Origin of the sequence: Corynebacterium anserum (assembly GCF_014262665.1) — a bacterium.
GTDB classification, from domain to species: Bacteria; Actinomycetota; Actinomycetes; order Mycobacteriales; family Mycobacteriaceae; genus Corynebacterium; species Corynebacterium anserum.
In genome coordinates, this window is sequence record NZ_CP046883.1 from 461372 (window position 1) to 576714 (window position 115343).

Annotated in this window: 86 protein-coding genes, 7 tRNA genes, 3 rRNA genes, 1 other RNA gene, 1 pseudogene and 1 riboswitch (2 of these 99 running past the window's edge); of the genes and pseudogenes, 58 read left to right on the forward strand and 40 right to left on the reverse strand. The window is 55.1% G+C overall.

Annotated elements, in window-relative coordinates; all coding sequences use genetic code 11:
* Nucleotides 1–43: the final stretch of a phosphate ABC transporter ATP-binding protein PstB gene (pstB, locus tag GP473_RS01820; RefSeq protein ID WP_185769421.1), read on the forward strand. 734 nt of this gene lie to the left of the window's left edge; 43 of the gene's 777 nt are visible here — the last part of the coding sequence; its start codon lies off the left edge, out of view; it ends in the stop codon at nucleotides 41–43.
* Nucleotides 44–235: 192 nt separating this feature from the next.
* The gene (locus GP473_RS01825; RefSeq protein WP_185769420.1) at nucleotides 236–766 is read left to right on the forward strand and encodes a gluconokinase; all 531 of its coding nucleotides are present in this window, start codon (nucleotides 236–238) and stop codon (nucleotides 764–766) included.
* On the opposite strand, the gene phoU is transcribed toward GP473_RS01825, so the two are convergent.
* Entirely contained in the window at nucleotides 763–1500 is a 738-nt protein-coding gene (gene phoU, locus GP473_RS01830; protein WP_185769419.1) for a phosphate signaling complex protein PhoU, read from the reverse strand. The genes GP473_RS01825 and phoU overlap by 4 nt on opposite strands.
* A 229-nt stretch (nucleotides 1501–1729) precedes the next feature.
* A complete protein-coding gene (gene dusB / locus GP473_RS01835; protein ID WP_260619969.1) occupies nucleotides 1730–2869 on the reverse strand; it encodes a tRNA dihydrouridine synthase DusB in 1140 nt (379 codons plus the stop codon).
* Between the two features lie 457 nt (nucleotides 2870–3326).
* Between dusB and scpC the strand changes: the two genes are divergently transcribed.
* From scpC to GP473_RS01870, 7 genes are all read left to right on the forward strand, one after another.
* A complete protein-coding gene (scpC, locus tag GP473_RS01840) occupies nucleotides 3327–4826 on the forward strand; it encodes a succinyl-CoA:acetate CoA-transferase ScpC (RefSeq protein WP_185769418.1) in 1500 nt (499 codons plus the stop codon).
* A gap of 116 nt (nucleotides 4827–4942) precedes the next feature.
* A tRNA-Lys gene (locus GP473_RS01845) sits at nucleotides 4943–5015 on the forward strand.
* Between the two features lie 333 nt (nucleotides 5016–5348).
* Nucleotides 5349–5421 (forward strand) — tRNA-Glu (locus GP473_RS01850).
* Nucleotide 5422: 1 nt separating this feature from the next.
* Nucleotides 5423–5496, forward strand: a tRNA-Asp gene (locus GP473_RS01855).
* Between the two features lie 154 nt (nucleotides 5497–5650).
* Nucleotides 5651–5724: transfer RNA gene (locus tag GP473_RS01860), tRNA-Asp, on the forward strand.
* Nucleotides 5725–5758: 34 nt separating this feature from the next.
* Nucleotides 5759–5831 (forward strand) — tRNA-Phe (locus GP473_RS01865).
* Between the two features lie 340 nt (nucleotides 5832–6171).
* On the forward strand, nucleotides 6172–6450 hold the full coding sequence (locus tag GP473_RS01870) for a GNAT family N-acetyltransferase (RefSeq protein ID WP_185769417.1): 279 nt from the start codon (nucleotides 6172–6174) through the stop codon (nucleotides 6448–6450).
* A 25-nt stretch (nucleotides 6451–6475) separates the two neighbouring features.
* Here GP473_RS01870 and epsC read toward each other — a convergent pair whose 3' ends face one another.
* Nucleotides 6476–7060: a serine O-acetyltransferase EpsC gene (gene epsC / locus GP473_RS01875; protein WP_185769416.1), complete on the reverse strand. Its 585-nt coding sequence runs from the start codon at nucleotides 7058–7060 to the stop codon at nucleotides 6476–6478.
* Between the two features lie 134 nt (nucleotides 7061–7194).
* Complete coding sequence (cysK, locus tag GP473_RS01880; RefSeq protein ID WP_185769415.1) at nucleotides 7195–8130, reverse strand: cysteine synthase A; 936 nt, start codon at nucleotides 8128–8130, stop codon at nucleotides 7195–7197.
* Between the two features lie 455 nt (nucleotides 8131–8585).
* Between cysK and GP473_RS01885 the strand changes: the two genes are divergently transcribed.
* The 10 genes from GP473_RS01885 (at nucleotide 8586) to GP473_RS01930 (ending at nucleotide 23164) form a co-directional block, all read left to right on the forward strand.
* Nucleotides 8586–9371 carry an enoyl-CoA hydratase-related protein gene (locus tag GP473_RS01885; protein WP_185769537.1) on the forward strand — a complete coding sequence of 262 codons (786 nt, stop codon included), beginning with the start codon at nucleotides 8586–8588 and terminating at the stop codon, nucleotides 9369–9371.
* A gap of 4 nt (nucleotides 9372–9375) precedes the next feature.
* Complete coding sequence (locus GP473_RS01890) at nucleotides 9376–9918, forward strand: DUF2505 family protein (protein ID WP_185769414.1); 543 nt, start codon at nucleotides 9376–9378, stop codon at nucleotides 9916–9918.
* Nucleotides 9919–10205: 287 nt separating this feature from the next.
* Nucleotides 10206–11054 carry an acetate metabolism transcriptional regulator RamA gene (gene ramA, locus GP473_RS01895; RefSeq protein ID WP_185769413.1) on the forward strand — a complete coding sequence of 283 codons (849 nt, stop codon included), beginning with the start codon at nucleotides 10206–10208 and terminating at the stop codon, nucleotides 11052–11054.
* Nucleotides 11055–11268: 214 nt separating this feature from the next.
* Entirely contained in the window at nucleotides 11269–12540 is a 1272-nt protein-coding gene (gene murA / locus GP473_RS01900; RefSeq protein WP_185769412.1) for a UDP-N-acetylglucosamine 1-carboxyvinyltransferase, read from the forward strand.
* A 596-nt stretch (nucleotides 12541–13136) separates the two neighbouring features.
* A 16S ribosomal RNA gene (locus GP473_RS01905) occupies nucleotides 13137–14663 on the forward strand.
* Between the two features lie 301 nt (nucleotides 14664–14964).
* Nucleotides 14965–18044: ribosomal RNA gene (locus GP473_RS01910) — 23S ribosomal RNA — on the forward strand.
* 135 nt (nucleotides 18045–18179) lie between these two features.
* Nucleotides 18180–18297: ribosomal RNA gene (gene rrf, locus GP473_RS01915) — 5S ribosomal RNA — on the forward strand.
* The 16S, 23S and 5S rRNA genes sit together here, the layout of an rRNA operon.
* 422 nt (nucleotides 18298–18719) lie before the next feature.
* Nucleotides 18720–19475, forward strand: a complete 756-nt coding sequence (locus tag GP473_RS01920; RefSeq protein ID WP_186277045.1) for an ABC transporter ATP-binding protein — start codon at nucleotides 18720–18722, stop codon at nucleotides 19473–19475.
* Between the two features lie 5 nt (nucleotides 19476–19480).
* Nucleotides 19481–22072: an ABC transporter permease gene (locus tag GP473_RS01925; RefSeq protein ID WP_186277046.1), complete on the forward strand. Its 2592-nt coding sequence runs from the start codon at nucleotides 19481–19483 to the stop codon at nucleotides 22070–22072.
* Nucleotides 22073–22150: 78 nt separating this feature from the next.
* The gene (locus GP473_RS01930) at nucleotides 22151–23164 is read left to right on the forward strand and encodes an alpha/beta hydrolase family protein (protein WP_185769161.1); all 1014 of its coding nucleotides are present in this window, start codon (nucleotides 22151–22153) and stop codon (nucleotides 23162–23164) included.
* 443 nt (nucleotides 23165–23607) lie between these two features.
* On the opposite strand, the gene GP473_RS01935 is transcribed toward GP473_RS01930, so the two are convergent.
* The 3 genes from GP473_RS01935 to GP473_RS01945 form a co-directional block, all read right to left on the reverse strand.
* Nucleotides 23608–24309: a DUF3239 domain-containing protein gene (locus GP473_RS01935; RefSeq protein WP_313770377.1), complete on the reverse strand. Its 702-nt coding sequence runs from the start codon at nucleotides 24307–24309 to the stop codon at nucleotides 23608–23610.
* Nucleotides 24310–24417: 108 nt separating this feature from the next.
* Nucleotides 24418–26085, reverse strand: a complete 1668-nt coding sequence (locus tag GP473_RS01940) for a DNA repair helicase XPB (protein WP_185769162.1) — start codon at nucleotides 26083–26085, stop codon at nucleotides 24418–24420.
* Between the two features lie 179 nt (nucleotides 26086–26264).
* Nucleotides 26265–28817, reverse strand: coding sequence for a helicase-associated domain-containing protein (locus GP473_RS01945; RefSeq protein WP_185769163.1), 2553 nt, complete (start codon nucleotides 28815–28817; stop codon nucleotides 26265–26267).
* Nucleotides 28818–29145: 328 nt separating this feature from the next.
* Here GP473_RS01945 and GP473_RS01950 point away from each other — a divergent pair, with 328 nt between their 5' ends.
* Complete coding sequence (locus GP473_RS01950; protein ID WP_185769164.1) at nucleotides 29146–29334, forward strand: hypothetical protein; 189 nt, start codon at nucleotides 29146–29148, stop codon at nucleotides 29332–29334.
* A gap of 256 nt (nucleotides 29335–29590) precedes the next feature.
* Here GP473_RS01950 and GP473_RS01955 read toward each other — a convergent pair whose 3' ends face one another.
* Complete coding sequence (locus tag GP473_RS01955; RefSeq protein WP_185769165.1) at nucleotides 29591–30250, reverse strand: resuscitation-promoting factor Rpf1 domain-containing protein; 660 nt, start codon at nucleotides 30248–30250, stop codon at nucleotides 29591–29593.
* A 540-nt stretch (nucleotides 30251–30790) separates the two neighbouring features.
* On the opposite strand from GP473_RS01955, the gene GP473_RS01960 reads away from it, so the two are divergent.
* Nucleotides 30791–31174: a cold-shock protein gene (locus tag GP473_RS01960; protein ID WP_185769166.1), complete on the forward strand. Its 384-nt coding sequence runs from the start codon at nucleotides 30791–30793 to the stop codon at nucleotides 31172–31174.
* Nucleotides 31175–31345: 171 nt separating this feature from the next.
* On the opposite strand, the gene GP473_RS01965 is transcribed toward GP473_RS01960, so the two are convergent.
* The gene (locus GP473_RS01965) at nucleotides 31346–31963 is read right to left on the reverse strand and encodes a DUF2771 domain-containing protein (protein WP_185769167.1); all 618 of its coding nucleotides are present in this window, start codon (nucleotides 31961–31963) and stop codon (nucleotides 31346–31348) included.
* Between the two features lies 1 nt (nucleotide 31964).
* The gene (locus tag GP473_RS01970; RefSeq protein WP_246394854.1) at nucleotides 31965–32720 is read right to left on the reverse strand and encodes a glutaminyl-peptide cyclotransferase; all 756 of its coding nucleotides are present in this window, start codon (nucleotides 32718–32720) and stop codon (nucleotides 31965–31967) included.
* Nucleotides 32721–32982: 262 nt separating this feature from the next.
* Here GP473_RS01970 and GP473_RS01975 point away from each other — a divergent pair, with 262 nt between their 5' ends.
* The 5 genes and pseudogenes from GP473_RS01975 (at nucleotide 32983) to GP473_RS02000 (ending at nucleotide 39937) form a co-directional block, all read left to right on the forward strand.
* On the forward strand, nucleotides 32983–33735 hold the full coding sequence (locus tag GP473_RS01975) for a DUF3027 domain-containing protein (RefSeq protein ID WP_343061472.1): 753 nt from the start codon (nucleotides 32983–32985) through the stop codon (nucleotides 33733–33735).
* Between the two features lie 236 nt (nucleotides 33736–33971).
* The gene (locus GP473_RS01980; RefSeq protein ID WP_185769170.1) at nucleotides 33972–35474 is read left to right on the forward strand and encodes an NCS2 family permease; all 1503 of its coding nucleotides are present in this window, start codon (nucleotides 33972–33974) and stop codon (nucleotides 35472–35474) included.
* Nucleotides 35475–35594: 120 nt separating this feature from the next.
* A complete protein-coding gene (locus GP473_RS01985; RefSeq protein ID WP_186277048.1) occupies nucleotides 35595–36557 on the forward strand; it encodes a TrmH family RNA methyltransferase in 963 nt (320 codons plus the stop codon).
* Nucleotides 36558–36625: 68 nt separating this feature from the next.
* Nucleotides 36626–36731: riboswitch (TPP riboswitch) on the forward strand.
* Nucleotides 36720–37583 carry a hydroxyethylthiazole kinase gene (gene thiM / locus GP473_RS01990; protein WP_185769172.1) on the forward strand — a complete coding sequence of 288 codons (864 nt, stop codon included), beginning with the start codon at nucleotides 36720–36722 and terminating at the stop codon, nucleotides 37581–37583. Its footprint overlaps the riboswitch before it by 12 nt.
* Before the next feature lie 9 nt (nucleotides 37584–37592).
* Nucleotides 37593–39937, forward strand: a pseudogene (locus GP473_RS02000) (bifunctional hydroxymethylpyrimidine kinase/phosphomethylpyrimidine kinase).
* 23 nt (nucleotides 39938–39960) lie between these two features.
* Here the strand turns inward: GP473_RS02000 and GP473_RS02005 are convergent.
* From GP473_RS02005 to serC, 3 genes are all read right to left on the reverse strand, one after another.
* Nucleotides 39961–40887 (reverse strand): DUF6928 family protein, encoded by a 927-nt coding sequence (locus tag GP473_RS02005; RefSeq protein ID WP_185769175.1) that lies wholly within the window; start codon nucleotides 40885–40887, stop codon nucleotides 39961–39963.
* A 51-nt stretch (nucleotides 40888–40938) separates the two neighbouring features.
* Nucleotides 40939–42333 (reverse strand): septation protein SepH, encoded by a 1395-nt coding sequence (gene sepH, locus GP473_RS02010; RefSeq protein WP_185769400.1) that lies wholly within the window; start codon nucleotides 42331–42333, stop codon nucleotides 40939–40941.
* Between the two features lie 246 nt (nucleotides 42334–42579).
* Entirely contained in the window at nucleotides 42580–43710 is a 1131-nt protein-coding gene (serC, locus tag GP473_RS02015) for a phosphoserine transaminase (protein WP_185769176.1), read from the reverse strand.
* Nucleotides 43711–44356: 646 nt separating this feature from the next.
* On the opposite strand from serC, the gene GP473_RS02020 reads away from it, so the two are divergent.
* Nucleotides 44357–45634, forward strand: a complete 1278-nt coding sequence (locus tag GP473_RS02020; RefSeq protein WP_185769177.1) for a citrate synthase — start codon at nucleotides 44357–44359, stop codon at nucleotides 45632–45634.
* A 394-nt stretch (nucleotides 45635–46028) separates the two neighbouring features.
* Complete coding sequence (locus tag GP473_RS02025; protein ID WP_185769178.1) at nucleotides 46029–46388, forward strand: FKBP-type peptidyl-prolyl cis-trans isomerase; 360 nt, start codon at nucleotides 46029–46031, stop codon at nucleotides 46386–46388.
* Between the two features lie 78 nt (nucleotides 46389–46466).
* Here the strand turns inward: GP473_RS02025 and GP473_RS02030 are convergent, their stop codons facing one another.
* The 4 genes from GP473_RS02030 to GP473_RS02045 all read right to left on the reverse strand — a co-directional run bounded on the left by GP473_RS02030 (nucleotide 46467) and on the right by GP473_RS02045 (nucleotide 49579).
* On the reverse strand, nucleotides 46467–47759 hold the full coding sequence (locus tag GP473_RS02030; RefSeq protein ID WP_246394856.1) for an ABC transporter permease: 1293 nt from the start codon (nucleotides 47757–47759) through the stop codon (nucleotides 46467–46469).
* On the reverse strand, nucleotides 47756–48634 hold the full coding sequence (locus GP473_RS02035; RefSeq protein WP_185769179.1) for an ABC transporter ATP-binding protein: 879 nt from the start codon (nucleotides 48632–48634) through the stop codon (nucleotides 47756–47758). Before GP473_RS02035 ends, GP473_RS02030 begins: the two co-directional genes overlap by 4 nt.
* Before the next feature lie 106 nt (nucleotides 48635–48740).
* Nucleotides 48741–49325, reverse strand: a complete 585-nt coding sequence (locus GP473_RS02040; protein ID WP_185769180.1) for a YbaN family protein — start codon at nucleotides 49323–49325, stop codon at nucleotides 48741–48743.
* Nucleotides 49322–49579 carry a helix-turn-helix transcriptional regulator gene (locus tag GP473_RS02045; RefSeq protein ID WP_185769181.1) on the reverse strand — a complete coding sequence of 86 codons (258 nt, stop codon included), beginning with the start codon at nucleotides 49577–49579 and terminating at the stop codon, nucleotides 49322–49324. Before GP473_RS02045 ends, GP473_RS02040 begins: the two co-directional genes overlap by 4 nt.
* 211 nt (nucleotides 49580–49790) lie before the next feature.
* Here GP473_RS02045 and GP473_RS02050 point away from each other — a divergent pair, with 211 nt between their 5' ends.
* Nucleotides 49791–50639, forward strand: a complete 849-nt coding sequence (locus GP473_RS02050; RefSeq protein ID WP_185769182.1) for an aldo/keto reductase — start codon at nucleotides 49791–49793, stop codon at nucleotides 50637–50639.
* A 75-nt stretch (nucleotides 50640–50714) separates the two neighbouring features.
* Nucleotides 50715–51473, forward strand: coding sequence for an enoyl-CoA hydratase (locus GP473_RS02055; RefSeq protein ID WP_185769183.1), 759 nt, complete (start codon nucleotides 50715–50717; stop codon nucleotides 51471–51473).
* Between the two features lie 52 nt (nucleotides 51474–51525).
* Here GP473_RS02055 and GP473_RS02060 read toward each other — a convergent pair whose 3' ends face one another.
* Nucleotides 51526–52392: a class I SAM-dependent methyltransferase gene (locus GP473_RS02060; RefSeq protein ID WP_185769184.1), complete on the reverse strand. Its 867-nt coding sequence runs from the start codon at nucleotides 52390–52392 to the stop codon at nucleotides 51526–51528.
* Between the two features lie 337 nt (nucleotides 52393–52729).
* On the opposite strand from GP473_RS02060, the gene GP473_RS02065 reads away from it, so the two are divergent.
* The 3 genes from GP473_RS02065 to GP473_RS09350 all read left to right on the forward strand — a co-directional run bounded on the left by GP473_RS02065 (nucleotide 52730) and on the right by GP473_RS09350 (nucleotide 55778).
* Nucleotides 52730–53305, forward strand: coding sequence for a helix-turn-helix domain-containing protein (locus GP473_RS02065; RefSeq protein WP_185769185.1), 576 nt, complete (start codon nucleotides 52730–52732; stop codon nucleotides 53303–53305).
* Nucleotides 53306–53473: 168 nt separating this feature from the next.
* Nucleotides 53474–54784 carry an MFS transporter gene (locus GP473_RS02070; RefSeq protein WP_246394858.1) on the forward strand — a complete coding sequence of 437 codons (1311 nt, stop codon included), beginning with the start codon at nucleotides 53474–53476 and terminating at the stop codon, nucleotides 54782–54784.
* Between the two features lie 727 nt (nucleotides 54785–55511).
* Nucleotides 55512–55778 carry a hypothetical protein gene (locus GP473_RS09350; protein ID WP_222104959.1) on the forward strand — a complete coding sequence of 89 codons (267 nt, stop codon included), beginning with the start codon at nucleotides 55512–55514 and terminating at the stop codon, nucleotides 55776–55778.
* A gap of 505 nt (nucleotides 55779–56283) precedes the next feature.
* Here the strand turns inward: GP473_RS09350 and GP473_RS09625 are convergent.
* The 4 genes from GP473_RS09625 to GP473_RS02090 form a co-directional block, all read right to left on the reverse strand.
* A complete protein-coding gene (locus tag GP473_RS09625) occupies nucleotides 56284–56403 on the reverse strand; it encodes a recombinase family protein (RefSeq protein WP_390625294.1) in 120 nt (39 codons plus the stop codon).
* A 1265-nt stretch (nucleotides 56404–57668) separates the two neighbouring features.
* Nucleotides 57669–58031, reverse strand: coding sequence for a hypothetical protein (locus GP473_RS02080; protein ID WP_185769188.1), 363 nt, complete (start codon nucleotides 58029–58031; stop codon nucleotides 57669–57671).
* A 98-nt stretch (nucleotides 58032–58129) separates the two neighbouring features.
* Nucleotides 58130–58561 carry a hypothetical protein gene (locus tag GP473_RS02085; protein WP_222104960.1) on the reverse strand — a complete coding sequence of 144 codons (432 nt, stop codon included), beginning with the start codon at nucleotides 58559–58561 and terminating at the stop codon, nucleotides 58130–58132.
* A 54-nt stretch (nucleotides 58562–58615) separates the two neighbouring features.
* Nucleotides 58616–58990 carry a hypothetical protein gene (locus tag GP473_RS02090; RefSeq protein WP_185769190.1) on the reverse strand — a complete coding sequence of 125 codons (375 nt, stop codon included), beginning with the start codon at nucleotides 58988–58990 and terminating at the stop codon, nucleotides 58616–58618.
* 383 nt (nucleotides 58991–59373) lie between these two features.
* Here GP473_RS02090 and GP473_RS02095 point away from each other — a divergent pair, with 383 nt between their 5' ends.
* Entirely contained in the window at nucleotides 59374–59997 is a 624-nt protein-coding gene (locus GP473_RS02095) for a DJ-1/PfpI family protein (RefSeq protein WP_186277051.1), read from the forward strand.
* Between the two features lie 241 nt (nucleotides 59998–60238).
* Nucleotides 60239–60556 (forward strand): hypothetical protein, encoded by a 318-nt coding sequence (locus GP473_RS02100; RefSeq protein WP_222104961.1) that lies wholly within the window; start codon nucleotides 60239–60241, stop codon nucleotides 60554–60556.
* A gap of 313 nt (nucleotides 60557–60869) precedes the next feature.
* Here the strand turns inward: GP473_RS02100 and GP473_RS02105 are convergent.
* From GP473_RS02105 to GP473_RS02130, 6 genes are all read right to left on the reverse strand, one after another.
* Nucleotides 60870–60942: transfer RNA gene (locus GP473_RS02105), tRNA-Arg, on the reverse strand.
* 250 nt (nucleotides 60943–61192) lie between these two features.
* Nucleotides 61193–62812 (reverse strand): solute symporter family protein, encoded by a 1620-nt coding sequence (locus tag GP473_RS02110; protein ID WP_185769193.1) that lies wholly within the window; start codon nucleotides 62810–62812, stop codon nucleotides 61193–61195.
* A gap of 12 nt (nucleotides 62813–62824) precedes the next feature.
* A complete protein-coding gene (locus GP473_RS02115) occupies nucleotides 62825–63205 on the reverse strand; it encodes a DUF485 domain-containing protein (RefSeq protein ID WP_390625289.1) in 381 nt (126 codons plus the stop codon).
* Nucleotides 63206–63650: 445 nt separating this feature from the next.
* The gene (locus tag GP473_RS02120; protein WP_185769194.1) at nucleotides 63651–64292 is read right to left on the reverse strand and encodes a dihydrofolate reductase; all 642 of its coding nucleotides are present in this window, start codon (nucleotides 64290–64292) and stop codon (nucleotides 63651–63653) included.
* A complete protein-coding gene (locus GP473_RS02125; RefSeq protein ID WP_186277241.1) occupies nucleotides 64293–65141 on the reverse strand; it encodes a thymidylate synthase in 849 nt (282 codons plus the stop codon).
* Between the two features lie 211 nt (nucleotides 65142–65352).
* On the reverse strand, nucleotides 65353–66117 hold the full coding sequence (locus GP473_RS02130) for a 3'(2'),5'-bisphosphate nucleotidase CysQ (RefSeq protein ID WP_185769195.1): 765 nt from the start codon (nucleotides 66115–66117) through the stop codon (nucleotides 65353–65355).
* Between the two features lie 34 nt (nucleotides 66118–66151).
* On the opposite strand from GP473_RS02130, the gene GP473_RS09430 reads away from it, so the two are divergent.
* The gene (locus tag GP473_RS09430; protein WP_246394860.1) at nucleotides 66152–71794 is read left to right on the forward strand and encodes an Lhr family ATP-dependent helicase; all 5643 of its coding nucleotides are present in this window, start codon (nucleotides 66152–66154) and stop codon (nucleotides 71792–71794) included.
* A gap of 87 nt (nucleotides 71795–71881) precedes the next feature.
* Nucleotides 71882–72793, forward strand: coding sequence for a DNA-formamidopyrimidine glycosylase family protein (locus GP473_RS02145; RefSeq protein ID WP_186277052.1), 912 nt, complete (start codon nucleotides 71882–71884; stop codon nucleotides 72791–72793).
* A 984-nt stretch (nucleotides 72794–73777) separates the two neighbouring features.
* Here the strand turns inward: GP473_RS02145 and pgi are convergent.
* Complete coding sequence (gene pgi, locus GP473_RS02150; protein WP_186277242.1) at nucleotides 73778–75439, reverse strand: glucose-6-phosphate isomerase; 1662 nt, start codon at nucleotides 75437–75439, stop codon at nucleotides 73778–73780.
* A gap of 258 nt (nucleotides 75440–75697) precedes the next feature.
* Here pgi and GP473_RS02155 point away from each other — a divergent pair, with 258 nt between their 5' ends.
* Nucleotides 75698–77209, forward strand: coding sequence for an NAD-dependent succinate-semialdehyde dehydrogenase (locus GP473_RS02155; protein ID WP_185769197.1), 1512 nt, complete (start codon nucleotides 75698–75700; stop codon nucleotides 77207–77209).
* Between the two features lie 417 nt (nucleotides 77210–77626).
* On the forward strand, nucleotides 77627–78199 hold the full coding sequence (locus GP473_RS02160; protein WP_185769198.1) for an NADPH-dependent FMN reductase: 573 nt from the start codon (nucleotides 77627–77629) through the stop codon (nucleotides 78197–78199).
* 14 nt (nucleotides 78200–78213) lie between these two features.
* Here the strand turns inward: GP473_RS02160 and hisN are convergent, their stop codons facing one another.
* Nucleotides 78214–79050: a histidinol-phosphatase gene (gene hisN / locus GP473_RS02165; RefSeq protein WP_186277053.1), complete on the reverse strand. Its 837-nt coding sequence runs from the start codon at nucleotides 79048–79050 to the stop codon at nucleotides 78214–78216.
* A 265-nt stretch (nucleotides 79051–79315) separates the two neighbouring features.
* On the reverse strand, nucleotides 79316–80143 hold the full coding sequence (locus GP473_RS02170) for an inositol monophosphatase family protein (RefSeq protein WP_186277243.1): 828 nt from the start codon (nucleotides 80141–80143) through the stop codon (nucleotides 79316–79318).
* A 135-nt stretch (nucleotides 80144–80278) separates the two neighbouring features.
* Between GP473_RS02170 and prfB the strand changes: the two genes are divergently transcribed.
* Nucleotides 80279–81409: a peptide chain release factor 2 gene (prfB, locus tag GP473_RS02175; RefSeq protein WP_185769200.1), complete on the forward strand. Its 1131-nt coding sequence runs from the start codon at nucleotides 80279–80281 to the stop codon at nucleotides 81407–81409.
* A gap of 184 nt (nucleotides 81410–81593) precedes the next feature.
* Here the strand turns inward: prfB and GP473_RS02180 are convergent, their stop codons facing one another.
* Both GP473_RS02180 and GP473_RS02185 read right to left on the reverse strand, forming a co-directional pair.
* Nucleotides 81594–85082, reverse strand: a complete 3489-nt coding sequence (locus GP473_RS02180; RefSeq protein ID WP_186277054.1) for a proline dehydrogenase family protein — start codon at nucleotides 85080–85082, stop codon at nucleotides 81594–81596.
* A gap of 126 nt (nucleotides 85083–85208) precedes the next feature.
* Entirely contained in the window at nucleotides 85209–87083 is a 1875-nt protein-coding gene (locus tag GP473_RS02185; protein ID WP_186277055.1) for an AbgT family transporter, read from the reverse strand.
* A 241-nt stretch (nucleotides 87084–87324) separates the two neighbouring features.
* Between GP473_RS02185 and ftsE the strand changes: the two genes are divergently transcribed.
* The 5 genes from ftsE to ssrA all read left to right on the forward strand — a co-directional run bounded on the left by ftsE (nucleotide 87325) and on the right by ssrA (nucleotide 91041).
* Nucleotides 87325–88014 carry a cell division ATP-binding protein FtsE gene (ftsE, locus tag GP473_RS02190; protein ID WP_185769203.1) on the forward strand — a complete coding sequence of 230 codons (690 nt, stop codon included), beginning with the start codon at nucleotides 87325–87327 and terminating at the stop codon, nucleotides 88012–88014.
* A 2-nt stretch (nucleotides 88015–88016) separates the two neighbouring features.
* On the forward strand, nucleotides 88017–88919 hold the full coding sequence (gene ftsX, locus GP473_RS02195) for a permease-like cell division protein FtsX (RefSeq protein WP_185769204.1): 903 nt from the start codon (nucleotides 88017–88019) through the stop codon (nucleotides 88917–88919).
* Between the two features lie 90 nt (nucleotides 88920–89009).
* Nucleotides 89010–89555, forward strand: a complete 546-nt coding sequence (gene smpB, locus GP473_RS02200) for an SsrA-binding protein SmpB (RefSeq protein WP_185769205.1) — start codon at nucleotides 89010–89012, stop codon at nucleotides 89553–89555.
* A 332-nt stretch (nucleotides 89556–89887) separates the two neighbouring features.
* Complete coding sequence (locus GP473_RS02205) at nucleotides 89888–90619, forward strand: hypothetical protein (protein WP_222104962.1); 732 nt, start codon at nucleotides 89888–89890, stop codon at nucleotides 90617–90619.
* A 45-nt stretch (nucleotides 90620–90664) separates the two neighbouring features.
* Nucleotides 90665–91041: a transfer-messenger RNA gene (gene ssrA / locus GP473_RS02210) on the forward strand.
* Nucleotides 91042–91249: 208 nt separating this feature from the next.
* On the opposite strand, the gene GP473_RS09435 is transcribed toward ssrA, so the two are convergent.
* Together GP473_RS09435 and GP473_RS02220 are read right to left on the reverse strand one after the other, a co-directional pair.
* Complete coding sequence (locus GP473_RS09435; RefSeq protein ID WP_186277057.1) at nucleotides 91250–92467, reverse strand: TatD family hydrolase; 1218 nt, start codon at nucleotides 92465–92467, stop codon at nucleotides 91250–91252.
* A 13-nt stretch (nucleotides 92468–92480) separates the two neighbouring features.
* On the reverse strand, nucleotides 92481–93242 hold the full coding sequence (locus GP473_RS02220; RefSeq protein ID WP_185769208.1) for a tRNA threonylcarbamoyladenosine dehydratase: 762 nt from the start codon (nucleotides 93240–93242) through the stop codon (nucleotides 92481–92483).
* Nucleotides 93243–93264: 22 nt separating this feature from the next.
* Here GP473_RS02220 and GP473_RS02225 point away from each other — a divergent pair, with 22 nt between their 5' ends.
* Together GP473_RS02225 and GP473_RS02230 are read left to right on the forward strand one after the other, a co-directional pair.
* Nucleotides 93265–94170: a lysoplasmalogenase gene (locus GP473_RS02225; RefSeq protein WP_222104963.1), complete on the forward strand. Its 906-nt coding sequence runs from the start codon at nucleotides 93265–93267 to the stop codon at nucleotides 94168–94170.
* A 236-nt stretch (nucleotides 94171–94406) separates the two neighbouring features.
* Complete coding sequence (locus tag GP473_RS02230; RefSeq protein WP_186277059.1) at nucleotides 94407–95714, forward strand: glycosyltransferase 87 family protein; 1308 nt, start codon at nucleotides 94407–94409, stop codon at nucleotides 95712–95714.
* On the opposite strand, the gene GP473_RS02235 is transcribed toward GP473_RS02230, so the two are convergent.
* Both GP473_RS02235 and GP473_RS02240 read right to left on the reverse strand, forming a co-directional pair.
* Entirely contained in the window at nucleotides 95711–97204 is a 1494-nt protein-coding gene (locus GP473_RS02235) for a glutamate-cysteine ligase family protein (RefSeq protein ID WP_186277060.1), read from the reverse strand. The two genes, GP473_RS02230 and GP473_RS02235, sit on opposite strands and share 4 nt — an antisense overlap.
* A gap of 170 nt (nucleotides 97205–97374) precedes the next feature.
* Nucleotides 97375–98025, reverse strand: coding sequence for a DedA family protein (locus GP473_RS02240; RefSeq protein ID WP_246394862.1), 651 nt, complete (start codon nucleotides 98023–98025; stop codon nucleotides 97375–97377).
* A 277-nt stretch (nucleotides 98026–98302) separates the two neighbouring features.
* Between GP473_RS02240 and GP473_RS02245 the strand changes: the two genes are divergently transcribed.
* Complete coding sequence (locus GP473_RS02245; RefSeq protein WP_246394864.1) at nucleotides 98303–100201, forward strand: potassium transporter Kup; 1899 nt, start codon at nucleotides 98303–98305, stop codon at nucleotides 100199–100201.
* Between the two features lie 158 nt (nucleotides 100202–100359).
* Here GP473_RS02245 and GP473_RS02250 read toward each other — a convergent pair whose 3' ends face one another.
* Nucleotides 100360–102153 carry an AMP-binding protein gene (locus tag GP473_RS02250; protein WP_186277063.1) on the reverse strand — a complete coding sequence of 598 codons (1794 nt, stop codon included), beginning with the start codon at nucleotides 102151–102153 and terminating at the stop codon, nucleotides 100360–100362.
* 159 nt (nucleotides 102154–102312) lie between these two features.
* Here GP473_RS02250 and GP473_RS02255 point away from each other — a divergent pair, with 159 nt between their 5' ends.
* The gene (locus GP473_RS02255; RefSeq protein ID WP_186277064.1) at nucleotides 102313–102879 is read left to right on the forward strand and encodes a hypothetical protein; all 567 of its coding nucleotides are present in this window, start codon (nucleotides 102313–102315) and stop codon (nucleotides 102877–102879) included.
* A gap of 74 nt (nucleotides 102880–102953) precedes the next feature.
* Here GP473_RS02255 and GP473_RS02260 read toward each other — a convergent pair whose 3' ends face one another.
* Nucleotides 102954–104399: an alanine/glycine:cation symporter family protein gene (locus GP473_RS02260; protein ID WP_186277065.1), complete on the reverse strand. Its 1446-nt coding sequence runs from the start codon at nucleotides 104397–104399 to the stop codon at nucleotides 102954–102956.
* A gap of 297 nt (nucleotides 104400–104696) precedes the next feature.
* Here GP473_RS02260 and pgm point away from each other — a divergent pair, with 297 nt between their 5' ends.
* From pgm to GP473_RS02280, 4 genes are all read left to right on the forward strand, one after another.
* Nucleotides 104697–106355: a phosphoglucomutase (alpha-D-glucose-1,6-bisphosphate-dependent) gene (gene pgm / locus GP473_RS02265; protein WP_186277066.1), complete on the forward strand. Its 1659-nt coding sequence runs from the start codon at nucleotides 104697–104699 to the stop codon at nucleotides 106353–106355.
* Nucleotides 106356–106750: 395 nt separating this feature from the next.
* Entirely contained in the window at nucleotides 106751–107488 is a 738-nt protein-coding gene (locus tag GP473_RS02270) for a DsbA family protein (protein WP_185769217.1), read from the forward strand.
* Nucleotides 107489–107815: 327 nt separating this feature from the next.
* Nucleotides 107816–107891: transfer RNA gene (locus GP473_RS02275), tRNA-Ala, on the forward strand.
* A 1193-nt stretch (nucleotides 107892–109084) separates the two neighbouring features.
* Complete coding sequence (locus GP473_RS02280; RefSeq protein WP_246394870.1) at nucleotides 109085–109831, forward strand: vitamin K epoxide reductase family protein; 747 nt, start codon at nucleotides 109085–109087, stop codon at nucleotides 109829–109831.
* Nucleotides 109832–109962: 131 nt separating this feature from the next.
* Here the strand turns inward: GP473_RS02280 and nadE are convergent, their stop codons facing one another.
* Complete coding sequence (gene nadE / locus GP473_RS02285) at nucleotides 109963–110826, reverse strand: ammonia-dependent NAD(+) synthetase (protein WP_185769218.1); 864 nt, start codon at nucleotides 110824–110826, stop codon at nucleotides 109963–109965.
* A 259-nt stretch (nucleotides 110827–111085) separates the two neighbouring features.
* Between nadE and ykgO the strand changes: the two genes are divergently transcribed.
* From ykgO to nrdE, 5 genes are all read left to right on the forward strand, one after another.
* A complete protein-coding gene (ykgO, locus tag GP473_RS02290) occupies nucleotides 111086–111208 on the forward strand; it encodes a type B 50S ribosomal protein L36 (RefSeq protein ID WP_003852698.1) in 123 nt (40 codons plus the stop codon).
* A gap of 536 nt (nucleotides 111209–111744) precedes the next feature.
* Complete coding sequence (gene nrdH / locus GP473_RS02295) at nucleotides 111745–111975, forward strand: glutaredoxin-like protein NrdH (RefSeq protein WP_185769219.1); 231 nt, start codon at nucleotides 111745–111747, stop codon at nucleotides 111973–111975.
* A 329-nt stretch (nucleotides 111976–112304) separates the two neighbouring features.
* Entirely contained in the window at nucleotides 112305–113741 is a 1437-nt protein-coding gene (locus tag GP473_RS02300) for an MFS transporter (protein WP_186277067.1), read from the forward strand.
* A gap of 4 nt (nucleotides 113742–113745) precedes the next feature.
* On the forward strand, nucleotides 113746–114189 hold the full coding sequence (gene nrdI / locus GP473_RS02305; RefSeq protein WP_185769221.1) for a class Ib ribonucleoside-diphosphate reductase assembly flavoprotein NrdI: 444 nt from the start codon (nucleotides 113746–113748) through the stop codon (nucleotides 114187–114189).
* Between the two features lie 175 nt (nucleotides 114190–114364).
* On the forward strand, nucleotides 114365–115343 hold the beginning of the coding sequence (gene nrdE / locus GP473_RS02310; protein ID WP_185769222.1) for a class 1b ribonucleoside-diphosphate reductase subunit alpha. Its footprint extends 1184 nt past the window's final position; the window shows 979 of its 2163 coding nt (coding positions 1–979); it begins with the start codon at nucleotides 114365–114367; its stop codon lies beyond the right edge, outside the window.

Here is a 115343-nt window from a genome sequence, read left to right on the forward strand (position 1 = left end):
TAAGAAGGAAACCGAGGACTATATCTCGGGGCGCTTTGGCTAGTCGTCTCTCAGGTGGGCATTGTTTTGGCTAGTTGTCTCTCAGGTGGGCATTGTTTTGGCTAGTCGCGCCTGATTGTGACATCGACGGCTTGTGTGTTGGGTCCGGGTTTTACATGGACACTGACAGAAACCTGCCTAGACTGGGAGATGATATTGGTCATTGAACTTTTTGCATCTCGGGGTGATTCGCCACATGTCTGCTCAGCCACTGCACATTGTCGTTATGGGAGTTAGCGGGAGTGGTAAGACTACGCTGGCGCGGCGCATTGCGGAGCAGACGGGGCGTCCCCTACTAGAGGCTGATGACCTACATCCGGAAGAGAGCATGGTGATCCTTCACGATGGCACAATGCCGGACGCAGAAGCCCGCATGGAATGGCTCGGTTCTGTGCGAGATTGGATGACTGCGCGGGCGCGGGAGGGAAAGTCCACTGTTGTGGCCTGTACCGCGTTGAAAAGGGTGCATCGTGAACGCCTCAATGAGGCGGAGGGAATAGTATTTTACGTGCACCTTTATGGTACGGAGGATGTGTTGGCGGATCGTATGGCTCGACGCATCGGTGAAGACATGCCACGAGAATTGTTGGATGCACAACTGTCGATGCTAGAGACTCTCAACCCAGACGAACGTGGCCTTCAACTGGATGTGTCCCGTACTCCGGAGCAATTAGCAGATGACGCCATGTCCGCCGCGAATTTCGCGGCGAAAGCTTATCAGTGCTAGTCCCAGATTTCGCTATATCTGCGAGAGATCTCATCGAACTGCGATTCCATCAGGCGCTGTTCCTCTTTAGTACGCTCTGATGCCTGATATTCCTCGGGATGCATACCAGTGGCCATGTACACAACGCGGGATGCGATGGAAACAGCGTGGTCGGAATAGCGCTCTAGATAACGAGACAGCAGGGTGAGATCCACTGCTGCGCGGGTGGGATATTTCCAGTCACGTTGGGTGGTGAGAGTAAACAGATGCCGGTGGAGATCGTCCATGGCGTCGTCATCTTCTGCTAATTTCAATGCTTGCGACACATCTGTGCTGATTAAGACGTCCTTGATGGTAGAGGCAGAGTTGATGGCTTGCTTGGACATCTCCTGGATGTAGGGGCGGATTTCTTCGGGAACTACGTGCTGGGGATGGCGGCGTCGCGCCAAATTTGCGACGTGGACCGCCAGGGCAGCCATGCGAGAAAGATCCTCCACGATGTAGATGCCGCTCACCACTTGCCGTAGGTCGCGAGCGACCGGCCCTTCTAGGGCGAGGAGTTCGAACGCAGCAGATTCACACTTGGAGCGAAAGTCCTCCATCGTGTCTATGCTATCCACGACGGTCTCGGCCTTCGCGAGATGAGCCTCCAGCAGGGCGCTGGATGCAGTTTGCATAGCGGTACGTACCAAATCACTCATGACCAGAAGATCATGAGTGAACTTGTTCATCTGCTCTCTATAGGCCCTTCGCATGAGGGCTAATTTTACTAGCTGGCGAACAACCCCGCCACGCGAACAGGGAGCTGATGGGGCTGGGAAGAAGAACTATTGACCGCATGATGCGGTGACTTTTAATTTTCGGAGGCGAGTGGACACTGAAGGCGGATGCTGAAGGTGGACACTGAAGGTGGATGCTGAAGGTGGGTGAACGTCGGAGGTGGATGGATGGGAGAGATGGGTGGACGCTACATATCAGTGGGCGCTAACCGCCGGAGTGCATAATATCCGCGCCTTCCGGTACGGCCTCGTCTTCGGGATCATCAAGCCACCCTTCTGGGAGCACTACCTTGGCTGGGGAACCTTGGCGGCCGCGAGCCCCATCAGAATCCTCGGCGAGTGCGTCAGAATCGAAAACTGGTGCGAGGGTGTCGTACAGCTCCTTGAGGCTGGATGTACGCGCCAACGCTCGACGCAACTCCCCACCCGCCGGAAACCCTCGCAAATACCAGGTCATGTGTTTACGTAGGTCACGGCAGGCTTTGGATTCACCGTCATGTTCGGCCAGTAGTTCGGCGTGGCGGAGGATGATGCGCGCAACTTCCCCGAAGGTTGGCTCTGCCGGGATTGGTAGGCCGCGTAGCTCGGCGGAGAGCTCGGCGAAGAGCCACGGGCGGCCAAGGCAACCACGTCCCACGACAACCCCGTCGCAGCCGGTCTGTTCCATCATGTCGCGGGCGTCGGTCGCCTTGAAGATATCGCCGTTGCCTAGGACGGGAACGCCGGTTGGAGCCATATGCTCAACCAAACGAGTGATTTCGTTCCAGTCGGCTCTGCCGGAATAGCGCTGTGCCGCGGTCCGCGCGTGAAGAGCGACAGCTTTAGCACCTTCCTGGGCTGCGATGTGGCCGGCGTCTAGGTGGGTGTGGTGGTCATCATCGATACCGACGCGGAACTTCACCGTTACGGGAATATCCGTGCCCTCGGTGGCTTTGACGGCGGCAGCCACAATATTGCCGAAAAGGCGACGTTTGTATGGCAGGGCAGAGCCTCCGCCGCGGCGAGTGACTTTAGGTACCGGGCAACCGAAGTTCATATCGATGTGATCTGCGAGGTTTTCGTCCACGATCATTTTCGCGGCCTCGTAGGTGTATTTCGGATCGGTGGTGTAGAGCTGCAGGCTGCGAGGATCTTCGTCGGGGGCAAACGTGGTCATGTGAAGGGTCTTTTCATTGCGCTCCACCAGAGCACGAGCCGTGACCATTTCGCAGACGTATAAACCCGCTACGCTGCCCATGCGTTCGCGTTCTTGCTCGCGGCATAGTGAGCGGAACGCCACGTTGGTCACGCCAGCCATTGGTGCCAGGACCACTGGACTGTCCAGTACTAGAGACCCGATTCGCAGCGTGGGTTCTGCGGAGCCGTGGGGCTGGGATGTAGTGGCGTCGGCGGAGGTAGGGACAGAAGAGATCGACGTCCCGGCAGGGGAGGAGGCAGAAGAATTCACAACGACTATCTTCACACTCCAACGGGGGTAAACCCAAGTGAGTGGTATGTGAGAAGGAGAACGCAGATTGTGCTGTGCGATTAACGCACCTGTATGTTCGCTCGCAAAAATCTCTGGGGTAGTTGCCACATAAACTACTGGGGTTCGGTACTCTGACAAGAGTAGGTATATGCCGATCTACCTGCAGGAATGCTGTTATATATTCATTGCAATCTACGTGTGATTGTGGAAAATTTTGGCATAAAATCCGCGCGCTACTCGTGGGCATTTCAGTGAATGACTAGTAATTGCAGAGCTCGGTGCCTCAGAGGGGCACAACCCCACTGGAGACAACACAAAAATTTTTGGAGGAAAGATGTCTGACCGCATCGCCAATGCACTACTGAAGGGCAAGGTCATGAGCGCCGAGGAGGCCGCTCAATTCATTAACAATGGTGACGGCGTGGGAATGTCCGGTTTCACTGGGGCCGCATACCCAAAGGCGCTGCCAACTGCCATTGCCAACCGTGCCAAGGAAGCACAGGCAAAGGGCGAGGAATTCAAGATCGACGTCTACACCGGCGCCTCCACTGCACCTGACTGCGATGGCGTGATGGCAGAAGCAGGTGCAGTGAATTACCGCATGCCATATCAGGGCGACCCTGTGCTGCGTAATGCCATCAACTCTGGCCAAGCAAAGTACCAGGACATTCATCTTTCACACTCCCCGCTGTACATCGAGTACGGCTATCTTCCAATTGATGTGGCGATTGTGGAAGCAACCCGCATTACCGAAGAGGGGCACCTGATCCCATCCTCGGGTGTGGGCAATAACGTGGAATACCTCGACCACGCGGACAAGATCATTATCGAGGTGAATTCCTGGCAGTCCCTGGATCTAGAGGGAATGCACGACATTTACCGCATTCAGCCTCTGCCGAATCGCACCCCCGTGCCTATCAACCAGCCAGGGGACCGCATTGGTAAGAACTACATTGACATTGACTTGAATAAGGTCGTGGCCGTAGTGGAGACCAACGCTCCGGACCGTAATGCCCCATTCAAAGCTCCGGATGAAACGTCCAAGCTGATCGCGGGGCATTTCCTGGACTTCTTGGAAGGTGAGGTAGCAGCTGGTCGCCTCACCTATGACGGCTACATCATGCAGTCCGGTGTGGGCAACGTCCCTAACGCTGTGATGGCTGGTCTGTTGGATTCTAAGTTTGAGAACATCCAGGCCTACACCGAGGTGATTCAGGACGGCATGCTGGATCTTATCGACGCCGGCAAGATGACCGTAGCCTCTTCCACCTCGTTCTCACTGTCCCCGGAAGCGGCAGAGAAGATGAACAATGAGGCTGAGCGCTACCGCAAGCACATCATTTTGCGCCCACAGCAGATTTCTAACCACCCAGAGGTAGTGCGCCGCGTAGGCCTGATTGCTACTAACGGCATGATAGAGGCTGACATTTACGGCAACGTGAACTCCACCCACATCGCCGGCTCGCGTGTGATGAATGGCATTGGTGGTTCTGGCGACTTCACCCGCAATGCCCTTGTATCTTCCTTCATCTCCCCATCTGAGGCGAAGGGTGGAGACATCTCTGCCATTGTTCCTTTTGCTTCTCACATTGACCATACGGAGCACGACGCCATGGTGATCATTACCGAGCGTGGTGTGGCGGATCTGCGCGGATTGGCTCCTCGCGATCGTGTGAAGAAGATGATCGACATTGCCCATCCTGACTACCAGCCACTCCTCGAGGAGTACGTGGAGGCTGCTAACAAGGGTAAGTACTTGGCTACGCCACACGACTTGTCCCAGGCATTCGCTTTCCACACCCGTTTCCTCGAGACAGGTTCTATGAAAAAGTAGGAGAAGGATTGGCTGGGAGCATCAGCGATAGGTGCTCCGACCACTGATAAACGCTATATGAGGGCCCTAGTTGCATCCTCGGAGGGGGGATGCGCTAGGATCTTTAACGTTGATACGGGCCTTTAGCTCAGTTGGTAGAGCTGCGGACTTTTAATCCGTAGGTCGTGGGTTCGAGCCCCACAGGGCCCACAACATGAAAGACCGCCACCTCATGGTGGCGGTCTTTTTATTTACCGCCTGCGCGATTCTGTGGTGGACTTTACGATAAACAGATGATGAACAGCCTGTGAGAGGCGATGCAACGTGAGGGGTCAAGTGTGAGGGGGTAACCGTGAGGGGATACGTGCGAGGTGAATTGATCTCGAGGGCGCGTGAGTACAAACTCGGTAATTGTGTGGTCAGTGGAGGTCCTAAGGCAGAGGGGTGGGGTGATTTTAGGTAGCTGACGAGTGGTTTTGGTGAATTTTAGGGTAGTCGTTTATGCTAATGGAGCTGCTGAAGAAGCGATCTTTCTTTAGCAGGGCTCCCATCGTCTAGAGGCCTAGGACTCCGCCCTTTCACGGCGGCAACACGGGTTCGAATCCCGTTGGGAGTACGGCCCTGTGGCGCAGTTGGTTAGCGCGCCGCCCTGTCACGGCGGAGGTCGCGGGTTCAAGTCCCGTCAGGGTCGCCCTTTAAGCTGGGGGAACGGTATGTTCCCCCAGCTTTTTCCTTTCCGTGTGGGGATCAAGCAAGATTGAGCAGGCGATTTGTGCCATTCTATAAGGGCTGTGTAAAGTATCGCTCGTGCACAACGGCGCCGCGAGTATGAGGCGTGTGTGCGTGGCCCTGTGGCGCAGTTGGTTAGCGCGCCGCCCTGTCACGGCGGAGGTCGCGGGTTCAAGTCCCGTCAGGGTCGCATCGACGTTACACCTCAGGGTGTGTCGCGTCGAGGCCAGATAGCTCAGTCGGTAGAGCGTTCGCCTGAAAAGTGAAAGGTCGCCGGTTCGATCCCGGCTCTGGCCACACACAATCCCCAATCCCTATAAGGATTGGGGATTCTTCATATTCACGATTCGTGGCGGGTGTTTGACACGCATTACGCAGACAATCATTGCGATGGGCATGCGATGGTAGATAAAGCCCGAATGGATCGCGGTTGTGAGCATGCTCTTTGTTGACCATTCCAGTTGTTGACCTTTCCAGTTGAAAGTCCCCGACATCGAGCACCAGCGTTTGACTAGATTCGGCTTTTCACATTCCACCATGCACGGTGTGACATGTAGGTTCGGAAAGTAGATGCGCTGCGCACAAAGTAGTCGTTGCGCACTGCGTGAAAGCATACATCTAGAAAAGGACGGGAAATATGGCACACACTGTGATTCGGAAGGCTAGCCGGTACGTCATCGACGTAGATGGAGCTGAGGCTGGTTATGCGGAGTTTGTGGACCGGCGCGACGGCGTGCGAGATTTCAACCATACCGTTGTTGACCCAGCGTTTCGGGGACAGGGGCTGTCAAAGCCGCTCATTTCAGCGGCGCTGGAAGCTACTCGTGCGGAAGGAAAGAAGGTCATCCCGACCTGTTCGGCGGTTCAGGCTTTTATTGAGAAGAACCCCGAGTACAGGGATCTGATCGAGGGCTAGTCTTTTGGCTGGGTGGGGTAGTGGCTTAGATATTGTTCTGCATGTCGTCTACGTATTTCACGGCGTCTACTAAAGGTGTGTTTTGGTCAGCTTTGCGCTCGCGAATCTTGGCAGGGATGCCAGTCAGGATGGAATGCGGTGGCGCGTCCTTGGTAACCACGGCATTGGCGCCGATAGCGGAGCCTTCACCGATGGTGATAGGACCGAGAACCTTTGCTCCGGCACCGACCATCACGCCATTGCCGATAGTTGGGTGACGTTTGCGTTGCACTAGTTCCGAACCGCCTAATGTCACACCGTGGTAGAGCATGACATCATCGCCGATTTCCGCGGTTTCACCAATGACAACTCCCATCCCGTGGTCGATGAAGAAACGTCGTCCGATAGTGGCTCCCGGGTGAATTTCAATACCCGTGAGTGCCCTTGTGAATTGGCTCAGGACACGGGCTGGACCACGGAGGCCCTTGTTCCATAGCGTGTGGGATACACGGTGTGCCCAGATGGCATGCAGTCCGGAATAGACGATGGCATTTTCCAGGTCTCCGCGCGCAGCTGGGTCGTGCTGGCGGGCGTTTTCCAAGTCTTCCTTGATACGGCCCAAAATGCTCACGAAATAACCTCTTTCGAGCGGTGCATTGAACTAGTGCATAAAGCTGTGGTGGATAAACTACAGCGGACGTTCATTACGTGGAAAGTAATGAACGTCCAGCCTATCGAAGTTTTGCGCTAAGTGGGGTGCGCTAATTAATCGCGTAGATCGTCGAACAAGATGGTGGAAACGTAACGCTCGCCGAAGTCGGGCACGATGACCACGATGTTCTTACCCTCGTTTTCAGGCTTCTTTGCTTCCTCCACAGCTGCCCAGACGTTAGCTCCGGAAGAAATTCCAGCGAGGATTCCTTCCTTAACTGCGAGTTCGCGAGCCACGCGGATGGAGTCTTCCAGCGGAGCATCGAGCACTCGGTCCAGGACGTCCCTCTCTAGGTTCTCTGGATAGAAATTGGTTCCTAGCCCTTGAATTTTGTGCGGGCCGAACCGTCCTTCGGTAAGCAGCGGAGAGTCAGCTGGCTCTACACCTACGACTTCCACACTGGAGGACTGTTCCTTCAGGTACTTACCGGCGCCGGAGACGGTACCGCCGGTTCCTACACCGGCGATGAAGATGTCTACTGTGCCGTCGGTGTCGTTCCAGATCTCTGGGCCAGTGGTCTCGTAGTGAATAGCGGGGTTCGCTGGGTTGGAGAATTGGCGAGCCAAGATGGCGTTGTCAGTATTTTCGACGATCTCGTTGGCTTTGTCTACGGCTCCCTGCATGCCTGCTGTCCCTGGGGTGAGGACGAGTTCGGCTCCGAGGGCTCGGAGCATGACGCGACGCTCGGTGGACATGGTTTCTGGCATGGTAAGGATCACTTTGTAGCCGCGGGCAGCACCGACCATGGCCAGGGCGATTCCGGTGTTGCCGGACGTTGCCTCGACAATGGATCCGCCAGGCTTGAGGGATCCATCTTTTTCTGCTGCGTCAATGATGGCCTTACCAATGCGATCTTTCACGGAGTTGCCCGGATTAGATGCCTCAAGTTTCGCGATGACTGTGGCTCCGAGGCCTTCGGTGAGTTTGTCGAGTTTAACAAGAGGGGTGTCGCCGATTAGTTCGGTGAGGTTGTTGTAAATCTTAGCCATGGAGTGGCACGTCCCTTCAAATCTATACAGACAGTTCGGTCTATTTCTTTTGCTGCAGGCCACTGTACGCCAAGAAAATTGATTAGTCCACACTTTCCGACGTACTTCCCTGAGCCTCTCAGCGTGGAATTCGGCCACAGGGGTTCGTTTTATTATTCGATGCCACTAATGATGGCTCGAGGTGGCGTCGGTCAGAAAAGGGGTCAAAAAAGGGAAGGTCGGCCAGAAAAGCGAAGGACCCAATAGGACGCAGCAGAAGGAGGGCGCCGGAGTCAAAACGGACGTGACAGCCAGGCACAGGATTGAACGGACGGGACGACTAAACGGGAGGATTGCATGGACGTGACGACTAGGCGGAGGAAGAAGAAATTAAGAAGGAGATGGAGTGGAGGAAAACGATCAAGAGGGGGAGGAGAGCGGGGAAAACAATGACAACGGAGGGGGCACGGGGGACAATGGCACCTATGAGCAATTTTGAAACCATCCAGACCGAGGTCGACGGTAACGTCGCCACCATCACTATCGATCGCCCACAAGCACTGAACGCGCTGAACAGCACGGTGCTGGAAGAAGTCGTCGCGGCGGCCGCGGAGTACGATGCCGATCCAAAAATCGGAGCTATCGTACTGACCGGCGGCGAAAAGGCCTTTGCGGCCGGCGCCGACATTAAGGAAATGCAAGAAAAGACCTACCCTGCGATTCGCATGGAACGCATGTTTGAACAGTGGGAGCGTTTGGCAGAGCTCGATACCCCGCTCATCACCGCGGTATCTGGCTTTGCGCTCGGTGGAGGCTGCGAAGTGGCGATGCTTGGAGATATTCTCCTGGCCTCGGAGACCGCGAAATTTGGTCAGCCAGAGATTAACCTGGGCGTCATACCTGGCATGGGAGGTACGCAGCGCTTAACGCGCGCGGTCGGCAAGTACAAGGCTATGGATCTGATTCTCACCGGACGCATGATGGACGCCGAAGAAGCGGAGCGTTCAGGTTTGGTCTCCCGTGTACTACCCGCGGAAAACTTCCAGGAAGAGGTGGCGAAGATTGCCCAGACTGTTGCGTCCAAGTCTCAGGTCGCAACGGCCGCTGCGACTGCGATGGTCGACGCAGCATACGAAACAACGCTTTCACAAGGTGTTGCTACTGAACGCGATACCTTCTGGGCGCTGTTTGCTACCGAGGATCAGAAGGAAGGTATGAAGGCCTTCGTAGAGAAGCGTCAGCCGGAATGGAAGAACCGCTAGACATATGGCCAAGAAGAAGAGGTTCGTCCTCTACACGGAGCTGCCAGTCGAAAAACTCTACGAAGTATTGAGTTCGGAGACATATCTCATTACCAAAGAAGAGATGGAGCGGCCGGAGCAGGCGAACATCACGGACACGTCCTATGAGCGACGCGATGATGGCGTCACTGCTGCACGTGTGCGCATGGAGTCACTGTTGGACGCTCCAGGCAAGGAGCCTGAGGATTCCTCCGTTGATGAGCCTCGCAGGATGGTCATTGAGCAGACCACTCACGTGCAACCCATGGGAAGTGACAAAAGCGGGCAGGGCTTCAGCTTTGCCACGGTTATGCCGTTGCCAGGAAATATCGGCGCTATGTTTACCGACATGGAAATGACCCCGGGGAAGAATGGGACGGGCACCGATATGAGTGTAGAAGTGCGCGTCGACGTCCACGTTCCGGCATTGCGGATCCGGCTTTCTCAGCAACTGTTGGGAAATTCAGAGGAAACTGTCAGCAAGGGCATCAGGAGAGCCGAGCGTCTCGCGCAGAGTCACTTGCAGTAAGTGAAATCCCAACTTTTTGGGAAAAAAGAAAAGAAGCACGTCAGAGACCATTTATATGGGTCCTGACGTGTGTCTGTGAGAGGTTTTCCCATCTTTTTAGACGGGGGATATTTGGGGGTATTGAGGGGGTGTTCTATACTCACCTCAGACATGTCACCCAGACGTGGCCATCCCCCAAGTTGGTGCCCTAGCTATCGGGTACTACCAAGCCGGGATCCCCGGCGCTTGAGCGGGGTGGTGTGAATATGTTCGGCTTCAGCCGGAGAACCTGAAAAGGGAGTGAGTCCGTGGACCAGCAGCGCCATCGGGATGACGACGATGCTATTTTTTCAGCGCTGAATTCGTTGAAGAATGCCACTGGTATTCCAGCAACGATGTATGGAGCAGTGTTCCCAGATGGGAAGCTGAGGATTACGAAATGGGTAGGACTTCGAACCCCTGCTCTTCATGGTCTTGAGGTGCCGCCAGGCTCCGGTGTGGGCGGCCGGGTCATTGCCACTCGCCGGCCGGTGGGGGTTTCCGATTATACCCGTGCCAAGTCCATCTCTCACGAATTTGACCGGCACATTCGCGATGAAGGTATGCACTCCATCGTGGCTGTTCCGGTTATTGTGAATCGTGAGATGAAGGGTGTGCTGTATGCGGGTGTTCATTCTCGTGCTCGCATGGGAGACAAAGTACTTGAAGAAGTGACGATGACCGCCCGCTGTTTGGAACAAGAGCTGGCTGTCAACGAGGCCATGCGTCGCGCCGACAATGCACGCACTCCAGCTGGTGCTGGTAAGCAGGTGCGCTCCATGTCTGGCGCTGAATGGGAACAGGTTCGCGCCACGCATTCGAAACTCCGTATGCTCGCTAACCGCGTCAACGACGAGGCTCTGCGTCGAGACCTCGAAGTGCTTTGTGACCAGATGGTTTCCCCAGTCCGAGTGAAGCAAACCACAAAACTCTCAGCTCGCGAATTGGATGTTTTGGCTTGCGTAGCGCTGGGGCATACCAATGTTGAAGCCGCGGCAGAAATGGGTATTGGTGCAGAAACCGTCAAGAGTTACCTGCGCTCCGTGATGCGCAAACTTGGTGCCCACACACGTTATGAGGCCGTTAATGCTGCTCGACGTATTGGGGCATTGCCCTGATTTCGCCACGGATACCGGTTCTCCCTTTTTCTTTCCCCAGTGTGTGATCCCGGTGGTAGCGCCGGGAGAGCGAGCCGGAAAGTTCGGACGTGGAGTAATCAAATCAAAATAAGACGGACGGGTAACACGAATAGTACGAGGGCGCATAGATATCGGAATCTATGCGCCCGTCGCATTAGTGAATCTATGTTCCAGTCTGGTTAGGGTGGTGGATGTGAACGACAGTTTTCTTGTACACGGAGGAACGCGCCTGCAAGGTGCGGTGAAAGTAACTGGCGCGAAGAACAGCGTGCTCAAGCTGATGTCAGCAGCACTTCTGGCCCCGGGCGTAACTACATTGACGAACTGCCCGGAGATAGCAGACGTGCCTTATATGGCAGACGTTCTCCGTGGCTTGGGCTGTGATGTCGAGCTAGATGGCGATACCGTACGCATTAATACCCCCGAGCGAGTCGAATACAACGCAGACTTTGATGCTGTTCGTCAGTTTCGCGCTTCCGTCGCAGTGCTGGGCCCGTTGACCGCCAGGTGTCACAATGCGCGCGTTGCCCTTCCTGGTGGCGACGCCATTGGGTCCCGTCCTCTCGATATGCACCAAAGCGGACTGGAAAAGATGGGAGCCACGACCCGGATTGAGCATGGCTGCGTCGTCGCAGAGGCGGAGGCGTTGCACGGTGCCAATATTCATCTAGATTTCCCCTCTGTAGGTGCTACAGAAAACATTCTGACAGCTGCCGTATTAGCGGAGGGTACAACCGTCCTGGACAACGCTGCACGCGAACCTGAGATCGTGGATCTTTGTAATTTTCTCAATGAGATGGGCGCGCGGGTAAGTGGTGCGGGATCTAACACCATCACTGTTGAGGGAGTTGAGCGATTGTCTCCCGTCGAACACGAGGTTGTGGGAGACCGAATTGTCGCCGGCACGTGGGCCTATGCTGCTGCGATAACCCAAGGGGATATCACGGTAGGAGGCATTGATCCCGCTCATTTGCACCTCGTGCTAGCCAAATTGAAGCTGGCAGGCGCAGAGGTGGAGACATACCCCACGGGATTCCGGGTTGTGCAGAACTCCAAACCAACCGCAGTGGATTACCAAACGTTGCCGTACCCAGGGTTCCCAACCGATTTACAACCGCTGGCCATCGCGTTATGCGCGGTCAGTGATGGAATGTCGGTGATCACCGAAAATATTTTTGAGTCACGTTTCCGCTTCGTGGATGAGATGATGCGACTTGGTGTCGACGCGTCTATTGATGGCCATCATGTAGTGATTCGCGGAGGTCGAGCACTGTCTTCGGCTCCCGTGTGGAGTTCTGATATCCGGGCTGGTGCGGGGTTGGTCCTCGCTGGATTAGTTGCTGATGGCATCACCGAAGTACACGACGTGTATCACGTGGATCGTGGATATCCTGATTTTGATACACAACTGAATTCTCTAGGTGCGCATATTGAGCGAGTGGGGCGCGAGAAGGAGAAAAACTGAGGGGCACGTACTACCGAGGGGCGGGGATGAAAGAGGGCAGGGAAGAGAGAAAACGAACGATAAAACTTGGCTTTAACGTTTGGTGAAAATGTGGTGTGAGCTGGTGATTTGTCAAGGTGTGGGGTGGTGTGTAAATTAGTTCAGGTCGCAGCGAGCGCTGGTGGTTGTTGTGCTGGTGGTTGTTGTGTGCGATTGTTGTTTGAGAACTCAATAGTGTGATGAACCAAGTTTTTGGATTCCACAGTGCCGCCTGGTGTTTTCTGGGTGGTATCACGGTTTGTGCCATGCGTGGCTGATCCGCTTTTTTGGAAGTGTTCATTGTCTTTGTCATGCAACGGGATGGTGAGTGTGTCGGTTGCGGTTTGTTTGGTGTGCACCCGGTCTGCTGTAGCGAGCAGATTGTTGTTGTGTGGAAACGTGATGTGATGATTCTTTGTTCACCGGTGGTGGTGGGCGAGGGGTTGTTGTCTACTGTGGCTGGTTGTGGGAGACCCCGCCCCGTGGGGTTGGTGATCATGGCCAGGTTTTTGTTTTTTGTCAGTAGTTTTTATTTTTTTGCCAGTTTTTGGCTCTTTGTATTGTAGTGCCGAATGGCTTTTATGGAGAGTTTGATCCTGGCTCAGGACGAACGCTGGCGGCGTGCTTAACACATGCAAGTCGAACGGAAAGGCCTCTAGCTTGCTAGGGGTACTCGAGTGGCGAACGGGTGAGTAACACGTGGGTGATCTGCCCTGCACTTCGGGATAAGCCTGGGAAACTGGGTCTAATACCGGATAGGACTGTTCTTTAGTGTGAATGGTGGAAAGTTTTTTCGGTGTAGGATGAGCCCGCGGCCTATCAGCTTGTTGGTGGGGTAATGGCCTACCAAGGCGACGACGGGTAGCCGGCCTGAGAGGGTGTACGGCCACATTGGGACTGAGACACGGCCCAGACTCCTACGGGAGGCAGCAGTGGGGAATATTGCACAATGGGCGCAAGCCTGATGCAGCGACGCCGCGTGAGGGATGACGGCCTTCGGGTTGTAAACCTCTTTCGCTAGGGAAGAAGCCTGTTGGGTGACGGTACCTGGATAAGAAGCACCGGCTAACTACGTGCCAGCAGCCGCGGTAATACGTAGGGTGCGAGCGTTGTCCGGAATTACTGGGCGTAAAGAGCTCGTAGGTGGTTTGTCGCGTCGCTTGTGAAAACCCGGGGCTTAACTCCGGGCCTGCAGGCGATACGGGCATAACTAGAGTGCTGTAGGGGAGACTGGAATTCCTGGTGTAGCGGTGAAATGCGCAGATATCAGGAGGAACACCGATGGCGAAGGCAGGTCTCTGGGCAGTAACTGACGCTGAGGAGCGAAAGCATGGGTAGCGAACAGGATTAGATACCCTGGTAGTCCATGCCGTAAACGGTGGGCGCTAGGTGTGGGGATTTTTCTACGATTTCCGTGCCGTAGCTAACGCATTAAGCGCCCCGCCTGGGGAGTACGGCCGCAAGGCTAAAACTCAAAGGAATTGACGGGGGCCCGCACAAGCGGCGGAGCATGTGGATTAATTCGATGCAACGCGAAGAACCTTACCTGGGCTTGACATACACCAGATCGCTGCAGAGATGTAGTTTCCCTTGTGGTTGGTGTACAGGTGGTGCATGGTTGTCGTCAGCTCGTGTCGTGAGATGTTGGGTTAAGTCCCGCAACGAGCGCAACCCTTGTCTTGTGTTGCCAGCACGTCGTGGTGGGGACTCGCGAGAGACTGCCGGGGTTAACTCGGAGGAAGGTGGGGATGACGTCAAATCATCATGCCCCTTATGTCCAGGGCTTCACACATGCTACAATGGTCGGTACAGAGGGTCGCGATACCGTGAGGTGGAGCTAATCCCTGAAAGTCGGCCTCAGTTCGGATTGGAGTCTGCAACTCGACTCCATGAAGTCGGAGTCGCTAGTAATCGCAGATCAGCAACGCTGCGGTGAATACGTTCCCGGGCCTTGTACACACCGCCCGTCACGTCATGAAAGTTGGTAACACCCGAAGCCAGTGGCCTAACCTTTGTGGAGGGAGCTGTCGAAGGTGGGACTGGCGATTGGGACGAAGTCGTAACAAGGTAGCCGTACCGGAAGGTGCGGCTGGATCACCTCCTTTCTATGGAGTTTTTATTGTTTTTGTCGGGGTAGTTTGTGCACTGGATGTGTGTGGTGGTGGCTGCTTTGTGTGAGTGGTTGTGGGATTCGTTGGTTTGTCATGTCTGTTGGGTGTCTGGGGCAATGGTTGTGTTGTTCCTGTGAATGTGTGCTGCTGTGTGCGTGTGTGCGTGTGTGGTGGTGCGTGTTGTGTTGTGTGAGAACTGTATAGTGGACGCGAGTATCTTCTTTTTGCATTTGTTTTGTAAGTTCATCGTCGGTGGCTGATGGTCTGTTGTGGCTGTTGGTTGCTGTTGTTGCTTTAGTAATTGTTGTAAGGGCACACGGTGGATGCCTTGGCATAGTGAGCCGATGAAGGACGTGTAAGGCTGCGTTAAGCCTCGGGGAGTTGCCAATAGAGCGTTGATCCGAGGATGTCCGAATGGGGAAACCCGGCCGTGGTTATGTGCGGTCACCTGCCACTGAATTCATAGGTGGTGTGGAGGGAACGCGGGGAAGTGAAACATCTCAGTACCCGTAGGAGAAGAAAATAATAATGATTCTGCTAGTAGTGGCGAACGAACGTGGATTTTTGGCTAAACCATATGCGTGTGATACCTGGCAGGGGTTGCGTGTGTGGGGTTGTGGGGTCTTGATGTGCGGTGCTGCCATGCCGTGCCTTGCGCATGTGTGTTAGCGGAAGTGGTTTGGAATGGCCTGCCGTAGACGGTGAGAGTCCGGTACGTGAAAGCATGTGTGTGTGGGGTTGTTGAGTGTCCCCGAGTAGCAGCGGGCTCGTGGAATCTGCTGTGAATCTGCCGGGACCACCCGGTAAGCCTGAATACTCGACTGTGACCGATAGCGGAGTAGTACCGTGAGGGAATGGTGAAAAGTACCCCGGGAGGGGAGTGAAATAGTACCTGAAACCGTGTGCTTACAATCCGTCAGAGCCTTGTTTGTGGGGTGATGGCGTGCCTTTTGAAGAATGAGCCTGCGAGTCAGCGGCATGTCGCGAGGTTAACCCGTTGTGTGGGGTAGTCGTAGCGAAAGCGAATACTAATTGAGTGTGTTGTGTAGTGGCATGTCCTGGACCCGAAGCGGGGTGATCTACCCATGGCCAGTGTGAAGCAGAGGTAAGACTCTGTGGAGGCGCGAACCCACTTAGGTTGAAAACTGAGGGGATGAGTTGTGGGTAGGGGTGAAAGGCCAATCAAACTCCGTGATAGCTGGTTCTCCCCGAAATGCATTTAGGTGCAGCGTCGTGTGTTTCTTGCCGGAGGTAGAGCTACTGGTTGGTTTAGCGGGACTATCATCTTAGCGACATCAGCCAAACTCCGAATGCCGGTAAGTGAGAGCGCGGCAGTGAGACTGCGGGGGATAAGCTTCGTAGTCGAGAGGGAAACAGCCCAGATCGCCGGTTAAGGCCCCTAAGAGTGTACTAAGTGGAAAAGGATGTGGGATCGCGAAGACAGCCAGGAGGTTGGCTTAGAAGCAGCCATCCTTGAAAGAGTGCGTAATAGCTCACTGGTCGAGTGGTTCTGCGCCGACAATGTAGTGGGGCTCAAGTACACCGCCGAAGCCGCGGCATTCAGTGTTGTGCTGGATGGGTAGGGGAGCGTCGTGTGGCCGTTGAAGGTGCGGGGTGACCTAGTGCTGGAGGCTATGCGAGTGAGAATGCAGGCATGAGTAGCGAATGATGAGTGAGAAACTCATCCGCCGGATGACTAAGGGTTCCTGGGTCAAGCTAATCTTCCCAGGGTGAGTCGGGACCTAAGGCGAGGCCGACAGGCGTAGTCGATGGATAACGGGTTGATATTCCCGTACCCGTGTGTGTGCGACCAATGGTGAATCAGTGATACTAACCACCCAAATGTTTGTGTGCGGCTTTTTTGAAGTTGTGTATGAGCGGCTGCGTGGGACCTGAGCTGGTAGTAGCCAAGCGATGGGGTGACGCAGGAAGGTAGCCAAGCCACTTATTGGATTGTGGTGTAAGCGTGTGGCCCGTGGACAGTGGTAAATCCGGTCCTGTGTGGGTGAGGCGTGATGCGTACCCGTTGTGGGGATGTTGGTGATCCTATGCTGTCGAGAAAAGCCTCTAGTGAGTGCATATTCGGCCCGTACCCGAAACCGACACAGGTGGTCAGGTAGAGAATACTAAGGCGATCGGGTGAACTGTGGTTAAGGAACTCGGCAAAATGCCCCCGTAACTTCGGGAGAAGGGGGACCACTGCTGGTGACAGACTGGTTGAGCTGGTGGTGGTCGCAGAGAGTAGAGGGAAGCGACTGTTTACTAAAAACACAGGTCCGTGCGAAGACGTTGAAGTCGATGTATACGGACTGACGCCTGCCCGGTGCTGGAAGGTTAAGAGGACCTGTTAGATCTTTGTGGTCGAAGCGGAGAATTTAAGCCCCAGTAAACGGCGGTGGTAACTATAACCATCCTAAGGTAGCGAAATTCCTTGTCGGGTAAGTTCCGACCTGCACGAATGGCGTAACGACTTCTCTGCTGTCTCAACCACAGGCCCGGCGAAATTGCAGTACGAGTAAAGATGCTCGTTACGCGCGGCAGGACGAAAAGACCCCGGGACCTTCACTATAGCTTGGTATTGGTGTTTGGTTCGGTTTGTGTAGGATAGGTGGGAGACTGTGAAGTGGCCACGCCAGTGGTTGTGGAGTCGTTGTTGAAATACCACTCTGATCGTATTGAGCATCTCAACCTCGGCCCGTGATCCGGGTTAGGGACAGTGCCTGGTGGGTAGTTTAACTGGGGCGGTTGCCTCCCAAAGAGTAACGGAGGCGCCCAAAGGTTCCCTCAGCCTGGTTGGCAATCAGGTGGTGAGTGTAAGTGCACAAGGGAGCTTGACTGTGAGACTGACAGGTCGAGCAGGGACGAAAGTCGGGACTAGTGATCCGGCACCGGCTTGTGGAAGCGGTGTCGCTCAACGGATAAAAGGTACCCCGGGGATAACAGGCTGATCTTCCCCAAGAGTCCATATCGACGGGATGGTTTGGCACCTCGATGTCGGCTCGTCGCATCCTGGGGCTGGAGTAGGTCCCAAGGGTTGGGCTGTTCGCCCATTAAAGCGGCACGCGAGCTGGGTTTAGAACGTCGTGAGACAGTTCGGTCTCTATCCGCCGTGCGCGTTGAAACTTGAGAAAGGCTGACCCTAGTACGAGAGGACCGGGTTGGACATACCTCTGGTGGGCCAGTTGTCACGCCCGTGGCATGGCTGGTTGGCTACGTATGGGAGGGATAACCGCTGAAAGCATCTAAGCGGGAAGCCTGTTTCGAGATGAGGTTTCGTTTGAGGTTCCCTAGAGATGATGGGGTTGATAGGCCGGATCTGGAAGCGCTGTGAGGTGTGGAGGTGACCGGTACTAATTGGCCGAGATGGTTGTTAAAGCTTGTGTGGTGGGCTTGCTTGTGTGTGGGGATGTTCGCGTTCGTTGTGCAGTGTCTGGGACAGCACCTGCACTGGCTGTGTTGGCTGCCGTTGTGGTGGTTGGTGTGGTTGGGTGTGTGTTCTTTGTTGTGTGTGTCGGTGGTTGTTAGCGGCGGGGTCACGCCCGGTCCCTTTCCGAACCCGGAAGCTAAGCCTGTCTGCGCCGATGGTACTGCACCTGGGAGGGTGTGGGAGAGTAGGTCACCGCCGGCCTAAAAACTTTATGGAAAGCTCTTCAGCTGGAGAATATGGACGTTCTTCAGCTGAAGAGCTTTTTGTTTTCGATATCGGGTTGTTCACGCTAGTTTGTGCGTTGTGTAAGGGTGCCAATGAAGGGTTGTTCCAGGGGCTCGGGCAAAGTGCGCGGTTTTGGTAACGAGCAGCTATTTCGGCGCGCATCTTGCGCTAATATAATGCTTCTCTTCGACCACAGGCAGCTTGTATGTCACCAGCATGTGCGCCGCCATCCATCGCGAAGATATCAGTGATGCCTATGACAAATTGACCTAGTTCTACGGCGCTTCTCAGAGTCTATAGCTATTCCCATAACTTCGTGTGGATAAAATCGGGCTGAACCTGCAATTAATGAATTCCTGCTCTACGGAAAGAATTTTCGCCCTATGGAAAATGGTGCCATGAACGATGTCAGTGTATCCGTGAACAATGAGGCCGCCGCTCGGGCGATATCACTAAGCAAAAGGTACGGCACTGGTGAAACCGAAGTGAAGGCTTTGGATGCCGTGTCGGTGGACTTTCTACAACACGAATTCACGGCCATTATGGGGCCGTCCGGTTCCGGTAAGTCGACCCTCATGCACTGCATGGCCGGTTTAGATTCACCCACTTCAGGCCGTGCTTTCATCGGCAGCACAGACCTCACAGAACTCAAAGACAAACAACTCACACAACTGCGGCGCGACCGTTTAGGCTTCATTTTCCAGTCTTTTAACCTGGTACCAACCCTGACCGCGGCGGAGAACATCACGTTACCGACGGATATCGCCGGAAAAAAAGTGGATAAAGCATGGTTTAACGAAGTGTGTGAGCGCTTGGGTCTCACGAACCGCTTATCGCACCGACCCTCAGAGCTGTCGGGTGGCCAACAGCAGCGTGTGGCGTGTGCACGGGCTCTTGTGTCGCGTCCGGACATCATTTTCGGCGACGAGCCCACCGGAAACCTGGATTCCAATAGCTCCGCCGAAGTTCTAGATATTCTGCGTACCGCCGTGGACAAGGACAACCAAACTGTGGTGATCGTGACTCATGACGCGCGAGCGGCGTCGTATTCAGACCGGGTGATCTTCCTCGCCGACGGGCGCATAGTCGACGAACTGCGTGACCCCACCGTCGATCAGATCCTGCGAACCATGACCAGCATCGAGGACTACTGATATCTATGCGACTCGGCCCCTCAGCAATGCAGAAAGTGTCCCTGCGTACCCTTGCGGGACACAAAATCCGTTTTATCCTCACGATTCTGTCTGTCGTCCTCGGAACTGCCTTTATTGCAGGTAGTTTCATGTTTACCAATTCGATGTCGAAATCCTTCGACAGTATTGCGGAATCAAGCTACGCCAATGTCGATGCCGTGGTGAAACCCGGCCACGATGGCAAACGCCTTCTTAACCAGCAATTTTTTGAGGAGCTCCAAAAGGATCCCGCAGTCAAAGGTGTGAACATCTCTTCCCAAGCGAACGTGATCGTCGCCACCAAGGACAAGCAAGTCCTCAATTCCGGCGGCGCGCCATCGATAGTTCAACCGTTTTATACCGGTGATCAGGCTGTCGCAACACCAATGAACATTGTGGATGGAACGAGTCCGCACGGCCCCGGCGAGATCGTTCTCAATCAGACCGCCGCCTCCCGGCATGGCATTCATGTGGGTGACACAGTTGTTCTCGTCGACCCGCACACCCGTCACGAAGTCACGGTGGTCGGCGTATACACCCTCGACTTGGAAGTCGGAGGATTCATCGGTGCGGCTATGGACGAGCCATCGTTCATTCAGCTTTTCCGTCCTCAGGGGACAGTGGACGAATTTACAGTGGCGGGGAAAACGTTGCATGGCAGCCAATTGGTGAACTACCTTGCCGGTAAATACCCTGGGGTGGAATTCGATACCGGAGAGTCCATCGCGGAGGATCTCACTGACCAAATCAACCAGGCGTTAAGCTTTGTCAATTACTTCCTTATCGCGTTTGGTCTCATTGCCCTGTTGGTGGGAACGTTCATCATTGCCAACACCTTTTCGATGATTGTGGCCCAACGCATGCGCGAATTTGCTTTACTACGTTCGCTCGGAACTTCTCGAAGGCAGCTCACAGGATCGGTGGTGTTTGAAGCCATCGTCATCGGTTTCTTCGGTTCTGCCCTCGGTATTGCCGCCGGCATCGGTTTGGTGAACCTCATTTATTGGGGAATGGCCAAAGCAGGTATGGGATTGCCCGATGCGGGTGTGAACCTGACACCCACAGCCGTGTTCGTTCCCCTCGTTCTGGGAATTATCGTGACAGTGCTGAGTGCGTGGGCACCAGCACGCCGAGCGGGGCGTGTTCGTCCAGTTGAGGCCCTGCGTTTGGGAGATGCGTCGTCCTCCTCGTCTCTTCTGACTCGCAGCATTGCTGGTGTGCTGCTGATCGGGATAGGTGTGGCTGCTGCCATAGCCGCGGTGTGGATATTCACCGACGCCACTTCTGGCCGACGAGCGTCCATCGTGGGAGTGGCAGCGTTGTTGCTTATCGTCGGTACTTTCCTCGTGCTCCCAGCCGTATCTGTACCCGTTGTAGGTGGTTTAGGTCGAGTTATCGGTCTCCCCTTCAGGGCGGTGGGGAAGTTGGCGTCGACTAATTCGAAGCGCAACCCACGCCGTACAGCAACAACCGCCTTTGCTCTGACGTTAGGCGTGGCTCTGGTTTCGGTTGTGAGTATCTTCGGCGCCACGATGAAAAACTCCGTGTCGGAGTTCACCGAGACCATGATGCGGAGCGACTATGTGGTCTCCGGGCCAGCACAGGCTAATTTCCCAGTCCCGCGTGAAGCCACTGCAGCGATACGTCAGCTGCCAGACGTGCAGGATGCAGTGGCCATCGGGACGATAGCAATGACCGTGGGAGATGTCTCTGCACTACCGGGGCACCCTCTCATGTCAGTGGTAGATGGTGACCCGACGACTGTGGCCAATATCGACATGGTTGATGGCGACTCGCACTTCAATGAACCGGGGGTAATGGTCGATAAGACGACAGCCGAGGCCAAGGGGTGGAAAGTTGGTGATACGGTGCCGTTGAGCGTCGGAGTCACTGAAAAGATTCCGGTCGGGACGGCTACGATCCGCGGAATCTATCAACCAAACATAATGTTTGGGCCGGCCGTGATTAACCAATCCATGGTCACCCACATTAAGAAGCAGGCGCCGCAGATGACGGGCAGTCCGTTGCTCAGTCCGCAGGTTTTGTTACTGGCCGTCAACGGTAATTCCGGTATCGATCAGCAAAAACTGCGCGAGGAATTGGAAACAGTCACGTCGGATTATCTCGTCGTTCAGGTGCTGACAACTCAGCAATTTGCGGGTGCACAGGCTGTCATGATTGACCAGATTCTCAACATTCTTTATGCTTTGCTATCTCTGGCGATCATCGTCGCCATACTTGGGATTATTAACACGCTCGCGCTAAATGTGGTGGAACGGCGGCAAGAAGTGGGGATGCTCCGAGCTGTCGGAACGAAACGGCGGCAGATTCGGGGGATGATCACCCTTGAAGCCGTGCAAATTGCCGTGTTTGGCGCTCTCGTGGGTGTGGGCATTGGGCTGTTCCTGGGATGGGCTTTCGTTAGCGTATTGGGTAATGAGGGGCTGGGACACGTGATCGTTCCGTGGACACAGGTAGCCCTCATGATTGTCGGTTCAGCTTTTGTGGGTGTGGTGGCTGCTGTGTGGCCAGCGGTGAAAGCCGCGAAAACGCCTCCACTGGAGGCTATCGCGGATTAGCCCGCATGGCTTGAACGAGAGCTAGGTCTGTGCGCCCCGCTGGGGCGAATAGTTGGAGGGGCTTTTAGAATGAAGTCCATGAGTGAGAACACCTCTGAAAGCAACTCCAGCACACTGAACCAGATGCCCAACTCCGACATTGTGAATTTGCCATCGAGTGGGCGAGATGTTCAGGAAGGAGTTGAACCACTCACACCAGAACAACAGGTCATCCAGCTGAGTGATTTTCTCGAGGATAACTATCCGGAGCTTTTCCTCTCCATGACCACAAATGAGGCTGAGCCCTTCATCGCCGAAGGTAAGGAAATCCCCACAGACCTCAAAGAACGCACAGAACGCCTGTGGGCGAAGATCCCAGATCTGATCAGCCATTCGAGCCTTCTCGTCCTCGGTGCCGGTCTCGACCACGCAATGCCGCACACCGCGTTTGTCAAAACTGGTCCGTCTACAGCGCCACTGGATCTTGCGGGTCTTCCGGAAGGTATCGCGGGTACCATTCTCACACCCTCGCGCCCCAATGGGAACCTTGCAGTTTCGTTGCATGGTGGCCCGGGGTGGGTGGGGGATGGCATAAGCCACGAGCAGTTATGGTTGCCTTTGTTTGCAGCATTGGCTGAGCGTTCAGGGACGACAGTCGTTGACCTGACGTACCCACTACCGGGAGGGGGATCGTGGGACCCGACGCAAGCAGCTGTCGCTGATGCGTGTGAACAGATCACTGCATCTCGAGGCGAGATCTTGCCTGTACAAGGCTTTAGCGGGAGCAATTCCGCATGTGGACTCATCACTTTCGGTACAGGTTTTGTCGCAGCCCAGCGCGTACTCAATAATGTGGATTTCCACCTCATGATGACTCCACGCATTCCCGAAGGATTCAGTGCTCAGGCTGATGCCCCGGAAGCTCTGGTGTCCTTAGCGAGGATGGATTCTCGCGGAACCTCCGCCGAGAAGGTTCGGGCGTGGATGGACGCCCAAGGAGCTCGCTACGAGTACAGGGACTACCCGTCTGAGCATTTCATCGCCGCCCCTGCTGTGTGGCGGGAACGAGTGCAGGATGCAGCCGAGTGGTTGGCGGCTCGAGGGAATTCCTAAAATTACGTTTCAGATCATTGCTCGAAGAGCGGTCTTTTATTCTGTCGAATACTGCTTGTGCCTAGATCGAAAATACTACTGTGAAGGCCTGTAACAGGTACTATCAGTTACGTAAAAAACATTGAAGTTGCAGTGACTAACAGTGACCATACATGGTGCTAGAAGTCCTGCTTTCTCGACGCAGGCTTCCGTTGAGGCGGCGTAAGAAATTGGCAGAATTCCTTTAAATAGAATCGTTGGGAAGGTGAAAAATGGCTCTTGATGGATATGATCTTCTTCGGTTGGCGATCACCCTGGCAGTCATTGCCTTGGTTGTTTATTTGCTGGTTAAGCGGATGAAGAAAAACGTAATCGGCACAACTAAACGCTTTCCACCCTCCTTTACTCAAAGATTCCACTTGTGACGAGTTTCTGGGTGATTCTCTTTGATGTGGGGGAATTCATCAGTTCTCAGAAGCGTGTTTCCCCATAGCCTTGCCGTGTGTGTCCGGATCCAGCAAAAGAAGATTTCGTTTAGTAGCGAGCACGTCATCGACCTGATTCAATAGACCTTGGAGCATAGCCCAATGGTTCCGAGGAATAGCGCGTTCGGCTAGTTTCCACACCTGTGAGTCTTTAGTCCCCCATGCCACCGGCATGGGGGAAATTTCCTCGTACAACCCCTTTGAGCGCAAAGTTTGAATACCTGTTACTGCCATCGACGGCACATGAGTCCCTACTTCCCGCGGAATACCTGGGACACTGGTAACCGTGCGTGCCGCGAGAGCTGGGCGCGATGGATTTGACGGATCGGCTGTGGCATCGACCAAAGCCAATAACACCATGTCACGTGGGTTCACTTTTGCCACCATGGCAGGGACTAGGTCATACATATTGTAGTAGTGCTGAGGATCGCCCATTTTGCGTGGTAGAACCGGGATAACGACTAAGCACAAAAGGGCGAAGAAGCCGAATGTGATGCCCAAAGCAATACTGGTGACAGAAACGCCGAGGGTGACAAACAGCGCTATGACAACTGCAATAAGAAGTGCGGCCAAGATGCCAGCGGCAATTTGTAGACGCTTCGCATCGCGGAAAAATTCATTGTGTTTACGGGAATAGGCCTCATCGACAGTGAAATCGAACGGTGTCATGAACTGGGACATAGGTGTCAGAGTCTCCTCGTGTGCTTCTGTGTGTTGTTTTTCAAAATTCAGTGTGCCTACATAGTGTCCACCACTGTGAGGGTGGGGCGGTCTTTCGCTAGACAAGACTCATGAGTCAGCGGAGCCTGTGGGTAAGTCGAAGGAATCCATAATTCGGTATCCGTAACCTTGCTCAGCTAGGAAACGCTGCCGGTGCGCCGCATAGTCTGCATCCAGTGTGTCACGTGTGACGATGGAGTAGAAAAAAGCCCCGCCTCTGTCAGGCTTTGGGCGCAATATGCGTCCTAAACGTTGAGCTTCCTCTTGTCGGGAACCAAATGTTCCGGAGATTTGGATAGCCACGGAAGCGCCTGGCAAATCCACCGAGAAGTTCGCCACCTTAGAGACGGCAAGAGTCTGTACCTCCCCGTCGCGGAACTGTTGGTACAGCTTTTCACGCTTGGCGGTACCCGTCTTTCCATCGATCACAGGAATGTCTAGCTCCTCGGCTATCTCCTGCAACTGGTCAAGATACGCGCCAATGATCAAGGTTGGTTCATCCGGATGCATTGCCATGATGCGTTTGACCACTGTGTTTTTTCTTGGGGTGGTTGCTGCGAGGCGATATTTATCAGGCTGCTCAGCGGTGGCATAGACCATGCGCTCAGAATCGGTCAGCTGTACGCGAACTTCTGTACAGTCAGCAGGAGCGATCCATCCTTGAGCCTCGATATCCTTCCACGGTGCGTCGAAGCGTTTGGGACCAATGAGGCTGAACACATCCCCTTCACGCCCATCTTCGCGTACCAGCGTGGCGGTCAGTCCCAGGCGGCGTCGAGACTGCAAATCGGACGTCATACGGAATACAGGTGCCGGCAGCAAGTGAACTTCGTCGTAGATGATGAGCCCCCAGTCACGGGAATCGAATAGTTCTAGAGCCCGATATTCGCCCTTTGTTCTGCGGGTAATCACCTGGTAGGTGGCGATAGTCACGGGTCGAATTTCCTTCTTTTCCCCGGAATATTCACCGATTTCGTCGTCGGTCAGTGATGTTCGACGCAGCAATTCATTACGCCATTGACGGCCAGCGACGGTATTGGTCACGAGGATCAAGGTGGTGGCTTTGGCCTTGGCCATGGCCGCGGCTCCGACCATTGTTTTTCCTGCACCACACGGCAGGACAACCACTCCGGAACCGCCTTCCCAGAAGCTGTCGGCGGCCATTTCTTGGTAGTCGCGCAGCTCCCACTGCTCATGCTGCTGGCTAAGATCAATCTTGTGTGACTCGCCATCCACATAACCCGCGAGGTCTTCTGCTGGCCATCCCACTTTCAGTAGTTCCTGCTTAAGGCGTCCCCGTTCGGATGGGTGGACGATTACGGAGTCTTCATCTAGCGCTTCGCCGAGCATCGGCTTAATTTTCTTGTGACGCTGGATTTCTGCCAGGACGGCACGATCTGTCGCTTCCAACACCAGTCCATGAGCTGGGTTTTTGACGAGCTTGAGGCGGCCGTAGCGATCCATTGTGTCCGCTATGTCTATGAGCAGAGGTTGAGGAACAGGAAACCGGCTATAGGTTTCAAGCACGTGCATCACCTGTTCGGCATCGTGCCCGGCTGCACGCGCATTCCATAGTGCTAGCGGCGTGATCCGGTAAGTGTGAATGTGCTCGGGAGCTCGTTCCAGTTCAGCGAAAGGTGCGAGCGCGTTGCGTGCTTCCCCCGCTTGTTCGTGATCAATCTCCAATAGGACGGTTTTGTCCGATTGCACGATCAGCGGCCCGGTTCCGATGCCCACTCTTTCCTCAATCCCTTCGTTGCGGTTGGGTGTGGTGTGCTTTTCTCTTGACCTTCCTAGTCCGACGCCGCTAGTGCGTCGTCCAAGAACAACCACCCCATCCTACAGCCGTAACGATCTACGGCAGAGGTAGCAAGGGACGTGTGTAACGATCCACGGCAGAGGTAGCAAGGGAGGGTTTACCGTGGCACGTCGACGGCCGCGATGCGGTGGGGTTGAATAGTGATGGTTTCACCGGTGCTGTCGATGACTGCGCTGATAGTGGAGGGAGTCATCATGACGATGCTTATCCATTCTTGACTGATTGCGCCGGCGTAGTCCACATAGTGGAGACGCACCTGCCTACCAGAGGAGTACGCCATGCGTAGCTCAGCCATGACATCGCGCGGGGTGCGTACAGTCCGAGTATCCGTGCTGGGGAATCCCTGGGTGGAGTCGAAGGATTCGGAACCTGCGTGGGTTCTACGGAAACTTTCTACTGCGCCGGCGATCTGCAGGGAGATGTCGCCTGCGGGCTCGACGGAAGGATCGTTAGGGATGCGGGTTGGCGTCGGAACATGGGACAACCCTGAGTGACCACGGCGCGAGGGAACAGAACCAGGGAGACCGTCATAGGAAGAATGCGCCAGGCCGCCATGGGAGTAGGCGCGGAAAGTATCGCTGAGTAGATACCGTAGAGATTGCGGCACGCTAGCTAAGCCGCCAGGTGACATGCTGTCCAAAAAAGCTTCGATCTGTTCGACGGTATCACCGCTGGCGAAGGCCGACAGCAGGGTCCGTTTACTGACACGCCAGACAGAGGCCATACCGGAGGACTCCTGCTCAGCCATGCGGGAAAGTTGATTCTGGTCCTCAGTGGACAGCAAGCCCGGAGCCAAAATTGTGTGGTCGCTCTGGATAATGAGCATCCGAACGGGATCCGGCAGAATCGTGGAAAGACGCATGGAGAGGGAATATAGAGCTTCATGATGGCTCATCGGTTCTCCACCAGCGATCCGCGCCTCCATTTCCCGCAGCGTCTCCCGCAAAGCATCAAGGGCGGAGGTTGCTTGTGGTGCGGCTGGGCTTTTCACACTATCGCTGGAGCTGACCATGCTACCAACGACGCCAGCCGCGCCACCACCGGGTCCGAGGAGTCCCAGATCACTGGCTTCGGATAATAAGGACTCCCAGGCGAGCTGCGGTGTATGCCAGGCGAGTGCGGGGCGCAGGCGCCACAGCTCTTCCGTAGGGTCCTCCGTTCGATCATCGAGATCGGCAGATGTGGGGAATAACGAACAAAAAAGGCTACGCAGTTCTGCCGCACAACCATGGTGTGCCTCCGGAGATAGCAGCTGAATGTCGTTATCCCGCAGCATCCATGTGGCGTATGTGGAGCCGACCCAACCCAAGAGAAGCATGGCCCATTGGGTGGACAGAGGTGCTTCGAGAAAATCGAGTGCCGCTTTGGTGATCGCCCAGTAGGTGCGTCCAGAATCGTTGGCGGGGGAAGGTTCGGGAAACTCCCGGGCGAGGAAATTCGCCAAGTACAGCTGATTGACGAGGTGTTGGGTCTTGTCGACGTCGATACTGAGACGCCGTGCGAGTTTATTAATTTCCCGAATGCCTAGACCTCCAGCACCGAGAGGCTGCAGTGGATTAGAGCCCACATCTTTGATGAGCTCTGATAGCTCCTGAATGGACTGAACCACAACTGCGATAGCAGCCGAATTCGCTCTATCGCTAGCTGGGTCAGGCCTGGTGGAGCTGCCACGGTTATTGGCGGTACTAGGGCTAGGAGAACAACCAGGGCTAGTAGCCGTAGTGGGGCTGTGAGTAGCGAGAGAACTATCTATGGCGCTAGCGGCGTCGCTGGTACGAGGGGTGGAGCTTTTCACCTGAGCTTTGAATGAGCCACCTACCGGGCCGATCACAGTGCGGCGAAGAAAAGAGCTGACGCGGCCAGAAAGGCGAACTGTCGTTGAATCGAGTTGGTCGAGGATTCCTTGGCGAACCATAGTCGGCAATGGGGCGTGAGGATCCGACCCCGGCTGCACGGTTGCTGAATGTCCCACTCCGCCGGCCGCGGAAAGTGTTCCGAGGAGACGTCGCTGCCGTGGAGGAAGCGCATCGATCGTGGTTGATAACGCGTTAGCTGGAATAGGGCAGCGGTTGCAATCAGCTAAGCGCCATAACTGTTCCGTGGCTGGGTCGAACAATGGCGGAACATGCGCCGGTACTTTGAACAACGTCTGAGGTGACATGCCCTTTGAGGCGGCGGCTAAAAGAGATTCTGTGACCGAGGAGTCCGCGCCTGTAGCTGAGCTGTTGGGGCGAGATAAATGCGGTGAAGTCGAGGATGTGTGTAATGAAGTAGTGAGAGTGAAACAGGGGCCGAAAACCAAACCCCAATTCGTAAGGCTCAGGAGGCCCGAGCAAATGTCGATGCTGCTAGGACGGCGATTCTCCGGTGTTCCGGCGATATCGAACAGCTCAGTGAGAGTTTCAGTGAGTTCCTCGACAGAGACCGGAGAGCTAGAAGCGCCAATTTCAGTGGCCGCATGCAAGATCGCTAGTTCCAGGGCGTTGAGATGATGCAGTGCCGGTTCCGGTGAGGCAGTGCCGGTGAGTTGTTCCAAAAGGGAGGTGGAACCGTGCGCGTAGAGTCTCCACAGAAGATCGGAGATTGCTTCATCACTATGCGAGGCAAGCCAATCTGGGTAGTTAGGGAACTCCTGAGCTGGTGCATTCATAACCGCCCCATACTAACGCCGATGCGTCATCGAGTCATCTGTGTGTCAACTGTGGATGTGTTGCAGAGCAACGTGGAGGAGCACTATGGGACATCTGCATTCGACGTGAGGTGTACCCGTTTATGTCTCCCTAGCTGTGGGAGTTCTTGCTGTACTCGTCATGTGGGAAACAATCTCAGTGAAAGAGTGAAACTTTTTCTGCAGGGGCACGTCTGTGAGATTTTTCGGGGGCACAGCCGTGAGATGAGAGCTGGACAAGGGGGATTGGGGGGGATGAACGTGGCCCAAAGTGTTCCGCTTTCGTGCCGTGATATGGAAAGATGAAGGCATGTCTAAGGTTGCGAAGAAGGGCTACGTCGATCCAGGCTGGCCAACAGATATCCCCGAAGGTAAGCACGCTGTCACCGAGCTGGTTGCTGATACCGCTGGTGCCCTGAGCCCATACGGTGACATTGAACTGCCAGTGGATCCTTCCACGCTGAGCTACGTTCACCCATACACCGTCATCAACAAGTAGTTTTCCCACCTTTCGCCTCTCTCGCGGCGGTGGAACGCGGTTGCAGACGGGGTACAATGTCGCCGTCGTGCAGCTAGGGGATGCTGAAAGATGCTGCGGATTCGCCGCAGCGGGGTAGGAAGACGCCAATAAGCGCCGCTTCTCTTTATGTTCCGTCACATTGATGCGACGGAGAGAAGCGGCGCTTACTTTTTGCCCGATATGAAAAGCCTTGGACTCCCGCTTCTTGTGGGAGCCCAAGGCCTTATGTGCTCATTTAGCGTGGAAGATTACCAGTAGCGATGGAGTTCGCGTGGGACTGAACCTGGGAGTAAAGGGAATCCAGATCGCCGGAGTTGTTGGCGTAGTAGTCCTTTACTTCCTGAGGTACGGTGTAGCCTGCGCCCTCGATGGTGGTGACGAAGCGCTTGTACATTGCCTCGACATCAGAATCCTTAGCTCCGTTAGCTGCCTTGGTGGCCTTTTCTGCAGCAGAAGCTGGGGTGGTGGTCTCCTTGGCTGCAGCAGGCTTGGTCTCCTTAACTGGAGCGCCTGGGGCGGTGCGTGGGGTTGGAGCGGAGTTTAGCCCCAGCTTGGCGGAGCAGGCTGGCCATGCTCCCCAACCCTGAGCAGCGAGAACGCGCTCGCCGACAACAATCTGCTCCTCGCGGGAAGCCTGATATGCCATTGGGGCGAATTCCTGGCCGCCGAAACCGTTCCAGGTCTGTGGGTGGAACTGCAGGCCACCGGAAAAACCGTTGCCTGTGTTGATGTGCCAGTTGCCGCCGGACTCACACTGTGCCAGGCGATCCCAGTCGGAATCTGGGGCAGCCTGGGCAGCTGGGGTGAGCATTGCGGAGGCTCCTGCCAGAGCCACGCCGGCTACTGCCATGCGGGATGTGGTGGAGAAAGAGTTGCGCTTGGAGTGGCGTCCCATATTTTTGGAGTGTCCCTTCCGAGGAAGACTTCGGTGAAGCCTCTAGATTCTCGTTCGTGATGTTTCTCGTTGTAGTGAGCCCGCCACCACTGGCTGTGATGCGGCCTGCGCGGTGAGCGTCTGTACTCTCCGTGCCTTGGTCTCCAGCTAATTTAGCGTTAAGTCACGATTCAGTCACGTTTTTTGGTTGAATTCGTAGCCCTAAGTACCGTGGATGTGTTCCGGTGTTTGTCTCGCTGACCTGGCGTTTATTGAAAAGTTACCGCAATGTTATATTCTGCGGTTTGTGATGAATATCACATTTAGGGCAGTTGGGGGTTATGGGTAACTGGCGGGGCTGATGAAAAGTAGAAGTGTGTCAGCGCAGGTCAGCGCCTCATTGGGGTTCCAAGTGACACGAGTTGTTGAGAGATATTTGGGTTAACTCGTGTGATTGGGTAATCTAGCTTTTCCCTCGAGCCGCCAGAAGATAAAGCATATCGATGCCTCTGCTCATTCATAGTGGCTCTTATTTAGTAGGAAATTAGAGAAGGTGAACAGATGCCTACTGGCAAGGTGAAGTGGTTTGACGCTTCAAAGGGCTACGGGTTTGTTTCCAACCCGGGCGATGAAGACGTGTACGTCAGCGCCCAGGTACTCCCTCAAGGTGTAAAAGAACTGGTTCCAGGACAGAGGCTGGAGTATGATTTCGCGGCTGGTCGCCGTGGCCCGCAGGCGCTACGCGTCACCGTTCTAGATCAGGGGCCGCGACGCGCCAAGCACAAATACAAGCCAGAAGAACTCCGGGGAATGGTCCAAGACACCATCACCATGTTGGATACCAATGTGCTTCCAGCTCTTGAGGCGGGACGGCGCCCCGATGCCAAAGAATCTCGCGCGATCGCGGAGATCCTGCGCACCATCGCCCGCGAGCTAGACACTTAGGCGCGAGCTAGATAGTAGTCAGATACTGAGCAGAGGTCTCGCTTTCCGCAATGGGATGCTCACACTGTGACAATCCCTGGCTAGGTGTCCTTTGTTCTGTCAACGATAAGAGGCTTGCCCCATCCACGGGGGCAAGCCTCTTATCTTTATGGCCTCTAGGCATATAGATCGTTACGGTGTCGGAGTGATAGACCATACGGCGTTGACAGGGGTCTGTTCGCCATCGGCATCCTCACCGATCAACAAGCTCTGAATCTCCAACACGGTGAGCCGTGGTGTAGAGCCATCGTCAGATTTCTTCGGGGAGTCCAGCGATACTTCTACCTCTTGCTTCTCATTAGACTTGTAATAGGACTCTGTGTTCGCCCCAGGGTCGTTGAAGATTTCCACCAAGCGCCAGTCATGGTCATAGACATCGTGGGGAATCTTGAGGGTGAATTTTTTGGCGCCTTCCATCGACAACTCAAAAGGCTCACCGTCCTTACAGTGTTGGTCATCGACCTCACAGGTACTGTATGGTGCGACTTCTGTTTCTTGCCCATTCACTACCGCCACCACACGCTGATCCTGTGGCAGGGTCTCGATATGGTTATCCTTCCAGCGGTAGTACGCCAGTACAGATGCTACGACCACAGCCACAAGTGCCACGATGGCTACGATAGGGAGGAGCTGCTTTCGCTGAGCTTTAAGACGACGCTGTTTCTTCGTCAGCTTCTTAACAGGTTTCGAAGCAGCGTTAGCGCTGCGAGAGCTCTCGTTGACAGAAGGAGTATCAGACACGCTGTCCATGTTAGGTCACCGTGGGTACGAAACGAACTTCGTATGCTGTGTCCCATTTCTTTCCGGTGAGCAGATATCGATCGCTGCCAGGAATATGCGCAATCCCGTTCAATACATCCGCTCCAGGACGAAAGCGCGCGTCGAAGGCTCCGGCAGTATCGATGACACCCGTGACATCTCCGCTCGCGGGATCTATGCGGAGAATGTGGTCGGTCTGCCAAACATTGGCGTAGATAGAACCATCCTCAGAGCAGTCCAGCTCATTCAAATACGTCGTTGGCTGGCCATCAATGGTGACGTTAACGGAACCGATCTGCTCAAAGGACTCGGGGTGACGAAAGACTAATGTCCCTGATCCATCCGACATAATGAGTCGCTCTCCATCGGAACAAATGCCCCATCCCTGGCCTTCATAGTTCACCGTCTTTATGACGGAGAGGTCGTTGCGGCGACGTTCGAATGCAGTACCGCTTTTCCACGTTAACTGCCAGACCTTGTCGCCATGAATAGTTATGCCCTCGCCAAAGAATTGCTGTGGAAGACGGTGACTGTCAGTTTCTTCGCCGTTGAGCGTGGCGCGGTAGATCCGCGATTCGCCATATAAACCGGTACCTACGATGAGATTGCGCCCCTCGTCGACCTCGACACCCTGGGTAAAGGATTCGGGATTCCATGCATATGTGGCCACGATCTGTGGAGACAGATGCTCTATTGCAGCATCTTCGGGCAGAGTGGCCGCACCGGAAATGGTGTCAGGATGGCTCACATCGCCCTCACCAGAACACGCTCCTGCAGTCAACAGCACTGTCGACAGAAGCGTCGGGGCAAGCAGCCGGGAAAGTAGTCTGCCAGGCCTTGGTGTGGCGCGTGTGCTGCGTCGAGAAGAAACACAGGAAACCCGAGAAAACGGCGCACGGTCTTGAACCACAGGAGAGAAACGAATCCGGCGAAAAGCAGACATGGGTTAATGATGCCTGAAACGTTAGGCATAATGGGGGATGCCTGAAACGTTAGGCATAATAGGGAACGTGAGTAGGCGAAAAACCAGCAACACAAAGGTAGATCCCCTCCTCTTTAGCGACGAGGCCAAAGAACTGGCGCGGCAAGCACTAGTGGAAATCGGTGATGATCTAGTGGGGGAACATATCGGGGTAAGCATCTCCGGAGAAGTAGCTGTACACCGTTTCCGTAGTCTCGCTCCGGGGTATAAGAGTTGGGAATGGGTGGCTGTTCTGGCTTGCGTGCGCGGATCCGGCGCCATCACCGTGAATGAAGTGAGCCTCCAGGCGGGTAAGAACGCGGCGCGAGCTCCGGAATGGATTCCTTATGAAGATCGCGTGCTACCCGGTGACCTAGGCCCGGGTGACACTCTGCCTCCTCGTGCTGACGACGACAGACTGTGCCAGTTCAAAGAATTGACCACCGCACACAACTTTCCCCGAAACCCGCGGGCGCGTACGATACTCTCCCAGATGGGTTTGGAACAGACTCTCAAGCGCTGGCGCACAGGGGAGTTCGGTCCCAATAGTGAATTTGCAGCCAAAGCTGCCATGATGTGCCGAACTTGTGCGTTTTATCTCCCCTTCAATGACGTGGAGACACACTTCGGTGTTTGCACTAACGAATATTCTGCCGATGGACATGTGGTGCACGAAACCTATGGATGTGGTGCCCATTCGGAGACCAAAGCAGTGCCTGAAACTCAGACCAACCGCCATTATGGAGCCTTCGATGACGGTGCTTTTGATGACATCTCCGAGGAAATCTGCCGGGATAGGTAATTCACGCGAGCCTGTCTATGGACGACGTGGGTCGATGAATGTAATGCCCCCGTGCAATAGTCAGAGGTTGTCATAGTAAGCATCGAGGTGCGATTCTCTACATGGTCTAGTTTCAAGGCTTTTCCTACACGGCACGTGTCTGCGGAGAGCCATGGCAACTAGTTGACTGTGACGTTTTTCATGAGCATTCCAGACGTAAGGTGGATGCTCATTGCTGAGAGAAAAGACTTGAGTCCATGGCAGATTCTGCAACTGCAGCTTCCACAAAAGCGCCTGTTGGCAATCAAAAACAACAGCCCAGCGGCGGCTTTCTTGACCGCTACTTCCATATCTCTGAGCGTGGTTCTTCCATCTCTACGGAGCTTCGCGCTGGTGTAGTCACGTTCTTCGCGATGGCCTATATCGTGATTTTAAACCCGCTGATACTTGGCACAGGTGAGGACACTACTGGTCAGGCTCTTGGTACGTCCCGTGTGGCGGCGGCTACAGCGTTTGCTGCTGGTGTAATGACCATCCTGTTTGGTGTGATTGCCAAGTACCCATTTGGTATCGCTGCAGGTTTGGGTATCAACACGTTGGTCGCCGTGACCTTCGTTGCGGTTGAGGGGCTGACTTGGGAAGAAGCGATGGGTTTGGTGGTGCTCAACGGCATCATCATTGTGCTTCTGGCCATTTCTGGTTTTCGGGAAGCGGTGTTTAACTCCATCCCTTCTTCGATGAAAGCCGCGATTGGTGTGGGCATTGGCCTGTTCATCACCATGATTGGCCTGGTTGATGCCGGGTTTGTGCGTCGACTACCCGACGCCGCGAATACCACCGTGCCAGTGGGGCTCGGTATCAACGGTTCCATCGCGTCGTGGCCAACCGCGGTGTTCTGCATCGGACTGGTGGTCTGTGGTGTGCTGGTTGTCCGCGGGGTGCGAGGCGGTCTTTTCATTGGCATTGTTGTGAATACCATCATCGCTGTTATCGTCGAGGCCATTACAGGTTCGGGCTCTTCAGTAGGGCCCGATGGTACTCCGAACCCAGCAGGGTGGAACCTCGCCGTCCCGCAAATGCCGAACTCTCTGGGCGGAGTGCCTGATCTGTCCTTACTAGGGGCGATAGACCTATTCGGGGCTTTTTCCCGGGTCGGGGTTTTGGCGGCGTCATTGCTGGTGTTCACCCTCGTGTTGGCCAACTTCTTCGATGCTATGGGCACGATGACTGCGTTAGGTAAGCAGGCAAAGCTAACTGATGAAGACGGTAATCTGCCGAATCTGAAGAAGGCTCTGGTCGTGGAGGGCGCGGGCGCTATTGTTGGCGGCGCTTCTTCTGCTTCTTCGAATACTGTCTATGTGGATTCCGCTGCAGGCATAGCTGATGGTGCGCGTACCGGCTTAGCCAATGTTGTCACCGGCGTGCTGTTCTTGGCCGCGATGTTCCTTACCCCGCTGTATGAGATTGTGCCGATTGAGGCGGCAGCGCCGGTATTGGTCGTCGTTGGTGCGTTGATGATGCAGCAGATCACTGAGATTGATTTCCACAAATTCCACATTGCTCTGCCCGCGTTTTTGACCATCGTAATCATGCCGTTTACATACTCCATCGCCAATGGCATTGGCGTGGGCTTCATCGCTTATGTGGTGATGGGAATTTTCGCCGGAAACGCCAAGAAGATTCACCCGTTGCTCTACATTGTTGCGGCGTTGTTTGTTGTGTACTTTGCCATCGATCCTGTGATGGGCGCGCTGGACTAGGAACGTTTATTCCTCGTCCACTTCCTCCCTGATCTCTCTGTATTGGTTTCCCGCTCTAGCTCTTCATCACTTCTTCACCGCTGTTTCCTTGTACAAGCCCCTTCGGGTAGCGTGTGGCGCATGTCATACGCTTCCGAGGGGTTTAGTACTGTCCGGATCGAGGACCCGACCGATCCCCGTCTTGACGATGTTCGGGATCTCAATTCTTCCGATCACCGTCCAGACTTGCCAGAAGGCAAAGGGTTGGTGATAGCGGAAGGGCCGCTAGCCGTACCTCGACTGCTGTGTTCGCGTTACCCGGTGCGTTGCGTGGTGGGTTTCCGCAAAAAGCTGGCGGCTCTTCTCGACGCCACCCAGCCCCAGTCGCAGTCCTATGACCCTGAATTAGCAACGGCATTGCGTGGGGTGACCATGTATGAGGTGAGCCGCGAAACCCTCAAGGAAGTAGTGGGTTTTGATATGCACCGCGGATTGCTGGCAGCTGCTGATCGGATAGAAGAACGCGGTGTGGAAGCAGTTCTGGATGCCGTGGACAGTGAAAGCGAGGGCGGCGAAGATGAGTACCCCGAAGCAAAGCCACGCGTGATATGTGTCGTGGAAGGCGTGGGGGATCACGAGAATATCGGAAGTATTTTCCGTAACGCAGCTGGCTTGGGCGTGGAGGCCGTCTTATTTGGAGCGGGTAGCGCAGACCCTCTGTTCCGCCGTTCTGTGCGGGTGAGTATGGGTCACGTGCTGCGTGTACCCTTCGCCCGATTCCCTGGAACTATCACGACGTGGCAGCAGGATCTGGCGTGGCTGCGCAACCGTGGCTACACCATTGTGGCAATGACGCCCTATGCAGACAAAACGCTGGCGGAGGCGCTGGATGGCGTCGTCAATAAAAAGAAAATCGCGATTATGGTCGGGGCAGAAGGGCCAGGCCTCACTGAGCACGCGATGCGGGCGGCAGACGTGCGAGCCAAGATTCCGATGGAAACGGGCACGGATTCTCTCAACGTAGCGACAGCTGCAGCTATCGGTTTTTATGCAGCCAGGAGCCTCTCAAGCGCACATATTTATGCGGAGGCTGGCACTCACTAGCGGAGTGTTGAGCTGAACCCAGGGGTGCTAAGTGACTCACATTGTTCTGATGGTTTGCTAGCATGGCCGGAAGTGACGTGGGGTGCGTCCGGCATGACGAGCTGGACGCTGAGATCACACCCATTGAACCTGCTCTAGTTCGAACTAGCGAAGGAACTGTCCATGCATGTACTTTCGTGCGCAATAGAACAAATGCGCCGCCAAGCTCCACTCGTCCAATGTTTGACCAACTCTGTGGTCATGGAAGTCACCGCGAACGTTCTGCTCGCGGCTGGGGCACAGCCAGCAATGGTTGATACGCCAGAAGAATCCTTTCAGTTTGCCCAGCTCGCCTCCGGCGTTCTACTGAATTCCGGTACCCCCAGTGCGCATCAGTACGAAGGCATGCGGGAGGCGGTGCGAGGTGCACGGGAAGCTGATACCCCGTGGGTGCTTGACCCCGTTGGTGCAGGAGCGCTACAACGCCGTACCGAATTTCTGCACCAGATTGTTACAGAGAACCCGACCGCCATTAGAGGTAATGCCTCCGAAATCATCGCCTTAGCTGGTATGGGGCACGGCGGTCGAGGAGTAGATTCCACTGACGGCGTCGAAGCTGCAGCGGAAGCCGCAAGGGCTTTGGCGCGTACCACTGGTGGAGTTGTGGCTGTGTCCGGTCCAAAGGATCTCATCGTTTCTGAAGGGCGCGTGACATGGGTACACAGCGGACACGCGATGTTGCAAAAAGTCATCGGCACCGGCTGTTCTCTAGGCGCACTGACCGCTGCCTATTTAGGCGTCACCCGTGGTGGCTCTCTACCAGAAGACGATGGCCGTGAGTTATCGCACCATGACCTTGTAGTCGCTGCGCATGCACACACAGGAGCCGCAGCACAACTCGCTATGTACGGCAGGACTCAAAGCGGAAAAGCCGTGCCGGACGGGCCTGGGACTTTCGCCGCTGCCTGGTTGGACGGTCTGTTCCAACTCACCCCTGAAGAGATGGTGGATCTCGTCAGCATCGAAGAGACCACCGAAGAGATATAGGGGCGCGTGATGTCCACACAACAGACCTCGCACAACGCGACTCCGGATTTTGGCGTGTATTTGGTGACCGATCCATACCTTGGCGGAGGCCCAGAGAACGTGCCCGATATTGTGGCTGCCGCGATCGAAGGAGGGGTGCGCACAGTCCAACTGCGGGATAAAGACGCCACAGAATCTCAGATCACCGAACGTGCCGAAGAACTTTTGCAGCGTATCGGCGGCCGCATCCCCCTATTCATTGATGATCGCCTCGAGGTAGCTCAAAAACTAGGCATTCACTTGCACATTGGCCAGACCGATGTGCCTTATGTCTACGCGCGTCGGGTTTTACCGGATCACCTCATGATCGGGTTGAGTGCGTCGACAAAAGATCAGATAGATGCCGTGGCCGAGCAATGCGCCGAGGCGGGGGTTGCGCTTCCTGATCTCATCGGCATTGGTCCGGTCTTCCCCACGACCACTAAAGAAGACGCAGCAGATGCTTGCGGTGTGGAGCATCTTGGGGAGGTGGCCCGGTATGCAGCAGAAAAGGGTATGCCATCGGTAGCGATTGGCGGCATTAACGCTGCTTGTGTTCCAGCATTGCTGGGGACGGGGATCCATGGGGTGTGCGTGGTCAGCGACATCATGGCCGCTGATGATCCCAAAGCTGCAGCAGATAAACTCAGCGCCGCATTCAACGCCACCACACTCGACCCCCTCACACTCAACCACGTCGCAATCGACCACAGCACACTCAACCACACAGACACATCACAAGGGAGTCACTGAATATGAACATCTCCGCGAGCACTTCTGCGTCCTGTCCTCGAGTACTATCCATCGCTGGCACTGATCCATCGGGTGGAGCTGGTATCCAGGCGGACTTGAAATCAATCGGCGCTGCCGGTGGGTATGGAATGAGCGTCACCACTGCGTTAGTCGCCCAAAACACCCAAGGGGTGCGGAGCATCCATATTCCCCCTCAGAGTTTCCTCACCGAGCAGCTGGCCGCCGTCTTCGATGACGTTACCGTGGATGCAGTCAAGGTTGGCATGTTGGGCGACGCTACCACTGTCGCCACCGTAAGTGATTGGCTAGATAAGCACCCAGTCCCTGTCGTGGTAGTCGATCCGGTGATGGTGGCTACCAGTGGAGATCGTCTATTGACGGAAGAAGCTGAGGAAGCGGTTCGGCGCTTCGTGGCTAACCATGCCACTGTGGTGACTCCGAATCTTCTTGAGCTGGCGGTGCTGCTCAATACCGAGCCTGCCACGAGCATGGACGAGACTATTGAACAAGCACGGACCCTGGCGCGTGACGTCGATGTGGCCGTACTTGCAAAGGGAGGGCACCTCACCGAAGACCGTGCTGACAACGCGCTTATCTTACCGGATGGAAGCGTGAGCGTGATTCCCGTCCCGCGCGTGGAGACGAACAATACACATGGGACCGGTTGTTCACTGTCCTCAGCATTAGCCACGCGGCTGAGTGGAGGAGACAGCCCGGCGCACGCGGTCGAGTGGGCAACGAGATGGCTACGCGAATCCATCGAGTTTGCTGACGAGTTGCAGGTGGGGCGGGGTAACGGTCCCATCGACCACTTCCACCGTATGCGCAAGCTCTCTCGCGCCGGGTCTGCAGTGCCGTGGTTTGATCAGATGCACGCTGCGGAGCACTCGGATACGGGTGGCGGTAACGTCCAATTAAACAAACCAACCATTTCTCCCGCAGGTACGCACACTGAGGAGCTGTGGGAGTCGGTAAGTTCCGATATATGGCCAGAAATCCTTGATCTCTCCTTTATCCGCGCTTTGGGGGAGGGCACGCTGCACACCGCTGATTTCGCGTTCTATCTCAACCAAGACTCTCTATACCTGCGTGAATACTCGCGAGCCCTAGCAGGTTTGTCCACTCGTGCGTCCAACCCTGAAGAACAAGTGTTCTGGGCTAAGGGAGCCGCCGGAGCGCTAGTGGAAGAAGCGGAGATGCACCGAACATGGTTGGCGAATAACTCGGTCACACTCAGTGCTCATCCCTCCCCAGTGACGAAGGCATACACCGATCACCTGATCGCCAGCGTGCTGAGCCAAGACTATGTGGTCGGGGTGGCTGCCGTGCTGCCGTGCTATTGGCTCTATGCAGAGATCGGTGCGGTACTGCATGCCAAGAATCACCCTGGGCATCCGTATAGCCTGTGGTTGGCGACATATGCGGATGAGGAATTCGCTCAGGCAACCCAGAGCGCCATCCAATGGATGGAACAGGCACTAGAAAAGGCAACCGAGGAACAACGCCGTGCGGCGCGGAAGGCCTTCATATATGCCTCTATTCATGAGCGAGAGTTTTTCGACCAAGCCTATCGAGCGTGGTAGTAATCTCTCAACGTTATCTACATCTACTTCCGGTCAGTATGGCGGGCGCGGCGGCGAACTTCGTTGCCGATCTTGCCAGCCATGCTTCCAAGCACCCTAAAGCCTGTAGCAAAGCCCCCACCGATGATACTGATGACGTCTTTGGCCAATTCGCGGTTGCTGAGCTCTTCTCCGGAGGATGTGGCAAAAGATACACCGGACGAATAATCATCGTAGCCCTGCTCATCCTCAAACACCGAGACATCATCGGGTCTACGTTTCTTAGCCTGGGCAAGGCGAGGCACGCTTTCCGCTTTCACCTCGGTTTTCGCCTCCGGTCGGCCGTCGGTCGCGAATGCAGAGACTACTACCTCCAGACCGGAATTCCGTGGGGAGAATCCTAGCCAGTTCTCAGTGGCGGCTTCTGCTAGTTGCTCGGGGATAAAAGGCAGCTGTATTCCCGTCGCGGGCATATTGCCTTCCCAGAAGGGCATTTCAAAAGCCCCCGGCAAGCCTTGGTCTTCGAAGACTGTCTCCCGCGTAGCGGAGAACGCTCTTTTCAGTTGCCCGTTAGACCAATGGGCAAATGCTCCATAACCAGAACCAGAGGCCTCTTGGAGCACAGTGCTTTCCCCAGCTGCTACGGCGGTGGCGTATACCTCCGGGGCGCTGACCAGAGTGCGGTAGCGTTCCGGCAGCTCGGAGAGTTTCCACGTATTTTCTAGAACCCATTGAACAACGGACAACCCCGGATAGCTGCCTATATAAAATTCGTGCACACCAGGTTCGGCCGAACGAGACATGTCGAAATCGCCGATGTGGGTCAGCGGCCAACGCGGGTTCAGCTGCGCCAGATATTTTCGGGCAAAACCACGGTTGGTTGGCGGCTCGGCCTCCATTACTGTCCGAGGCTCAGGGGTGGTGACAAACCACAGAGTCACCAGGATTCTAGTTGGGCGGCTCTGCTCCATTTTGTCCGGATACCAGTCTTTCTTGTTTTATGTCTTTTTACTGCGCTTCTTTTACTTCTTTTTGCGAGGGTTGGTGCGCACTCCAAGTAGCACATCTTCCCAGTGTGGGGTTACGGCTTTGCGCTTGCGCTTGGGTTTGCTGTCTTCCGCGCCGGGGTGCAGGAGGAAATTGCCGTTATCCGTGGACTCCGCATCGCCGGATGGGGAGCTGGAATTGTCGCGATTCCTCAGCAGGTGTGGAGCCTCCTTGCGATCCCGCTGTTGGCTAGTCTTGCGGGGTAGAGCATCGGTGCCATCGTGGGAGTCTTTTCGCGCGTGTGTATTACGGGCTGTGGGATGGTGAGCGATGGGGTTGCCGTGGTCGTCGTAGTGGTCGTATTCGGAGTAGTCATCCTCGTCGTAGGCGGAGGTTATTGGTCCGCCTAGGAGCGGGGTGACAGCGGCCATGCGTCTGATTGGCCGGCCGTAACGAGGATCGATGAGGTCGCTGGCTACGGAGTTGTGCGGATGAACCAGATCAGGGGAGGGTGTGCACTTTTCAAAGAGGAACTCTGCCGAATGGGTGGAGGTTTGGCCTGCTGCCTCTTTGTGCCAGGTGACGGTGATGATCCAACGGCGAGAGTCATCTTGGTGTGCATCCCACTGCGCATCAGAGAGTGTAGCGCCACGGGCTGCTAGTGCGGTTGCTAGGACTTCCCACAGGGTGTTCTTGTTTGGGCCTTCGCCGGAGACGGGGTGTGCGGCGTGAGCTAGTTCGGCTATGCGGGCGCGTTCTTGCAGTATCGGCCAGGCATATGGCTCGATGCGTGATTCGTCTGTATCGGCTTCTTTTGCTAGCTCCGCGACGGATGCGCCATGGCGCACACGATCCTGAATCGTGCGCGGAGTCATGTTGATCTTGATGCGGTGTCGTCTCTTTTTCTCGACGCCATTTGCTTCTGTCCCGGTGGATACCGCGGAGGGGACGGCGGTTGAAGACTGTGATTGTGCCTCGGTGTTGACGCTAGACGCGACTGTGAGATCGGCGCGTGCGGCGCCGAAAGTCTCCGCGGCAGTAGTGCCATCAGAGGTAGTGCCATCAGTAGTCCCGTTATCAGTAATGCTGGGGCTATTCCCCTCGGCGGACGTGCCGTGGATGGCAGGCGTAGCGTTGTTTTCTGATGACGGCGATGCTACGGAAGAATCTGACTCCGCAGAAACTCCCGTGAGGTTATCTGACGGAAGTTCCTGCTGAGAGGAAGAACCAGAATCGAGGGAATTTTCTGTTGCTGAGGCGGCGGTGTCGGTGTCGGGGGAAGGGTCGGTGTCGGGGACAGGGGTGGCGTGTTCCAGTAGAGCACACAGTTCCGTGGTAACAGGGAGGAAATAGTCGGTGTGCGAACCGACCCCGCGCAGAACCAACGACGAGGTATCGCTTTCGGCAACGACGAGCTTGAGCTCTTGCAACGGAAGACCTCCTGCAGGGCTAGAAATATGGATTACAGCCCACCTTAGTAAATGGTGTTGCTACACCGTGGGAGAAATCACTCATGCCTTCAGGTTTATGGCCTGAGAAACTGATTTGTGATCGCTTTGTGATTCAAAAGTAGCTAGTCGCTGATTCGTCTACACCTTAAAAAGACCCCAGGCTCGTAGAAGTCATCTGGGGTCGTGGGGTAGCCCGAGCTATAGCCCAGGTTTCACGCAGCCGCGTTAAGCCTTGGCATATCCTCCATCAAGGATGAAGTCGATGGCGCTTGTGAGTTTCTTGATATCGGCAGGGTCGATAGCAGGGAACATGCCGATGCGCAGCTGGTTGCGACCCAACTTGCGGTACGGCTCGGTATCAAGGATGCCATTGGCGCGTAGGATCTTAGCGATCGTAGCTGCGTCAACGTCATCGGCGAAATCGATGGTTCCAACAACCAGAGAGCGAGCTGCTGCGTCCTGCACAAAAGGAGTGGTTTCCGGGCGAGCCTCGGCCCACTCGTACAGATGCGTGGAAGATTCAGTGGTGCGCTTCACCATGCCTTCCAGGCCGCCGTTGGCGTTCATCCACTTGACCTGATCATCCAGCATCAGCAAGGTTGCAACCGCTGGAGTGTTATAAGTCTGGTTTTTCAGGGAGTTGTCTACAGCAGTCTTCAAATCCAGGAAGGCTGGAATGTAGCGGTCAGTTGCAGAGATCTCCTCGACGCGCTCTAGTGCCGCCGGAGAGAAAGCCGCTAACCACAAGCCGCCGTCTGAGGCGTAGCACTTTTGAGGGGAGAAGTAGTAAGCATCAGCTTCCTTCATGTCCACCGGAAGGCCTCCTGATCCAGAGGTGGCGTCAATGAGTACCAGCGCGTCCGTATTGGGGCGCGTGACTGGAACCATGGCTCCTGTGGATGTTTCGTTGTGTGCCCAGGCGACAACATCAGCATCCGTTCCATCAAGTTCGGAAGGGGAAGGGACTGTGCCTGGTTCGGCGGATACGATGTGTGGTTCATCAAGCCACGGTGCTTTTTTAGATACGGTGGCGAACTTGCTAGAGAACTCTCCATAGGTCAGGTGCGCGGACTTCTTGCGGATGAGTCCGAAGGATGCGGCATCCCAGAAAGCAGTGGCGCCACCCAAGGAGAGGATGATCTCATAGCCCTCGGGCAATTGGAATAACTCAGCCAGGCCAGCGCGAACAGATCCTACGACATCCTTCACGCCCGCTTGGCGGTGGGAGGTGCCCATTATTCCAGCGTTGTTCTGGATTGCCTGTAGCTGGGCTGGGCGTACCTTGGACGGCCCACAGCCGAAACGGCCGTCAGAAGGAATCAGTTCGGAAGGGATGGTCGGGAATTCGTTGCTCAATGTCTCGGATCTTTCCGTGGGGCGTTACAGGGGCGAACTGCACTATTGGTATTGATTAGGGTCGGGCTGAATGTCAGTCCGCGTAGTTCTCGTCGTAGTGCTATCCGTTGTTCTATCCATGGCGCTAGTCCCAGCACTAAGGGGTTGAGTACTAGACGCCTAGGGATGTGTGATGAGTACTAGACACATATAGAATAGTCGCTGGGGTCTCATTAGCCAGGGGGAGCCGTAAAATACTTCCAAAAACATAAAGAATGCATGTCATACGGGGGTAAGTAGAAATGTTTTTGAGTCCTAGCGGGGTGTTTCTTAGCTCACAAGTTCGCTAGAGTGTGGGATGTCCCACGGTTTAGCTGTGGCAAGGCTTATGACAAAAACGCCACAAGCTAACCGCCAGTCCTGCGGCAAACGCAATAGACATGTGCATTAGCTGACTGGGCACATAACCTTTTCGTGGAGAGCCAGGGCTCCTTGAGAGCCGCGGTGAGGAGAAGTGGCGTCGGACAAAAGAAGACAAGCCACCGCCCCGCCAGTCGCAGGCTCAGCACGGGGGAGTAAACCCAGGACGCCCCGGCAGGACTAGGGAGTAAGCGCTACACTGGAACGCGCTGAAACAAAGCACGCTAGCATTCAGAAAGGGATGTCAATGGCTACCGATAATCCAGACAAGGCCGTCCTCCACTACCCAGGTGGCGAATATGAAATGGACATCGTCCATGCGACCGAAGGTAACGACGGTATCGCACTGGGCAAGATGCTGGCAGAGACCGGCCTGACAACTGTCGATCCGGGCTACATGAACACCGGCTCCACCAAGTCTGAGATCACCTACATCGATGGCGGCGCTGGCATCCTGCGCTACCGCGGTTACGACATCGCCGAGCTGGCCAACAAGGCCACCTTCAATGAAGTTTCCTACCTGCTGATCAACGGCGAGCTGCCCAACGCTGAGCAGCTGGAGGAGTTCAACACCAACATTCGCAAGCACACCCTGCTGGATGAGGATTTCAAGAGCCAGTTCCGCGTATTCCCACGTGACGCACACCCAATGTCCGTCCTGGCTTCCTCCCTTAACATCCTGTCCACCTATTACCAGGACAGCTTGGATCCACTAAACCCAGAGCACCAGAAGCTCAACACTTACCGCCTGATGGCCAAGGTGCCAATGCTGGCTGCCTACGCATATCGCGCATCCAAGGGCAAGCCGTACATGTACCCGGACAATAACCTCAACGCTCGCCAGAACTTCCTGCGCAACATGTTCGGCTACCCAACTGAAGAGTTCCAGGACGATCCAATCGTCACAAAAGCTCTGGACAAGCTGCTAATTCTCCACGCTGACCACGAGCAGAACTGCTCCACCTCCACCGTCCGCATGGTTGGTTCTGCACAGGCGAACATGTTTGTATCCATCGCCGCGGGCATCAATGCACTGTCTGGCCCGCTGCATGGCGGCGCAAACCAGGCCGTTCTGGAAATGCTCGAGGACATTCAGGCAAATGGTGGCGACGCAACCGACTTCATGAACCGCGTGAAGAACAAGGAGCCAGGCGTTAAGCTCATGGGCTTTGGTCACCGCGTCTACAAGAACTACGACCCACGTGCATCCATCATCAAGGAGTCCGCTCACGAGATTCTGGATCATCTGGGTGGCGATGAGCTGCTGGACCTAGCTATGAAGCTCGAAGAGATCGCGCTTGCCGATGACTACTTTATCTCCCGTAAGCTCTACCCGAACGTTGACTTCTACACCGGTTTGATCTACCGCGCTATGGGCTTCCCAACGGACTTCTTCACCGTCCTGTTCGCTATGGGTCGTCTGCCAGGCTGGATTGCTCACTACCTGGAGCAGGTCAACGATCCGACCGCGAAGATCAACCGTCCTCGTCAGATCTACACCGGCCACACCGAGCGCTCCATGTAAGACTGTGTAAGCCCACGGAGGCTTCAGCACGAGGCTTTTCTCTAACGCTCCGCGTCAGTAGAGACTCCCGTCAGGTACGGAGGTTCTCTTTTGAGCGGAGCGTTTCGCATTTCTGGGGGTCAGTAGTGGCGCGAGACAGCGTGGCTGGTTCGGCGGAAACGTAGCGGCTGTTGTCCAAGAATGAGCGGTTGCTGGAGTTTTGCTACCCTCGATAGAGGATGAAACCACGCCATGAGTAGTGCGTGCATTGGGTTACGCATTGTGCTGAACGTTTGAATGAGCGGAGCCGGCCTATTGGCAAGTGTTAGCGGTGAGAGTGACTAACACGGTTTTTAGCTCTTGGGGCGACTGCCTCGTGAGTGTTAACGACGTACAACCGTCAGAGGAGTATTTGATGAGTAAGCCACAGATTGAGCCACAAGAAGGCCCAGCGCCATCCGAGTTGGTGATTGAGGACATCACAGTGGGTGAGGGGGCAGAGGCCGTTCCGGGTGGCGTGGTTGACGTACATTACGTTGGTGTGGATTATGAGACCGGTGAGGAATTCGACTCTTCCTGGGATCGAGGGCAGTCCATTAAATTCCCACTCAATGGTCTTATTCAGGGATGGCAAGATGGCATCCCGGGTATGAAGGTTGGGGGACGCCGTCAGCTGATCATCCCGCCTGAGCAGGCTTATGGGCCATCAGGTATGGGACACCCGTTGTCTGGCCGTACCCTAGTTTTCGTCATCGATCTGTTGGATGCTCAGTAAAAGATGTCAGATAACAGAGCACTGGTTCATTGTGAAACCAGTGCTCCACCTCTGGCAGTGGAATTGCTGTGGTGCTGCCTAGCTAGTTTTCAGAGCTTTTCTCCAGCTCATCTTTGAACCATTGTGCAAGATAGCATTGCGGTAAATCTTCGCCACCATAGCTAGCACACCGACCGTGACTACGGTGGCGACACAGAATGAAGCGATAACTTCCATTAGACTCATGTGACCTCCAGCGAATTCGAGTGGAGCAACACTCAGGCTAAGGGGCGGAATCCACGATATAACCTGCATGAAATTGGAATCTAGCTCGTTCCACCCAAATATTGGTGCGTAAATCATCGCCATGATCAACAGCATGATTGGGCCTTGGGTTGATTGCAGGTCTTCAGTTCGTGACACCATCGAACCGGCCGCCGCGTATAGAGAACCGAAGAACAGCAATCCCACGACGAAACTCAGAAGCATCAGCGGGATTATGGTTAGGTCGAGCGTGAAATCATCCAGCAGGCCAGTGGCAGCTACGGTGGCGGCTCCAGCACCGATGATTAATGACGTTGCGACGAGCCCCAACACGGACACTCCGATGAGTTTGCCAGCGAGGAAATCCATCGGCCGGACGGAGGCCAGCATTAGTTCCACAACGCGGGAGCTCTTTTCTTCAGTGACTCGAGAACCGATGTTCGACGCAAAGAGGATGATGAAGAAGGCCATGAGACTCACTGCGAAGAGCACTGTGACGACAGCACCGATATTGGTCTCCTTGGCGTTTTCATCGCTGATGTCCACGATATTGAAGCTATGTGCAGGCAAGGCTTGTGCAAATTGGACTGGATCGACTCCCACGGCATGCAAGGCCTCGTTTTGAGCGTGGGCGTTCAATGTTGCACTGACAACTGCAACGATCTCGGCATTGGGCTTGCCATCCGCGATGAGCTGGTAAGTAGCGTCTTTTCCTTCCCCGGACGCCACCAGGGCCGCGTCCGCTTTCTCATCTGAGACCTTTTGCTTAGCTGCATCTGGGGAATCCGCGGACTCAACTTTGATGGCGTTAGTGTCACCGAATCCTACGCCAGCGATCGGCCCGGCGCCGTTCATAGCACCTTCATTGTTAGCCTCGGTGAATGCTTGGTTCGTCTGTTCAAAAGGGTGTGCGGGCATACCAGAGACAACCAGAACCGGCTGGTTTTCCTGATCCTTGTTCATGAAGTAACTCGCCGCGAACGCACCGCCGACTGTGAGGACCAGAGCAACAGCTATGGAGATGATGAGAGGTTTAGAGCGTAGCAGTACCGCGATTTCTCGCTGGGCGACGTTGAAAATGGTGTTTCTCGACGAATATTTATTCATTGAGTATTGGGTGTCGCTCATGACTGGACTACCTCCTGAAATAGTTCGGTGAGGTCGGGGATTCGGCGGGTGAAGGAGTGGACAGGGCCGGCGGCGAGAGCAGCGTGAAGTAGTTCTTGGTCACGGTCTTCAGAATCAACCTCAAGGATCACACTGTCGGTTTCGGATATTATGCGAGCCCATGTCGGGTACCATCCACGTGATGGAGTAGCTATGTTGTAGCGAATCGGCCCACGATTGCGTAGTTCTTGCACTTCACCTTCGGCTTTCATGTGGCCTCGGGTAATGATGCCTACGCGGTCGCACAGCCGCTGTACGAGGTCGAGTTGGTGTGAACTGAAGAGGATAGGTACGCCGGCTGCAGAGCGTTCTTGTAGCAGTTCACTCATCACGTTCACCGCCACGGGGTCTAAGCCAGAGAATGGCTCATCCAGAATGAGCAGATCAGGATTGTGTATCAACGAAGCCGCTAGCTGCACTCTCTGTTGGTTTCCTAGGGATAATTCGTCGAGTTTATTGTTGCGTCGTTCAGCTAGGCCAAGGCGTTCGAGCAAACTTTCGGCGCTTTTCTGAGAGGCGTCTTTGTCCATGCCGTGCAGACGTCCGAAGAAAGCCAGTTGATCTCCCAGCCGTTCCTTCGCGTAGAGACCGCGTTCTTCTGGCATGTATCCGATGCGCCGGCGGAGGTCATCGTTCATTTTCTGATTCCCGATGCGCACTTCGCCAGAATCGGCGCTGAGCACACCGAGAGCGATGCGCATCGTGGTGGATTTTCCCGCGCCGTTAGATCCTACGAAGCCGTAGATCTCCCCGGGGTGGACGCTGAGCGTCATGTCGGTGAGTACGTGGTGGTCACCGTAGCTTTTGTTGAGGTGGTCGATGTGGAGGGCTTCCATTGGTTATTATGCTTCTGATGTCGGTTGCTTGGCTGTGCTTTGCTGTTTGAGTACTGTGCTCGGCACTTCTTGCGTGAGAGTTAGATTTTCCGGGTTGTTTTTATAACTAATTTGACGTTACTCCTTCATTATCGAGTTCGGTTTCCAAACTGAAGGTCATCGCGTAACCCACGGCAGGGAGTGCGACTATCGCCAAGTAAACCAATAATCCAACCAGTGCCCCGCTATAGATCAGCAACATTGGATCGAACCCCCAGATCTCATCGGCGTGCAGTGCTGTAACACTGAAGATAATGAGGATGCTGAAGCCTATCACCCCACACCAGCTCATTAAGTTGAAGGCCATGCTGCGCCAATTGTTGATGACGGATTCTTCATATTCGTCGAGAACCGCGATCGGTGCATCATCCTTGGAGTCGATAGTGATGCGGAGTATGCTCCAGATCACAATGAGGGAAATGGTGACGAGAAACCAGCCCGCGAGGAGCGGGGGCCAGAAAATATGGCCGATAGCGATCGTTATTCCGAGTAGAAGCGTACCGAAATAGAGAGCGATTAATAGCTTTTGGCGACGAGGCTTACGCCAAGACAGAAGTAGTCCCCTGGTGCGTCTTTGACGTTTTTGCCAGCGCTCGATTCTGATGTCGCTGTGTTTTTCGGACCATTCCATCAAGGTTGTGGTGAAGTTCATCGTTTGTACATCTCCTGGCTCATTGGTGTGAATTTTTCACGGCTGAACACAGCTTCAACTGGAAGACTGAAAATATCGCAGATTCTGAATGCTAGATCCAGACTCGGGCTGTGGTCTCCTTGCTGCAAAGCGCCGATGGTTTGGGGGTTAACTCCCACGAGGTCCGCAAGTTCAACGCGTGACATATCTCGTTCTGCTCGAAGAACCCGTATCCGATTGAAGATGGGGTGCGATGGCTTTTTCTTTGCTGCCATGCATCATGGTGTTGTATAAACGCAACAATACGTCAAGTTTGTAAGTATTTTGTTTAGAAGAGTCCTCGCGGACACAAGTGTGAGGGGATAGGTGAGGGTTCATGGAGTGCAGGTGAGGGTGCACGAAAGATGCCGACAAAGCGGAGGAATGCTTGCCATTGGTGCCAAGACCAAAAGAGTGGGCTAGCGAAGTTATTGGAAACAGAGGACTATGGAACCTATGCATATTGATCTCAATGACGGCAATAAAATCCCTCAAATTGGCTTGGGAGTCTGGGAACTTGATGGTGAGGCCTGCTACAACTCTGTTCGAGAGGCGATAAAGACTGGTTATCGACATGTGGATACAGCCAAGGTTTATGGCAATGAAGATGCTGTGGGGCGCGCGATAGCTGACGCCATTGCTGACGGTGAGATCACCCGTGAAGATATTTTTGTGACGACCAAGCTCTGGAATGACGATCAAGAAAACGTGGAGCAAGCGTTGGATCAGTCGCTACAGCGCCTGGGCATGGATTACGTCGATTTGTATCTCCTCCACTGGCCGTGCCCTCAGCATGGCAAGTATGTGGCAGCGTGGGAAGAGATGATAGCTGCGCAGCAATCAGGTAAGGCCCGTTCAATCGGAGTGTGTAATTTCTACCGCGACGTCCTAGAGGAGATCATCGAGAAGACTGGTCACACTCCGTCGATTAACCAAATCGAGATTCATCCCGCGTTTAGTCAACCCGAACAGCGTGAGGACAATGCTGCTAAGGGGATAGCAACTGAAGCGTGGTCTCCGCTCGGAAGAGGAACTAACCTCTCCGACCCGCGCATACAGAAGATTGCGAATAATCACGGGGTTAGTGCGGCTCAAGCTATTATCCGCTGGCATATCCAGCGAGGTGACGTAGTCATTCCTCGTAGTTCCAAGCCGGAACGTGTGCGGGAGAATTTCCAAGTATGGGATTTCAGCTTGACCCCAGATGAAGTGACGGCCATTGAGGCGATGGATGCGGCTGATGGTCGTATAGGGCCGGATCCACTGTCTTTTCACGTGGGTACGCCGAAAGCGTAATTACTCCGTGACCAGTGGGGAACAATGTGCTGTTTACCTCCTCATCGGTTCTGAGAAGCACTAGATTTGTGAAGTATGAATGTTCGTATCTCCCGTCATGGTGACGTTACAGTCATCACGTTGAACAAACCCGCTAAACGTAATGCGCTGGATGCAGATTTTGCACGGGAGATCGCGGCAGCTGTTCGCGACGCATCCGCTGGGGAGTCTGCCGAAGACCGCCAGGCGAGAGCCATTCTGTTGCGTGCCGAAGGTCCAGCCTTTTGCGCTGGGGCTGATTTGTCCGGAGGTGTCTATGGGGATGACTTTTGGGGATCGTTGATGGACATGTTGGAATCCATTGTTACAAGTCCCCTGCCAGTGATAGCTGATGTGCAAGGTCCCGCTGTGGGGGCTGGTTGTCAACTCATAATGGCATGCGACTTGCGGTTATTTGGTGAGGATGCGGTGTGCTGGATCCCTGTCGCGCAGCATGCTTTTGCACTGGATTCCTGGACTATCACGCGAGCCAAGGAACTGTTGGGTGGCGCGATCGCGCGAAACTTACTGATCGGTGGGGCGAAGATCGGTGTGGAGCAGGCTTTAACGCAAGGGTTTGCTTTGAAAAAAGCGGTCGTTACAGAAGCAGTGGATGAACCGCTAGAGTTCGCGCAGAACATTGCGGCTCTTGCGCCTTTGAGCATCGAACATTCGAAGCGGGTGCTCAATCATGCAGATCCGACCAATGATCAGGCGCTGACGGAGATGTTTGAGGACGTGTGGCGCAGCCACGATGCACAAGAAGCTCGCATCGCGAGACTTCAGCAAAGGCCACCAAAGTTCCGCGGACGTTAGGATAACTGAGCGTTAGACTAGCTGGGCGTCGAACCAACCTAATGGCCACGTACTAGTTGTCGAGATCGCTAGGAATACGGGCAATGACCTCGATATGGGGCATCATGAATAGCGCGCCGGGAGCGTTAGCCCATTCATGCCAGCCTTCGGCGATCTGCTTAATAGCGGCGTGTGTGATGTCACCGGCTACAGGTTTTCCTGGCGTACCTTCTTGCACATCTCCAAGAGCGTGTGCGGCTTGTAAAACATAGGCCTCTTCCTGTGTGCGGGATGCCCACGATGTTGCCAATTGAACACAATCAGCTTTGTTGCTGTAGACCCAGTTGGAGGATGTAACGGTGGTATCCGTTAAGGAAGCTCGGCGGAACCATAGGGGAAGGTGGCGACCTGCGTTGGGCTGCGTGCCGTTGAGAGCGGCAACACTACTGAAAATCGCGCGCCAGCGGGTCAACCCGGGATGTGGCGGATACCAAAGCATTGCTCCGTAATCGACCTCGCGTGAGGCGATGATGCCACCCGGTTTCACTACTCGAGCACATTCTTTGAGCACAGCGGTGGGATCCGGAACGTGGTGGAGAACCTGGGCTAGAAAGGCCACGTCGATCGAATTGTCATCAAAGGGGAGTGAGGTGCCGCTTGCTTGGACAAATGTGACAGGTAAATGGGCACGAGCTGCGGCAGTATTGGCACATGACACAGCCTCGGATGCAGTATCGACGCCAGTTACTTGCTCAGCCAGACCTCCCAGCGATTCAATGTGGCGTGCCAGATCGAGGGTAATAGAACCTGGACCGCACCCAATGTCGGCGAGAATTGTGTGTTTGTCGAGATGAGGCAGGAGGAAAGCGGCAGAATCCTCAGCGGTGCGAGCTGCGTGAGTTTTTTGCGCTGCATCGTGACCATGGATGTACTGGGACATGACAGAAAGAGTACGTCACATGGGGATAGCTTGAAACTTCATGGTCATGCAGAAAACTGGTGTGTGAATGCATGGTCTGAGGATTATGGAGATTGTTACTTGCAGACCGAGGAGGCGTTTGAGCTAAAGGAAGGTGCGGGGAGGGCTCAGAGGTTTCTATTTGAAGACGAGGTAACAGCAAGATTCTTGTAGAAGATGTAACTGCTAGCAAACGTTCCGCAGGATCTGTGAAATGATAGAAGCCGTAAAAGTGAGGTATCACCAATGTGTGATGGGCATACTTGTAGTCGCAAAATTGCACTAATATGCAGTTTTATCTCTGGGAAGAAAGTGAAAGATGAAGAGTCTTCCAATTCAGCCGTCTGGTGAACGTCCAGCATTGGGCGCTCGACTTCGGGCTGTTCGCGAGCAGCAACACATGACTCTAGAGCAGATGTCTCAGGTCACTGAGCTATCTAAAGGGTTTATCTCCCGCGTGGAGCGTGATCTAACGAGTCCCTCTGTGAGTTCATTGCTGACGATGTGTCAGGTGCTGGGCATCAGTGCTGGTCATTTACTGGAGCCAACGGGGGCGGCTACTGTTGAATGGGATAAAGCTCCGAAAGTGAGCGTGTCCGAAGAGGGGGCCGACGTTCGTATGATGACTCCACCGGGCAACGAGTCCCATCAGGTCACTCGCTCCATTCTCGAGCCCGGTTCTAAAGGCGATCCGGAGTTGCATACTTTTCCTTGCGATGAAAAGTCTGTACACGTCACCCAGGGGTCTATCGTCATCGTGCATCCTGAAGGAGAAGTTACGCTAAACGCTGGCGACTCGATGGTTCTTCCTGGGACAGAGCCGCACACATGGTACAACCCCTCCAAGAAAGAACAGTGCATTATTCTCAGCGTAATGGTGGGCTTGAAGGCATAAAATTGACCAACGCAGAATCTGGAGTAGCATTTTTCTCGATAAAGAGAACGTGTGAAGGACTCCTTGCAATTGCCGGAGCCCGTTGATTCGATCTGAAAAGAGGCGAGTACAGGGATGGCCGGTAGCATAACCTCGTCACATAATTCGCCTGATCCAGCAAATCAGTCTGTGAGTGAGCTAGAGCAGGGTGCCGCACGTGGTTCAGTGAGGGAAGCGAAAGAACCGATCTTCACCTTCACGTTCGTGATGGCATGGGTTATCAACTTCAGCCAGTACCTTATTCTCTACTTGCTGATCACTACGATGGCGCTTTATGCGGTGAAGGAATTTGCGGCGTCTAATGCGACCAGCGGACTAGCCTCTAGTGCTTTTGTTATCGGTGCGACTATTGCGCGCATGTTTGCGGGATATTTGGTGGATCGGTTGGGTAACCGTCTGATGATGCTGTGTGGAGTGATCGTTGCAGTCGTCTCTTGTGCGGCGTACATTCCAATACATTCCCTCGGCGTATTTATTGTTGTCCGAGGGGTTCACGGCATAGGCTATGCGGTGGTCAGTACGGCCACTATGGCCTTAGCTCAAGCCTTGATTCCTAGTGGGCGCCGCGCAGAAGGTACGGGTTATTTCGCTCTGGGCTCCACTTTGGCAACTGCTGTTGGCCCAGCTTTGGGGTTGTGGATCGTTGGTTCTTTTTCATATTCGGTGCTGTTCGCTAGTGCGTTGGGTGCCTCCATCATTGGAGGTGTGTTGTCGCTGCTGGTAATGCGCGGCCAAAGTGCGGAGGTGGCGTCGGAGAAAGCAGAAGAAAAGCCTTCAGAGAGTAACGGCGCCGGAGAAGACTACCCGGAGACTGAAAGAGAGCAGCATGATGAGCAGCGTGCTCAACCGAAGCTCACACTGCGCTCCATGATGCATCCGAATGTGGTGCCGATTGGCGTATTCATGTTGATCGTTGGCTGCTGCTACGCGGGAATCATCACGTACTTGAATTCATATGGTGAGGATCGGGATGTGGCATCGGGTGCGGGGTTGTTTTTCGTTGCCTACGCCGTGGTGATGATGCTTGGCCGTTTCTATCTTGGGCGTTTGCAGGATGAAAAGGGTGACAACATTGTTGTCTATATGGGGCTTGTGAGCTTCGCTCTTGCCTTGGTTTTGCTGGGTGTAGCGCAGACGGATTGGCAGGTGATGCTTGCGGGTGCGCTGACCGGCTTGGGTTACGGTTCTTTGATGCCGGCGGCGCAGGCTATTTCGGTACGTCTGGTGCCTATGTCTGAGATGGGTACGGGTATTTCCACTCTGTTTCTCTTGCTGGATGTGGGAGTGGCGTTTGGGCCGATTGCGCTGGGGTATCTCGTTAGCGCCGTGGGCTTTGGGGTGATGTATGAGGTCCTCGCTGCAGTGGTTCTGCTTGCTGGAGTGTGGTACTTCTTCATTCACGGACGACGCCACCAACCGAAGCTAGGCATCGCTCACTAACGGCACGTGCTTCTTCATTCCGGCAACCTTTTGCTCTAGCGAGTCAGTAGTACCTTCAAAACACGAGGAAAGCGCTGCTCCTACAACGGTGCGGCGCGTATTTTATTGCGCACTAGTCCATTAGAACCGTAGGCAATCAGTATTTGCTTGGGTGGCATATCCACGCCCACGCCTCGCTATCGTCTGACGATCCCGCATCGGAGGGATCGACCATCTGCACCAGCTCTATGTCCAGTCTTGTAGGCATGCCCATAAGCGTCGATAATCGCAGCATCAGTCATCCGCTCGGCCACGGTGTGTAGAGGGTGAACAATTTTCACTTCCTTTATTTAAAATCATTTTTAATAACAATCCTGCAACAACACCGCCAGAAACTGGATTTTAGAGTTGAAACTTCCTAATCATGGATGATGACAATCGTTCACTCCGTGATTGGGGAAAACGATGATCGACAAGAGAACTTTTTGGACAGGTAGCAAGCGTAGCTCTTTCAGGTCTGAGCATTGCTTTTGCATCTACATCGCCAGCAGTAGCCCAAGACCTCCCCACTTTGGAAAGTGTCCCGAACGACGAAATCACCGTGTTGCAAGGGTTCGATGGACCTACTCGAACAACATCCCCTGTAAAACAGCCTGGAGTTCAGGGGCGAAACGTAGAACTACAGCCAGGTGATGAAGGCCGAATCAACTTCGATTCTGTCTGTTAAAGATAAGAAGTGAGCAGATCAATGTCTAGTTTCACCAATACAAGGAATATCATCCGCTCTTTCGCCGCCGTGATTGCTGGCATTTGGGCTTATTTCCTCATCGTAGCGCCAATGATGTCTCAGCAAAACTATGTTGAAGTAGCCGTAGATAAGTCCCAAACTATCGGCATAGGTTTCACTGTCGCTGCACTAGTTGTTGGAACAGTCTGGGTCTTTTTAGTAAAAAGAAGTCTAACCAGTGAACACTGCAATATAAGTGAGTTTAAGGCCTCAAATCTTTTACTTTAAATTGTTCCTCCAGGTTCTGGAGGAGCAATTTTTATGCTCGACCAGTTCGCCAAAAGAAGCTATCACATAGGCAAAGAAAAATGTTCTTCTTGAAGTCGGATCTTTGTGCTCAGCGGTAGGAACCAAGTTGCAGAAATCGAACGAATAACATTTCCGACACATTCAATGAAGCCAAGGCCACAACCAAGCAAGCTAAGGAGATCAGCTCAGAAAGATTGTCCGTATTTTCTTCCAAACGGGTCTCTCCAGCAGCTGTGCACTCGTTAAGACGCTTGGGCCAGAGAGCCTTAAAGCCTTCGAAATCACGGATCATGGTTGCGCGATCGGTTCGCTACATAGTCGGAGAGGCCACTCCGGCACTTTATCTAGTGCATTAGTTGCGTCGCGTAGTTTCCATATGCTCATACCACTGAGGTACTTCCGGCTTGGGGTTCATTTAAAATTGAACGCTTAACGCGGCAAACCTCCAAGCAGTTCAAGCATGACCTTGGCAATCGGCGTGGAGTCATCCAAATAATCTTTGCTTCTTTGAAAACTTCATCGAGATGCCCTGACTCGTCAGGCAGCTGATGGCTTTATAAAGATCAATGAGAGATCGCGATAATCGATCCATAGAGGTGACAATAAACTGATCGCCTGGGCATACCCTACTTTAAAAGTTAGCTATTACCTCGTTGACTACCTACACCACTCATCCTATATGACGAGCGTATGGAAAAATCCACTAAAAAGATTTTGCTAACTGTAGGCTGGTTCGATCGGCTCTAGTGCAGGCATTTTTAGTCAGCTTCCTGAAGTCTCTATCGAATTTGTTGCCGCTAGCATCGGTTACGATCCGTAGCAGTAGTGGAATTCCAGCGATAGTCAACATGGAATATTCGCAATTCTTTATTCCAGATATTATTTTAGTCACTGGAGGCAGCAGCGCTCGAAAAAATAGTGAAGGACAAACCATTCCCTAATTGACTTGCCGGCAAAGGTCGGGATTCGCGGGTAGTCGATTCAGTTTGTACTGGCTTGGCAATTCTAGCGGCGGCGGGCCTCCTTGAAAACACGACAGAAGCAATAAAATAGCTTTTAAATAGGCCACCTTTTTCGGAAAGAATGTTTATTGGGTAGGAAACGCTCGATGGGTAGAAGGCAATTGTGGACGAACTTCTTTCGAGATTACAGTTGGCATGGGTATGGCCCACCCCCTAATCCAATAGCTACTCGGGATAGAAGTAGCCCAACAGGTATCTACGATAGTCGAGTATATCCCTCATGAAAAAATAGTACTATTGATACATTTGGCCGTATAGACTCAGCTGCTTGAATGTCGACGCATCTGAAGTAAAGAGACTATTGTATATGGCGTGTTTATCATCATCAGTGTAAAAGCGCAGAAAATCAGCTCGGATCCGACGTGCTAAGGCGCCATTAGTGGCTATGTTATCCTCAATAACTACACACCCATTATGACTGAAACCTCCTCGCTTAGGAATTTTAATACCGGATAGTTTAGTTTTACTTAGACTTCTAATTCTTGATGTATTAAAATTTAGTTTTCGCAACCAGTCACCCAAAACCGGAACACGTGAGCCATTACGAGAAGCCCAATTATCCAGGTCTATCGCGACAATATTGTCAGAGTTTAAGTTCATCAGGGTTATTGGCTATATGGAAGTCAATCATACCCAGCCTCTCGGTGGTGTTGTTCAACATCAATATGGTGTAGGGCGAGAGTTAAACGTCGTTCGCTTCCCTCTGGCTGGGCTAGGATTGCGCCCTCTAACCAGCGAATAGCCTTCTAGAAAGGAAAGAGGAGGATGAATTCTATCCCTGCTTGAGCGCTTCGATATTTTCGCCGGCCATGAGCTCTCCCCAACCCAGATGGCGAGGAGTACTCGATTACTGTCGGGTTTTTAGAGTGACTATTGAGCCGTAGACCCCACGGTTGACGAGCATGCAGCGCACTCTGTCGGCGTACAGGCGCTTGAACCGCTGATCCATAACCTCCAGGTCTCTTTCCGGTAGCTGCCCGTTGGTCAGCACAAGCATCACGCGAGCCTCCGTCGATTCAAGGAATCGTGCAGCTGCGGCGGCGCGAGCAAGTGCGACAGGGCCGTGGCTGGATTGGCTGCCGTTGTCAGTTACTAGCGGTACTTGCCGAGGTGGAGTCGCGGGCCGGATGACCTCAATGCTCTCTCCGCCGAATCCCCAGGCAGAAACGGTTCCGCCGATGGTATTCACGGCGTGAGAAAGCGTCCACATGGTGGACTCCAGTGGCATCCCGGTAGGTAATTCTGCGCCCAATGGGAAGGCCCATGTAATCGTTGTTTCTTCCCTGACGTGTCACGTCCCCTTCGGGGTCAAGGATCGCCCATTCCCGCATCGTCGTTGCAGCACCGCAGCCGCGGCGTCACCGGGAAAAGAGTGCGCAAAGCGATTACATCGTCCTTCGAGTTCCACTGGCACCGGTTCTTAGTGAGCAACACTTCCTTTCTCAACGAGGCAAGATCATCGTCTGACACGCTGCAGCTTTCTCGCAGCACATCCCAGCGAGCCATTAGGGCTCTCAATTGCTGGTCATAACCTGAAATCTCTGGCGCACCACACCAGAACGCCTCGACGTCGTTGTAGGAGGTCTCCCATATCTTCTGTAGCAGTCGTGGAATATCTCCAACAAGGCGGTCTTCGAGGATGCCTGCATGCCATCGCAAGCCCACAGCTACTGTCGCAGTAGCAAGCCAGTGCTCATCAGGGCTATCCAAACGAGCCGCCTTAGGCAGCAATGAGTACACGGGATGCCTAAACCAGCTCGTCAACAAACGCCGCGCCTGCGGAATGGCCCGAACCTAGCGCGTCTCGGCGTTGACCTGCGCTAAGACCTCACCGACAGGGCTTGCGGAGTCGGCTGATGCCAAGCGGCCATAAAACCGAAGTGGGGTCAACGTCGAGACAATAGCCACGAATACCACGTGTTGGGCTAACCGCATGGATAACTCGGAAGTCCACCCCAGTGGCGCATCCTGCTCAGGATGAACCACCAACTCCGGATTGAACACAACCCGCTCATCGCCAGCCCACACGCCGAGAGTACAAAACGGCATCTTCGAAAAAGACACACGCTGACTACAGCCATAAGAAGACCGCAACATGTCCTCAACCGAGGAGGTAAAAATCCTCTCCCAACTCGGATGCAACAAAATCTCGCCAGGCTGAGCGCTCATGGCCATAACGGGTCCCTTTCGCAGGTGTCAGAAACAATTTCCGCCATCGTCGGACATGGCCGCCGCCACCTAGCCAGATACGAAAGTGGCCATATGGCTAACTATTACCGATAGATTCTCTAATCACACCTACATTTCACAGAAAGATTGAGACCAACCCATGTTCCAGGTTTTCGGCTACGGCTACATACCGTCCTCTGATGGGTTCGACACCACCTCCCCCACGCGCGCCAACTTTATGACCGACGACGGCCGGCACATTTAGGGAAGCGCTGGCGGCGTCGAAGACGAATTCACCGTCCTTCCCGACAAGCCCATAATTGGGGGATCGCGCTGACCCTTGAGATGTGTCAATAGTCAACCATGATGCCTACCATGTGGATATGGGAGAGTTACCACTCAAGCGGCGCGTTGCGATCATAATTTTTGAGGGATTCGAAGTTCTTGATGTATTCGGCCCCATAGAGCTCTTCAGTAAGATTCCGGACGTAAGAATTGATCTTGTGGCCGAGCGAGCTGGTTCTGTTCGGAGCGCCCAAGGCGTTGAGGTCATTGCAGAATTAGGGTGTCATGATCTTGAAGATCCTGACATTATTCTGGTTCCGGGCGGTATCGGTGTTAGGAAGCTGGTCGGAGACAGTTCGTTCCTGTCTTGGCTATCGGATATTGGAGAACAATGTCAGATAGTGGCATCGGTCTGCACTGGATCAGCAGTCTTGGCGGCGGCAGGTCTTCTAGAGGGGCGTCGAGCTACTAGTAATAAGCTCGCCTTTAAGTGGGTTTCCTCACTGGGAAACGATATTACCTGGGAGCATCAAGCCCGATGGGTAGAAGACGGTAACCGATGGTCATCAGCCGGTGTTGCAGCCGGCATGGATATGACCGCCGCGCTGATTCGGTGCATTTTTGGTCAGAAAGCTTACATGGAAGTATCCAAGTGTGTCGAGTATCAACCACAAATTGATAGCACCATCGATCCTTTCGCGAGGCTCTACAGTCCAGACTAGATAGGTCACCTTCGCTGGATCGGGAGGCGTACGCCGATGCTGTCGCGCAGCTTTAGGAGGGGGATCTGCCTGCACCGTCGTTTTTCGGGTGGAAGCAACAGCCGGCGGAGCCACCCGAGCATCTCAGCGAAATCTCGGATGCATTCGATTTCAATCCCCCCCAGTGTGCCCCGGAGGCGAACTGCATGCCAAGGTTGAGGATCTGATGCTGCATCGGGCCACGAAGTGGTCGGGAACGGAGATGGTACAGGCGGCATGGAATGCCAACGTTCGTATTGACATCACTGATGCGGACCGGGATAAGAACTATTTTGATGTCGATTCGTGGCTTGAACAGCGCGGTTTGGTGGAGTTTAAGCAGGGTGAGCGGATTGTTCGGATGACTCACAAGCATCTGCTGATCAACATGAAGGAAAAGTATGGGCTTTCTGACGAGGGGCGGTTTTACATGCAGACGGTTGCTACGACGATTGCCCGAGGGTTCGCGGGTGCCTCGTCGACACTGATGGCGGTTGGTGGCACGAAATACAGCACTCTGCGTGTCAAACTAACCTTCTGAGGCCGTGTCAACGACAATGCCTTGGATACTCTGGGAAGCCCAAGCGGCAAAGCTGCTTGCGACGGAAAAGCAAGGTGCTTAAAGTGCGCTTATCAGAAGAAAATCCTAGGCTAGAGCGCTACGGCGTCCAAAGAAGCGCCTCTGTAGGCTCCTCGTGCTAGGTTGGACAGTCGGTAAATGGCTGACTTCGAGATACGACCGAGAAGACCCGACTGGTCGGCTCGTCTCACAATAGGGATAGAAAGTGGGGGTACTGCACGAAAAACCCCGCACCACCAGGCAAAATGCCAGGTAGAGCGAGGAAACAAAAAAGCGCCCCAGAGAGGAATCGAACCTCCGACACCGGCTTTAGGAGAGCCGTGCTCTATCCACTGAGCTACTGGGGCAACAAGCGACTGAGCATGAAACACGTAAGCCCATGCGGTCGCACTCACAAGATACTACTAGGTAGTCACTCAGTGATTGAAACCGGTAAAGGGGATGTGTTGCTGCTGACGTTCTTGGTGCAAAAGAAAAGCAGGTTCGCTCCGGCATCGGAGCGAACCTGCTGAACGCTATCACTGGAATGCGATCCTCCCGAGGGAATTCGCATGTCGTGTGAATAGGGGCGTTGATCCCGTTGAGCTAGTGCTTGGTTTAGTGGTCGACGGGAGCTTCAACACCGACACCGGTGAGGGAGCGAACCTCCATTTCGGCCTGTAGCTCGTTGAGGTTGTCTGGCTTACCGATGAAGGTACCGATGATGCCAGCGAGGAAGCCCAGTGGGATGGAAACCAGACCTGGGTTTGTCATTGGGAACCAGGCGAAGTCTGCTCCCGGGATCATCGCAGTCTCGGAGCCGGATACTGCAGGTGAGAAGAAGATCAGAACCAGTGCGGAAACCAGGCCCACGGTGAGCGAAGCAACGGCGCCGGTGGTGTTGAACTTCTTCCAGTACAGGGAGAACAAGATGGTAGGAACGTTTGCCGACGCAGCGATACAGAAGGCCAGAGATACTAGGAATGCAACGTTTTGTTCCATTGCCAGCACGCCCAGGACGATCGCTACAACGCCGATGGCAACCACAGTCATGCGCGATACACGAACCTGTTCTTCCTCAGTGGATTCACCGTTGCGAATCACGGAGTGGTAGAGGTCGTGAGCTACGGAAGCGGAAGCGGTAATTGTCAGACCAGCCACCACGGCAAGAACGGTAGCGAATGCCACGGCGGAAATCAGAGCCATGAAGATGGGACCTGCTAGCTCCAGGGCGAGCAGAGGCGCAGCTGAGTTCGCACCGCCTGGGGATGCCTTGATGCGGTCAGGGCCGACCCAAGCAGCCGCAGCGTAGCCAAGGAACAGGGTGAGCAGGTAGAAGCCGCCGATCAGGACGATAGCCCAAGTCACGGACTTGCGTGCTTCCTTTGCAGTAGGAACGGTGTAGAAGCGCATCAGCACGTGAGGCAAACCAGCCACGCCGAGAGCGAGGGAGAGACCAAGGGCGATGAAGTCTAGACGGGATACTGCGTTCTTGCCGTACTTCATCCCTGGTTCCAGGATGGCGGTATTGCCACCGTGGGAGTTCACGGCCTGCTGCAACAGTTCGGAGAAGTTACCCTTCACGGTGATGAAGATGATGATGGTCATGATGATCACGCCACCGCAGAGGAGTACTGCCTTGATCATCTGCACGATGGTGGTGCCCTTCATGCCGCCGATGAGGACGTAAGCGATCATCACGATACCCACGATAACCACGACGATTGCCTGGCCGAACTTTCCATGAATATCGAGGAGTACGGATACGAGCGCTCCAGCGCCAGCCATCTGGGCAATCAGATAGAACAGGGAAACACCGAGGGTGGAGAAAGCTGCAGCGACGCGCACGGGGCGTTGCCGCAGACGGAACGACAACACGTCGGCCATGGTGAATTTACCCGTGTTGCGCAGAGGCTCGGCTACCAGCAGCAGAGCTAGAAGCCATGCGACGAAGAAGCCGATGGAGTAGAGGAATCCGTCGTAGCCGGTGAGGGCGATCGCGCCCACAATACCTAGGAAGGATGCGGCGGAGAGGTAGTCGCCGGCGATAGCGAGACCATTTTGCGTACCGGAGAATTGTGCACCGCCGGTGTAGAAATCACCTGCGGACTTCTGTGGTTTCTTCGCCGCTTTGGTCACGATTGTCATCGTCACAATGATGAATGCGATGAATACCGTGATGTTGAGAATCGGATTGCCTGCGGAAGGAGCTTCAGCAGCCAGGACATTGAGGTTCATGACTCGTACTCCTTATGCCTGTGCGTTGGGGTTGTGGGAAGCAGCGTGCGGGGAGCCTTCGAGAGACTCGCGGATCGCGCGGGCGCGCGGCTCCAAGTTCTTGTTGGAGTAGTTCACGTATAGCCAGGTGATGAGGAACGTGGTGACGAACTGGGCGAATCCGAAGAGAATGCCGATGTTCACGTTGCCGAACACCGCATGTCCGAAGAAATCTGGAGTGTACATCGCGGTGAGGATGTAAATAACGAACCACACAATACCGGCGACGGTGAGTGGGAAGGTGAATCCGCGCTGCTTAGAGCGGAGTTCCTGGAATTCGGCGGATTGCTGTGCTGCTACGAATTCTTGAGGAGTGGGGGTATGCCGCTGCATAGACGGTGACGGCTGGCTCAACGGTCTCTCCCTTTCTGTAAAACGTCTCGGGTGCGAAGCTGTGCTCGCATCCAGTGATAATTGTCACAGATCTACTGTGATTGCGACTTAACCTACAGCGATGAAGTTCGCTACACAAAAGAAAATGTATGAACACTAACTCTCGCGGGGTGAGTGGAGGTGTCTATTGCGGTAAGCGACCTGCATCTATGCAAAAAATGCAGCAGGAACATAGGGGGTATTGCGATGTGTTTCTCGCGGATTTTTGAGGGTGCATTAACTGTATGAAAGCTTATGTGAATATGTGCGTTGCTTGAGGTGAGGCCGATGATTGCAAGGGTGACTATCTGCGCTGTGGCAGGATGAGTTGCCTTTAGCAGGCTAAACCCCAGGGTTTGTCTGGTTACGCCACAAAAAATGAACATCACTGTCTAGGCGACAGTGATGTTCATTAAGTTAATGAATATTAACTAGACTGAGGCTTTCTTGTCCACACGCATATGCGATAGCGCAGGGGAGCTGCATCGTCCACCGCGTGACCCTTGCGGGAGGTCATCCATTCCGTCGCGGTGAAGTCGAACTGATCCTGTGGAATTTCGGGAGCGACCACGCGGAACCTCTCTGGCGCGGTCATCTCAATCTCAGTTACCACGATGCGATCCGCTACCGGCAGGCACTGCTGATAAACAGTGCCTCCACCCAATATCCATACGGTGTTGCTGAGCGCTTCCGATCGGTTCTCATCCATCCACCGGGCCGCAGCTGCAATCGCCTCAGGCAGGTTGGTGTGCACGTGACCTCCGGGTGCGTCATAGTCTGCGTCGGAGGTCACCACAAAATTTTCACGCTTTGGCAAAGGCTGGTAGGGCTCTTCCAGAGCCTCCCACGACGTACGTCCCATCACCACCGGGTAGCCTTCCGTGGATTTCTTGAAATGTGCGAGATCCTCGGGGAGATACCACGGCATGTCGGTGCCATCACCAATTACCCGGTCCGTGGTTTGAGCCCAAATCATGGCAACTTCCACATCGTGGCCGATCAGCTGGCGCAAAGTGGCGTGGTAAAGATCCGGGTAATCCGCGCGTGAGCTGTTATTGCTCGTGCCCATTTAAACCGATACCTTTCCCTTGATTACTGGATGTGGGTCGTAGCCTGTGAAGTTGATGTCGTCAAAGCCGTAGCTGAACATATCCGCAGCTTTTGTGAGCTCAAGTTGGGGGTAAGGCCGCGGTTGGCGGGATAGCTGTAGCTTCACCTGGTCAATGTGATTGTCATAGATGTGGCAGTCGCCACCAGTCCAAATGAATTCGCCGACATCTAGACCTGCTTGCTGGGCAAACATGTGCGTCAACAAGGAATAGCTGGCGATGTTGAAAGGGACGCCCAAGAACATATCCGCGGAACGCTGATAAAGCTGGCAGCTTAGCTTGCCGTCAGCGACGTAGAGCTGAAAGAGCAGATGGCACGGAGGTAAAGCCATCTTGGATAGTTCGCTGACGTTCCAGGCGGAGACGATGTTGCGTCGAGAATCTGGATTATTCTTCAGCATGTCCAAAGCCAGGGCGATTTGGTCGATATGTTGGCCATCAGGAGTGGGCCAGCTGCGCCACTGAGCGCCATAGACGGGGCCCAAGTCACCATTGTCATCCGCCCACTCATTCCAAATGCGGATGCCGTTATCCTGCAGCCACGTTACGTTAGAATCGCCCCTCAGGAACCACAGAAGCTCACCGACGACAGACTTAATATGCACGGATTTAGTGGTGATTAGGGGGAAAGAATCAGATAGGTCGTAACGGATTTGACGGGCAAAAAGGCTGGTGGTGCCGGTTCCCGTGCGGTCATCCTTGTGCATGCCGGTTGCTAGAATTTCGCGAAGAAGGTCTTCGTATGGGGTGGGTATAGAACCAGGGGTGCTCGCTGAACTATGGGAGAACGCAGAACCAGGAGCGGCCACTGGGCTACGGGTGGGCGCAGGGTGAGGGGTGGTCGCAGCCCCTTGGCTGCTCTGTTGCTGACTGTTCTTTTTACACGGCGCCACCAGTTCCGCCTCCTTGGGCTCGTTCCATGATTATGTCCACGCCTAGCCTAGGTGACAGGGGGTGGCAAGAAAATTCGGGTAGGTCGGGCGACTACTTTTATGCGTGGGGTTGCCTTCTATGCACGGGTCATTCCCCGAAACTGCCGTGTTCTTGCTTATACTTGGCGGCCGCAGCGAGCAGGGGTTCTGCAATATCAGGCCGGCATATCAGCAAGTCAGGAAGGTATGGTGACTTGTTGTTGTACGTTGGGCGTGAACCATCCAGGCGGGTGGTATGCAAGCCGGACGCCTGAGCCACACCAACTGGTGCTGCGTTATCCCACTCATATTGGCCGCCAGCATGAACATACGCATCATTGTCGCCGAGAATCACGGAGACCGTCTTGGCTCCACAAGAACCCATGGTCACGAGTTCCATACCCAGTTCGTGAGCAAGAAATTCCCCAATATCTGGAGGAGAGTTACGGCTGACAACTAGACGGTTCGTCTTTGGGCCGTCAACAGCTCGTACTTCATTGGTGTGGAACACCTTCCCAAGGTCCGGCATGCCGACAGCGGACTGGGTGATGGTGCCATTTTCTGCCAAAGCGATGTGCACTGCCCAATCCTGGCGGCCGGAAGCAAACTCGCGGGTGCCGTCCAGCGGGTCAATGATCCACACCCGGTCTTTGTTCAGACGCTCCGGGGTGTCTGCAGCTTCTTCAGAGAGCATGCCGTCATCCGGGCGGTGCAAATGTAAGCATCGTTCGATCCAATCTTGAGCGAGCGTGTCACCTGCGTCGCCTAGGGTAGTGCCGCGCAGTAAGCCCACGTTGCGTACGCCTTTGAGGATTTCGCCGGTGCCTTGTGCCAGGCGCAGAGCGAGCGTTGCATCATTGAGATCAGCCGTCATGGTTTCAACTTTAGCTGTCTGTTTAGATAGACACATGCCCACTGATCCGCTGAGCAACTTTCATGCCCCCGTATCGGCGTGGTTTCGGGATGTTTTCGTTGAGCCAACGGCGGTGCAATTGCAAGCGTGGGCGGCGATCTCCTCCGGAAAAAACACGCTGGTGGTGGCGCCTACTGGTTCCGGTAAGACACTCGCCGCATTCCTGTGGTCTTTGTCGGAGCTGACCAGTCGCCCCTTGTTGACAGACACTCCTTGCCAATTCCCACAGACAGATTCGGGGAAAACCACTCAGGTGGCGGCAACGGGCAACACGAAAGTGGTCTATGTGTCGCCTTTGAAGGCACTAGGTGTGGATGTGGATCGCAACTTGGCCGCACCACTGGCTGGGATTGCCCGCACAGCATCGGTGATGGGAGAGACTGTCGCTCCCGTCCGCGTTGGGGTGCGCAGTGGCGATACGCCGGCTAGCGAGCGCGCGAAGTTGGTGCGGAATCCACCTGAGATTCTTATAACGACGCCAGAATCCCTCTATCTCATGCTGACATCGAAAGCAGCAGGCACGCTGTCCGGGGTTGAGACAGTCATCGTGGATGAAGTGCATGTGGTCGCTGGGACTAAACGCGGTACTCATTTGGCGTTGAGTTTGGAACGCCTAGAAATGCTCACGAGCAGACCAGTGCAACGCATTGGCCTGTCTGCAACGGTGAACCCTATCGACACCGTTGCTAGTTTCCTTGGGGGAGACCGTCCCGTGGAGATCGTTAACCCCGCTATCACCAAATCGTGGGATGTACAGGTGCGTTCTGTGGTCAAGGACTTTCAGGATCCACCTGCGCGGGAGGATATCGACGCAGCATGTTACGAAGACACCGCAGCGGTTAATGAGGAGGGGTTCGCGCCGAGAGATGAGGACGAAACGGGGCTGATGGATAAGGGATCAGCGCCGAGCGAAGACGGGGAATCGGCGCCAATAGATGAAGCGCTTCTCGGACCCACCCTCATGGGAGAAGGCGTAGGTGGGAATACGGATAATGGATCGGGGGCACGGGTGGCGTCGGGGGTTGATAAGGAGTCCGCGCTACCGCAACAAAAAAGTGTGTGGCCCCACATCCAACGTGCAGTGTACGAACAGGTGATGGCGAACCGATCCACCCTGGTATTCGTCAATTCTCGACGCACCGCTGAACGCCTCACCGGTGCCCTCAACGAAGAATGGGCGCGGGAGCACGACCCAGAATCTCTGGCGACTCCTACACGCCGTGACCCCGCTCAGCTTATGGCTCAGTCAGCCCAGGTCACGGGAGCAGAGCCCGTAATTGCGCGCGCACACCACGGCTCGGTGTCAAAAGACGAGCGCGCGGACATTGAGGATGCGCTGAAAACCGGGCGACTCAAAGCTGTGGTCGCCACAAGTTCATTGGAACTAGGCATCGATATGGGGCTCGTTGATCACGTCATACAAGTGGGCGCTCCGCCGAGCGTGTCGGCCGCTGTCCAGCGGTGCGGTCGCGCCGGGCATACTGTAGGGGCGGTCAGCCATGCCACCGTGTATCCACTACATAAACGCGATGCGGAAGTGGCCACGGTGGTGGTGGACCGCATGCTCAAAGGCGAACTGGAACCACTCAATGTGGTCACTAATGCGCTGGACGTGCTGGCACAGCAGACAGTTGCCGCGGCAGTGCAGGCGGAGATCACCGCTGGGCTCGGCCTGGGGTGTGGTTCTGATGTCCGTGAGAACCCTGCCGGCGATGATGCCGTTGGCGGTGATAGTGGTGATAGTAATGTGCACGGTGAGGCAGCCGTCGGCGGTGATAATGATATGCACGCTGGGGCAGCCGTCGGCGGTGACTCCCACGCAGGTTCTACTCAGGGGAGCCTGAACGTAGAGCAGTGGTGGCGTAGCGTGCGCCGAGCATACCCCTATAATGCCCTCCCGCGTGATGCCTATGATGGTGTGATTGAGCTGATCAGCGGACATTATCCCTCAACAGATTTCGCTGACCTGAAACCCCGTGTGGTGTACGACCCGTTGAGGGGCACCCTCAGCGCTCGTCCAGGGGCGCAACGCACGGCCGTGACGAATGGCGGCACAATCCCGGATCGCGGAATGTTCGGCGTATTCCTCGCGGCTGGTTCTGAAACCGGTGCCCGCCGTGTGGGTGAGCTGGATGAGGAGATGGTGTATGAATCCCGTGTGGGTGATGTGTTCACACTCGGTGCCTCTAGCTGGCGCATCGTGGAGATCACGCGCGATCAGGTGATCGTGTCTCCGGCGGCAGGTCACACAGGGCGCTTGCCATTTTGGACTGGCGATGCGGAAGGGCGCCCCATTGAGCTGGGACGAGCCATAGGGAAGTCACGCCGAGCGTGGGGCGATGGGGGTTTGCTCGATCTACGCAGGGCTCCTTTCATCTGCGAGAACACCCGCAGCAATATGGATTCTTTTTACTCAGAGCAGAAAGAGTCTGCCGGGGTGCTCCCGGATGAAAAAACCATCCTCATTGAACGTTTTCGTGATGATATTGGCGATTGGAGGGTGGTTGTTCATACACCGTTTGGTCGTGGCGTGAACGCTCCGTGGGCGATGGCCTTATCGGCTCAGTTACAGCGTGCTACCGGCATTGATGCGATGGCGGTAGCGGGAGATGATGGCATGGTATTGCGTCTTCCTTACTCCGACGAACCGCCCGGTTTGAGTTTGTTGCTGGGAAATGAGGATGCCGATGCGCCACGCAGCGATGGGGTAGTTTTTGAAACACGCATGCCGACTGGTCGTGCAACGGAATCAGTTGTAGGTATGCAGACTGAGCGTGGAACCGAGTTTGCTATCGATGCAGCCGGCAATCACGAGGATCACATCATCGCTGATGTGATGCATAATGTGGGCAGTTCCGCACTGTTCGCCGGCCGTTTCCGCGAATGTGCGGCACGTTCTTTGCTGCTTCCCCGACGCCACCCCGGCAAAAGACAACCTCTCTGGCAACAGCGCCAAAGAGCCGCGCAACTATTGGATGTTGCGCGAAATCATCCCGAGTTCCCTGTGATGGTAGAGACCATGCGTGAGTGTCTTCACGACGTCTACAACTTGGATGCATTAGCGCGGATTGTTCGTGGCCTGCATATACGCAATGGTGTTGAGTCACACCGCGTAGCCGAAGTGACTACCGAAACGCCCAGTGCATTTGCCGAGTCTCTTCTGTTCTCTTACACCGGTGCATTCATGTATGAGGGCGATTCCGCCGAGCGCGCAGCTGCCCTAGCTGTGGATCCAGCACTGTTGGCGAAAGTACTAGGAAAATCCGGTGAGGGATTGCTCCTCGATCCGAAAATTGTCCGCCAGGTTGAGGACGCTGCGCAATGGATTGCGGATGGCCGACGAGCAGTCACAACTGAGCAGGTTGTAGACATGCTTCGACAACTCGGACCTCTGACGGAGGAACAGATCCTCGAGCGGCGGGAAATGTCCAAGCTGGGGAAGGACAGCGACCAACGAGAAACACCCGAGCAAAAGAAGGACGCTGAGTGGCAGGAAATGCCCGGGGCGGAGAAGGGGGGCGTCGGAATTGAAGGGGACAGCAACCCATTGTCAGCCATGGTTTCACCTGCAGGGGCTCCGCTGGGGGGAGTTAGTAATGCGAATGAGCAGGATCCACTCAGCGACGTGCGTACCTTGATCCCGCAGCGGGTGGTGACCGTGAAATTTGGTGGGGCGACAAAATTTGCGGTCGTGGAAGACGTGCCATTGTTACGCGATGCGTTGGGAGTTCCGGTTCCTCCTGGCGCGGCGGCGGATCCGAAGCCCGTGCAGGATGCGCTGGATCAACTGTTGTTGCGGTGGATGCGGCATCGTGGTCCTGTTACGGCCGCAGACGCGGCAAAGGAATTTGGCCTGGGCGTGGCGACTGCCGATGGCTTGTTACGCCGATGGGTGGAACAACGGCGACTGGATTCTGGCACTTTCGTTGCGGGGGCTGTGAGCGCTGATGGTGAGGCTACCAGTGGTGAGTCTGTCGATAGTGGGACTAGCGGTGGTCGTGAGAGTACTGGCAGTGGGGCTGCCGGTAATGGGGCTAGTGGTCGTGACCAGGTTACGCAGTATATCGATGTGGGAATGCTGCGTCGCTTGCGTTCGGCCACGCTTGCAGCCGCCCGTGGAACCCTGGAACCCGTGAGCAAACGCACCTACGCACGCTTCTTGCAGGCATGGCATGGCATTGGGGATTCTGAACGCGAAGACCTGGTCAACGTCATTGAGCAGCTTGCTGGCATCCCGTTGCCGGCCAGCGCATGGGAAACGCTTGTACTTCCGGCGCGTATTCCTGATTACCGTCCAAGTGATCTCGACGAGTTACTCAGTAGTGGCGAAATCATAGCTGTAGGCGCAGGAACGGCCAGCAGTAGTGATCCGCTCCTGATGTTGCTGCCCAGTGACGTTGCTCCTGCGCTGCAGGATATCGCTTCCAGTGCTCCTGCGCTGGGCAACAGTCCTGAAAAGTTTACGGAGCTGGATACTACTTCCGCTGCTCCTGCGCTGGGCATAGTTGCTACGCAGATTGTTCAGCATCTTAGTGGCGGGGGCGCATTCCTTGCCGCCGAGTTGGCACGAGCTATCGACGCTGATCACCGTGAAATAGACACGGCTCTGTGGGAACTCTTCGACGCAGGTCTCATCACCCCCGACTCTTTTGCACCTTTGCGTCGCCGCTTAGTCGACGCAGGTACTACCGGTAAACAAGCCCACCGTGCGCCTCGGCGGGGACGAGGACGGGGAAGCACCCGCACGCTGCGCCTGGGAAGAAATAGTTTCGCCCACGCTGCGCGCAGTGAGGAGGCGCGGGCCCGCAGAGCCGCATTAAACGCACATGCCTCAGTACCGGGTCGGTGGGCCGCCATCCCCACTATCAGTGTTGACGAGGCTGATCGCGCGGTGGCTCGGAGTGAAGCATGGCTGGATCGCTATGGTGTGGTCACGCGCGGATCCATCGTGGCGGAGAAGACTAGCGGAGGTTTCGCGGAAGCTTACCGCACGCTGAGCGCGTGGGAGGACTCTGGGGTGGTGATGCGTGGCTATGTCGTGGAGGGGCTAGGCGGTGCACAGTTCGCGCCGCGTGGTGTGATCAACCAGCTCCGACGCATGGAAGATGGGCAAGAGGGATCCTCCGCGACGCACTCCAGTAGTGGGCTTTCTTCAACGGTGACCGGTAGGAAAGGGCCTGCTGCGCCTGCTGGCGGAGGGTTACCTGCCTCGATAGGGGGGAACCGTGACACCATTCTTCTGGCGGCTGTTGATCCGGCAAACCCCTACGGCTCCGCGTTGCCGTGGCCAGCGAGTGTGGAGGGCGCCACGGCACCACATCGTGGTGCTGGTGCCCTCGTGATAGTGCGTGACGGAGAGTTGTTAGCTCATCTCACCCGCGGTGCCCACAGTATTACCGTGTTTCCAACTGACGGCGAAGTAAACTTCGACGATTCTGATGGCCATACGAGGACAACGGTAGTGGCGTCGGGGCGAATCGGCGAAGTGACCGAGGCATTAAGTGCGGCGGTCAGAGCAGGGCGACTTGCGCCAGTGGTGCTCGAGAAGATCAACGGGCAGTCAGTGATGGAGACAGATACCAGGCCATGGAGCATAGCTGGAGCCAGACTCACGCCCAAGGGGTTGAGTATCAAATGAGGACGCAGCGTGTAGCCCACCAGTTTGGTCAGCACGGGGTTAGGTTGAGTGCGGACGAGTATGGCGTCGAGGCGAAGGCGGTGCGTCATGCCAGAAGGTGATTCAGTACTGCAATTGTCTAATAGGTTGCAGTGGATGACCGGGAGAACTGTGACCTACACGGATGTGCGTGTCCCAAGGTTTGCCACGATTAGATTCGATGGGCAGCAAGTAGAGCGCGTTTGGCCATATGGAAAACACCTATTTATGCACATCGGTGATCAGGTCGTGCATACACACCTGAAAATGGAAGGCGTGTGGTCAATCCATGCCAGGGGGAGTAGATGGCGTCGTCCGGGATATACAGCGCGGATCGTATTGAGACTCACCCCTCAATATGACGGCGGCCCGGAAATTGAGGTCGTAGGGCACTCGTTGGGATTCGTGCGTGTATTCCAGCACACGGACTACGCGCGAGTGATTCAACACTTAGGGCCCGATATCCTGGCAGCTGACTGGGATGAACTAGGAGTTGCCGGAGGTTCCGCATGTGGAGCCGATGGACAAATGGGGAGAGGACGATGGGAAGGAAGTGGCCGAGAGGAAGCTATACGTAGGATTATGCGCAGGCCAGAGCGCTCACTGGGGGCGGCGCTGCTGGATCAGAAAAATGTAGCGGGCATTGGCAACGAGTACCGGGCAGAGATTATGTTCCTTCTGGGGCTTCATCCAGCAGTCGGCGTGGGAACTGTAGGGTCTGCAGGGGTGGAAAAAGCCGTAGATCTATCTCGGCGGTTGATGTGGGCAAATCGGCTAGAACCACACCGCACCTTCACTGGGGATAAACGCCCAGGAATGGGCAATTTTGTGTTTGGACGCGCAGGGAAAGCCTGTCGACGCTGTGGTGAAACAATAGAACAGTCTTCATTGGGAGGACGTTTCGCCGGTGGCGACCCTGATCTTGATGCAGGTGAACTCGAACGCATTATTTGGTGGTGCCCGAACTGCCAAGAAATGTGATGGCTCGTATTCATGAGCTCTCTAAGGGGATCGCTTCTCTACGCTGGGGTTCTCAGGAGGATTGCTCTTCTACCCTCGGGGTCCAAGGGGGATCGCTTCTCTACGCTTGGGTTTTGTTGTGGGGGTTGGGATTTGTTTCGTGGGGCGGGGCTTTGTGTGGGGGAGGACTGGCATATGTGCGGGGCGATAGTTTTCTGAAAATTCTTTAAACCCTCTTTTAGAGGAATGTGCCATTTTGGTGGTGTGCGGGGGTCTGGAAGCTTGAGGTGAGGGCCTATCTGGATCCCTGTGTCGCACTTCATTTGGATTAATGCAACAAATGTCGACATGAACCCATTGTCGGGGATTTCCATGTGTGAATGACCAGGGATTTTGCTAGGCGAGGGAAAGTTCGTGTCGACAATTGTGACGCGAGCATGGAATAGGGTCGAGAGTCTGGAAACAAGCAGGTATAGGGAAATGAAGAGGTGCGAGAAGAATGCCGGGTCCAGCGATCATAGTGATTGCTGTGGTTGATGAGGAGCAGGGGGCCGGCGAGGTGGAAGGGTTAGTGAGGAGCAAGGGACTGGCGAGGTGGAAGATTCTGGTGAGTCAGAGGATTCTAGAGAGTGAGCAGGGGCTGGTGTTCGACATGCTGCGATGTGCTGGGAAAGCGGTGTCTGGGATGCTGTCGGTCTCACTTACTTTCGGGAGATACTCGCCAAATGACGTGTCCTCCACGCGGTGAAAACCCACAGATCATCGCCAGCAATACCGAACCTTGGCTTGGGATACGTTGATGCCTGGTTGCGCGCAATACCGAACCTTGGCTTGGGATACGTTGATGCCTGGTTGCGCGCAATACCGAACCTTGGCTTGAGATACGTTGATGCCTGGTTGCCTGGGACTTCGAAAACTCCGGCTCATGCCTGGCTGTGCCATCTTAAGAGACAGCACCACCAGCGCGTCGCGGTAGCGCTTAACGAGCCAGAAACACCGCAGAGCCTATTCGCGCAGGTCGCGGTAGTATTCGATGAGAGAGTCGGTGGAGGAATCGCCGGCGTCGGAACGTTCTTCGCCCTTCACAGCAGGCAGCAAGTCGTTAGCCTGCTTCTTCCCTAGCTCAACGCCCCATTGGTCGAAGCTGTTAATGCCCCAGATGACGCCCTGGACGAAAGTGATGTGCTCGTAGAGAGCGATGAGTGCGCCCAGAACCCGTGGGCGCAGTTTCTCCGCCATGATCGTGGTGGAAGGGCGATTTCCTGGCATGACTTTGTGCGGGATCAGTTCTTCCTCCACGCCTTCTTCCCGCAATTCATCAGCGGTTTTGCCGAATGCGAGCACGCGGGTCTGGGCGAAGAAATTGCTCATGAGCATGTCATGCATGCTGGTTTCGCCGTCGGCACCGATGTTGTCATCGTGGCTGTTCACGAAACCGATGAAGTCTGCTGGGACCACGCGGGTGCCCTGGTGCATCAGCTGGAAGAAGGCGTGCTGACCGTTGGTGCCGGGTTCTCCCCAGTATATTTCTCCGGTGGGAAGGTCGACGGGGGAGCCGTCCAGGCGCACTGACTTGCCATTGGATTCCATGGTTAGCTGCTGCAGGTAAGCGGGGAAGCGAGCCATATCTTGGTTATAAGGCAGGACCGCGTGGGTTTCGTAACCCAGGAGGTCTGTGTACCAGACACCCAGCATGCCCATGAGGACGGGCACGTTCATTTCCAGTGGTTCGGTGCGGAAGTGGTCGTCGACGGCGTAGAAGCCCTCGAGGAATTCCATGAAGTCCGCCGGTCCAATTGCGGCCATCAGTGAGAGTCCGATAGCTGAGTCGACGGAGTAGCGTCCGCCGACCCAGTCCCAGAAGCCGAACATGTTCTTCGGATCGATCCCGAATTCGCGCACTTTCTCTTCGTTGGTGGAAACAGCGACAAAGTGTTTTTCGGTGATCGCGCGGATTTCTTCTTCCGTCTCTGCTGGGACTCCGGCGTGTGTGAGTTCGCTGAGCAGCCAGCGTTTTGCGGCGTGGGCGTTAGATAGTGTCTCTGAGGTGGTAAATGTTTTCGATGCGACGACGAATAGGGTGGATTCGGCGTCGAGGCCATTGAGAGTGCCTGCGAGATCGTTGGGATCGATGTTAGCGATGAAGTGCGGGGTGATGCCTGCGGTTTGATAAGGGCGGAGAGCTTGTGCTGCCATTGCTGGGCCGAGGTCTGATCCACCAATGCCGATATTCACAACGTGTTTGATTGTGTGGTTGGTGACACCGCGCCAGGCGCCGGACCGAAGTGCGCGGGCGAGGTCGCGTAGGCGACCCAGGACGGCGTGTACGTCTGCGGCGACATCTTGGTCTTCCAGGGCGAAGTCGCGTTCTACTGGCATGCGTAGCGCTGTGTGAAGTACTGCGCGTTTTTCGGTGGTGTTGATTTTTTCTCCGTTGAACATCGCTGAGCGGTATTCTTCGAGCCCCATGTCGCGCGCTACATCCACGAGTGTGTGGAGCGTGCGTTCGTCAATGAGGTTCTTTGAAAGGTCGACGTGCAGAGGTCCTAGTTCGAATGTCATGTCGCCTGCGCGGCCGGGTTGTTCGGCGAAGAGTTGACGCAGGGAGGTCTGTGTCATCTTGTGGGCTTGTTTTTCCAGCTCGGACCAGTCGCGAGCGTTCGTCACAGAGTTGGTGTTGACGGGGATGTTCACGGTGAGGTGGCCTCCTTTGGACACATGTTGGCAGCGCACTTTTGGTTTGTTTTCTGTTTCCCACGCTACTTGAGTATGCGGGTATGTGTCGGCCGGGATGTTTTGGCAGTGTGCTTTATTGTGTTGTGGTCTAGGAAACGTCTAGGTCAGGTCGGGGGTTGTTGGTTGTCGTGGGGAGGCCGTGGATGGAAGTTTCTGCACGCGTTGGGGTTGTGGTGGCACAGTAGGGGAATGAAGCATTGTGATGTTTATGCCATTGTTCGTGCCGGGGAGCGCGAAATCCGTGTCCCTACGGGTTTATTCCTGGGTGGGGAATTTGTTGCTGGTTCCTCTGGGGAGTCCTTTTCTGTCATCGACGCCAGTACCTCCCTTCCTATTGTTGATGTCGCTAGTGCGTCGGAGGATGATGCTCGCCGTGCGTTGGATACGGCAGTTTCTGTTCAGGAAGAGTGGGCAGAGAGCAGTCCAAAGGAGCGTTCTGAGGTGCTCTGGCGGGCGTTTGAGCTCGTCATGGAGCATGTTGACGAGCTGTCTGCGCTACAGTCACTGGAGTTGGGGCGGGCTTTGCCGGATTCTAGGTCTGAGGTGGCGTATGGGGCGGAGTACTTTCGGTGGTTCTCTCAGCAGGCGATGGCTGTGAGGGGAGACTATCGGGTTCCGCCGTCGGGTGTGGGGCGTGTGGTCACTCATCATCGCCCTATGGGGCCGGTGCTGGCGATCACGCCGTGGAATTTCCCGTTGGCGATGATCGCTCGTAAGGTTGCGCCGGCTATTGCCGCGGGCTGCACGGTGATTGTGAAACCTGCGCAGATGACGCCGCTTACCGCCTTATACTTAGGCGAGTTGTTGCAAAAGGCTGGTGTGCCCGATGGGGTAGTGCAGGTTGTGCCGACGGGATCTGCGAAGAATGTGTCGGTGCTGTTGGGGGATGATCGCCTGCGCAAACTCACGTTCACTGGTTCTACTGAAGTGGGGCAAATGTTGGCTGCAACAGCGATGGAAAAAACTATTCGTACGAGTTTGGAGCTCGGCGGGAATGCGCCATTTGTAGTACTTGAGCATGCTGATGTGGATAAAGCGGTGACCGAGGCGGTGACTGCGAAGATGCGTGGCGCTGGTCAGGTGTGTGTGGCGGGAAACCGGTATGTGGTGCATGAGAGCGTGGTTGAGGAGTTCACCACGGGGGTGGTGAAGAAGATGAGTGAGTTTGTCATGGGGCCTGGCGTGCAAGAGGGGGTGACCATGGGAGCTTTGGTTAGTGCGAATGAGCGTGACAAGGTCAAGGGGCTGGTTGAGCGGGCTGTGGATGATGGAGCAGTGGTGGAGCTTGGTGGTCCGGATGCGTTGGCAAGGTTGGGTGAGACTCATCCTGAACTGGATCCGCGGGGTTTTTGGTATCCGCCAACTGTTCTCAGTCGCGTAACGCCTGAGTTTGAGATCGCGAGGACAGAGATTTTCGGTCCTGTTGTTGCTATTCAGACGTTCACTGATGAGGAGGAGGCTTTGCGCATTGCTAATGACACTCCATTTGGTTTAGCGGCGTATGTGTGTGGAGAGAAGTTAGCTGAGACGCTGAGATTTGCGGAGAAGATGGAGGCCGGCATGGTTGCGGTTAATCGTGGTGCGTTATCAGACGCAACAGCCCCTTTCGGTGGTGTGAAGCAATCCGGTATTGGCCGCGAGGGCGGCTTTGAGGGGATCGATGAGTATCTTGAGACGGTGTACATCGCTTTGCCTGGATAGTTGTTTGCTGTGGTGCATGTATTGCCATTTGTTGCGACGTGTGGATTCGCGCGGGTGCCGCGCGACCGTTAAGAAGAGGAGCATTGTCTGTGGTCGCAGGTTGTGCTGCCAGACTGGTCGCGTGGAGGAGTGGGGTTGATGAACCGCTTGGCGAATGGTGTCTGCTTGACACAAGTAGGTGATGTGTCACTAAAATGCGTTGGGTGGTGTTCCTCGGCGCGTGGGCGTCGATATAAGAGCAACACAGACCACATGGGCTCTACGCCTCAAAGACGGCAACCGTTCGCAGCAGAGATGATGTGAGAAGTCCCAAGGGGTAGCAACTGTTCGCAGCATGGCTGTCCTGAACAAGAGTCAGGTGTGGCATCGACAAGAAACGACAAGAGACAAAAAGAGACGGCAAGAAAGAAGAAAACTATGAAGATTGTTGCAATTGTAGGATCAACCAGGCAGAACGCTGTGGGGCCGCAGATTGGTCAGTGGGTTAAAGAACAGGCACCGGCGATTACCGACAACATCGTGGGCGTGGAGAATGTGGAGCTTGATGTTGTGGAGCTCGGTGAGTTTCAGCTGCCACTATTCGACGGGCCGGTTCCATCGATGGCATTGGGAAAGAAGTACGAGGACGAGCGCGTTACCAAGTGGTCGAAAGTGATCGACGCCGCCGATGCCTTCCTATTCATCACCCCTGAATACAACCACTCCGTGCCTGCCCCGTTCAAGAACGCAGTGGATAGCTTGGGTGCCGAGTGGTCCGGTAAAGCCGTGGGCTTTGTGGGGTACAGCTTCACCGGAGGTGTGCGTGTTGTGGAGCACTGGCGAAGCATCCTGTCGAACTTCCAGATGGCGGATGTGCGCAATACCGTGGACATCAACCTAGCCACCGCTCTCGACGGTGAAGGCTCCTTCATTGCGGGTGATGAGTATGTTGACGCTCTGCGCACCGTGATTACCGATGTGGCAGTTCTTGCCCATCAGTTGGCCAAGTAGCTGGCAGATTAACTCTAACGGGGCGTGAGATGGCTCAGCACTTGGTCATGTAACAGACCGTTGGTGGCGATAGCGGAACCGCCGTGGGGTCCATCGGAACCTTTCAAGTCGGTGAAGCGACCGCCAGCTTCTTCCACAATGGGGACAAGCGCGGCAAGATCCCACAGATTGACCTCCGGTTCGGCGGCAACATCGACCGCTCCCTCAGCGACGAGCATGTAAGACCAAAAGTCACCATAGCCACGCAGGCGCCAGGCCTCGTCCGTGAGGGCAATAAGGTTCTCGCGCAAACCGCATGCGGCCCAGCCCGACAGTGAGCTAATAGCGACGGAACTGTCACTGATTTTTGCAACCTTTGAGACGGTGAGCTTACGCGGGGCGGCGGAGGGGACTTGCTCAACGTTAGGCACTGCTGGAGTGGCGAAACTCCTCCATGCGCCCATCTCTTTCGCAGCCCACCAGCGTCGCGATAGTGCAGGTGCGCTGACTACGCCAACGACCGGCTTGCCGTCTTCCAGCAAACTGATCAGTGTTGCCCACACGGGCACATCACGCACGAAGTTTTTAGTGCCGTCGATCGGGTCGATGACCCATTGGCGGCCTGTGAGTGCCACGTCCCCGCCGAATTCTTCGCCGAGTAGTGCGTCTTCAGGGCGGTGTGCTTCCAAAATGGCGCGAATTTCACGCTCAACTGCGGTGTCTGCATCGCTCACTGGTGTGAGATCTGGCTTGGATTCAACTTCGAGATCGGAAGCTTCGAAGCGAGACATCGTGATGGCATCTGCTGCGTCTGCCAAAGTTAAGGCCAGTGATAGGTCGTCTGCGAAAGCATTGGAAGTCACATCCGTCATAAAGACGATACTAGCGCCACTTTGGTCACATCTGTAACGCTGTGGGGATATTGTGTCGAGGGGGATGCAGATAGGCGTAATAATGCAGATAGCTCGACGCAGACGATGCACAAACGCCATCATTCCGATCCGCCAATGCCGCCCCTGAACGCGCCGCAGCCCAACCCGCCGACGCGCCACATTCATCACGCCGCAGGTCGACCCACCGGCGTGGCACATCCACCGACGTAGAACCCTAATGAGGCTACAGTGATCCCATTGGCGATCAGTAGCCGCGTTGCAAAGATTCGCAGATAGCTTCAACGGCCGTCTCGGATCCAGCAATGGACCATGTGGATCCTGCAGCATCCATAGTGATAGCGACTCCACCTGCCCCTTCAACCAAAGCGCGGCCTGGCAACCAATCCCATGCGGCTACGGAACGTTGCATCCATGCGCCGTGTTGGCCGGTAGCCACACCTGCCATGTCAACAGATGCACTCCCCAGCATGCGAACGGTGGCAAAGCGACTGACCACTCCCGCCCAGGCATGACCCAAGTCGTGTTGGTGGAAATCGGTGGGGTGGAGATAAGTAGCGAGGCAGGTTTTTTCCGGCGCGTTAGCTTCAATGGTTCCCACGGACTTACCGTCTAGAGACGTGGGAATGTCAGGCCCGCCGAACCACGTGTACCCCATTGCTGGCCGGTGCAGAGCCCCGAAGATAATCTCCGCTGGGTCGTTGGGAGAGCCCTTCACCAGAGCTAGCGCGCTGCACCAGTAGTCCGATCCCGTGGAGAAATTGTAGGTGCCATCCACTGGGTCGATTACCCAGGTTCGGCCTGATTGGGACGGGCGTTGGGTACCTTCTTCACCAAGCACGCCGTCTTCAGGCCGGATTGTGGCCAGTGCGTCTGCAATGAATTTTTCCGCAGCGCGATCGGCAGCGGTCACCACATCGGAGATATTTGTTTTGGACTTCTGCTCTGTGGTGAGGCCGGATTCCCGCATACGCCAGGCAAGGCGGCCCGCGTTGTAGACCAAAGCTTGGGCGAGGTGCTCATCAGTGTCATCCACGTGAGCAACGATGAACGTTTTGATGATGGCGTTCATCATTTCGTTGGGAATGGTGCTGTTGTTCGCAGTCGCCGCATCGGAGCCGGAAGACTGTGCAGCAGCAGAAGAAGGAGAAACAGAAGAATCAGAAGCCATAGGTTCTATTGTGCACCGTGGAAGGTAGACTTGCGCATTATGCAACCGGAAGTCACAGCGGATCTCAAGGAACTTCAAGGCACCCTCACCACCATTGAAAAGGTGCTCGACCTCGATGAACTTTCTTCTCGAGTAAGAGAGTTGGAGGCTCAGGCTGCTGACCCCTCTTTGTGGGATGATCCAGACCATGCCCAGACAGTGACCAGTGAGCTTTCTCGTGTGCAGGCTCAGTTGAAGAAATTGCGTGATTTACGGCAGCGGTTGGAGGATCTGCCGGTGATGTACGAGATGGCAGAAGAAGAAGCCGCAGATTCTCCTGAGGAGGCCAAGGCTGCTGCAGGCATGGCAGATGATGAGCGGACTGCGTTGCGGAAGGAGATCGAATCTTTAGAGGTCACCACCATGCTTTCTGGTGAATATGACCAGCGCGAGGCGGTTCTGAATATCCGGTCCGCCGCTGGTGGCGTGGATGCAGCGGATTTTGCTGAGATGCTTTTGCGCATGTACACCCGTTGGGCAGAGAAATCCGGCTACAAGGTGGATGTTTATGACATTTCCTACGCTGAGGAAGCTGGAATTAAGTCAGCGACTGTGGTGATTCATGGGGAGTATTTGTACGGCACCTTGTCTGTGGAGCAGGGAACGCACCGGTTGGTTCGCATCTCACCGTTTGATAACCAGGGGCGACGTCAGACCTCCTTCGCAGAGGTAGAGGTGTTGCCTGTGGTGGAGCAGACTGACCACATTGAGATTGACGAGAACGAAGTCCGTGTGGACACTTATCGCTCGTCAGGGCCTGGTGGTCAGTCGGTCAACACCACGGATTCTGCTATTCGCTTGACGCACTTGCCGACGGGCATCGTAGTGACGTGCCAGAATGAGAAGTCTCAGCTGCAGAACAAAGCATCCGCTATGCGTGTGCTGCAGGCAAAGCTCCTGGAGCGTAAGCGCCAGGAAGAACGTGCTGAAATGGACGCGCTTAAGGGAGACGGCTCAAATTCATGGGGTAACCAAATGCGTTCTTATGTGTTGCACCCGTATCAGATGGTGAAGGACCTACGCACGAATTACGAAGTAAATGATCCATCTAAGGTGCTCGATGGTGACTTGGATGGCTTTCTCGAAGCCGGCATTCGTTGGCGTATGGCGCAGCAACAATCTGCAGAGTAGATCCGGGACCCATCAGAGGCTATCTGGGAGGGAGTACTCCTACCGGCTAGGGTCAGGAACCGCCGCTGCCGGGTTCCAGCACTGCCGGGTTTCAGCAAGGGACTGCCCGGACGGGAGCGTCTCTACAGGCTAGGGTCACGGACGGCCACCGCCGGGTTCTCCTAAGGGACTGCCCTGGGGGTGCCTACGGCGTCAAGCCGTGGATGTAGCCAAAACGGTGTTCGGTGGTGGAAATTGCCTGTTCCAGCAGCATTGGAAGTAGTTCGCGGTGCCCGTCTGCGAGGACATCTTGATCCAGAATAGTGCTGCCAGAGATCACTGCAGCCTCATAGAGCTCGTCGGGTGCACTGCCTATGCTGCGTATCCGGGCTGAAGCTGCAGTAGACACCTCTTCGGCGAAGTCCGCGTCTGAGATTATGCGCATTGCGGTCCCTAGTTCTCCCAAAGATTCGGCCACATCGTGTGCAGCAGTGATGTCTAATTCCGTACCACAGGCTGCTGCGGCTAATCTCAGGCGCAGGACGCTGCGCGGCGTGGCGTCGTAATGAACACGGACCCGGAGCGGCTCGAGCAATGGCCGATATCGGAAAACATTCGACTCCACAACCAGAGCGGTCTTATCGTGTTCGATCCCGAACTCGGTGGACATGGCGTGAGCATCGGACTCTGCGGCGCGGCGTAGCCACGTATGGTCAGCCTTGGATAAAGCGGGAGAACTCACACCGCGGATCTCCCGGAGTAGCTGAGTGATGTGGGTCGGCAGAGTACTGGACAGCAGCTCGTTGATGTCACCTTCAGTCCAGCGTCCCTGCTGGGCGACGTAGTTTGGCCCACCGGCTTTCGCGCCATTGCCTATGGCAGAGTTTTTCCAACCGCCGAAAGACTGACGTTGTACGATAGCCCCGGTGATGCCACGCTCAATGTAGGCATTACCCACTTCGACGCGTTCACGCCAGAATGCAGACTCTTCTACGTCGATGGTGTGGATGCCGCCAGTGAGGCCGTAGCCGGTGGAGTTTTGCCATTCGATGGCTTGCTCCAAGGAATCGGCGTGCATGATACCTGCTACGGGGCCGAAACACTCATGGGTGTGGAACCAGCTTCCTGGTTGAACATTGTCGCGTAAACCGGGTGACCACAGGGTCCCTTCCTCATTGAGTTTTTCCGGTTTCACCAGCCACGTTTCTCCCTTGTCCAGCTGGGTCAGTCCGCGGAGAAGCTTCTCGCCGGGTTGTTCAATGATTCCGTTCATCCACGTGGAGATATCCGTACCCGGTCCCACCTTGATGGACTTCACGGCATCGACGAGTTGGCCGATGAAGCGTTGAGATTTGCCGATGGAGCCCACCGTAATGATGAGGGATGCGGCAGAACACTTCTGACCAGCATGGCCGTAGGCAGATTTGAAAATATCTGCGACAGCGAGGTCCGGGTCGGCCGCTGGGGTGACGATGATGGCGTTTTTGCCGGAGGTCTCCGCGTTGATCACCATCTTCGGTCTCCAACCCCGGAATAGTTTGGCGGTGTCGGAGGCGCCGGTGAGGATCACTGATTCCACCTCGGGGTGGCTGACGAGTCGCTGTCCCGCGTCGGCCTCGTCCGCGTTGAGCAACTGCACAAGGTCTTCGCTCACACCGGCTTCGCGCATGCATTGGATGAGGACTTCGGCAATGCGCAGCACTTGTGGCGCGGGTTTCAGAATGACTGCTCCGCCTGCGGCCAGTGCGGCAAGACAACCACCGATAGGAATGGCGATAGGGAAGTTCCACGGTGGGGTGACAACCACGGTTTTGTACGGCGTGAATACGCTTCCACGTACGTGGTCTAGCTGGCGTGCGCTTTCTGCGTAGTAGCGTGCAAAGTCGATGGCTTCAGATACTTCGGGGTCAGTTTCCGCGATGGTTTTACCGGCCTCGAACACGGCGGCGGCGATCAGTTTGGAGCGATTGTTTGCCAGGGCATCGGCTACGCGGTCGAGGAGTTCGGCTCGCTCAGTGCCAGACTTGTGCGACCATGTTTCGCCCGCTGCCGCGCAGCGCTCCACGGCCGTATCGATTGTGGCGGTGTCGGTGATGAGTGGGCTGTGCGCAGGGCCAGGATCGGATTCCGGGGAAAGAATCTTCTGTGCCCAGGCACGGTTAGCAGGAAGTACCGGGTCGGTATCTGGTTCGTTGACGAAGTTGCCGGGGATGGAATCGCTCTGGCACCCCGCCTTGCTGGCTTCTTCTTCTAATCTGTTTTGGGTGCGACGTCGTCCCGCGAACGTTGTCCAGCGGTCCCGGACGGAATGGCGGAACCGTTGTTCTTGGGACTGCATGGGGGTGAGCCCGGGGGAGTCCGATTCCGTGGAGGCTTCGGAGAATAGTGCGTAGAGGAAGTTCTGTTGTGCCCCGTTTTCTTCGAGTCGGCGTACGAGGTAGCTGACTGCGACGTCAAAGTTTTCTTTCTTCACGACGGGCGTGTAGAGGATCAGGTTGCCAACTACATCACGTACGGCTGCGGCCTGTGCAGGTGCCATTCCCTGGAGCATCTCGATGTCCAACTGCTGTTCGACTCCGCGAAGGACGGACAACTCGTGTGCCAAGCCAACGTGATACAGATTGTGGCTGGCTACACCCACCCTGAGGTTGTCTGCGTGTTCGGGACGGAGGATCCAATCCAGGAGACGCACGTAGTTGGCGTCTACCTCAGCCTTGGTTAGATAGGGAGCTTGGGGCCAATCGTGTATCTCGGAATCGACGCGTTCCATGGACAGATTTGCACCTTTGACCAGGCGTACCTTGATGCGTGCGCCTCCGCGGCCGCGGCGTTCAGCAGCAAAGTGTGCGAGACGCTGTAGGGCATCAAACGTGTCTGGTAGGTAGGCCTGGAGAACGATTCCGGCTTCAAGCTCAAGGAACTCCTCTTCACTGAGTAGCTCGGTGAAGAGCTTGAGAGTGAGCTCCAGATCCTTGTACTCCTCCATGTCCATGTTGATGAAAGGATGTGGGGAGCGTGACATGGCTTGTCGGTAGAGAGGGCGTAGGCGGTCTTTGAGGCGCTGAGTGGAACCCTCGAGATCCCAGTGATTGAGTTGGCTGCAGACAGAGGATGCCTTGACGGAGACGTAGTCCACTCGTGGGTTCTTAAGTAGATTGATGATGTCATCCAGGCGTCGTTGAGCTTCCGCCTCTCCCAGGACTGCTTCGCCGAGGAGGTTGAGGTTCAGGCGGAAGCCCTCTTCTTTTGCCTTGTCTAGCATGTCGTCGAGGGCTTGGCTGCCTGCGTCGAGAACAAGGTGCCCTACGGTACGGCGCAAATAGGAGCGGGCAATGGGCATGACCACGGATGGCAGAAGAGGGGCGGCGATGGAACCGGCGGTGAGGAGGAAGGTGTCCAGAAGACTCATGAAGCTCGGGGTGCCCACTTTTTTATGGAATGGGTTGGCGATTTTCGCAAATTCCCGGGCAGCCACCGTATTGTCTTCTGGTCGAGCGACGCGGTCAACGAAGGCAAAGGTGAATTCCACACCGTTCGGGTCGTGAACCATAGTGGCTAATTGCTTCGTGGACTTCGACGTCTCTGTGACCTCGAGCCATTTCTCGGCTCTACGGATCGCTGCGTCCACTGATGCTTCGACATCGTGACGAAGTGGATCGTTGTCTAGGGCTTGGCTTGCGGTTGTGCGTGTCATGTTGTGTACACCGTCCTTCTCTGGGGGTTGTGGTGAGAGAATGAGCCGCGCTTGGTGAGGGATTGTGGTGAGAATCAACCTTCCGAGTACATAGTCCAGTGGGGTGATGGGGGTGGGGTTCAGGAATCAGCCCCCAAGGTTGTAGTCCATTGGGGTACCTGGGCCGAGCGGCAGGCCGATGGCCCACCACAGGCAGAACAGTAGGAACCAGCCGATTAGCATGGTGATGGAGTACGGCAAAGCCAGGGACATCAGCGTTCCAATACCTGCCTTGGAGTAGTAGCGCTGAAGGAAGGTAAGCGCCAGTGCAAAGTATGGGGACATGGGGGTGATGATGTTGGATGGGGAATCGCCGATGCGGAATAGCATCTGCGTGACCTCAGGGGAGATACCGACGTACATGAACATGGGCACAACCACCGGGGCCATGAGCGCCCACTGAGCGGATCCAGAGGTGATCAGCAAGTTGATGATGGCAACCAGGAGGACGAAGGCGCCAAACAACACGAGGGGTGGCAGGTTCCACTGGGTGAGTAGTTCTGCGCCCTTAATGGCTGTCCAGTTGCCTAGGTTGGTCCAGGTGAACCAAGCGAGGAACTGGGAGACGGCGAAGAAGAGCACCATCATTGGCAGCAGTGTTTTCAGGCCTTTGGCCATCATGTCGGGGATGTCAGAGGGAGACTTAATGGTTCCCGCGATCACGCCGTAAATCAGACCCATAAAGAAGAAGGACAGCGCGATCGGAACGGCCACGGCCTTAATCAGTGGGGATTCCATGACAGCTCCGCCTTCACCTTGCAGTGGGGAACCGGAGACGAACATCAACGCAAAATAGAGGCCGAGCATGATAATGAGTGCAAGCCCCGTGATGCTGAGGGCGCGAATTTCCTTTGGCTCGAGCGCAAGGGATTCTTCTAGTTCCTCTTGGGTTTGTTCATTGTCGTGGATTTGTTCACCGGCGGCTCCACTGTTTCCTTGGGTAGTCGAGCTCATCGAGCCGCTCGAGTTAGCAGAGCTGCTGGCGTCTTGTTCATCGAGGAAGGTCTCGGCTGAGTCGGTGTTGGAGTCGGCTGCAGATGTTTTTTCGACATCTGAGGCTTTGGAAAAGGTCAGGTGCTCGTAATTAAGATCATCGTGGTCCACCAGCTCACGGACTTTTTTGTTCATGAACAGTTCGGTGACCAGGGTGATAATCAGTGCTAGGCCGATGGAGGAGAAGACGACGAAGAAGTAGTTGGCCAGCGGGGAGACTTCGTATTCGCTGTCGATGATGTGCGCAGCGGTGGTGGATATTCCTCCCAGGAGTACGTCTGTGATGTTGAGTACGAGGGATGCGTTGAAGCCAGCAGAGGAGGCAGCGAAAGCCACCATTGCTCCGACGATGGGGGAGCGACCCACGGCGCGGAATGCCATGGCTCCTAGTGGAATAAGGATCACGTACACAGCGTCAGAGGCCACAGAGCCGGTGACTCCGGCGATGGCGACGACGAAGGTTAGTGAGCGAGGGCCCACTTTGGATACGAGTCCGCGGACAGCGGCACTGATCAGGCCGGAATGCTCCGCGACCGCAACACCGAGCATGACTGTGATGATGAGTCCAAGCGCGGGGAAGGTGACGTAGTTTTCCACAGCGTTGGAGACCATGTAGCTGATGCCCTCGCTGCTCAGCAGGTTTTTCACCACGATGTCCTTGCCACCAGCTGGATCTTCGGCGTGCATTCCAGCCATGTTGCCGATCCAGGAGGTGACAGTAACGAGGCCTCCGATGATGACGAAGAGCCAGAATGGGTCTGGCAGTTTGTTGCCGATGCGTTCAACTGCACCGAGGAAGCCTGTGGCGTGTTCCTTGGTGGCCGCGTCGTCTTTTTTATTTTCAGTGCCGTTATTGCCAGTGCGTGTATCTGGTTGCGCCTGGGTTTCCTTACCCCGTTGCGCGTGGGTTTGTTTGTTTGGTTTCGTGTCAGAGTGCTTGTCTGGTTCTTTGGTTGGTGTGTTACTCATGCGATCTTATTGTTTTGCTCGTTGTCATGGTCTTGACTGTCATCCGACGCCAACGTGTGACACCAGACGAGCCTGAAGGCGCAAGACGGCGGTTGACTCCTCGGTAGCGGTGTCTCGGCCGGTGCGTCTTGAGGCGCGTGGTGTACGAGGCTACCGGATTTCTATATGGGATGTGTCACATAAGTCACATAGATCTACTTACGTTTCTTCTGTCACGTCAGTTTCGCTAGACTGGCTCCCTGTGATCACATTCGACAAGGTTTCTAAGAGCTACCGGACCTCCACCCGGCCGGCGCTGGACAACATTTCTGTGAAGATTGACAAGGGCGAATTCGTTTTTCTCATCGGCCCTTCCGGCTCCGGCAAGTCAACCTTCCTACAGCTGATGCTGCGGGAAGAACAACTGGATTCTGGTGATTTGTACGTTGCTGATTACCACGTCAATAAACTGCGCCAGCGTGATGTGCCCAAGCTGCGTCAGCGAATTGGATACGTCTTCCAAGACTTTCGGTTACTACAGAAGAAAAACGTCTTCGATAACGTGGCCTTTGCCCTCGAAGTGATTGGCAAGAAGCGCTCGGATATTGACAAGCTGGTTCCCCAAGTACTCAAAACCGTGGGCTTGGAAGGTAAAGAAAATCGCTTCCCACACGAGCTCTCTGGCGGTGAACAGCAGCGTGTGGCTATCGCCCGTGCGTCGGTAAACCGCCCTCTGGTTCTCCTCGCGGACGAGCCAACTGGCAATCTTGACCCGGATACCAGCTCCGAGATTATGTTGCTGCTCAACCGCATTAACCAAAATGGAACGACCGTAGTGATGTCCACCCACGACAATGTGGCAGTGGACTCGATGCGCAAACGCGTGATCGAGCTTTCCAAAGGCAAACTGATCCGCGATGATGCGCATGGCGTGTATGGAGTGGGGCGGTAATCATGAGGACCAATTTTGTTTTCCGTGAAGCCTTCACGGGCTTAACACGTAACGCCACGATGACCATCGCGATGATCATTACTACGGCGATTTCTCTCGCGTTGCTGTCCACCGGTTTCTTGCTCACACAGATGACTGAGCGCACCAAGGACATCTACATTGACCGCATTGAGGTCATGGTTCAGATGGATGACAATGTGTCTAAGAATGACCAGGATTGCTCATCCAAGGAGTGCGCCGCCGTGATGCAGAAGCTGCAGGATGACGATTCTGTGACGTCGGTAACCTACCGTAACAAGGCGCAGTCCTATGAGCGCTTTGTGGAACTATTCCGTGATTCTGATCCGCGTTTGGTGGAGCAGACCAGCAAGGATGCTTTCCCGGCCGCCCTGCATGTGCGTTTAAAGGATCCGACGAAAACTCAGGCAATTGACAACATCCGCGAGGATCCCGGCGTGATGAACGTGGTGGATCAGGGTGACGATCTGCAGGCGGCAACACGCAATTTGGATTCCGTGCGTAACGCTGCGTTCCTGGTGGCGGCTATTCAAGCCGTGGCCGCTATCTTCCTCATCGTGAACATGGTTCAGATCACCGCCTTCTCTCGGCGCAATGAGATCTCCATCATGCGCATGGTGGGTGCGACCCGGTGGTACACGCAGGCTCCATTCGTTTTGGAGGCTGTCATAGCTGCCACGATCGGCGCCATTTTTGCGGTGTTGGGAATGCTTGCTGGCAAGAGTTTGGTTGCCGATAATGCTCTGAAATCTCTCTACGACGCCAACTTGATCGCCCGTATCACCACTGCGGACATCTGGCTAGTTGCTCCGTTCATGGTGCTTATTGGTGCGGTTGTCGCTGCTATTACTGCTCAGGTGACGTTACGTTGGTACGTCAAGAGCTAAGTAGTGGGATGAACGTGAGCTAAGTAGTGGGGATGAACGTGGTAGCGTGACCACTCACTATAAAGTCCGCCTGATAAGGTCGATGGCATCATGGCGAAAAAGAGCACGCCGGTAGACTCCGGCAAATCCAAGGGAAAAGGCAAGAGTAAGGCCAAGTCCGCGAAGGGGCCTGGCCAACTTGTCGTCGCCACCAACCGAAAAGCTCGCCACGACTATCACATCGTGGAGACCATAGAGTGCGGTGTTGTGCTGGTGGGAACCGAGGTGAAAGCTCTCCGCGAAGGCAAAGCTAGCCTCGTGGATGCATATGCAACCATCGATGAGGGCGAAGTGTGGCTACGGGGTCTTCACATCCCGGAATACTCAATGGGACACTGGACAAACCATTCTCCGCGGCGGGTGCGCAAACTGTTGCTGCATCGCCGTGAAATTGATTCTCTGCTGGGTAAGGTACGCGACGGCAACTCGACCCTCGTCCCGCTGCAATTGTATTTTGTCGCTGGCCGTCTGAAAGTGGAGCTTGCATTGGCTCGCGGTAAACAAGATTACGACAAGCGCCAGGACATCAAACGCCGTACAGAAGAGCGCGAAATTTCCCGCGAACTAGGGCGCCGAATTAAGGGGATTAACGCCTAGCTGTGAGGCTGACAGGACCTTGAAACTATAGGCACTGTTGTTAGCCTGTAAGCGTGAAGAGTGAACGAACGTTTACCACGGGCGAATGCGAGCGATGGGCACTTGATCATCCCGTATATGGCCTCATTGAGGTGTATGTCGGCACTCCCGAACAGCTGAGGCATGTCGATGCAGGTTTTCCGCAGCAAAGTTCACAAGGTAGCGGAAGAAAACAAAAACAGCACACTGCAGATGAACCCGAGCGCGGGGGCTCATTCACAGCGTCTTCGACGAAGCGTCTTCCCGCGACATTCTCTCAGTACCGTGCGCTGAGAAAACGAGAATTGCTCGTGATGCAGCAGAGGGTTGTCATCGCGCGTAGACGTTCGCTGGAAAGCGTGAAGATTGTTCTGAAGAAGGATCCAGAACCGCTCGAGGAGAGCAGGTATGACTTTGCTCTGGCGGTTAGCGCACCCTATCTCCAGATCATCTCCGGTGGTGTCAATGCGTGGATAAGAGAAATGTGGGTGAAAGTTCAAGGAACAGTCATCCAGATTGATGCTCCGCGGGGAAGTAAAGCGGAAAAGCGACAGAGGGCGATGGAAGACTCCCCGTATAAGCGGTGGCTCTATCCCTTGGCCGCTGGGATGGGCAAAGGTGGCTGGGCTTTCTTTTGCATCGTGCTTCTTCCATTCCTCGGGAAGGTAATGCAGCCGGTGACTGACTGGCTAGCGCAGTTCATTCCCGATTGGCACATCAACATCCCGTGGCCGGATATCAAACTGCCGCAGATCTTCTTCCCCGAGATTCATCTTCCTTCCATCCCATGGCCTGACTGGAGCGCGCCCGGTTGGCTGATCTTTCTCTTGGATTACACCAAGGTGTGGATGCCTATTGTTGTTGGTTTGTGGCTGGGGATCGTGGCGGTGCGCAATGCTCATCGTTCTCGGCAGGAGACGCTCCGCGAAGAGCGTCAGCGCCTCGTCAGCGCGTTCGCTGCACGGCTTGAACAGCTTGAAGGTAATGGGCGTGGATCAGCTGATGCAGGAGGGGAAGGAGTGGCGCTGAAAAAGAGAAAAGAGTAAGCTGAGTTTTCCTGCTGACATGCGTTTCCGCAGCAGGTAAAGCTAGGGGTCGATTTGGTTTCGACTTCGTGCATTGAGCCAGGGGAAGCGTGCCGGTGAAGGCGATCGACCACCGTAAGCGTCGACGTAACTCTATAAGCGCCGAGAACACTCAGCGCGACTACGCCCTCGCTGCCTAATTACAGCGACCGCGTGTCTGTCGGCCTAGGACCGTCCCACTCCTAGAATCCGGCATCGACTTTTGGGACTTGCCGCACGGCCGGGTTGCTCGGGCCAGGCGGGACACTTTAGAGCAACTGGGCTCATCGTCCGGACTCGTTCGCAAGATCCGGAGAGCCGAGTAGAGATCACCGCGAACTGCGCACGGAGAAGCCCTGGCGAGGTCGCGAAGGACCCGGGTTCAATTCCCGGCGGCTCCACCAGATAGAAACCCCGTTCGTACGCGGACGGGGTTTCTCGCGTGATCGCTAGTTGTTGCAGTGTTCGAATAAAACCCAGAGCATCAGAAGCTGACACTAAAGGACGCTCAATGGACTATTTTTGGACTATTTTCCCGAAAAATTCACACTGCATTTCGCTAGCTATGTGCAGGAACAATATTCGGTGCCGAGCGCTCGCCCCTAGAAATACTTATGCCGTTTGGGGGTAGTTACCCTGAGCATAGAGGCGCTGTTGGTTGTGGAGGATCGACGCCACCACCTCCTTACCCCGAATGTTCTGTAGTTTGCACACGATGCCATTCACAGTGGAAATCAGTTTCTGTGCGTGAAATTCCGCAAGTTCCTCAGTGATCTTGTACGAATCTTTCGCAGTGACCGTGTCGGTATTTTCTGCAGTGGCACTTCCGGAGTTTTCTGGGGACGTTGGTGAGGCAGAGTATGAATACTGGTAGGAACACTGGGAAGGGATGACAGGGCTTTCGGGGAGGTCTGTCTCAATGAGCAGGCGCTCAGCGGGAATCTGCCGGGCGTAGGCTCGCCCACGCTTTGTTGCAAGCATGCGGTGATTGACAGAGATGTATCCACCTAATGCAATGAACCGAGTGAGCTCATCACTCGTCCCGGAAAACCAGTGAATGATCGGTGCCACGTTGTATCTGCCAATGCGCAGCTCTTCCAGAATGTCAATGACCGCTGAGCTCGCGCGAACAGCATGTGTGGAGAGAACATAGGGAACATGGGGAGCAGATGAGCAGTTCGAAGGGCTATGTTTCCTGCTGGAGATGTGGTCGGCGGTGTCCCCGAACGGAGGGTGGTGCCGTTTTGCCCTATCAGAGACCTCTCGAGCCATAGCATAGTGTGTTGCATCCGCACCCCGAACTTCACCAGCCGCTGCACAGACTTCCGTGACGATGGTGCGGAAGACGTGTGTTTGGAGTTCCGCGCTGGCTTGTTCAAGCCTGCGCGGGGCAAAGTCGAGTCCAATTTCGCCGATGAAGCGCGTACTACGCAACTGTGAGCGGAAGACGGCCAGTTCGGCGTCGGCTTGCTTACGCGAGGTGATGTACCACGGGTGGAATCCAAGTGACCACAGAGGCAATCTGCGCCCGGGAGCTGCCAGCTGCTCCGCCTCGTGGATTAATACAACATAGTCGGAGGGGGTGAGGGTTTGTGCCACAACGTTGACGGGCTGTTCGAGGTCACCAGCGCCGTCTGCGTTGTGTGGTGCTGGGGCAGCACTGTGCGTCGATGGGTTAGCACTCTGCGCCGATGGTGCGGCATAATGCGTTGATGATGCACCGGTGCGTGCGTACGGTGCAGCACTGTGCGTCGATAATGCGTCAAGGAAGGCCGCCCTCAGCGGCTGGTTAGATAGAAAATCAAAGTGATAGTGAGTGTCCAGCAGCACAAAATCACCCCCTTTATGCTCTACGTGGACGGTAACGCGGTGGAGTGGGAATAGATTCAAAGCCGGCCAGACGGCGGATGACTAACCCAGCCATCATCTTGCCCATGATCGGTGGCATATAGCTCATCGACCCCAACGTCTCACCCTTGGACATCGCGCCGGGAGCTTTGTCCACCTTGAACGCTACTTCGGTGGAAAACAGAACCTCCAGGCCTCGGATTCCCCGACGTTTGCACTCATGCCGGATGTCTCGAGATAAAGGGCAATTCAGGGTCTTTTCAATTTTCGCGAATTTCAGGAGCGTGGGGTCAAGCCGGTTCGCTGCCCCCATCGAGGATAGGAGAGGTATGTTCTGTTGAGCACACCACTGGGCGACGGCCAGTTTTTGGGATACGGTGTCGATGCAATCCAGCACGTAGTGAGGTCGTGGGAACTCTTCCAACACGGTGCCCACATCTTCCTTGGTGAGGTACATTTGGGCGGCAGTGACCTGACAGTCGGGGTTAATGTCTGCGATGATGCGCTCCATCACTTCGGCTTTGGGCTGCCCCAGGGTGGACATATACGCAACGGCTTGGCGGTTGATGTTGGATTCTTCAACCGTGTCTCGATCCACAACGATGAGGTTGCCCACACCTCCGCGAGCAAGCGCCTCAGCGCATGCGGATCCCACTCCACCGAGTCCTAACACCATGACGGTGGAAGAGGCCAGTTTGTCTAAGCCGTCGTCTTTCAACAGCAGACGTAGCCTGGCAAGCCTTTCACTATGAGTCACGGACGGTAACCCTTTCTGCTCGATGGTGGTTGGCACGCTCAAGATCGATGCGGACGTCCTGACCTCCGCACCGTTTAACCATTATAAAAATGCGTCTCACTGGCTAATTACTCTGTTCTTCTTCGCACCGGGTCGAGTGGCCGTATGGTGGTCTGCAATGAATACGCACAGTACACCGAACATGCACGGCACCTCGCATGAGCACAGCTCACAGAACACACACGTCACGCCGGATACCCACGGTTCGTACGACACGCAGGGGACACTCAGTGCTTCTACTCGGCTCTCCCTCGGTGTGTTTGTCCTGGTATCCGTGATTCACCTCATCAACCAGCTATTCTCCGGCGAAGGCCTCATTGATACGGTGACGCAAATATGCCTGATGGCTGTACTCGCAGTGGTGCTCATAGCAGCCACCCGTGATCTCACGCCGCGTCCACGTGTGGTCACATATACCCTTATTTCGTTGTTCTTCTCCTGGTTGGGAGATACCGTTCCGCGCTTCCTCGAGGGTGACGCTAGTTTTATGGCCATGATCGGTGGCTTCTTTGTCGCCCAGGTTTTCTATGCTGTGGCTTTTTGGCCGTACCGTGGTGCGTCGTTGCTGCGTCGTCCGACTTTCCTCCTTCCTTATGCGGGAGCCGCGATTGTTGTGGTGGGAGTGTGTTGGTCCGGCGCGGGAGCGTTGTTACCCGCTGTGATTGCCTATGTGTTGGTGATCCTCACTATGGCTATTCTCGCTTCGGGTCTGGGGCGTATCGCCACGTTGGGTGGTGTTCTTTTTCTTCTCTCTGACTCCCTCATTGCCTTTCGTTCTTTTACCGACGCCACCCTTCCCACCCACGGTTTCCTGGTCATGCTCACGTACATCCTTGGCCAGGGATTGTTGGTGTGGGCAGTCATCCGTACAGCAAAAGACCAGAGTTGAGGAAGTAGGGAGGCCAGAGTTGAGGAAGTAAGGGCGAATCTCCAGTACCGAACTCTCGGCACGGAAAAGCGACTGTGAGGTTTGGCACGGATACTCAGGAATGTGGTGCGCGGTATCCGGGGATATGGCACTCAGGAACGTGGTGTGTGGTGTCCGGGGATATGGTTTCGGCAGGGTGACTGTGAAGATCAGCACAGATCCAGGCGCTGCCGCATAAACAGGCATATAGTGTGGGGATGCAGCGCACCAGCACATCTGCCTCCTCCAGGAAGATCCCAGGGCTCTGCGGAGTACTCGTGGGTCTGACAGCGCTCGCCGTGTACATCGTTGTCACTCTGCTTCAGCCGGACAACCTCCACAAGAAGAGCAGCAATCTTTTCCACTGGCCGGTGGACTTCCGCGTCTATTACGAAGCCGCTAAGGCTCTCAACTCCGGGGAGAACCTTTACGACGGGAACTTCGTAGGTAACTTGCCCTTCACCTATCCGCCATTTGCAGGGGTGCTTTTCCGGCCTTTGACCGTCACTGATCCGCATCCGATGGCTGTTGTGTGGCAGGTATGTTCAGCTCTGGTGCTGCTAGCGGTCATCATTGGAGTGCTGCGTGAAAGGCGTTATTCTTGGGGGCCTGGGCTGTTCGCTGTCGCCTTCCTGTCATGGGTGGCGTCGCTTAATCTCGGTTCCGTGTTCGGCACATTCTATTGGGGACAGATCAACATCTTCCTCATGGGGCTGATCGCGTTGGACTTCTTACGCGGGCCACGTTCGCTAGGACGGGGGATTTTCAGCGGTCTCGCTGCGGGTATCAAACTCACCCCGAGCTTTTTCCTCATTCCTCTGCTTGTGGAACGGCGCTGGTTTGCCGCCGTGACCATGACTGTCACGACGCTCGCAACGGTTACTGTGGGATGGATTGTCGTCCCCGATGCTCGGTCTTTCTGGACGGAGAAGGTGCTGGAAACCGATCGCATTGGCACAGTGAGTAATCCCGGGGCACAGTCCCTAGCAATCGTTCTCGAGCGCCTAGGTGTGGAGCATCATCAGCTTTGGTGGGCGATCAGTTCCGCATTGATCGTGGCCGTGTTTTGTCTCGCGGTCCGTGGTGCTCTGCGCTATGGCAATCGCTCCATGGTCTTTGCTCTTGGCGGTGTGGTGGCGTGTGTGATCTCACCCTTTAGTTGGTACCATCACTGGGTTTTCATTGCGCCGCTGTTTGTGGTGTTTGTAGATTCGATTGTCACGGCTTTCTCTCACGTCAGTGAACGTCTTACTCGTAGAGGGCGCGGAGCTGGGAAAGTAGCGTGGTGCATTGATCAGTGCGTAGGTCTCGCGACCGTCGCTGTGTGCGGTGTGATGTTCCTGCCGTTTTCTGCACCAGTCGCTTGGGAACCAACGAGTTTCCGGATTCAAGGCCGGGCAGACGAGCCCATCATGGCAGGTCTCATGATCTATACCGCCATCAGCTTCGTAGTACTTGTGGCGGTTATCTACGGTGTGCGGGAACTCGTCGACCGTAGGCGCGGTGCCACCCCCACCGCAGCCTAATCCGTGAACGTGACTGGCCACGTGTGGACTGGTGCGCCGGTGGCCTGCAATTCTAAATAGCGACGCAGAACTTTCGCGATAGCTGCTCGGCGCTCTTGAGAAGCTGGATGGGTAGCGGAGCCTCCGGCGGCGCTCAGTGCTTTGAGCTGCCAGATAGCGCCATTTTGGTGAGCGAGGGTGCGTCCCTCAATGATCTCCATGTAATTTTCGATGAGGTCCCGACGCACACCCAGCATGAGCAAGCCTTTTTGTGCATCGTTGATGAGATGGTCCGTGATGAGATCCTTCACTCGAATACGGCCGAGTGTTGGCCAACTGATCATGGCGTTCAAGCCGTCACGGGCACCCGCGTTGAAGTTCTTTTCCGCTTCTTCGAATGACATACGGGACCACACGGGGCGGGTTTGCTCACTGAAGTATTTGACCAGCCCGTAGTAGAAAGCCGCATCGGCAATGATGTCTGCGGGAGTTGGACCAGCAGGCAGCAAACGATTTTCAACGCGGATGTGGGACAACTCGGTATGGGGATCGTAGATTGGTCGGTTCCAGCGCCAAATCGTTCCGTTTTGCAGATTGAGATAGTGCAGAGCTGGGCTCTCACCAGTCATGAGTGGTGTGCCAGAATCTACGCGATCCTCTGGCAAGAGAGGGGAGAAGTAACGGACGTTTTCCTCAAAAAGATCGAAGACACTAGTAATCCAGCGCTCGCCGAACCATACTCGTGGCCGTACCCCTTGGTTCACGAGTTCCACAGTGCGGGTATCGATGGCCTGGGAGAACAAGGGAATACGCGACTCGTGCCACGTTCGATAGCCAGCGAAGAGAGGTGAGTTTGCGGCAATTGCCGCTTGAACTCCTGCAATTGCTTGGGAGGCATTCCATGCATCCGCAAAACGATTCGGCGCGATCTGCAGGTGCAACTGCATCGATGTGCATGCGGATTCGGGAGCAATGTCCTCAAAGTCCTCGTGGTAGTGCTCTTCGCGAGCAATATCGATACGTACCAATTCTCCGCGAGCCTCCATAATGGAGTTGCTCAGTGCGCGGTAGCGGTTTTCCTTTGTCATCCATTCTGGATCGCGCAGAAATTCGGTTGTCAGTGACGGCAAAGTCCCGATCATGGCTACGTGTGCGCCAACTTTTCCAGCAGCGACCCGGACCGCTGCAAGGCGTTCTTCGAGCTCCTGTTGCATGATGTCCAGACCTTCACCAGCTATGGACTGAGGTGGGAGATTGAGCTCGACATTAAAGGCGCCGATTTCAGACTGGTAGTCATCAGATAATTCGGACAGAACCTCCTCACCGCAACATAGGGGCTGCATATCGTCACCAACCAAGTTCAGTTCCAGTTCGAGACCAATGGTGCCTTCGTCTACGAACTCTGCGTGCTGAAGGTGATGATCGAACAATTCAAGGTCGCGGAGCAGTCGGTTGCGATAACGCGTGCGCTGCTGAGGAGTGTAGCTATCTGAAGAAACTGCGTCGCCCATAGTTCTCCAGCGTAGTGAACGTTAAGCAGTCGGGTGAGGAAAGCTGTACAGCAGCTCCAAACTAGGTGTCGGAGACTGATCCGATGAGCTATCCAGCCGCTGGACTGACGACATGAGTTCCATGGGGCTGGAAGGAGCGCCTGATGAGGTGGAAGGTGTGAGGGGCCGGATTAGACGCTGGAGTTATTTACCCGAGAGAGTTTCTTGTTCTTACGACGCTTGTTTATGCCCGAGATGATGATTGGCAACACGGAAATTCCCACAATCACCAGCATGATGCCCTCGATGGAGTGCTCTATACCCGGGATACCTCCCAAAAGCACACCAACCAGCAGCATGGTAATGATCCATGCTAGAGCCCCGGAAACGTTCCAGACGACGAAACGCTTGTACTCCATACGTGAAGTACCTGCAGCGAGAGGCACATAGGTACGAATAATCGGCACGAAACGGCCGAGGACGAGGGCAATCGGTCCATGCTTGGCGAAGAATTCTTCTGCAGCGTCCAAATGTTCGGTTTTGAGGATTGTGGCGTCGTCAGAGAAGAAACGGCGACCAAAGCGATGGCCGATGAAGAATCCTGCCTGATCACCGGCGACGGCGGCAATCGTTGCCACAGCGAAAATTGCCCAGATGCTCGTGTTCAGTTCGGTATGCAGAATAGCTGCGGTTACCAGGAGAGAATCTCCAGGGAGAAATGGAAAGAGCAGACCCGACTCGATGAAGACGATAATGCCCAAACCAACAAGTACCCATGGGCCGAAACTCGACAGCAGGGTATTCGCATCCATGAGATGAGTGAGGGAGCCAATGAAATCCAAAAGCTGGCCTTTCAAAAAGTGCAACGCGTGCAGGGAGAACAGTGCCGGGGGAAATGGGTTTTCTAGGCACTCAAAGTACAATCACAGCAATTTAACTCTCTCACATCTAATTTTCATAGCCTATTCCAGGCAATTTCGCTGAGGAGTAGCTGTGGGTTTCAGCAGAAAGAGGGCGAAAGCGGGGAAGGTGCGAAAGTTGGGGACTACACCCACATTGAGTCAATTCGACGCGGACCAATCTAGCTCTATGAACCCCATAGGCGTAGTGTTTCGCAGCGTGAGTAAGACACGTTCTTCTACACTCGCCCTGGTTATCGCGGCCTTAGGTGTGGTGTTCGGAGATATTGGCACAAGCCCTCTCTACGCCATGCAGTCCATTTTCGCCCTCGATGGCGGGGTTGTAGAGACTACCCAGACCAATATTTATGGTGTGGTATCCACGATCTTCTGGTCGTTGCTAGTGATCGTGACCACGAAGTACGTCGGCTTTATTCTCCAGGCCGATAATGGTGGTGAGGGCGGCATTTTGGCTCTCACGGCGTTAGTCGAGCGCTCAGTAGGCCGAGTGAATGCCAATGGACGGCGCGTGGGTAAGGCGCGGCTTATTGCGCTGATGTTGGGAGTGTGTGGCGCTGGTCTGTTTTACGGAGACTCCGTGATCACCCCTGCCATTTCCGTGATGTCAGCGATCGAAGGCGTGGCAGTGGTCAACCCTGACCTATCGCACTGGGTTGTTCCGTTGGGAGCGCTCATCATTGTTGCCCTGTTTGTGGCTCAAAAATGGGGCACGGGTGCTGTTGGAAAAGCTTTTGGTCCGATCATGGTGCTCTGGTTCAGCTTGTTAGCGGTGTTAGGCATCGCACAGATTGTGCAGCATCCAGGTGTTCTTGCTGCTCTGTTACCAACGTATGCGCTGCATTTCATCATCACTGCGCCGGGAATAGCATTTGTTGCTTTCGGCTCCATTGTGCTCGCTATCACCGGTGCGGAGGCTTTGTACGCGGACATGGGTCACTTCGGTAAGTCGCCCGTGCGTCGTGCGTGGTTGTTTATGGTGTTCCCGAGCTTGGTATTGAACTACCTAGGCCAGTCAGCCTTGCTTGTGAACACCCCCGAGGCGAAGGTCAAGCCATTCTTTTTAATGGCGCCGTCCTGGGCACAACTCCCACTGGTCATCATCGCCACGATGGCTACGGTTATTGCGTCTCAAGCCGTCATATCCGGTGCATTTTCTGTCTCCAAGCAAGCCATGAACTTAGGCCTGCTCCCGCGGTTTAGCGTGCGTCAGACTTCCAGTAAGGAAAAAGGGCAGATTTACCTACCCGCTATCAATTGGCTTCTGTTCGTGGGAGTGATGCTCCTGCTGTTGATCTTCCGCTCCTCCGAACGTTTAGCCACCGCTTATGGTTTGGCAGTGACGGGTACGTTCCTGATGACTACGGGCCTGTTCTTGATGTACGCCCGTTCTGTGAAGAACTGGGCAGTGTGGAAGTTGGTTGTGGCCGCATTGGCTTTCGGCACCTTCGAGGCATTGTTCTTCTCCGCTAACGCGGTGAAGCTCTTCCACGGCGGCTGGATACCTCTGACTATTGGTATCTGCATCGTGTTCATCATGGTGACGTGGCGTCAGGGTCTACGTATGCTGTTCGAACGGCGCATGGATATCACCGACAACTGGAATGGTTTCCTTACAAAGGTGCGTGCTCAGCAGCTAGTGACCGTTCCGGGGACCGCCATTTATCTCCACCTGAATCCGCTGACACCACCGCAGGCGCTGGAGACCAACGTTCGCTTTAACCACATGATTCACGAGCGGGTGGTGATTATCCGGGGGCTCACTTCTTCCTGGCCACGCGTGTACGATGACCGACGCGTGAGTGTTGACACGGAGTTCACCGACCCGAACATCACACTGGTGACCGTGCGGTTTGGTTTCTTCGAGGCTCCAAATATGCCAAACGCGATCAAGATTTTGCGCAAGGAGGGTGTGAATATTCCCGATGAGCCGTTCTATTTCACGTCGAAGATGAGCCTGATCGATGGCGAGGAATCTGCCATGTCTTCGTGGCGTAAGAAGGTGTTCTTCTTCCTCTATCACAACCAGGCTCAGCCGCTGAGTTACTTCGCTCTGCCGCCAAAGCGCACCGTTGCCTTTGAATCTCGGTTGACGTTGTAGTGCGCTCGTTGTGGTCTTTGGGCGCGGGCTAAGAGGCGGTTCTTCACACGTGATGGGTGCTGCAGCGGGTGGCTTGTTGGCGGTCACACCGCTAGTGTTAGTCCAGCCCAGAGGGTGGGTTGTGCCTGGCGTGACGAGGTTGCTAGTAGCGTCAGTTTTTAGCCTTTAATTTTGGAACCGTGCCCAGTCCACGCTTCGTCGCGCAATTCGTTCTTGCGTACCTTTCCGGTGGAGGTACGTGGGAGTTCTTCAAGTACGACCACATCACGCGGCACCTTGTATCCCGCGATGTGTGCACGGCAGTGAGCGATGATGACTTCTTGGATAGCCTGCGGGTTCTCCTGTGCCTGCTCGTGCGCTTCTGGTCGTAGTACCACGTAGGCGCGTGGTCGTTCACCCCATTTGTCGTCTGGTACGCCGATGACGGCGCAGTCGGAGACGTCGGGGTAGCTCACGATTGCCTGCTCGACCTCAATGGTGGATATGTTCTCGCCACCGGAGACCACCACATCCTTCGCACGGTCGAGGAGCTGGATATAGCCGTCTTCGTGCATGACGCCCAGATCTCCGGTATGGAACCAGCCACCGCGGAAGGCTTCCGCTGTGGCTTCTTCATCGTTGAAATACCCGGCCATTACGCCGTTGCCGGTCATCACAATCTCACCCATTGTGGTCCCATCTGCCGGTACATCGGTGAGGGTGGCGTCATGTGGCTCGGTCGGTTCCACCACACGGACGTCTTCGTTGGTGATCATCGCCACGCCTTGACGGGCCTTCAATACGGCGCGGCGGCGCACCGTCATATCTGCCCAGTCCGGCTGCGACTCACAAACGGTGAAGGGACCGTAGGATTCCGTGAGCCCGTACACGTGGGTGACTTCCACGCCGATGTTTTCACATCGGGTGATGATGGTCGGGCTAGGTGGTGCCCCTGCTGTGACGATGCGCATGCCGTGGACACGGCGCTTATTTTCGTCGTCGACGAGGGTTGTCAGCACGGCTGGGGCGCCGCACATTGCGTTAACCCCTTCCTCGACGATGAGGCGCCACATCTCAGGGCCGCGTACGGCGCGTAGAGCGATTTGAGTTCCACTAACGGCCATCACTGCCCACCCGGTGCACCATCCCGAACAGTGGAACATCGGGAGTGTCCACATGTAGACCGTCTGGTGGTTGAAGTGCTGTGTGGTGATGGCTCCGAGTGCGTTGAGGTAGGAACCACGGTGCGTGTACACCACGCCCTTCGGACGGCCTGTAGTCCCCGACGTGTAGTTGATGGCGATGGGTTGGTGTTCATCCGCGACGGAAAAGGGGAGTTCCTCGCCGTCGATATAGGCGCCGATGTACCGGCTGAACGTGGTGTGCTTATCTTTTTTCTCCGACGCCACTTCTGGCTCACTACCGTATTCATCAGCGATGAGAATTACGCGCCGTAGGAGTGTATCAATGTGAGAACTAGCTGTGTCGATGAGTGGTTTTTCGCCCATCATCACGGAAATTGAAGAGTGCTCGACGATGTACTGGATCTCTGCCGGTGCCAAGCGGGTGTTGATGGCTACAATGACAGCCTGGGCAAGCGGTATTGCGAATTGAGCCAGCAAGGCCTCGTAGCTGTTGGCTGCGAGTACACCGACGCGATCGCCAGGTTGGACTCCATCAGATCGGAGTGCGCGGGCGAGGGCGAGTGCGTCGTTTTTAAAATCAGCGAAGCTCACTCGGCGAGACCCATCCACACAGGCTGTTTTTTGTGGGTGAACCCGAGCGCTGCGCTCGAGGAAGCGCAAAGGGGTGAGAGCTACGTTGAGGCCTTGTTGAGACGTAGAGACTTCTAAGGTTGTTACGTGGGTGGAGGTGTGGGTAGCTGAGTGATCTGAGGCCGTTGGGTGGTTCGAGGTTGTCTGGCGGTAGGGCGTAGTGCTACGTGAGTGGTTCGATGTGGTGTTTGAGGTCATGCTACACACTTTATGTTCTCTAAACAAAAATAGTGTTAAGCCTTATGGGTTTTTGTATTCTTCTTGTAATGCTGAAGGGGCGGAGATACCGCCCTTACGCGGAAAATAGGCTCTGAGCTGCATCTGATTTGTGCAAATCAATACTGCTAGGATGGGAATATGCGTATTTTTCCTAAGCGAGCAAAGACAGCGTCAGTCCTGGCGGTTACCCCGTTTCTACTTGTCGGGCTGGCTGCATGTGGTGAAAATAGCAATGAATCCAGCACTACTGAGGCAAGTACCGTGACGGTAACCGAGTCAGTATCAGAGTCCGCAACAGCCGCTGGGTCTTCCTCATCTTCTTCATCGTCATCGGGTAGTGCGGCTGCCGATTCCGGTAAAGCCCCGACGATCAAGGTGGACGGCAACACCGTAGATAACTCAGCATTCACCCCGGTGCGGTGCAAACAGGATCAGGATGATGGTCACCCCCTGATTGAATACGAAGCTGGCAAGGACCGTTCCGGAAACGAACTGGACATTGACATCTTCACCGATATTAAAACCTTGGACTCTTTAGACTTTGACCTCAACAATGAAGAATGGGAGGTTGACGATGCTGATAAAGCCAATGCCACGGTCACCGAACACAACGGCGAGTACACCGTAAAGGCTACTGTGACCAAGGATGAACACGGCAGCAACCAGAAGAAGAACATCGAAGTCACTCTGTCCTGCAAGGCTTAGCCTCAAACCTAAAGGGTGAGTTTTGAACTTTATTATTCGCAATAAGCCTTGAGCTTTATATCTTGGTGCGAGCTTTATATCTTGGTGCGCCACGGGTTGTTGGTATCGATGAGGAATTTCTCTACGTCTTCTGGGCGAGCGCGGAGAGTTGGGTCGAACTTTAAGTAGACCTTTGTTTCTCGGGTAACCAAGCCGGAGAGTATGAGCAGGCCGATGAGGTTGGGCAATGCCATCAAGCCATTTGCCAGGTCGGAGAATGTCCATGCCAGAGTTAGTTCCGACGTCGCGCCGACAAACACCACGCAGGTGAAAATCATGCGATATGGCAAGGAAGCCCAATCTCCCAATGCCCGTTCTGCGTTGCGTTCGCCGTAGTAGGACCAGCCCAGGATGGTCGAGAATGCGAAGAAGACGACAGATAGGGAGACGATGGTTCCCCCCCACTGGGATCCGAGACCCTCAGAGTATGCAGCGGCCGTCATGCTGCCTGCTGCGTCTTTACCCTGATCCCACACGCCTGTGGTTACGATGACCAGACCGGTCATGCTCACCACAATGATGGTGTCGATGAAGGTCTGAGTCATTGAGACGAGGCCCTGACGAACGGGGTGGGTGGTTTTAGCAGCGGCAGCTGCGATAGCGGCAGAGCCCATACCGGATTCATTGGAGAAAATACCGCGAGCAACACCCATCTGCAGGGCGATCAAAATACCTGAGCCAACAAAACCACCCGTTGCGGCAGTCTCAGTGAAGGCATCGGAGAAGATGAGACCCAGCGCTGCAGGGATTTCGCCAGCGTGAATGAATAGAACGATAATGCCGCCCACGAGATAAATGACGATCATCAGAGGTACGAATGCCGATGTAACCTTACCGATGGTCTGGATTCCGCCTAGCAAAACGGCACCAACCAGTACGAACATGACCACACCGGAGACCCATGGATCCACACCGAAGGTGTCATGCAAACCTGCCGAGACGGCGTTGGCTTGCGTCATGTTACCGATGCCGAAAGACGCGATGATGGCGGCGATTGTGAAGAACCACGTCAAGAACGTACCGAAGCTGCCCTTGATACCCATTTGCAGATAGCGTTGCGGCCCACCGTTAATCAGTCCGGCTTTATCTGTGGTGCGGAAACGTACGCCGAGGAACGCTTCGGTGTATTTGGAGGCCATACCTAGAAGGCCAGTACACCACATCCAGAACAATGCGCCAGGGCCACCGATGGAAATAGCGGTTGCGACGCCCACGATGTTGCCCACTCCCACGGTTGCAGCCAGCGCGGTGGTGAGAGCTTGGTATTGGGTGATGTCACCTTCGCCACCCTCGTCGTCGCGGTCTATGAGACCGTGGCGTAATGCGACGCCCAATTTACGGAACTGGATTCCAGAAAGGCGGATAGTGAGAAAGAGGCCGGTGCCTAGCAGGAGTGGAATCAGGAACCATGGACCCCACACGAAGCTGCCCGCAGTGCTGAGCCAACCTTCGAGTTTTTCAGCGAAAGAAACATCAGTCATGCAAAAAATGTACAACTTTGCATAAATACATGGAATCTGTTCGACAAAACTTAACAAATACGCCATATCTGTGGCGCTACAGGCCGTCAATGAGCATTTACCGTAGCAACCGGTATTTCAGGCCCAGCAGCGAGCATTCACCGCCGGAGGGGAGGATCACGGTGAGCTGTAAACAGAGGCTTCTCTTCCGATGCAGTGAGGGAGAATCTGAGTTCGGGGGAGAAAGAGCGAGAAAAAGAAGGGGAAATCAGGCACTCTGGAGTTAGACCTCACACCGTCCGATTGAAGGAGACGCACATGCATCCACGCGCAGGGCAACCAGCACAACCGGAAGATCTCACTGACATCCCAGCGTTGCTTGCCGCTTATAAGGATATTCAGCCCGATGTGAACGACCCAGGGCAGCGAGTAACCTTTGGCACTTCCGGTCACCGCGGAAGCTCCTTCGACGGTGCCTTTAATGAAGCACACATTGCTGCCACTACTCAGGCGATCGTGGATTACCGACGCGACAAGCACATCGAAGGCCCGCTCTTCATTGGCCGTGACCCACACGCGCTGAGCGAACCAGCACACCAGACCGCGCTGGAAGTGTTGGCTGCTAATGGTGTGAGAACTCTCATGGATGCGCAGAATGGGTTCGTGCCTACTCCGGCGATTTCCTTTGCCATTCTTGAATACAACAAAAACCTCCCCGGAGGCCCTACGGGTACGGATCGGGGGCGTGCGGATGGCATTGTTATCACGCCGTCCCACAATCCACCGCGTGATGGTGGATTCAAATACAACCCGCCGACCGGTGGGCCGGCTGATACTGAGGCCACCAGTTGGATCGCCGACCGCGCTAACAAGTACCTTGACGCCGCTTTGAAAGGCGTAGAGCGAACCAGCGACCTTAGCAGCATCGAGAAGCATGATTTCTTGGGGACATATGTTGCTGCGCTGCCGGAAGTGGTGAATCTTTCTGCCATCCGGGAAGCAGGTGTGCGCATCGGCGCGGATCCGATGGGCGGCGCTTCGGTGGAATACTGGGGGCGTATTGCTGAGGAACACCGCCTGGATTTGACGGTGGTGAATGACAAGGTTGACCCTGCCTTTGGATTCATGACGTTGGATTCAGACGGAAAAATAAGGATGGATTGTTCTTCGCCGTCAGCGATGGCGTCGTTGGTTGCTGCGGTGGCAGGCGACGGAGCGGCCGCCTACGATATCGCAACGGGTAACGACGCAGACGCTGACCGCCACGGCATCGTCACCCCAGACGGCGGGCTGATGAATCCTAACCACTACCTCGCTGTTGCTATTGACTATTTGTTCACCCACCGTGACGGCTGGCCAGCCCAGGCGGCTGTGGGCAAGACCCTGGTGAGCTCTTCCATGATCGATCGTGTGGTGGCGGATATGGGACGGACGCTCAACGAGGTTCCCGTGGGCTTTAAGTGGTTTGTGCCGGGGCTGGTGGAAGGAACCATCGGTTTTGGTGGTGAGGAGTCTGCCGGTGCTTCTTTCCTGCGGATGGATGGCTCGGTATGGTCCACCGATAAGGACGGTATTATTGCTGATCTGCTGGCGAGCGAGATCCTTGCCGTGACAGGTAAAACCCCATCGCAGCGGTATGCCGAACTGGCGGAGAAGTTTGGTGCGCCATTCTATTCCCGCATCGACGGGGCGGCTAACCGCGAACAGCGGGAAATGCTGAAGAAGCTATCGCCCTCAGACATTACAGCGGACACCTTGGCCGGTGGAAAGATCACCTCGATTCTCACTGAGGCTCCAGGCAATGGTGCGTCGATAGGAGGACTGAAGGTGACTACGGCGGATGCGTGGTTTGCTGCTCGGCCATCGGGTACAGAGGATAAGTACAAGATCTATGCGGAATCATTCAAAGGCGAGGAGCACGTGCACCAGGTGTTGGAGGAAGCACAAGATGTGATTAATGGCGTACTCAACCCCTAGCGAACGTCCTCACGAGGGGTCGAGGGTACGGCTAGGCGGAGTCACGCCTGCATTAGCAGCGCTCGTACGACCTTCGCTCGTATGAGGGGATGTGAACCGAAGCTATTCATTGCTTCAACTGTGGAGAAGCTGTGAACGGGGAGTTTTTCTTTCCAAGTTCTTTTCAAATTGCTGGAAATACGGAGCTGAGGCTAGGGAACATTAGGGACTCAGACCCTTGATTGGATAGGGTTAAGCCATTGGCCTCAACGTTTCTGCGCTATTTTGTGGGATTAACCCACCATGTTTAGGAGAGGCTAAGCGTGGGTGGGTGTAACCCAGCATGTGAGAATATGCGCAGAATCGGAAAAATTGCATGGCTGAAGAGATAAAAGTTTTTGAAAGGATTCCCCACAGTGAGCCAGAAGATCAAGGCACCTAGCTCCAAGGGAGGCAGTGGTTTCGTTTGGGCCATAGTTGCCATCGTCGCGATCGCTGCCGTTGTCATTGGCCTGGTTGTTTGGAACAACTCCAAGAACAACGACATCGCCACTGGTATGCCGAAAGAAGAGGTGAACTTCAGCGTCAGGGCGGATGGCGATGCGATTGTGCTGAAGAGCGACAAGGCTAAGCAGGATGCAAAGAAGATTGAGATCTTCGAGGATTTCTCCTGCCCTCACTGTGCGGATCTGCACAACGTGGACCGTGAGGAACTGCGTAACGCCCTCAACGATGGCAAGATTCAGTTGACCTACCACTTCCTTAACTTCCTCGACGGCGGCAAGGTCGGATCCTCTACTCGTGGAGCTGCTGTGGCGATGACAATTGCCAAGACCGGTAACGCAGAAGCCTTCTGGAATATGCATGATTACTTCATGCAGCACCAGGCTGAGGTTGCTCGCACTTGGGATTATGGCAATTACGCTGACGCTGCAAGTTCTTATGATCTAGATGAGTCTGTCATTGACTCTATCCGAGATGGCTCCATCGAAAACGTGGGGCAGAATATTGCGAAGAAGAATGAGGACGAGCTGAAGAAGCGACGCGACCAAGTGTCTTCCCCTGTTGTGTATGTGGACGGCAAAGAGTTCGAGACTCCAACGGATTCCCAGGGGCACCCTGTTCCTTGGATCTCTGAGCTTCTGAAAAAATAGCCGACCCCCTTCTTCGGTATTCCTTCGTAGACCCAAAGACGCCCCTCTTCTTCAGCAGAAGGGGGTTGTACCCTTTTGTGCAAGAACAGGATAGCTAGTGGTTGCCACGTTGGAGCAGCACGATCACGCAGTAGACCAGTAGGTACACACAGTAGAATAGCGGGTGCACGCGGCTGAAGCAGTAGGTGCAGGGAATCGAGCGCAGGGTGCGACCTCAGAGAATGCTCAACTGACCTGCGGATTTGGTTGGTGGATAGCAGGTCATGTAGGTTTAGTTCGTTCGTTCATTTTGCTCGTTCATTTTGCTTGAACTAGTAAATGGATCGAGGGGCTATGGCGCAGCTGGTAGCGCACCACACTGGCAGTGTGGGGGTCACGGGTTCGAGTCCCGTTAGCTCCACCAGACACAAAACCCCAGTTCGTACATGAGCTGGGGTTTTCTCATGTTTCCGCTGGTTATCGCTGTGAGGGACGTTGTGGGTGCCAAGCTTTGACTTCTTCAGCATCCCAGAGCGGCAGATGGCCTAGATGTGCAATGACGGGCGGGGTTGTGCCGTTACGGACGTAGCTACGCCACGTGGCTTCCGATATGCCGCAATGTAAGGCACAGTCAGCGGTTCTCCATAAAATACGCCCGGTGTCGGAGTCGGTGATTATTGGTTTCATCGGGCTGCCTTTCGCTGGTTGTGGTCGATGGCAAGACCTATGAGGATGTAGGCAGGCATGAAGAAGGGTGATGCTCCCGTTAGGATCATAATGAGTCCGGCAAGCCCGCCGATAAGGGTGAATCGCATTTTCTTTCCTTTGGTAGTGTGAGGTGTATGGGGTTGCCCCCGGCTAGTTCGAGTAGCCGGGGGTTTCCTCATTTACGCCGTGTGTGCAACCAGATACTGTTCTATAGAGATGGTTATTTACCACGGGATGTCCGGCTAGCGCCGCACTTGTGAGGGACGTTGTGCGTGCCAAGCTTTGACTTCTTCAGCATCCCAGAGCGGTGTGCGGGCGTCTAAGTGAGCTACCGGCTGTGGGGCTTGTTTGCGGGAAACGTAGGATGACCACGTGCGTAGAACGAATTGGCAGTGTTCAGCGCATTCAATTGAGCGCCATAAGACACGCCCTGTGTCGGTGTCGATAATAGTGGGGGACATGGTTCTTAGCTTCCGCGCTTGAGGTGCCGAGCGGTAGCGCTAAGCGCTGCCACTGCTGGGACGATAAGAAGCCACGTGGGGGCACTGACGAAGATAATCCGGTGTATCCATACGCGGATGCCCCAGCTGATTGCTCATCCTAACCTAGTAGTCGGACTTATCGGGTGGTGCGTCAGAATGAACAGTTTATTTCGGGGGGTGATATTTTAGGCTGAGCATTCAAAGGTTCACATGAAAAAGACATCGTCGCTCATCTCTTCGAGCTTTATTCGCAGGCGGTTCAGGACTAGTTGGCATCAACGGCCGCTGCGGTGTTCTCATGCAACATGCGTCACATCTATGAGGAAAAAAAACCCTTCAGGGAGTAGTCTGAATACAGCACATTTGAGCGCAGCGCCTTTAGTACGCTGCCTGAGCAGCCTTTTCACACGCTGAGGAGCTATCCTTCATGACTCATGGTCAGACTCCGACCAACGACCCGCGTTCTACAACTTCCCAGCCTGTAAATTCCCACGGTGCCACAGCCGCTACCGGTACGACGGCGACGGCTCCAGGAGACAACCCCACGGTTGCTGCTGAGTCTGCACAGCCACAGCCAAAGACACCGAAGAAGCGCTGGCCCAATGGCACCAACGGGTACGGGTCAAGCGTGGTGTATGGCCTGTTTATGGTTCTCCTGGGAGCCATCGGTTTGGCGATGAGCTTCATCATCACAGTAGAGAAGATTCATCTACTGACAGATTCGAATTTTGTGCCATCGTGCACTATTGACAACATCATGTCGTGCAAGTCTGTGATGGAATCCCCTCAGGCAAATGTCTTCGGTTTCCCTAACCCTCTCATTGGTTTGGCGGGCTTTTCCGTCATCATCACCCTTGGAGTTCTGCTGGCAACAGGTGCGCGTTTCCCCCGATGGGTGTGGTGGGGGCAAGCGCTGGGCTTGCTGGCCGGACTGGTGTTCGTGCATTGGTTAGCGTTTAATGCAATCTACGAAATTGTTGCACTGTGCCCTTATTGCATGGTTGTGTGGGCCGTCACCATGCCATTGTTTGTCATGACCGTGGTTCATATGGCACGCGATAAGGCACGTGCCAAGGGGGAATATTACGGTGGTAACCATTTCTTGCCGCTATTGGTGGTGTTGGTGTGGTACGCGGCCATTGCTTTGCTGATCTACCTTCAGTTCTACGCATAGCCGCCCATTGCGCTCATGCGCAGCCATCCAATGGGTACGTGGGAGCCCATGGTGCTCACATGTAGCCGTTTAGCGGTTCTAGTAGCCGCTTATCGAGCCTCATCGTAACGACCCATTCCGCTTACCTACAGCTACCTGCTGCGCCACCACTGATCTCGCAGACTAACTGGTAGCGCCCGCTTGTGGCGGCTTATACGCCATAGGTGCTCGATACGCTCTGCGTCGGCTGGAGGCACTTCACGGCCTTCCAGATAAGCGTCGATGGAGGCGTAGGTGACTCCCAGAGCCTCCTCGTCGGGTAGCGATGGGCGGTCTTCTTCCAGATCCGCTGTAGGGACTTTCTTCCACGTAGATTCCGGCGCGCCGAGGTATTTCAGAAGGGCTGCGCCCTGAGCCTTGTTGAGACCTGATAGGGGGAGGATATCGGCGGCGCCATCGCCGAATTTGGTGTAGAAGCCGGTGATGGCCTCTGCGGCATGGTCAGTGCCCACCACCAGACCGCCAAAAGCGCCTGCAATAGCGAACTGTGAAATCATGCGCTGGCGTGCTTTGATGTTGCCCTTGTTGAAATCTGTGAGAGGTTCGCCCGTCGCCTCCTCAACAGCCTGAGCGGACGCATCGGTGGCGTCTTTGATATTGACGGTCACGGATTCATCGGGCTCGATAAAACGAAGGGAGATTTGCGCATCATCCTCGTCAGCTTGGACGCCGTAGGGGAGACGAACGGCGATGAAGCGGGCATCGGTGGCCGCGGCTCCTTCCGCGCGACGTTTTTCGACGGCTAGTTGGCATAGGCGGCCAGCGAGGGTGGAATCCTGTCCACCAGAGATGCCTAGTACAAATCCTTTGGTACCGGTGGCCTGGAGATAATCGGCGAGGAATTCCACACGCTTCTTCACCTCGCGCTCTGGGTTGATGGTCGGTGCGGTTCCCATCTCTTCGATAATCTGCTTTTGCAAGGCAGAGGGGGTGTACTCGGTGGAAGTCGTGGCCATGTACCGACATACTAGTCAAAAACGGTGCTGGGTGACGAGGGCGCGTCTCATGATGACTAGAGAATCACGATGACCAGGGAAGCGATGTGACGTGTGCGAGTGAGCCGCTCTATTGAGCATTTGGTTTTTGATCTGGACTTTGAGTAGACTAGCTGTTTGTGTTTGTGCTCGGTGTGGGCAGGTACCACCGAGCCGCCAATTTTGTGTGCTGTTCTACGCCGCGAGTTGGCAGTACCGCCGATGAAGAAAGGAGCGCCCGATGAAGGTCCGTAAGTCCCTTCGGTCGCTGAAGAACAAGCCGGGCGCTCAGGTTGTGCGTCGCCGTGGCAAGGTTTACGTGATCAACAAGAAGGACCCACGTTTCAAGGCACGCCAGGGTTAAGTACTGCCCCGTGTTATACGTGAGCATGTGAGCCTGTGGGCTCATCCGCCTCCTCCGATGGTTCGCCACGGAGGAGGTTTTTGCTTTGGGTGTGGTTTTTCTGGGTGTGAATGTGTGAGTGATCTCTGGGTGGGAATGCGTGGGGGAGATTACTGCTCTGAGGTCAAGGCTGCGTCGGGGGAGAGAATCGGGGTGCGGGGGTAGTAGGGACCAAATATTTCCTAGTGATAAAAAGTGCAGGTCGTGAAATTACACGCATGTATTTTGGTTCTCCAATATCTAGTGGCGAGCTTTTAACCCACCTGCAAATACGCCTCGTGTAACTACTATATATAGTGTTTACAGGATTGTAACTCCTCAAAATATTGTGTTTATCCGTGTTGTCTCACACCGTTGTGATGTGTAATCTCAAACAGGTCACACGCTGAGCAGTGCGGGGCAACATCGCACTCTCAGCTCTGCTTACCGGCGTAGGAAACGCCCTTTTTGCATTGCGTTAGATAGCGAATCCCCGTGTCGCGAAGGAGAACACCCACATGATCACCCTCTACACCAAGCCAGCTTGTGTACAGTGCACCGCCACCAAGCGCGCCCTCGATAAGGCCGGCTTGGAGTACACGATGGTGGATATCTCCCTCGATGATGAAGCACGTGATTACGTGATGGCCATGGGGCACCTGCAGGCACCAGTCGTTGTTGCAGGTGAGGAAAACTGGTCTGGCTTCCGCCCGGATCGCATCCGAGCTCTTGCCGCCGCCGCTGCTTAATAATTAACGCTGACTCCTTAGGCGGGTGTCTCTAGGAGATTCCCAAAGGGTTCTTGAAGAAAAACCACTCACAGATTTCTCGTAGAAACCTTCCACGAAAGCGTTGGGAAATCCCCACAGAGAACTCCGGGAAACCACCCGTACAACGCTCGCCCGATTGCGCGGGATGCCAGCCGAACATGCTTGTCACAAGAGCTCCCGGCTGGCTTTTTTGATGCCCGCAGTACATATGATGTGCCACCTATCTGAACCTTCAGAACAGTGATCGCAGCACGCACCTGGTACGCGTGCCGCCGGCTTGTCCACCATGAAAGACCGACCTGAATTCCATGACCGTGCGTAAGCTCTTCGCGGACACCACCCCGCTCCGCCATGACGATTTTCGTCGTCTCTGGACGGCGAACATCGTCACGGTCATTGGTGCACAGCTCAACATCTTGGCAGTGCCGGCGCAGAGCTACATGCTGACGGGCAGCTCATCCTACGTGGGGTTGTCCGGTCTTTTTGGTTTAATCCCGCTGATCGTTTTCGGCCTATACGGTGGTTCGCTTGCCGATGCAATGAACCGCCGAACCCTTCTGCACATCACCACGACGGGCATGATCATCACCGCCGCTGGCTTTTGGCTACAGGCAGCAATCGGAATCAACAACGTGTGGTTGATTCTCAGCCTTTTCGCTCTACAACAGGCACTATTTGCTGTTAACCAGCCGACGCGCACAGCCATCATCCCCAAGCTAGTCGGTAAGCAGAACATTGCCGCCGCGACCAGCTTGAATATGACCGTCATGCAGACCGGTGCGATTGTGGGTCCCCTGGTTGGTGGAGCTCTTATTCCGCTTCTGGGGTTCTCTTGGCTCTACTTTTTAGACTTTCTTGCCCTATTCGCCACCTTGTGGGCGGTTCACCGACTGCCTTCGTTACCGCCCGAGCCAGCATCTTCTACCGACGCTACCGCCCCCAGCAAACCAGGTTTCCGGTCAGTTTTGGAAGGCTTTGCCTTCCTCATGTCCCAGCCAATCATTCTGATGTCCTTTCTCGTGGACCTGATCGCAATGACCTTCGGTTCACCTCGTGCGTTGATTCCCCAAATCTCCCATGTGGACTTCGGCGAGCCCGCTGAAGGCGGAATGATGTATGCACTTCTTTTCGCAGCCCTCCCCGTCGGTGCCGTACTCGGGGGAGTGTTCTCAGGCATGGTCACTGCCATCGTCCGCCGAGGTTTGGGAGTGACGATCTCCGTCGTGGTATGGGGCGGCTCCATCGTGCTCATGGGCCTGGCCATCATGCTTGCCGATGGGCGTGTGAATGCCTGGGCGTGGATTGCACTGGGTGCATTTGCTATCGGTGGTGCAGCAGACATGTTCAGCGCAGTGCTGCGTTCCACCATGCTGCAGGAAGCAGCTGACGATAATCTCCGAGGGCGCCTGCAAGGTGTGTTCATCGTGGTGGTCGTTGGTGGTCCTCGGCTAGCGGACATTATTCATGGTTGGGGTGGTGCGCACTATGGTGCAGGCCCCACAACCGCCGTAGGCGGTGCGCTGGTTATCATCTGTACGCTCATTGCCGTGGCACTAGTCCCGCGATTCCTCACCTGGACACCACATGACAAGGTCAACGGTGGAGCAGAGATGGCGTCGCCAAGAAGGGAACAACACGCCCCAGCGCAACCAGAGTGCAACGCTCCCGAACGCCACACTCCGAGGCCGGAACATTGCACTTCCGAACCAGAACACAACACCGCTACCTCGGAAGGAAGTAGCTGACCCCATGCTCATCACATATTTCTCCTCGACGTCAGAAAACACCCACCGATTTGTTCAAAAACTGGGTTTGCCCAACAAGCGGATTCCGCTACGCCGCACCGAAGAACAACTCGTGGTCGACCAACCACACGTTCTCATCGTTCCCACCTACGGTGGAGGAGCAGGCATGACAGGCGACTACAGCAGACCAGTACCTAAACAAGTGATCACATTTCTCAACAACGAACAGAACCGGAATTTCCTACGGGGAGTGATCGCAGCGGGCAACCTTAATTTCGGCAACGATTTCTGCAGAGCCGGAGACATCATCGCCGAAAAATGCCGTGTGCCATATCTCTACAGATTCGAGCTCATGGGCACAGACCACGATGTGCGACGCGTGAAAGAGGGGCTCGCAGATTTTGAAAAGGAGTTACGCCTCATGGGACGATGGGACGCCGTAGCATGAAATAGATGCCAAACGTAAGCATGAGACAGATGCCGCATGTAAGCGTGAAACAGATGCCACACGTACGCAACAAAATCGATCGATAGCAGTGTGCAGATGAACATCGCTTATTCCCGACCCAGACATACAGCGTAGACATACAACTACACACTCAACACCGCAGGAGACATACACAATGACCGCTTCCGAGCTTGGAAAGACCGTCGCTGAGCCCGTGAGCCAGGCAGAGCAGCTGGACTACCATGCACTCAACGCCATGCTGAATCTCTACAACGACAAAGGTGAGATTCAGTTTGACAAGGACCGCGAGGCAGCCAACCAGTTCTTCCTCCAGCACGTCAACCAAAACACCGTCTACTTCCACGACCTGGAAGAAAAGATCAACTACCTGGTGGAAAACAAATACTACGACCCAGCAATTCTGGGTAAGTACGACTTTGAGTTCATCAAGAGCCTGTTCAAACGCGCCTACGCTGTGAAATTCCGCTTCCAGAGCTTCCTGGGAGCCTACAAGTACTACACCTCCTACACTCTCAAGACGTTCGACGGCCGGCGTTACCTGGAACGTTTCGAAGACCGAGTGTCAATGGTGGCGCTGGGGCTAGCCGATGGCGATAAAAAACTGGCCGAGGCACTGGTCGACGAGATTATGGATGGCCGCTTCCAACCTGCAACACCGACCTTCCTGAACATTGGCAAGGCACAACGCGGTGAACCCGTGTCCTGCTTCCTCCTGCGTATGGAGGACAACATGGAATCTATTGGTCGGGCTATTAACTCCGCGCTGCAGCTATCTAAGCGTGGAGGCGGAGTGGCTCTGCTTCTGAGCAACCTCCGTGAACACGGTGCGCCAATTAAGCACATTGAAAACCAGTCCTCTGGTGTGATCCCTGTGATGAAGCTGCTGGAAGACGCATTCTCTTACGCTAACCAGCTCGGGGCACGTCAGGGCGCAGGTGCTGTATATCTCCACGCTCACCACCCGGATATCCTGCGGTTCCTAGATACCAAGCGCGAAAACGCTGACGAAAAGATCCGCATTAAGACCCTGTCCTTGGGCGTTGTTATTCCAGATATCACCTTCGAGCTGGCTAAGCGCAACGACGATATGTACCTGTTCTCGCCCTACGATGTGGAGCGGATTTACGGTAAGC

Excerpts from the sequence above, each read along its gene's own strand:
- GP473_RS01825 (WP_185769420.1), top strand. The coding sequence starts at position 236 with ATGTCTGCTCAGCCACTGCACATTGTCGTTATGGGAGTTAGCGGGAGT.
- phoU (WP_185769419.1), bottom strand. The coding sequence starts at position 1,500 with ATGCGAAGGGCCTATAGAGAGCAGATGAACAAGTTCACTCATGATCTT.
- scpC (WP_185769418.1), top strand. The coding sequence starts at position 3,327 with ATGTCTGACCGCATCGCCAATGCACTACTGAAGGGCAAGGTCATGAGC.
- GP473_RS01870 (WP_185769417.1), top strand. The coding sequence starts at position 6,172 with ATGGCACACACTGTGATTCGGAAGGCTAGCCGGTACGTCATCGACGTA.
- cysK (WP_185769415.1), bottom strand. The coding sequence starts at position 8,130 with ATGGCTAAGATTTACAACAACCTCACCGAACTAATCGGCGACACCCCT.
- GP473_RS01885 (WP_185769537.1), top strand. The coding sequence starts at position 8,586 with ATGGCACCTATGAGCAATTTTGAAACCATCCAGACCGAGGTCGACGGT.
- GP473_RS01890 (WP_185769414.1), top strand. The coding sequence starts at position 9,376 with ATGGCCAAGAAGAAGAGGTTCGTCCTCTACACGGAGCTGCCAGTCGAA.
- GP473_RS01920 (WP_186277045.1), top strand. The coding sequence starts at position 18,720 with ATGAACGATGTCAGTGTATCCGTGAACAATGAGGCCGCCGCTCGGGCG.
- GP473_RS01925 (WP_186277046.1), top strand. The coding sequence starts at position 19,481 with ATGCGACTCGGCCCCTCAGCAATGCAGAAAGTGTCCCTGCGTACCCTT.
- GP473_RS01930 (WP_185769161.1), top strand. The coding sequence starts at position 22,151 with ATGAGTGAGAACACCTCTGAAAGCAACTCCAGCACACTGAACCAGATG.
- GP473_RS01935 (WP_313770377.1), bottom strand. The coding sequence starts at position 24,309 with ATGTCCCAGTTCATGACACCGTTCGATTTCACTGTCGATGAGGCCTAT.
- GP473_RS01945 (WP_185769163.1), bottom strand. The coding sequence starts at position 28,817 with ATGAATGCACCAGCTCAGGAGTTCCCTAACTACCCAGATTGGCTTGCC.
- GP473_RS01950 (WP_185769164.1), top strand. The coding sequence starts at position 29,146 with ATGTCTAAGGTTGCGAAGAAGGGCTACGTCGATCCAGGCTGGCCAACA.
- GP473_RS01955 (WP_185769165.1), bottom strand. The coding sequence starts at position 30,250 with ATGGGACGCCACTCCAAGCGCAACTCTTTCTCCACCACATCCCGCATG.
- GP473_RS01960 (WP_185769166.1), top strand. The coding sequence starts at position 30,791 with ATGCCTACTGGCAAGGTGAAGTGGTTTGACGCTTCAAAGGGCTACGGG.
- GP473_RS01965 (WP_185769167.1), bottom strand. The coding sequence starts at position 31,963 with ATGGACAGCGTGTCTGATACTCCTTCTGTCAACGAGAGCTCTCGCAGC.
- GP473_RS01980 (WP_185769170.1), top strand. The coding sequence starts at position 33,972 with ATGGCAGATTCTGCAACTGCAGCTTCCACAAAAGCGCCTGTTGGCAAT.
- GP473_RS01985 (WP_186277048.1), top strand. The coding sequence starts at position 35,595 with ATGTCATACGCTTCCGAGGGGTTTAGTACTGTCCGGATCGAGGACCCG.
- thiM (WP_185769172.1), top strand. The coding sequence starts at position 36,720 with ATGCATGTACTTTCGTGCGCAATAGAACAAATGCGCCGCCAAGCTCCA.
- GP473_RS02005 (WP_185769175.1), bottom strand. The coding sequence starts at position 40,887 with ATGGAGCAGAGCCGCCCAACTAGAATCCTGGTGACTCTGTGGTTTGTC.
- GP473_RS02020 (WP_185769177.1), top strand. The coding sequence starts at position 44,357 with ATGGCTACCGATAATCCAGACAAGGCCGTCCTCCACTACCCAGGTGGC.
- GP473_RS02025 (WP_185769178.1), top strand. The coding sequence starts at position 46,029 with ATGAGTAAGCCACAGATTGAGCCACAAGAAGGCCCAGCGCCATCCGAG.
- GP473_RS02030 (WP_246394856.1), bottom strand. The coding sequence starts at position 47,759 with ATGAGCGACACCCAATACTCAATGAATAAATATTCGTCGAGAAACACC.
- GP473_RS02035 (WP_185769179.1), bottom strand. The coding sequence starts at position 48,634 with ATGGAAGCCCTCCACATCGACCACCTCAACAAAAGCTACGGTGACCAC.
- GP473_RS02040 (WP_185769180.1), bottom strand. The coding sequence starts at position 49,325 with ATGAACTTCACCACAACCTTGATGGAATGGTCCGAAAAACACAGCGAC.
- GP473_RS02045 (WP_185769181.1), bottom strand. The coding sequence starts at position 49,579 with ATGGCAGCAAAGAAAAAGCCATCGCACCCCATCTTCAATCGGATACGG.
- GP473_RS02050 (WP_185769182.1), top strand. The coding sequence starts at position 49,791 with ATGGAACCTATGCATATTGATCTCAATGACGGCAATAAAATCCCTCAA.
- GP473_RS02055 (WP_185769183.1), top strand. The coding sequence starts at position 50,715 with ATGAATGTTCGTATCTCCCGTCATGGTGACGTTACAGTCATCACGTTG.
- GP473_RS02060 (WP_185769184.1), bottom strand. The coding sequence starts at position 52,392 with ATGTCCCAGTACATCCATGGTCACGATGCAGCGCAAAAAACTCACGCA.
- GP473_RS02065 (WP_185769185.1), top strand. The coding sequence starts at position 52,730 with ATGAAGAGTCTTCCAATTCAGCCGTCTGGTGAACGTCCAGCATTGGGC.
- GP473_RS09350 (WP_222104959.1), top strand. The coding sequence starts at position 55,512 with ATGTCTAGTTTCACCAATACAAGGAATATCATCCGCTCTTTCGCCGCC.
- GP473_RS02080 (WP_185769188.1), bottom strand. The coding sequence starts at position 58,031 with ATGTGGACGCTTTCTCACGCCGTGAATACCATCGGCGGAACCGTTTCT.
- GP473_RS02090 (WP_185769190.1), bottom strand. The coding sequence starts at position 58,990 with ATGAGCGCTCAGCCTGGCGAGATTTTGTTGCATCCGAGTTGGGAGAGG.
- GP473_RS02095 (WP_186277051.1), top strand. The coding sequence starts at position 59,374 with ATGGGAGAGTTACCACTCAAGCGGCGCGTTGCGATCATAATTTTTGAG.
- GP473_RS02100 (WP_222104961.1), top strand. The coding sequence starts at position 60,239 with ATGGTACAGGCGGCATGGAATGCCAACGTTCGTATTGACATCACTGAT.
- GP473_RS02110 (WP_185769193.1), bottom strand. The coding sequence starts at position 62,812 with ATGAACCTCAATGTCCTGGCTGCTGAAGCTCCTTCCGCAGGCAATCCG.
- GP473_RS02120 (WP_185769194.1), bottom strand. The coding sequence starts at position 64,292 with ATGGGCACGAGCAATAACAGCTCACGCGCGGATTACCCGGATCTTTAC.
- GP473_RS02130 (WP_185769195.1), bottom strand. The coding sequence starts at position 66,117 with ATGACGGCTGATCTCAATGATGCAACGCTCGCTCTGCGCCTGGCACAA.
- GP473_RS09430 (WP_246394860.1), top strand. The coding sequence starts at position 66,152 with ATGCCCACTGATCCGCTGAGCAACTTTCATGCCCCCGTATCGGCGTGG.
- GP473_RS02145 (WP_186277052.1), top strand. The coding sequence starts at position 71,882 with ATGCCAGAAGGTGATTCAGTACTGCAATTGTCTAATAGGTTGCAGTGG.
- GP473_RS02155 (WP_185769197.1), top strand. The coding sequence starts at position 75,698 with ATGAAGCATTGTGATGTTTATGCCATTGTTCGTGCCGGGGAGCGCGAA.
- GP473_RS02160 (WP_185769198.1), top strand. The coding sequence starts at position 77,627 with ATGAAGATTGTTGCAATTGTAGGATCAACCAGGCAGAACGCTGTGGGG.
- hisN (WP_186277053.1), bottom strand. The coding sequence starts at position 79,050 with ATGACGGATGTGACTTCCAATGCTTTCGCAGACGACCTATCACTGGCC.
- GP473_RS02170 (WP_186277243.1), bottom strand. The coding sequence starts at position 80,143 with ATGATGAACGCCATCATCAAAACGTTCATCGTTGCTCACGTGGATGAC.
- prfB (WP_185769200.1), top strand. The coding sequence starts at position 80,279 with ATGCAACCGGAAGTCACAGCGGATCTCAAGGAACTTCAAGGCACCCTC.
- GP473_RS02180 (WP_186277054.1), bottom strand. The coding sequence starts at position 85,082 with ATGACACGCACAACCGCAAGCCAAGCCCTAGACAACGATCCACTTCGT.
- GP473_RS02185 (WP_186277055.1), bottom strand. The coding sequence starts at position 87,083 with ATGAGTAACACACCAACCAAAGAACCAGACAAGCACTCTGACACGAAA.
- ftsX (WP_185769204.1), top strand. The coding sequence starts at position 88,017 with ATGAGGACCAATTTTGTTTTCCGTGAAGCCTTCACGGGCTTAACACGT.
- smpB (WP_185769205.1), top strand. The coding sequence starts at position 89,010 with ATGGCGAAAAAGAGCACGCCGGTAGACTCCGGCAAATCCAAGGGAAAA.
- GP473_RS02205 (WP_222104962.1), top strand. The coding sequence starts at position 89,888 with ATGCAGCAGAGGGTTGTCATCGCGCGTAGACGTTCGCTGGAAAGCGTG.
- GP473_RS02225 (WP_222104963.1), top strand. The coding sequence starts at position 93,265 with ATGGTGGTTGGCACGCTCAAGATCGATGCGGACGTCCTGACCTCCGCA.
- GP473_RS02230 (WP_186277059.1), top strand. The coding sequence starts at position 94,407 with ATGCAGCGCACCAGCACATCTGCCTCCTCCAGGAAGATCCCAGGGCTC.
- GP473_RS02235 (WP_186277060.1), bottom strand. The coding sequence starts at position 97,204 with ATGGGCGACGCAGTTTCTTCAGATAGCTACACTCCTCAGCAGCGCACG.
- GP473_RS02250 (WP_186277063.1), bottom strand. The coding sequence starts at position 102,153 with ATGACCTCAAACACCACATCGAACCACTCACGTAGCACTACGCCCTAC.
- GP473_RS02255 (WP_186277064.1), top strand. The coding sequence starts at position 102,313 with ATGCGTATTTTTCCTAAGCGAGCAAAGACAGCGTCAGTCCTGGCGGTT.
- GP473_RS02260 (WP_186277065.1), bottom strand. The coding sequence starts at position 104,399 with ATGACTGATGTTTCTTTCGCTGAAAAACTCGAAGGTTGGCTCAGCACT.
- pgm (WP_186277066.1), top strand. The coding sequence starts at position 104,697 with ATGCATCCACGCGCAGGGCAACCAGCACAACCGGAAGATCTCACTGAC.
- GP473_RS02280 (WP_246394870.1), top strand. The coding sequence starts at position 109,085 with ATGACTCATGGTCAGACTCCGACCAACGACCCGCGTTCTACAACTTCC.
- nadE (WP_185769218.1), bottom strand. The coding sequence starts at position 110,826 with ATGGCCACGACTTCCACCGAGTACACCCCCTCTGCCTTGCAAAAGCAG.
- ykgO (WP_003852698.1), top strand. The coding sequence starts at position 111,086 with ATGAAGGTCCGTAAGTCCCTTCGGTCGCTGAAGAACAAGCCGGGCGCT.
- nrdH (WP_185769219.1), top strand. The coding sequence starts at position 111,745 with ATGATCACCCTCTACACCAAGCCAGCTTGTGTACAGTGCACCGCCACC.
- GP473_RS02300 (WP_186277067.1), top strand. The coding sequence starts at position 112,305 with ATGACCGTGCGTAAGCTCTTCGCGGACACCACCCCGCTCCGCCATGAC.
- nrdI (WP_185769221.1), top strand. The coding sequence starts at position 113,746 with ATGCTCATCACATATTTCTCCTCGACGTCAGAAAACACCCACCGATTT.